We start from the raw sequence: 115343 nt of genomic DNA on the forward strand, positions 1-115343 counted from the left end.
ATCCCTTTCCCTTACCCTGCCATCACAATCCAAGCACTCCGCTAGTGGCCGACCAGCACAAACCGGCCCACTGTCAGTACACACCTTTTTAAAACAACATTTACACTCACATGCATGCCCGCACTGTCACCACCCGCCCTCAACTACCGAACTAAAGATATGTACTTGAAGCCAAATTTTTACCCTAGATCCCCCTTTTAAATACTTTGAAAATTACTCACACACATCCCCACGTTACCCCAAAGGTTATATCCAGTTAGTCGTATCAAAAAGTGCTCTGATCTTAACTTTGCCCTACCTAAATACATGACCCCACCACGACGGCCAGTACTAACGACAGAATCCACTAGCGAACCCATTTATTAACAAACATTGCAAACAAGTGTTGAAGTATTCGCGAAATTGCAACTTTTGGAGCCCAAAGGTCTAGACCAGTGATCGAGCGCACAACGCTCCCATTTAGCGGTTTCACTGCCCCAAAGGCTTAAAGTAATGGGCATGCCCACTCCTTCTTCGACCAAAAGCTACGCTGCGGTCTTACCTCCACCTGGCCCCTCGTGGGCTGGTTCCCTCATGGGCATCTCATTGTTGTCATCACTGTTGAAAATCCATGGTTTTCCAGTCGTCGCAGATTTCTTCTTCGCGTTAGCTGTTGTGGTGGCAATTGTCATTATTGGCGGTTGGCTAATCTACCGCTCTCCTTCATTCAAAACTGAAGTCATGCCGGCATGGGCAATGCTGTCCATGGGTTTGATCGCATTGGGAACTGCAAGCCCCGTAGTTTTGGGTGATGATCTGTGGGGATTTATGTTTGTGTGCTGGTCTATTGGCACAGCCGTGGGACTTGTTGCCTATTCCTTATATATAACGGCCATTTTGCGATCTAAGGCGGGCACACCAACTTTTGCGTGGGGTCTTCCTCTTGTCACGCCGATGGTTGCTTCCACCTCGGCAGCACAACTCCATGAGCACTTTGAACTTCCGGCGATGCTGTGGGTTTCTTTCGGGCTCTTCCTTTTAACTTTGGCGTCTGCACCAGCAGTTTTTACCCGAGTGTATTTCTACTATTTCGGCCCCAAGGCGCAGGGCATCCCACTGATGGCAACACCAACATCATGGATTCCTTTGGGTATGGTGGGCCAATCCACTGCAGCAGCTCAGCTCATCGGTGCGTCCTTTGGATCCAAGACAGCAATCACAATGGGCATTATTTACGGCATCATCATGGGAATTTTTACGATTCCTCTGGGAGCCATCGCTCACTTTGTGTTCTACAGAGCTGTTTTCAAAGGGGCGACATACAGCCCCACATGGTGGGCCAGTACCTTCCCAGTTGGCACTTTGAGTTTGGGTGCGCATTTTTTATCACAGAGCACCGGAGTGGAGTGGTTTAACTACTTCAGCCTGTACTTGATTGCTTTAATGCTCTTTCATGTCATCGTGTCCACCATCGCCGGTACGATTGCAGTAATGAGAAGAATCGTCGGAAAGCTTAAATCTCAACTGGCCTAAATTGCAGCGAGAGGTCTAAAAGGTAGTGCTCTAGGGATTCATCCAAACTCACGAATATTGAAGTTTTAAAGTTGAACAGGAAAAATAACAAATAATGTCTATTTCTGATAATTCCCGCGATCAATTAGGAGAACTGCCAGCTGGTCGGCCTCTCCAATCCGATTTTGATAATGACCTCGACTACCCACGTCTAGGCAGTGTCACGTTTAGGCGTGGCACCCTCACTGAAAACCAGCAAACCATGTGGGATGAAAAGTGGCCTGAACTGGGTCGCGTCCTCGAAGATGAGCTGATTGATGTTGATGCGTGGTTCGGGCGCGAAGGCGCAAAAACCATCGTAGAGATCGGCTCTGGCACTGGAACTTCGACTGCTGCCATGGCTCCACTTGAGGCTGATACCAACATTGTCGCCGTCGAACTATACAAGCCGGGCTTGGCCAAGTTGATGGGCTCTGTTGTCCGTGGAGAGATCGACAACGTGCGCATGGTCCGCGGAGACGGCATCGAGGTGCTCAACCGCATGTTTGCCGATGGGTCCCTGGACGGCATCCGCGTATACTTCCCGGACCCTTGGCCAAAGGCGCGCCACAACAAGCGCCGCATCATCCAGTCTGGTCCGCTGAACCTGTTTGCAAAGAAGCTCAAGCCAGGTGGAGTTCTGCACGTTGCTACCGACCACGCTGATTACGCAGAGTGGATCAATGAGCTAGTTGAGGTCGAACCACTGCTTGAGTACAAAGGCTGGCCATGGGAGGAATGCCCTCAGCTGACTGACCGTCAGGTCATCACCAAGTTTGAAGGCAAAGGCTTGGAAAAAGATCACGTGATCAATGAGTACTTGTGGCAGAAGGTGCAAAACTAATGTCTGATGTGCATGAGGTCATTCATAGCTACAATCCCACTGACAAAGAAGGCCCTGAAAGTGTCCTTCTAGTGTGGGACGCTCCCAACCTAGATATGGGTTTGGGCGCTATTTTGGGTGGTCGCCCAACCGCTGCGTACCGACCTCGCTTTGATGCCATCGGTCGGTGGTTGCTTGCTCGCGCAGGTCGCAGGGCACATGAGTTGGGCCGCCACATTGAGCCTGAGGCAACGGTGTTTGCCAACATCACCCCAGGTGGCTCTGATGTTGTTCGACCTTGGGTGGAAGCGCTGCGTAACGTTGGTTTCGCGGTCTTCGCTAAGCCTAAGATCGGCGAGGATTCCGATGTCGATCCGGACATGATTGATCACATTCGCAGGCGCTATGAAGAAGGCGTGCTGCGGGGTGTCATCGTGGCCAGTGCAGATGGTCAGAACTTCCGTGAGACTCTCGAGGAGCTCGTTGCAGAGGGCATTCCTGCCACGGTCATTGGTTTCCACGAGCACGCGTCATGGGCTGTAGCTCATGACACCATCGAGTTTGTTGATCTGGAGGAAATCCCCGGCGTCTTCCGTGAGCCGCTTCCTCGCGTCAGCCTGGATAACCTGCCAGACGGTGGCGCATGGCTGCAGCCGTTCCGCCCTCTGACTGCCTTGTTATCCAACCGCCACAATTCCCAGGAGTAATCCACCCGTGTTTTCTAAATGGGGCCACTTTGCTTACAGATTTAGGCGCATTGTTCCGTTAGTCGTCATCGCCGCGATTTTGGCTTTGTTTGTCATTTTCGGCACCAAGCTGGGCGACCGCATGAGCCAGGAAGGATGGGATGATCCTGGTTCTTCCTCGACCGCTGCGGCGCGCATCGAGTTGGAGACCTTTGGGCGTGACAATGACGGCGATGTCGTGTTGCTGTTTACTGCGCCTGAAGGCACTTCTTTCGATGATGCAGAGGTGTTCTCCAGCATCTCTGGCTACTTAGATGGGCTAATCGAGAACAACCCTGATGAAGTCAGCCACATCAACAGCTACTTTGACACTCGTAATCAAAATCTCCTCAGCAAAGACGGCACCCAAACCTTTGCAGCTCTCGGGCTCAAAGGTGACGGCGAGCAAACGCTGAAGGACTTCCGGGAGATTGAAGATCAGCTCCATCCGGACAACCTTGCCGGTGGCGTCACCACTGAGGTCGCGGGTGCCACCGCTGTAGCCGACGCACTCGATGAGGGCATGGCTGGCGATATTTCACGCGCCGAAGTTTTTGCGCTGCCTTTCGTGGCTATCTTGCTGCTCATCGTGTTTGGCTCAGTTGTTGCCGCGGCGATGCCATTGATCGTGGGCATTTTGTCCATCTTGGGTTCGCTGGGCATCTTGGCAATTTTGGCTGGATTCTTCCAGGTCAACGTATTTGCACAATCTGTTGTGACCCTTCTGGGCTTGGGTCTTGCCATTGACTATGGCTTATTCATGGTCTCTCGTTTCCGTGAGGAAATGGATAAGGGCACCCCGGTTGAACAGGCTGTTGCCACCACTACGGCGACCGCGGGTAAGACTGTGGTGTTCTCTGCAGCGATGGTGGCTGTGGCGCTGTCCGGGTTGTTTGTTTTCCCACAGGCTTTCTTGAAGTCGGTGGCATTCGGTGCGATTTCCGCGGTTGGCCTTGCTGCTTTGATGTCGGTGACGGTGTTGCCGTCGCTGTTCAGCATGTTGGGTAAGAATATCGATAAGTGGAGTTTGCGTCGCACTGCTCGAACAGCGCGCCGTTTGGAAGACACCATTTGGTACCGCGTGCCGGCATGGGCAATGCGCCATGCCAAGGCAGTGACCGTGGGCGTCGTATTGCTCTTGCTTGCTCTTACAGTGCCGTTGACGGGCGTGAAATTCGGCGGCATCAATGAAACGTATCTGCCACCAGCTAACGACACCCGCGTCGCCCAAGAGCGTTTCGACGAGGCGTTTCCCGCCTTCCGCACCGAGCCGGTCAAGCTTGTGGTCACCGGGGCGGACAACAACCAGCTGATCGATATCTATGTTCAGGCCAACGAAGTTGAGGGACTGACAGATCGTTTCACCGCAGGTGCGACTACCGATGATGGCACCACGGTGTTGTCTACTGGTATTCAGGATCGTTCCCTCAATGAGCAGGTAGTGGAGCAGCTTCGCGCTATTTCCGTCCCTGAGGGCGTTGAGGTGCAGATCGGTGGCACTCCAGCCATGGAGATCGAATCCATTGAGGCGCTCTTTGAAAAGCTCCTCTGGATGGCTCTCTACATTGTGCTGGCCACTTTCATCCTCATGGCATTGGTATTTGGTTCGGTGATTTTGCCGGCGAAGGCCATCATCATGACCATTCTGGGTATGGGTGCCACCTTGGGTATTCTCACCTTGATGTTCGTCGATGGCGTGGGTGCCAGCGCATTGAACTTCTCCCCTGGCCCACTGATGAGTCCAGTGCTGGTGCTGATCATGGCTATTATTTACGGACTTTCCACCGACTATGAGGTGTTCCTGGTATCTCGCATGGTGGAGGCCCGCGATAAAGGCGAATCCACCGACGACGCCATCAGATACGGCACTGCACACACCGGATCTATCATCACCGCGGCCGCACTGATCATGATTGTGGTCTGTGGAGCGTTTGGTTTCTCTGAGATCGTCATGATGAAGTACATCGCGTTCGGCATGATCGCAGCGCTGATTCTGGATGCCACCATCATCCGCATGCTGCTTGTCCCCGCCGTGATGCACCTGCTTCGCGACGACAACTGGTGGGCACCCGGCTTCGTTAAAAAGGCCTACACCGTCATGGGTCACGGCTCTGAGGTGGAGGAAGCACCTCGCCCAACCACCCGTCGCCTCAACGACGATGAGGAAGTCACCGTGCATGAAGCAGTTGTCGCTGGCGATACCGTGGCATCTCGCGGTGGTTTGAGCACGCAGGAAAACCGTGATCTGGTGTCCTTCGTGGAACTTAAGGCTCGTTTGGAAAAGCGCAGGCTTGAGGATCTAGATTAAATCTATGCGAGGATTTTTCAGCAACCCCTGGATTCGTTGGGCTTTGTCCCTGGCGTTTCTAGGGGTGATCCTATTTTTCCTGAGGGATCAGCTGGATTTCCTCAAAATGGGCATCCAACAAATCCGCCACGTCAGCCCCGTAGGCGTTGCCCTCACCATGGTGGCGTTGGTGTTGTCATTCGTTGCGATGGCCAGAGTCATGCAGATCATGTTGAAAGCCGGAGGTAGTCCTGCGACTCTCAAAGCCACCACGGCTTTAACTTTTGCGGCTAACTCCTGGTCCGCGACCCTTCCTGGCGGCCCGGCGTTTTCCGCGATTCTCACCTATAAAGTGCAGCGCAGCTGGGGTGCCAGCGCCGTGCTGTGTTCGTGGTTTTTCCTGCTCTCCAGTGCCCTATCGACCGTCTGGTTGGTTGCTCTCGGTGTCATCGCCGTGTTTTATATGGGCGCATCGCTGAACTTATGGTCACTGATCGCCACATTCATCGCCATGGTCGGGCTGTCTGGCGCCGTTTATTGGGCAGCCAACAACCCCGACTCCTTGGCTCGGTGGGTGCGAAAATTGACGAAAAACAGGGAGTGGGGCTTCGTCGAAAAGCTTCTTGGAAGCATTGAGCAGCTGCGCTCGGTCTCGCTCACCGGGCCGCAATTCGCGGCCAGCACCGCGTGGTCTTTAGGCAATAGGCTTTTCGACGCCATCTCCCTCTGGATTTGCATCTGGGCGGTCACCGGCACTGCCCCGATGTTTGAACCAGAACCCAACAACACCACCATCGCAGGCGTACTGTTGGCGTACACCACCGCAAAAATCGCAGGCTCAATCCAAGCCACCCCAGGCGGAATCGGCCCCATCGAAGCCGCCTACATCGCAGCCCTCGTAGCCACCGGTATGACCGCAGTGGAAGCCGCCGGAGCTGTCATAATCTACCGTTTATGCTCATTTATCATCATGGCGATTGTCGGATGGGTCATCTATTTTATCTATTTCACCCCCCAGGGACTCAAGGCCAATGAATCCCTGGATGTGGAACAGGATACGATTAACTCAGACTCTAACCGACAGTCCGCAATTGAAAGGCCAGATACGTGAACCGCTGGATGTCCTTGCTGTGTGATTCCATCGCCATCGGTCTCTTCGCACTCTTCGCCCGCGTCGCCCACCAAAGCGCCGACATGCCACTAAATGTGCAGGGCTGGTTTTTCACATGGCTGCCATTCCTCGCAGGTGTGTTCATCGCCTACCTGGTGGCAATCCTCCCTGCGAAGCTTCCCAGCGAACGCATCCGCCCCGCTGGCCTGACCGTGTGGATACTCGCGGTAATTGTGGGACTTGTGATTTGGGGCTTCAACAATGGTGGGGTTCCACACTGGTCCTTCATGATTGTCGCAACGACCGCCTCCGCCATTTTGGTTCTCGGCTGGCGAGCGTTGTTTAAGGTGACAATGCGCTAAGTGCTTTTAAAAAATGGGAGCTTCTAGATTTCTAGAGGCTCCTTTTTTCACAACTCATCGACCCGTACTGCTTGTCTAAGACGCGAAAGAGGGGACCTTCTAAAGCGTTCTAGAAGGTCCCCTCTTTCTTGAAAGGCTTAGTAGCTCAAGAATCCTTGCAGGTAAGACAGGCTTACGCTGAGGAAGTCAATACCCGACAGAACTGCGAAGATGGTTGCCATTGCGGTCTCCTCTGGTGAATTAGTTACAGGATTTCTATCTGGATAATTCTTTGGACGTTACATCGGCATGATCGTGTGCTTCTTGTCGAGGTCTCGCACAGCCTTGGTTTCCAGCTGGCGGACTGCTCGGCGAAGCACCAAACGGGTCTCTGCAGGTTCGATCATGGCGTCGATGTAACCACGCTCGGCGGCCACATATGGGCTGGTCATGTTCTCATCGTAGAAGTCCATGAACAGTTTCTTCATGTATTCACGCTGCTCAGGTGGGGCGGCTTCGAGCTGCTTGCCCTGGATCATCACGACAGCTGCGGCTGCGCCCATCACGGCGATCTGTGCGGTTGGCCATGCGAAGTTGAGGTCACCGGTGAGGTTCTTGGAACCCATCACGGCATATGCTCCGCCGTAGGCCTTGCGCACGATCAAGGAAATCTTAGGGACGGTCGATTCCACCACTGCGAAGGCTAGCTTTGCGCCACGGTGAATCAAACCGACCTTCTCTTGGTCCACGCCAGGCAGGTAGCCAGGGGTGTCCACGACGAAGATGATCGGGATGTTGTAGGCGTCGCAGATACGGATGAAGCGGGCGCCCTTGTCGGCGGCGTCAGCGTCGATGCAGCCTGCCTTATCCATTGGTTGGTTGGCCACCACACCGACTGCCTTGCCATCAACGCGGGCGAAGGTAGTGATCAGGTTGGGGGCGTACTCCTCTTGGATTTCCAGCAGGTTGGCGTCGTCGAAAAGCTTGTCCAGCAGGTCATGCATGTCGTAGCCCTGGTTAGTGTCGTCAGGCATGAACGAGTTCAGAGCTTCGTCGTAGGCGATCTCTTCATCCGTTGGTGCTGCAAACACAGGGGCTGGATCATTGCAGGTCAAAGGCAGGAAGTCGAGCAAATCCTTGACCATATTCAGGGCCTCTTCTTCAGAGGACGCCAAATAGGAAATGTTGCCGTTTTGCATCTGCTGCGCACCGCCACCGAGGTCTGCGGAAGTGATCTGCTCGCCGGTGACTTCCTTGATCACGGCTGGGCCGGTGACATACATTTCTGTTTCACCATCAACGCCGATAACAAAGTCAGTGGTCACAGGTGCATACACTGCGCCACCTGCCGATTTACCCAGCATGATGGAAATCTGAGGGCTGCGGCCAGACAGCGGAAGCTGACGACGCGCGATCTCTGAGTACATCGCCAAGGAGGTCACCGCATCCTGAATGCGGGCTCCGCCGGAATCCTGAATACCGATAACTGGGCAACCAATGCGGATAGCCATGTCCATGACTTCGCTGACTTTACGTCCGAAAGTCATGCCCACGGAACCACCGTAAACGGTCTTGTCATGGGCGTAGATGGCCACTGGGCGACCATCGATGCGACCATAACCAGTCACCACACCGTCAGAGTAAGGCGCATCGGGTTCATCCGGGGTACGGCCTAGTGCGCCGATCTCCACAAAGGATCCGGCATCAAGCAGAGCATCAATACGCTGACGAGGGGTGGTTCGGCCTTCCTCGTCGCGCTTTTTACGTGCGCGTTCACTACCTGGGTCTTTGGCAATCTCCAGGCGTGCGCGCAGATCCGCTAGCTTCTCTGCAGTAGTGGTGTTACTCAACTTCCGTCAGCTCTCCGTTACTAATTCTTCCGAGAAATCTCATCAATGCGGCGACTCAAATGAGCTCCGACTGTGCCGATTTCTGGTTCATCGACAACTGCCAGGTGGTCACCATTCAGCTGAACAATTTCCAAATCGTTGACAATTCCGGACCATCCTCCATCTTGATCAATCTTGGCATAGTTTGGTTCAAGTTCGATAGCTCCATCATGCATGCGTTCCGCGCGGAACAGGATGACAGGGGCTTCAACGTTGGCCCAGTCTGCAAAATTAAGTTTAGCCAGGATGCGGTTGTCCACAAAAGAAGCGCGCTGGTGTTCAAGCACACCTGCGGACAATCCGTGCTCGGAGGCGTCGGTGTTGGCCAGGAAGTCGGTCATCATGGACAGCATTCCGTCTTCACCGATGGTGTCCAAGATTTCAAAAGGTACCTCGAAATCAAGGCCGTAGGTCTTCTTGGCGAAGTCCGCGTAGCGAGTCCAGCGTGCACGAGTTTCCTCAGCGGTATCTGGTGCTGGGTTTGAAGGCTGCACAGTATCCAGCAACGCCACGGTAGCTACCTCAACATCGGAGCCAACCAGTTGGTGGGCAACCTCGAAGGCAACGGCACCGCCGAAGCTCCAGCCACCCAAAACTACTGGGAAGCCATCGGAGTACTTCTTGATGTCATCAACATATGCTGCCGCGCGGTCAGCGAGATCGCCTTCCAGACGCTCAACGCCATAGACAGGGACATCTTCAGGCAGACGACGCATTAGTGGTTGGTAGACCACGGAAGAACCGCCAGCTGGGTGGAACATGAACACTGCAGGCTTGGTGGAGCCTTCTGCACGTCCACGCAGCACACGAATGTTGCCCTGAACTTCAGTTTCGAGGCCTTCACGCACCAGGTCAGACAGTGGTTCGAGGGTTTCTGCAGCCAACACCTGTTCAGTGCTGATTTCAATTCCGGAACGCTCGGTGAGGCGCTCGGCAATTGCGGTTGCAGTATCGACATCGATCTGTGGCAACTTGCTGGTCACGCCAGCTGCCGCAGCGCCAGTCAGGCCTGCCCAAGTACCAAAGACCATGCGTTCCGACGCATCTCGCGGTGCAACGCCAACGCCCTGCACGTCCTCGCCCGAAGCAGAAGACTCAGCAGCTTGAGCCTCCCCTGCTGCCTCAGCTGGCACCTGCGGGGTGGCGTCGACAAGCGTCTCAGAGGAGCGGCCAGCGACCATGTTTTCCACCATGATTACCACGTCAGCGACGGATGCATCGCGGAGCGCTTGGACCTGGAGTGGTGGGATCTGGAAGTCATTTTCGATGCGGTTTTTGATGCGCATGCCCATGAGGGAGTCGAGGCCGAGGTCAATCAGTGGGAGTTCGCGTGGGAGGTCATCCACGTCGTAGCCCATTGCTTCGGAGACGATGGCGCGCATGCGCTCTTCGACGGTTTCGGTCGCTGGGTCCCAGCGGACTGCTTCGATGTCCAAAGGCAGGTCGGAGCGAGGGTCTGGCTGGTCGCTGTAATCGGTGTTGAATCCGTCGTAGCCTGGACCGTCGAAGGAAGATGCTGCGGCGAATCCTGGGTTGGCTGCGAAACCTTCGGCGACAAGAGTGCTGGTGGTTCCCTCAATCTTGTATACGGACAGGCTCAAACCGCCCAAGGAGCGAGTCACGATGGTGGTGATTTCGCCGCTTGGTGGCAGCATGTCGCGCTCGTCCACTGCGTCGACGGAGGAACCTGGGGTGACAGCCATGGCGGCTGCTTCCATGATTGCCACTGCGGATGGTGCCAGTTCGGCTGCGGTGGAAAACGCCACAGTGTTGTTTGGCAGATTCACGCGGAAGCCCGGCAGATCCAGGGATGCGCCAGAGGATGGGCGTGCGGAAGTCCAGAAGCGCTGGTGCTTCCAGGTGATGTGTGGCGGATCGATGGTTTCACCTTCGCCGTACAGCGCGGAGAAATCAACGTTTGCGCCGTTGACGTACAGCTTCGCCAGAAGGTCGCGGAGGGATTCTGCCTCTGGGACTTTTCGCTTCAGGCTGAACAGCAGCTGTGCATCAGGCTTGCCCACGGTGAACGCGGTGTTCATCATGCCCATGAGTGCAACTGGGTTCGGGGAAATTTCCACCAAGGTGTTGTGGCCTGCAGCGAATGCAGCTTCGGTGGAGTCCTGGAAGTACACGGACTGGCGGGTACAGCGGAGCATGTAATCGGCGTCGTGGACCACTGCTCCAACTGGGTAGGTAACACCCTGATCGACAGAGCTGAACAACGGGATCTGCAGCGGAAGTGGCTCGATGCCAGCGATTTCGCCAGCGAGCTCACCAAGAAGTGGTTCCACAGCAGAGGTGTGGCCAGCGCCCTTGACGTTGAGCAGGCGGGCAAACTTGTCTTCAGATTCCAGCTTCTCTACGAACTGAACCACGGCGTCGCGAGGTCCACCCACGGTAGTCATGCCTGGGCCTGCATAAACAGCAGGCTCAATGCCCTTGTACTCAGGGTTTTCTTCGATGAACTTATCCAGGTCCGCAGCGGCGAATTCCACCACAGCCATGGCACCCAGCTGATCCTCAGCCAGGGACTTCTCGCCCTCGCCCATTAGGCGGGAACGGTGGCTGGCAATGAGCATGGTATCGCGGTCGCTGAGTCCACCGGCAGCGTAAGCGGCAGCGATCTCACCCATCGACATGCCCATGACGGCAGCTGGCTTTACACCGAAGCTTGCCAACAGGTCAGTCAGTGCGATCTGGATTGCGGTGATCACAACCTGCGCGGTCTCGGTGTCGTAAGTTTGCTCATCATCCAAAACAAGTTTCATGATGGACCAGCCGGACTCGAACTTAACCATTTCATCGAGCTCTTCGATGCGCTCGCGGAACTGTGGCGAAATTGAGCACAATTCCTTGATCATGAGGCGGTGCTGGGATCCGAAACCGGAGTACACAAACACAGGACCGTTGGCCGCTGGGGAATCAGCTGCGGAGATACCGACGCTGACCTTGCCTTCTGCGACCTGGCGCAGGCGCTTTACGGCTTCCTCGATAGTGCTTGCAAGCACGACTGCGCGGGAGCGGCCATGATTGCGGCCTGCCAGCGCGCGGGCTACTGGGGTTAGGTCGCAATCTTTGCGGCCCTCCAAGAAGTCCGCCAAGTCAGCAGCTGCTTGTCGACGCCTGGATGGCAGGTGACCAGACACCGGCAGGGCAACCTGCTGGTCAGGAAGCAACGCCTCCTTCGGGGCACGGGTTTCGTAGTCTTCTGCGTTGTACTCAGAGATCACCACGTGCGCGTTGGTTCCACCGAACCCGAACGCAGACACACCAGCTACTGCGTGACCGTTGTATTCCGGCCATTCACGTGGATCTTCCACAACTTCCAAACGCTCAGCATCGAAATCGATGTAGCGGTTTGGACCTGCAAAGTTCACGGTTGGTGGCAGAGTCTTGTTCTGCAAAGCAAGCAGCACCTTGATGACACCTGCAATACCCGCAGCTGACTCAGTGTGGCCGAAGTTGGACTTTGCAGAGCCCAGAAGAGTTGGGGTGGATGCGTCACGGCCATAGCCCAAAACAGCACCCAGGGCAGTTGCTTCAATGGGGTCACCCAGGATGGTGCCGGTGCCGTGAGCCTCAACGTAATCCACGGTGGTGGGATCAACCTGAGCGTCAACATATGCACGCTGCAGCACATCAACCTGTGCGTCAGGGTTTGGAGCGGTCAGTCCGTTGGAGTGACCATCGGAGTTCACTGCAGAACCCTTGATCACACCGATGATCTTGTCGCCGTCGCGGATTGCGTCATCCACGCGCTTCAGCACAACGACTCCGGCGCCGTCGGAACGCACGAAACCATCGGCATCATCAGAGAATGCGTGGATCTTGCCGGTTGGGCTGATCACACCGAGCTCAGCGAATGCAGTTGTGACAAATGGAGATGCCAAAATGTTCACTCCACCAGCGATAGCGTGATCCGCTTCGCCATTACGCAGCGCACGGACAGCCTGGTGAACCGCTACCAGAGAAGAAGAACATGCGGTATCCACGTTGACGGAAGGACCGCGGAAATCGAAAGCGTAGTTAATGCGGTTAGCGACAATCGCACTAGAAGTACCAGTCAGCGCATAAGGATGTGCTTCTGCTGGATCGGCAGCGATCATCATGCCGTAATCGTTGTTGGAGGAACCTATGAACACGCCCACGGCTTCGCCACGCAAAGTGTTTGGTGCGATGCGAGCGTACTCCAAAGCCTCCCACGTTAGCTCCAGCAAAATACGCTGCTGAGGATCCATGTTGGCGGCCTCGAGCGGAGACAGACCAAAGAACTCCGCATCAAAGCTAGAGATATCTGACAGGTAGCCACCGATGGTAGAAAACTCTTCCATCTTCCGAGACATAACCTCATCGCCTGCATACTCAGACCAACGGCCAATCGGTAGATCCGAGATACCGTCACGGCCCTCGACGAGTAGCTTCCACATATCCTCCAGGCTCTCAGCGCCTGGGTAACGCGCAGCCATACCGACAACCGCAATATCGTGGGAACCTGGGGAATCGCTCACCGCGGAGAAATTCAATTCACGCTGGGTATGTGCACGACGAGGCTCGCCCTCAACAAGGCGCTGCGCCAAACTACGGATCGTTGGGTACTCATAAGCGATGGTGGCATCCAAGGAGGTGTCCAGCAGGTTTTCCAGCTCACCAGACAACACAACAACATCGCGAGAGGAAAGGCCAAAGGTCTCCATTGCCTTGTCATCCGTAACTTCCTCCACCGGAATACCCGTGGTGCGGACAACCCAATCACGGAGCCAGGTGCGAACCTGTTCAACGGTCATCTTCTGATCCGACGATTGGCTCTGTTCCATATTGAGGCCTCAGCCTTTCAGCTCGATTACAACTTAAACTTAAAAAAATATTAAAACTATCCGCCTCAACCAAAACGAGGCTGAGGAGAATAGACATCCAGACGTTTATCGCTATTCAACCTTCGAACGTTTCATCCCCAGGTCAGAAGCAATTTTTTCCAGACGGATTTGTAAACCTATCGCGTCCACCGCTAACTGCAATAGTTTACAAGGACAAAGCGCTCGATGGAATTTATAGAGAAGCTTCACCTGACAATTCCGCTGATGTTTCTACTGATGTTTCCACTATGCACAAAACCAAAAGAACCCCGACGGATTCTGTTGAAAATCCATCGGGGCCCTGCGGTGTCTGCAAAGAACTAGTTAGCTTGTTCCTGAATGTAGTTGCGCTGGTTGACGCGGCGTGCGATCTTTCCGGAGGAGGAACGCGCGATCTCGTCAGGTGCGAGGATACGGATCTCTTCTGGAACAACACCGTGTGCAGTGCCAACGGCGGAGCGGATTGCTTCTTCAGCAGCTGCATCGTCGGCTTCGTTTGCAGTGGTGTCGCGTTCTGCCAGGATGATGAGCTTTTCAATGTCATCGCCTGGGACTGCGAATGCTGCGACGGAATCTGCACGGATGTGTGCGGAAGCAGCCTGGACGGTGTACTCGATGTCCTGTGGGTAGTGGTTTCGGCCTGCGACAACGATGAGGTCCTTCAGACGACCGGTGATGTAGAGCTCGTTGTCTACGATGACGCCGAGGTCACCGGTGGCCATCCAGTAGTTGTCGTCGGCAGCACCTTCTGCGCGGGAGTTTTCTTCCAGGCGGGTGGTCAGACGGTTGCGGAAGGTTTCTGCGGTGTCTTCCTCGCGGTCGAGGTAACCTGCAGCAGTGTTTTCGCCGTGGGTCCAGATTTCGCCGATCTGGCCGTCTGCCAGCTCGGTTCCGGTTTCGGAATCAACGATGACCAGCTGCTGTGGGGCTGCAACCTGGCCGTTGGAGACGAAAGCAACAGCCTTGTTATTGCCCTTTTCTACAAGCTCAACGCGGTTTTCGGCCAAGGCCTCGCGGTCGAAGTAGGAGATCAGTGGGCGGTTTTCGGTCTGTGGGGTGGTGACCAGCAGGGATGCTTCTGCAAGACCGTAGGAAGGACGCAGGGTCTGAACAGGCAGGCCGTAAGGCTCGAAAGCTTCACGGAAGGTGGTCAGAGCGTTTTCTGTGACTGGCTCGGAACCGATAATGATGGCATCCAATGCGGAAAGATCCAGGGTCTCTCCCTCTGCTGGCTTTGCGTAGCGTGCTGCAAGCTCGAGGGCGAAGTTAGGAACCACGGTGTAGACGTTAACGTCCACGTCGCTTTCGCGACGGTTGAGCTGCTTAATCCAGCGGGAAGGCTGCTGCACGAAATCGCGTGGGTTCATGAACTCGTTGTCCAGGCCAAGCATAGTGACAAACGCCGCGAGGATAATGCCCATGTCGTGGTGCAGTGGCAGCCATGAAACCAGGCGCAGTGGGGTTTTCAGCTGTGCGGCGCTGAAGATCTGCAAGACGTTGGTCAGGATGGAGCGGTTGGTCAGAACAACGCCAGCTGGGGTTCGGGTGGAGCCGGAGGTGTACTGCAGGAATGCGGTCAGATCAATGGGCGCGGACTGGCGCAGAGCAGCCAGGCGGCGGCCGGCTTCGGTCAGCATTGGGTTCTCGTAAGAATCCGCGAGAGAATCAGGCAAGGAATCTACAGAGAGGATGCGTGGGCGTTCTGCAGCTGGAAGGCTGGAGAAGTGCTTGCGCACGGCACCTGCGGACTTGGAGTTGGTCAGAACGACAACTGGCTCGCTGTCTGCGAAAACAGCGTTGAGGTGGTCTGCGTGTCCTGGCTCGTTTGGATCATAAAGCGGCACAGGGACCATGCCAGCGTAGATCGCGCCGAGGAAGCTGAAAATGTACTCAGGGCTGTTGTTAGCCAGGATCGCTGCACGATCACCCAGGGTGGCGACCTGCTGCAAACGGCCTGCTACAGCCTTGATACGAGTATCGATCTCGTTTCGGGTGTACTGAATCAGCTTGCCATCGCGGTCTTCGGAGAAGTCCCAGAAATGCATGCGTGGTTTATCCCCGCCGCCTTCAGCGATGTCAGCCTGGTACATGAACTCACCCATGGCTGCCAAAGTTAGGAATGGAGGAAGGTTGATTTCTCCATTCTCATCGAAGAATGAACCAATCGCTTTATCTAAATCCATGTGAACCCCTCTTACAATTCTTTAATGACTATTGTGACCATCGACAAAGATGAACATTTTATTACTTTTGCAAACTAACACTACTTGAGCGAGTGACCGTTCCTCCAACAAAAGACGAAGGGCTCGCCGTTTAAGGCGAGCCCCTGCGCAAAACCTCAAGCTTTAGCGCACAACGTCCGGGAGGTGGACGTCGAAAAGCGAAAAAGCTTTATCCGTTGTCGATGAGGTTGGTCGCCCAATCCACAACCCACGCATTGGTGGTTGTGCCTGGGAAAACATCCGGATTGGTGGCGTAGAGCGCGTGCACACCGTTGGCGGAGACCATGGCCAACGCACGATCAAGGGCGTTGCCGACATTCACCGGAGCATCACAGATCGCATCATTTGGAGCACAAATATCCTGCACCCGGTCGTTGAGCACACCGAAACCGCCCGCGCGCCCGCCACGCATGGTTGCGCCCGGAACAATCGGCTGCACCAGCAAGTTCAAAGGCTGCAGAGTAACCTCCGCGCCGATGCCATCCACAAACGTGCCTGGGAACTGGCCCACACCAGGCTCCCGGCGACCGTCAGCGATCAGGGCGACACCCCTGACGCTGTCAGCTGGAATAACACCTTGCTCTGAACCGATCTGAGCAGCCACATCGCCCGCAATGACCGCACCCTGGGAGAAACCAACGATGATGAACTCCGTGGCAGGGCACTCATTGTGAGTGTTGATCAGTTCCTCATTCATCTTCGCGGTGCCTTCATTGCGCGAATCATCATAGGACATCTCATTTTGCGAGTTGATGTTGCGGAACTGCGCAGTGTACGGCAGCGTCCACACCTTGACGTCATCCGCAGAATAACGCTCCTGCAGTGGCTGAGTGATGCTCAACATGAATGACAGCGGATTAGCGGTCGGGTTGATCGGATCATCATTAGCAGCCGACTCCCACGTACCCGGCGCGGCAATGACTTCTACCGCAGGGCACCAATCAGGTTGAACCGGTGGTTCCGTGGTTTCGGTACCGGTTGGCTCGCCAGGCTGGCCAATGAAATCTGAGTCATCGGATGTGTTCACATACTGCACGATGCCCACGCCGATTAAGGCGAGGACGATCAATACAGCAATAACGGTGATGGTTTTCCTCATCGGTTAACAATACGTCCGATCCGCAGATTCCTTCAGCAGCGTAGAAATTTCCGCTGCTTGATCTTCCTTCACGCTGGTGCGTCCCTGCACGATGAGCTGGCCTGCAACCGCATCGACAGTGACGTTTTGGTCCTTGTTTTCCGAACTGCAGTAATTTCGCGCAGTCGCAATCAACTGGTCCTCCACGCCGGAGATGTCGATTTTTTCATCTTTCAGCGCATCCAGGAACGCTTGCGCCTCAGCGCTGCGTTCCACGGTCACCTCGGGCAGGCCGTCGATTTCCTCGGCTGCCCCGTCCCGGGCTGTGCTTCCGCCGCTTCCATTGCTTTGCGACGCCTGACTGCTGCGTTCGGTCGACCTTGCGGTGCTGCTTGACCCAGCGCTGCTTTCTGTTGGGGCTGCCGTTGTCGAGGGAGAATCATCTCCTTCAACAGTGACTCCCCCACAAGCAGCAAGGCTCAGGCACAAAAGTCCGGAAGCGAGAGTTGCGTAGATGCGCTTCACTATTAGCGAGACTCCTCAATTCGGCCATTGACCTGACGGATGGTGCCGTTCTGGAAATCAATGGTCTGTCCACCCGCGGTGATTGCGGTCTGGTCAGAGGTTGGGAAGCCGTATTCGCCCTGCTCCCAGCCCTTAGCACCCCATGCGTCGAAGATGTCGCCGTGCAGAATCACGTGCGCGCCAGTGGATGCGGACCAGTAGATGTTGCCCTTTTCGAATTCCTGGAAAGCGCCACCGTTGATCAACTTCTCATTGCCGGTTGGGAAACCAAGCTGAGCGAAGATTCCGTCTTCGGCGTACTTCTTGGAGATTTCTCCGCGAACCCAGTAAGACTGGTTATTGGAGGTACGGAATACGTAGCCACCTTCGAACTGCTGGCGCAGGCCACCGTTGTATTCAACTGCAGCGCCGGTTGGGTAGCCGAGGCTGCCCTTCTCATAGTCCTGGGTGCCCCATGCGGCGAGCATATCGCCTGGGATTTCCCAAGGACCAGTGGTGGCGGTCCAGTAGATGGAGCCGTGCTCGAAGGTGACGAAGCGGCCACGTCCGTCTGGTGTCTTCAACTCAGAAGAGGTTGGGTAGCCCAACCAGGAGGCAGGTCCACCCAGCTCAGAGTAACGAGCGTTGATGCGTCCAACCAGGCCGAAAGCGCCAGTGTTTGCAGACCAGTATGCGCGACCGTTAGCGAAGTCCTGGGCCTTACCGCCGGTAACATCGTATTCGTTGGTCAGGCAGGTGCCCATCGCGCCATCCGCAACAGCGTCAGCGATTGCGCCGACAGGTGCACACTCAACGCCACGGTCCTCAGTGGACATGCCAAGAGCGTTAGCGATGTGAGGGAACGCCTGAGTCATCTCGAACTGCCAGTATTCCCATGAGTGCACGCCGGATGGACGGAAGCTAGCAACAACTTCCACGCCAGCCTGGCTTGCACGATCGACGAAGGTCTGGGAAGTCATACGGGAGATAACTTCCAGACCGACACCTGCTGCGTTTGCAGGTCCAATAGCTACAGAGCCTTCCTTACCGAAGTCATCTGCACCGTTACCAGAGGAAACGTAGATGGTCTTGCCCTTGAGCTTGTCTACGTTGCTCTTTGGATCGTTTTCCTGCCAGCGCTCAGAACCGACTGGTCCCCACATTGCGTTGGCATCGTATCCGCCGGCGTCTGCCAGGGCTGCGGAAATAGCGATTGGCATGCCAGCGGAGGTGGTGTCCAGATAGCCGGAGAAGGAACCGACGAACTTAAACATGTCTGGGTGGTGGGTTGCGATGTTAACCGCAGCGGTACCGCCCATGGAGATACCGGTGATGGCGCGATCGGTGTTAGAACGGAAACCCTTGTCCAGGATCGGTGCGAGCTCCTGAGTCAGGAAGGTCTCCCACTGGTAGTTCTTGCCGTTGTTTGGCCCTTCCCAGTCAGAGTAGAAGGAGCTCTCGCCACCGACAGGGAGCACAACAATGGCGTTCTTATCGGCGTAGTACTGCTCAATGTTGGTCTCAATGGTCCAACCACTCTGCTCTTCAATCGCGCGCAGACCGTCAAGTGCCCAGATTTCAGGGAACTCACGGTTCGGGGAAGAGTACCAGTCACGCGGAAGCAGCAGCTGCACCTTGATTGGGCGCTCTGGCATTGCTGCAGACTGAATAGTCAAAATGACATGCTTGGAGGTTGCCCACTCAGCGCTGATCACGCGCACACCATCAGGCAGCCCGGCGATCTCTGGGTAGGTGACTTCACCAGCAGGAAGCTCTTCGACGCGAGGCTTCAGGTAGTCAGTCAGGCCATCGGTGACGCCCTGCGCGATGCTGCCAATAACGGCATCAGAGGAAAGGTTGCTGGACTGAGCCGAAGCCATAGGTGCCAGGGACATAGTCAACGCAATTGCGGTTGGGACAGCGCCTGCTGCAATCCAGAGGGAACGGCGCTTAGCCTGAGCTTTAGCCTTGATGGAACGAAATGCGGTGTCGCGCATGAAGTTTTCCTTCTCATTTTGATTTTTGGATACTGCGCACAGGCCCGCAATGAGTTAGATCCGTCCCGAAAGTTCCCCGCTTCCGGCCCGACAAACACACGTGGGCTATGCCTTGAGAGTCTTCAGTTCTTTTCAGTCTGTCGTGATCTTAGTCCAGAAGGTTACACATGTGGGTATGTAACTCTTCTGATGCAGGTCACAACTTCAGAATGACCTCAATCTTAAGTTCAACTTTAGACTTTTTTCAATGCCACGCCGGGAATCCGCAAGACTCGCAGCATTTCCCCTCCACCTTTTCGCATTTCGCTGAATTTTTCAATCCGCCCCTCCGCTTCCTGTGGATAACTTTTCACCCCAGGGCGCGGATCACTTCGGATCTGTGGATAACTTTTAAGGCCCTTGTTTTCCCCTTGAAGCTTCGGTTGTGTGGAAAACAGAAAAGGAGGGGAAAACAAAATGCAAGAAATCCACACCATCATGAAACACATGGACGCGCTCATCGCCGACCCGTCCGCCGCCGCATTCAAAGCAACACTCCCCTTCGCCGAACTCCTCGAAAAGCTCCACAACAAAAAAGCGCTTTTCGACGCCGCCCTCGCCAAATCCGCCGAGCGCGCCGATGCCGGACGCATCATCGGAAAAACCTCCCACATCGATGCCCTCGCGTACCTTCTCGACATCTCCAAATCCGAAGCATTCCGACGCACAAAACGCGCCGAAGAACACTACGGCAACCCAAGCCCGGAACCCAGTTCAGAAGAACTCGCGAAAGAAACCCCCGAAGAGAAGCTAGCCAGAGAAGAAAAAGAGAAACAAGACCTAGCCGAACAAGCAGAAGCCAACCGCATCGCCCGCGAACACGGCATCTCCGCCGAAAAACAAGACACCATCCGCTACGAACTAGAAAAACTCAACGACAACACATCCCTATCCCGAGCCTCACTCCGCAAACTAGCAATGCAGGAAGCCACCAGCCGAACCCCCGAAGACCTACGCAACTGGACCCGCAACAAAGTTATCCGCATAAACCCCACCGCCAAAGACCCACTCGCCGCAGTAAAGAAACGCTCCTTAAGCATCGGACGCCAAGACCACGACGGCGGAGCCAAAGCATCCCTCTATTTAGATGCCAAAGGTCTAGCCCTGCTCAAATCACTGATGTCTAAAGCCAAGCCGGGGCATTTGCTTGAAGACTCTTTGGCGGAGGATAAACGTACGAAACCGCAACGCCAATACGATGCCTTCGCCGACATCCTCCACCGCGCACACAGCGATCTCCTCCCCGCACGATCCGGAGTGGGCACCATCCTCGTCTCCCTCTCCGCCAAAGACGTAACAAACCTCAAAGCATCGGGCCCCGACCACCGCTACCCCACCAGCACCGGCATAAAACTCACACCGCTTGAGATCCTGCGACTCGGTGCAGCCAAATATGACTTCGTGACCGTCCTCGACTCCGAATCCGGCCGTCCGCTGCACCTGGCACGCACTCAACGCACCGCCAGCCTGTATCAACGCCTAGCCCTCTTCGCCTCCGAACTCGTCTGCACCCGCGAAGGCTGCGACTCCCCCTTCGAAGACAACGAAATACACCACATCAGATCCTGGCTAGACGGCGGCCCCACAGACATAGAAAACATCACCAACATCTGCCCCCACGACCACGGAAACAACAACGACCAACGCGACGGCAAAGACAACATGGGGCACATGAACATAGATCCCACAACCGGGCGCGTCGGATATCAACCCGCCGACCGCCGAAAACCCATGCGGTTTAACAACACCGCAGCCGCAGCAGAATCAGGAGGAGCACAGGCCAGGACCTAAGTTTTTAGCGCGCCAAAAAGCCCACTGCAATAGTACAGTGGGCTTTTGATTTTGGTGTGGCCTTTGGTGTGGCCTTTGGTGTGGCTCTACCAGGCGTTCATGACGTCTAGAACACGACCCTGAGTTCTCTCCAGCTGGGAGTTGAACTGAGCCCAGCCGTGAATGCCATACATTGGGTAATCCGCAGTTGGGTTCAGACCCTGAAGCCTTGCCTTTGCTTCCCAAATCCTGGTGGATGTCATTGCCACGAATTCAAGCACAGAACCAGTGAGGCGGTGGTCTACGCGAACTCCATCATCCTGAGGGCTCCACAGGCCGGAAGCTGCAGAGATGTAGACGTCGGTGTTAGCCAAGCCGCCCATGTTCCAGAATGGGTCGTTTTCAAAACGACGTGGGTTAATGATTGAGCCATACATTGCGTTGACGTTGAATCCACCGGTGTCCAGCATGGCCAGACGCAGCAGGGTTTGCATGCCTGGTGCAGTGGTGTTCAAGTAGCCGGACCAAGACATAGCCTGGCGGAACTGATCTGGGTGCTTTGCTGCGAGGTTCAGCGCGGCAGTTCCGCCCATGGACAGGCCACCAATGGAGTTGTTGTTTCGCGCAACGCCGAAGTTCTGCTCAAGGTATGCAGGCAATTCCTGGGTAAGGAAAGTCTCCCACATGTAGATGACAGGATCGGAGGAGGAAAGAGATGCCTGGGAGTTCCAGTCAGCATAGAAGGAACCTGCGCCACCAACTGGCATCACGAGGGTGATGTTGTTTGGTGCGTAGAGGCGCGCAGCGTTGGTATCCACGAGCCATGCGTTTGAGTACTCAGTAGCGCGCATACCATCGAGCAGGTACAGGCCAGCGTTTCCGCCACGCCCTGCAGGCTGGATCTGGACAGGAATGTTGCGGCCCATTGCAGGCGACCAAACATCACAGCGCTGAACCCAGAAGCCCACAGCATCCCAGTCACAGTAACCAGAGTTATCTGCGCGCAACCAGTCACGGTTTGCAGCTTGTGCGGTGCCTTGTCCAACAACCATGAGGGCTGCCGCGGTGGCAAGAGCCACTACAAGGGCGACGAGCTTACGGCTTGCCTCGCCAGCTCGTGTAAATACGGACATAATTCTCCTCCGGCAAAAATTGATATGTACCCATCGGCGGTATGGACCGCTGATACCTCTCGATGCCTATCTTGTTTTTCCGCCCACACGTTACCAAGTTGTGACACTCTTGGGTAGTTATCACAGCCCAATGATTTGCGAATAAGTGTTTACTGAGAGCTATATAAAGGTTCTCCGCGAGGTTCATCAAGTTTAATTTCCCCAGGCCAAGCAATAGTTTCTAACCCGTCCTGAATCTCTGCAGGGGTCGGGTTAAATTCTTTCAAAAGATCTTCAGGATTATCTGAAATTTCCAGTGTTCTTCCGGTAGTGAGTGCGTATTTAATATTGTCCACAAACCGGTGGTAGGACATTGGCTCACGGTAAGTCTGGAAAAGGTGAACCAATTCTGGGTGGCGTAGCGCCTGGCGGGCCTCATAAGTCTTTTGAGTATCCAACCAACCCGGTGTGTACGCCAGCGGAGTGGCGGATTCCGCGACCTGCCATTCCAAGTCCATCAATTTATCGTGGCCGATTCGACCACCTTCAATGCGTGGCTGGCGGGCTGCCAGTGGCGTTGCCAAACCAATCAGGTCTGTCACACGCACGTTGAGCGGTGCGTTCATGGAGGTCATGCCGAGGTTCACATGGAAAACAGTTGGCGAGAGGTTAGCCAAATCACCGGCTTCAACCCCCTCCACGCGAGGTGTGGTGATCCACGAATAAGTGGTCGGGTCACTGCTGGCCAGAATATTGAGTTGCTGGCCTGTTGGATTAACCAACGTCTGATCGCGCATAACCTCTGCGTAATCATTCATGGAATCAACAGTGAGGAAATCCTCTGCATAAAGCGGAGGATGATCTTCATCTCGGTTGGTGAAATCAATCCAAAAATCACGCTCATCAACCACATGCTGGCCGGTATTTTCCCATTGGTGCCCCTGCACAAAAACCACAGTGGACCACACCCACGTAGAGAAAACGAGAACCAGCGCAACCAAATCCTGCCAACCTCGATCAACAACATTGACCGGAATGACAGAAACAGGCAGCAGAATGGCAAAAAGTGGAAGGAGCAGCATGCGTCCATGCATGAAGTCGCCACCAACACGGATAACGTAAAGGAAGTGGACGAGCGCACAGATAACCAGCAACGCTATAGCCATACCCGGAGTGCGCAGCCCCAGCCGCCCCTTCGGTATCGCTAAGTGCTTGTCAGTTTTCCACACTGTCAACGCGCCTGCGGCCAACAGCAAGGCCAAACCGAGCCACAGGTTGTAAGGCCCCGTGAAATCCTCAACATATTCCCAACCAGTCCCCCACACCGCATCTGAGGCTGATTTCGCTACAGCCGTGTGCGGCACCATCAGCCCGTAATAACCCATGCGGAAGATTTGGTACGCAGCTGGAAGAGGCAAAGCCGCCACCAGGATCCCCAAAACTACCCGCCATCGTGGCGCAGTAAGCAGCAGCAACACTCCAGTCAAACCGCCATACATCGCCAGTTCTGGGCGAACCAGCCAGCTCAAGCCTGACCAAAAGGCCAAAGCATAGGTTATTGCACCGGCATTAACGATAGGATTTGAAGTTTTTGCGCCCGAAGCCTTCTTGCCCGAGGTCTTGCCCGAAGTCGCCCACAACACCAGCAGCAGCCATTGGATGGAAATCCACATCAAAGATAGGCCCCACTCCAATCCGGAAGTGGCAAAGTCTCGCGCCGGGGAAAGGCTGAAGTAGCCGATCACGCCTGCAGGAAGCAATACGGCAATGCGTTTGCGGTGGAGATGCGCGGTACCCAGGACACCGATGATGGACGCTGCGGTGGTGAACAGCAGCGCAAGCCACAGAGCAATATCTTCGAGGCGATAGTCAGTTACTAAGGCAACCAGATAGATGCAGTATTGCCACAGAGTAGATGTGTTGGCTTCGACGCGTTCGCCAGCGTTGAATACTGGCCCGTTTCCAGCCAGGAGGTTTCGGACGGTGCGTAGGACGATCAGTCCGTCGTCGCTGATCCATTTGCGGGTCCAGCCTGCCCAGAAAGCAAAGATGCCAGCAGTAAGGGCCGCTAGAAACGTTGTAATGAGGGTGTAGTTCGGACCAGAAGAACCGTTAGATGCGGCGCGAGGAGCACTGCTTGAGGTTTCTTCAAAGAAGTCACCTGCGTGTTCAGTTTCTGGATCTGGCTGCTTACCGGTCTCAAACTCCGGACGCTGGGGGCTAAACGTCATGAGGCCACATGCTAGCACCGCATGTGGCCTCAAACGTTAATGGACATGCTGGTCAGAGCATGTTCATTGGTAAATATTCAAAACATCGGCATGATGTACACAGCCATCACGATGCAGAAAACCCATGCTAGGGCTAGTACCTGCAGAACTTTGTCGCTGAGTGCCACTTCGTCAGGGGCACCGCCGTCGCCGGTGTCTACGCCGGCTGCGTAGCGCAGGATGGCGATGGTGAATGGAACCATGGAGATTTGGTACCACGGACCTGCGTCGGTGGAGTGTTGGGAAAGGTCGAAGCCCCACAGTGCGTAGGACATGACCACTGCTGTTGCTGCCATGGTCCAAACGAAGCGCAGGTAGGTGGGGGTGTAGCTTTCCAGGGACTTGCGGATCTTAGCGCCGGTGCGCTCGTGCAGAAGGATTTCTGCGTAGCGCTTTCCAGATGCCATGAACAGGGAACCAAACGCAGCGACTAGCAGGAACCACTGGGATAGCTCGATGCCTGCTGCGACACCACCTGCCATTGCGCGGAGCATGAATCCGGAGGAGACAAGCGCAATATCGATCACTGGCATGTGCTTCCAACCGAAGCAGTATCCCAGCTGCAGCGCAATGTACACGCCAATCACGCAGGCAAGTGCCACGCCGTCGGTGGCGAGGAAAGACAGTCCGATGGATAGTGCAATGAGCGCCACGGCCATGCCGTATGCCATTCCTACTGGCAGGACTCCTGCAGCGATGGGGCGGAAACGCTTGGTTGGGTGCTCGCGGTCAGCTTCCACGTCACGGGCATCATTAACCAAGTAAATGGCTGATGCACCGAAGCAGAACACTACGAATGCGATAGCAACGTCGATGATCGTGCGCTGGTTGAAGATCGCATCTGCACCAGCAGCAAGTGGTGCTGCTAGCACAAGAACGTTCTTGACCCACTGCTTGGGGCGCAGCGCCTTGATCATGCCGTCAGCAAGGTTTTTCGGCGGTTGGCGCTTCTTGTTGTCTTCGATTGCCGTGGTGTGCGGTTCGGAGGTTAAGAAATTTTGGGTATCGCGGTGATGTTCAGCGGCGTGTTCGCTCACTTCGTAGCCCTTTCGATCTTATGGACGGCCTCTGCGGTCGCTGCTCCCAACAACGCGCCGGCTAGCACATCGGTTGGGTAATGCACGCCAAGCACCATGCGTGATAGCACCATGATGGGGATTCCTAGCAGTGGCACTGGTGACTTGGTGATGCGCGCAAGATAAACCATAGTTGCGGTTGTCGAGGTCGCATGTGAAGAAGGAAAGCTTAGCTTTGAGGGGGTGCCCACACCAATCCTGATGGCTGGGTCATGTGGCCGAGCGCGGCGGACAACTCGTTTGATGATCACTGATGCTGCGTGGCTTCCCAGTGCAGCGATGAAGAGTCCAGCCCAGGAGCGGCGACGTTTTTTGTCCACAACAGCACCGCCAGCGCCGAGTGCCAGCCAGCCTGCAGCATGTTCGCCGAGCAGGCTGAGTCCTCGTGCGGTGGGCAGTACTCCTGGGGCATCCATGAGTTGATCCTGGATTGCTACCAGAATCTGTACTTCCTTATTGCTCATCGAAGACCTTTCCCCAGGCTTCACGGCTCACAAGCTCAGGATGAGCGTTGCGGTAGGCGCGACTGAGTTCGTCGAAACGCTCTGCTACTTGCTTTTGCAGTGCGCGTGCTTCTTTGCCAAGTTCTTTAGCTTTGTCGCGGTCGCGCTTGCGGTAGACCACGCCGCGGCCATCCGCGGTGGTAACTGTTGCGCCATCGACTCGGGACAGGCTGAACCAACGTGCTTCGATTGGTGCGAAGTTGGCCTGTGGCACCTCGTGGTGGGAGGCATCTTCCTTAGACAGGGAGTGCTTCAGGCCCTTAGCCAGCCACATTGCCTTCTTGATTGGGGCCAGGCGTCCACCGATGTCCTTGGTTGGGACACCCGGCGCGCCGGTTGCTCGTGGCAGTTCGGTGGCGCTTGGCAGCACAACGGCGTCTGGATAGGTTTTGCGAATCGCTGCAATTCGAGGTAGTGAGGTGTCCAGGATCGAGAAGAGCTGATCTGGTCCTGCAAGGAAGTCCTTCATTGCTTCGTTTTGGATTGCCACGGTGGAGTATTCCAGGCACAGCAGGTGCTTGAAGGTGGCTTTTTGCATCGATCGGACAATGCCGTCGACGCTGCCTTGGTGGTACATCGCGGCAACCACGAGGCGGTTGCGGAGGTGGAAGTAGGCCTGCCAGTCGATGGCGTCGTCTTTGTCGGACCAGGCCATGTGCCAGATTGCGATTCCTGGCCAGGTTGCTGTGGGGAATCCAGCTTTGCGTGCGCGTAGACCGTATTCGGCGTCGTCCCACTTGATAAAGAGTGGGAGTGGTTGGCCGATCTGTTCGGCGACAACGCGTGGGATCATGCACATCCACCAGCCGTTGAAGTCAACGTCGATGCGGCGGTGCAGGTCGCGGGAGTTTGGTGCGTCTGGCTTGTCGTCGAATTTACCGCGATCATGTAGTGGGTGTGCAGAGAAGTCGTGGTCGTAGTGCACGTGTGGTGCGGCGGTCCACATGAAGTCGTGTCCGCCAACTACTTCGCCCATGGTGTGAAGGTGGCTGCGCTCTTGCAGGTTGAGCATTTGTCCGCCAACGAGGATGGGGGATTTTGCGTAGCGGGCTACCTGAAGCGCACGCAGCACTGAGTCTGGCTCAATAGCAATGTCGTCATCCATGTACAGGATGTATGGGCTCTTGGCAGCGCCTGCTTCGCCCTTGCCGTCGACTCCGCCAAGGGCTTCGAACATGATGCGGGAGTAACCGCCGGATCCGCCGAGGTTGCCCTGGCGGAATTCGAAGAAGCGGTCGCCGAAGTGCTCAACAGCTGCCTTGTAACCTGGCTCGTCGGCAGGGTGCTTGTTGCCTTGATCAGGCATGATGACGGTATCAATGACGGCGTCAACTGCTGGGTCGGAGGCAAGTGCTTCCAGTGCTGCAACTGCATCAGCTGGGCGGTTGAAGGTCGGGATTCCGACGGTTGCACGGGCTTCAAATGGGCCGACTTCAGATCCATCTGGCATGATCTGGGCTTTTGGCGCGTGTGGAGCGTACCAGCCTGCTTCTTCGACGGTTGCGTCGGTTTCAGCGGTGAGGTCGAACCAGATCCAGCCGCCGTCTTCGAATGGGGCTAATGAAACTTCAAATTCGATGAAGTCATCTTTGACTACGGAACCGGTAATTCCGATGCGTGCTCCATCGATCTTGGATCGGTAGAGGTCGACGCGCGCTTCGCCGGAAACTTTCAGTTTCAGTACGACAGAATCTAGCTGTGACCAGCGACGCCAGTAGCTTGCAGGAAATGCATTGAAGTAGGTCTGAAAAGACACCTCGGCGCCAGCGGGGACGGAAACGCTAAAACGATCTTCCCATTCCAGGCGTTCCTTATTACTTTCTGCTTCCAACAGGTACAACGACCTGACATCTGCTGGCTCGCCGCGCCTCGGCAGGAGCACTCGCTGTAGCTGCTCAACCGCCAGGTTTGTTGCGCTCATTGACGTATCTTCACCCTTCATTGAACTCACAATTTATCTTGCCTAAGCGTAGTATCCGGACCCCGCATTCACAGAACTTACGCGCCGTATCCGCCATGGAAGATCCTGGCAATTGTATGAGATTGTCTGTTTAACCGGGCTGTCTTTAAAAGATTTTGCTTTTCGACGCACCGTTCGGCCGTTATCTAGATCTGGTCACAATGTCGGTTTTTCATGGATTCATGTCCTTTATCGGACGTACTGTGGGGAGTATGCAACCTTTTCCACTGTCCTTAACCAACAGCTCCGTCGCTGGTATTGCAGCGGGAGCGTTGCTGTTTCTCTCCGTCCCTTTCGCATCGCCTGTTCACGCGCAAACCATACTGCAAGACACCCTTGAAGTGACTGTGTTGGATAATGCCGACGAGCTCGCTCCAGAGGATGAGGATTTCCTCAGCACGGAAACACCCAAGATTGATTTCCCTGACTCAGTTACCGCAGTCCGGTACATCACGCTCACGGACAACACTGACAAAATCAATGATGACGTTGAAAATTACCTGCGCGCCGAACACCCCGAGTGGATCCAAACAAACTCTTTCGCCCCTGGTGAAGTGATCATCGCAGTCGGTTTCGACCCCAACACCATGGGTGCCTACGCGGGTAACGATGTGGCCGCAGAGACTGGGATCGCAGAACAAGACCGCATCGACGGCACCACCGATGCGATGCGCCCATTACTCCAAGACGGTCGCATTGCCCTAGGCATGTTGGAGGGTGCAAAATCGGTTGCTGATACCTCTGTCGTTCGGGAAAGCTCAGCTCCAAGTGGTGGAGTAATCGCCGCTATTTTGGGTGGCATCGCTGCTCTCGTGGCAATTATTGTCGCGTGGGCTACGAGTTACGCGAATAAGAAGAAGGCAGAAAAGGCTCGTGAGCAGTTTGATTATGCATCACGCCATTATGGTGAGGTCGCCCAGCAACTCGACGGTATCAACGTGCGAGCGCACTCGCTAACTTCCCCACTGGCTGATGATGAGCTCCGCAGGCAATGGGACGATGTAAATTCTCGTTTTCTTGAAGTCAATGATATTTTTGGCAGGCTCGAAGGTTTGACCTCGACCTCAGAAAACAAGGCATTTCGAAAAGCCTTGCCAGATATTGAAAAAGCTCATACTGCCGTGACTCAAATGGAGATCGCACAGAAAAACATTGACACGCTCTACGATATGGAGCACGGCCATGAAGACACCCGTCGCAGGGAATTAACTAGGCTGCGTGCCGATATGCAGGAAGCCCGTCAAGATATCAACGATAAAGATGCAGTTGTTGACGATATTCTCCGCACGCTGATCCAGCGCACGGAAACTATCGCACCGTCCGCACCTGATTTCATGGACCAATACGCCCGCTTGATCCGTGATTATGCCGTGGCGCTTCAAGGTGTGGAAAAGAACCTCGAGCAGGTTAAACAGACCACCGAGCGCAATGCTCCAGCCATCTACGACGACAATTGGCGCGTGGGCACTGGCTACAACTCGTGGGTCCCGTACTACATGATCAGTTCTTGGCACGCAGCTGATGTCAGTGCTGCATCGTCAGCTTCTTCCAGTTCAGCAAATACCACTTTCAGCAGTGGTTTCAGCGGCGCTGGAGGAGGTTCCAGCTGGTAAACACCACCACTGAAGTCAACGCACCGATGGCCCAGCCGGCAAGCACATCGCTGGGCCAATGCACACCGACATACAACCGAGACAGCCCCACAAGCAGCGCGATTACCCACAGCGTGAGTTTCCACCACCGGTTCACGGAGTACCCCACTGCCACGGCACATGCTGCAGCGCCCACAGCATGACCAGAAGGGAATGAAAAGTTAGTTTCTACAACCAAGTGCTCTGCTGTATTTGGTCGAGGCCGTTCAAACGCCCTCTTGAGAAAATGACTGATCAGATTAGCCAGCCCCACCGCGATCGGGGCAGTGGCGCTCTTGCGCAACAAGCCCCACACAAGCGCATACACAAACATCAGTGTTGGCCCGGTGAGCTGGGTGAACAAAATAATCACCGGACTCAGCCAAGTCACTCTCAAGCCGATAAATGCGTCGAGGATTAGCTGATCCATAATTCTCCTTTACGCAAGTAGGAGTGCATAACAAATGCCGGTTGCAACTGCTCCTGTAACAACGCCCGCCACAATCTCCGACATCGTATGATGCTTGATCCGCATACGTGCCCACGCGGTGACTGGGGTAAACAGCAACCCGAGTAACCACCACGAAGAAACCGTCAGACCGAGGAACATCACTAAACACACCCACAGCCCAACATGAACTGAGGCTTTAATTTTCAACGTCACTTGTGCAAACAGAACTAAGAAAATCAGTGCTGAGAACATGCCATCCCAAATCAGCTGAGGTGCTTCAAGGGCTCTGAGGATAAAAATCAAAATGATGACACAAACAATGATGCCCACAAACACAAGGCCGCGCTGATTTCGGGTCGTCACATGGTGGTTTCCTACCCTGCCGAGCTTCATCAAGCCCAAAATTAAGATCATCGGAACGATTCCGGTTCCGATTGCCGCCACAATTCCTAGCGTCCAGGCGCCTGTTACGCCGCCCAGGATGAGGAAAAATCCGATGTTGAGTACCCACGGTGCACAGATTTCACTAACGATTCTGGCCGCAAGCTCACTGAGACTTCTTTTGTTTTGGTCAGTTGTCACGATCTCCAACCATATAGTGTCCGATTTCCCCTCTCCCGTTGACTGTGGTTCAACCACAGGATCCATCCAGTTTTCCGTCATAGGGGGTACTTTCCCAAAGTTATGTTTTGCCAATTCATTCGATAGATCCTCGCAAAAAGTGCACAATACCCACTTTGCAAGAATTACAAACGGGGGCACCCTCAATGACTTGAAACACTTTATAGAGTAGAAAGTGAGTCACGACACTTTTTAAAGGAGGATGCTTTGCCCGAACAAGACTTAACCACCTTGGCCAATGATTGGCTCCAAGCTTTTGAAAAGGCCACTGCTAGTTCCAGCCCTGATGAAGCTGCCACTGCAGTCGTGCAACTTTTTGAGGATGAAGGATACTGGCGAGACCTTCTTGCATTCACGTGGAACCTCACCACCGCTGAAGGTGCAGATGAAATCGCCGAGATGATTCGCAATACGTGGCCATCAAGCATCTTCCGAAACGTTGAGCTAAAGGGCGAACCAGCTGATGAAGGAGATGGTGTCACTCGCGTACATTTCTCCTGCGAATCCGCAGACTTCAAGTGCACGGGCATTGTCCGCCTTCGTAATGGCAAGGCGTGGACGCTACTCACCTCAGCTCGTGAGCTCCTGGAGCACCCAGAGCCCAAGGGGCGCAACCGTGAGATGGGCGTCGTCCATGGACAAAATGAGGACACCCGAAATTGGACTGACCGCAAGAATGATCGACAAGCAGCGTTGGGTGTCACCGAGCAGCCATACACCCTCATCATCGGTGGTGGACAGGGTGGCATTGCCTTGGGCGCACGACTCAAGCGACTTGGTGTACCCGCTCTAATCATTGATAAAGCATCTCGCCCGGGCGACCAGTGGCGTAGCCGTTACCATTCTCTCTGCCTGCACGATCCAGTTTGGTACGACCACCTGCCTTACATTCCATTCCCAGATCATTGGCCAGTATTTACTCCAAAGGACAAGATGGGTGACTGGCTCGAGCACTATGTCGGCATCATGGATTTGGACTATTGGACCAACACCGAGTGCCTGCGCGCCTCATACAATGAGGACACCAAGCAGTGGGATGTGACGGTCAATCGTGATGGCGCGGAGTCCACGCTCCACCCCACCCAACTAGTCATGGCTACTGGAATGTCGGGCAGCCCGAACAAACCAACTTTGCCTGGCCAGGATAAGTTCCAGGGTGAAATTCGGCACTCTTCAGAGCACCCCGGCGGCGATGTCGATCGCGATAAGAACGTTGTAGTTCTGGGCGCTAACAACTCAGCCCACGACATCTGCGCGGATCTTTATTCCAATGGTGCAAAGCCCGTGATGATTCAGCGCTCGTCTACACACATCGTGCGTTCTGATTCGCTGATGCGCGAAGTCTTCGGGCCTCTCTATTCTGAGGATGCCGTTGAAGCCGGAATTGATACCGATACTGCCGATCTCCTGTTTGCGTCGTGGCCATATAAGGTGCTGCCAGGTGTGCAGAAGCAGGCTTTCGACAAGATCCGTGAGGACGACAAGGAGTTCTACGACAAGCTTGAAAATGCTGGATTCTTGCTTGATTTCGGCGATGACGATTCGGGGCTTTTCTTAAAGTACCTTCGCCGTGGCTCTGGCTACTACATCGATGTCGGCGCCTCTGAACTGGTGGCTGATGGAAAGATTCCGGTGCGCTCCAATGTCAGCATTGAAGACGTCAAGGAAAACTCTGTGGTGCTCACAGATGGTACTGAGCTCCCAGCTGACGTGATTGTTCTAGCGACCGGCTATGGAAACATGAACAACTGGGTTGCTCAGCTGGTTGATCAGGAAACCGCTGACAAGGTCGGCCCATGCTGGGGTCTGGGCTCTGAAACCACCAAGGATCCAGGCCCATGGGAAGGCGAGTTGCGCAATATGTGGAAGCCCACAAACGTGGATTCGCTGTGGTTCCATGGTGGCAACCTTCACCAGTCACGCCATTACTCACGGTATTTGTCCATGCAGTTGAAGGCGCGCTACGAAGGTATGAACACTCCGGTGTACAGCAAGTAGATACAAAGAAAAGGGCATCTCCGCTATGTGGGAGATGCCCTTCCTTTTAGTGTCCGCGTTCCTGCTCTAGCGGTGTGCCTTCTTCAAAGAACGGCACCAGCTTGTTGTCAAACATGCTCAGCGCAGAACCGATAGCCATGTGCATGTCGAGGTACTGGTACGTGCCCAGTCGACCGCCGAACAGCACCTTATTATTAGCAGCCTCTTCAGCAGCCAGAAGGCGGTACTGCTTCAGCATGTCTCGGTCGTCTGGAGTGTTGATTGGGTAATAAGGCTCATCCTCGTTATCTGCGAAACGGGAGAACTCGCGCATGATGACGGTCTTATCCTTGGGGTAACTGTCATCACGCTCTGGGTGGAAGTGACGGAACTCGTGGATGCGGGTGAAAGGTACGTCCGCATCGTTGTAGTTCATCACTGGGGTTCCTTGGAAGTCACCGGTTTCTACTACTTCGGTTTCAAAGTCGAGGGTGCGCCATCCCAGCTTGCCCTCTGCGTAGTTGAAGTAGAGGTCGAGTGGGCCGGTGTAGACCACAGGTGCGTCGGGGTTGCTTGCGCGGAGGTCATCGCGAACGTCGAACCAGTCGGTGTCGAGGCGGACGTCGATAAGCTCATGCTCTGCCATCTTTTCCAACCATGCCGCGTAGCCGTCTGTGGGAAGGCCTTCGTAGGTGTCGTTGAAATAGCGGTTGTTGAAGTTGTAGCGAACTGGCAGGCGGGTGATGTTGCCGGCTGGGAGGTTCTTTGGATCAGTCTGCCACTGCTTTGCGGTGTAGTCGCGGATGAATGCCTCGTAAAGTGGGCGACCAATGAGGGAAATGGCCTTTTCTTCGAGGTTGGTGGCGTCGGAGGAATCGATTTCTGCAGACTGTTCCTTGATGAGCTCACGGGCTTCATCTGGGCTGTAGTACTTGCCGAAGAACTGGTTAATCAGGCCCAGTCCCATGGGGAATTGGTAGGCGGTGCCGTTGTGCATTGCGAAGACGCGGTGCTGGTAGCCGGTGAAACTGGTGAACTGGTTGACGTATTCCCACACGCGTGTGTTGGAGGTGTGGAAGAGGTGCGCGCCGTATTTGTGGATTTCAATGCCGGTCTCTGGTTCTGCTTCAGAGTAAGCATTGCCACCGAGGTGCGAGCGGCGTTCAACGATGAGGACTTTCTTACCCAGCTGGCTAGCTGCACGCTCAGCCACGGTGAGCCCGAAGAGGCCGGAGCCTACAACGATTAAGTCGTAATTTTTCGATTCCGTCATGCATTCGACACTAACTTACATTCGGCGTTGCCGAAATTTCAGACACCCGATCGGGCCAAGTTTCTCCAGTTAGCAGGGCATATCCACACCCAGATACCTTTGTCGTTCTCACAGGCTCTTAACAACTTGCGACACACCCTACGAAACTTTAGTCACATAGGTACCATTATCCCCAGAAGTGCACTAGGCTTCTCAGTTGTTTCATATAGTCTCAGCCGCACCAATATCATCAGGGAGAACATCGTGCAGCAACGACGCCGCATCAGCGAGACTCGGAAAAAACCGATGCTCGCTATTATTTTGACCGCCGTATTGGGCGCATCTGGCCTTGCAGCCGCTGGCACTCAGTACCTCAATACTCAGGGCGAAGGCATCGGTCCGGTCGCCGTCCAAAACGACAGTGAATCGTTTAATTCCGGCACCAACGTGGTTGTTGAAGACGCAGCAGTCACCGCCCAGGGTGAAGGCGGAGGCGCTCGCACCGTCAAGGAATTCCAGCGTGACCAGCAATTCTCTAGTTTTGCTCTTACCTGGACCGGTAAAAAAGACATCACTGCTTTTGTTCGCGCAGAACAGGAAGACGGCACCTGGTCACAGTGGTACGACTTGGAGCCAATGGTCAATGAAGATCAAGGCACCAACGGAACTGAGCTGATCTGGCACGGCCCTACCAACAAGATCCAGGTTTCCACCCTCAACGTGGATCTCTTTGGAGCAGATGCTGCAGCCGCTGATGAAAACGGTCAAGACATTCCAGCAGTAGATGCAGCCGAGGCAGCGCCAGCAGCAGAACCTGCACCAGCTGAAGCACCAGTCGAGGAAGCTCCTGCACCTGTCGCAGAACCAGCACCAGCTGCTGAACCTATCGCTGAGCCAGTCGCTGATTACTCAGCAAATGACGGCCTCGCTCCCCTGCCATCCAACTATGGCGACATCCAGCCTGTTGCCGATGTTGATGACGGCCTAAACGCAGTATTTATCGATGGCAACGCTGATGCAGGCGTGGGTATCGCTAACGTTGCTGACACCGATGGCATGCCAAAGGTGATTTCTCGTGCTGGTTGGGGTGCGGACGAAAGTCTGCGCTGCTCAAACCCAACTATTGATGATGGCGTTTCTGCGATCACCATTCACCACACTGCGGGTTCCAACAACTACACCGAGGCGCAGGCTGCAGCCCAGGTTCGTAGTGCTTACAGCTACCACGCCAAGAACCTCGGCTGGTGCGATATCGGATACCAGTCATTGGTTGATAAGTACGGCAACATCTACGAAGGCCGTGCCGGCGGCATGACCAATGCTGTTCAGGGTGCTCACGCTGGCGGCTTCAACCAGAATACTTGGGCAATCTCCATGATTGGCGACTATTCCTACAACGCTCCCCCTCAGGAAACCATCAATGCTGTCGGTGAGCTTGCTGGTTGGCGCGCAAAGGTTGCCGGTTTCGATCCAACTGGTACTGATACTCACTACTCCGAGGGTACTTCTTACGCGAAGTACTCCTATGGCACCCGAGTGTCACTTCCTAATATCTTCGCTCACCGCGATGTCGGCCTGACCGCATGTCCTGGCGATGCTGGCTATGCGCAAATGGAGAATATCCGCCAGATCGCTAAGGCGAAGTACACCAGCTTGCAGAATGGCAACACAGGTGGCACGACTACCACCCCGGCGACAACGCCGAAGGAGACGTCGACAAGCAATGCTCCTTCGACGACCACTGCCCAGCCTGTAACTCCCGCTGAACCTCAGCAGTACAGCGAATCCGATGCCCTGGCAGCTCTGCTGACAGGTGGCTCTTCCGGCGGCACCGACCTGCTCAATGGCGCAAACTCTGAGCAGCTCCTGACTGGCCTGGGTTCCATTGCGGCTGTGCTGATTGCTGCGTCTTTGGCTGATGGTGGCCTGAATGGTCTGATCAGCAATGTTGGTAGCAACAACGGCGTCCCAGTGCTTGGCGATATCAAGATCACTGACGTCATCCCAATCGTTGATACCGCGATCAACCTAACCGGAGACAATAAGTACTCTCGCGGTTGGAACGACCTGAACAACACGCTTGGACCAGTGCTTGGCGCTGCCACTGGTGGCGAAACCACCGTGAAGTACACCAGCGACCAGAACTCTGAGGTTACTTTCGTGCCGTTTGAAAATGGCATCATGGTGTCTTCCCCTGAGGCTGGAACTCACGGCCTGTGGGGCGCAATCGGTGACGCGTGGGCTCAGCAGGGCGCTGACCTTGGCCCTCTGGGACTTCCAACCAGTAATGAATACACCGTTGGCGAACAGCTTCGTGTTGATTTCCAGAATGGTTACATCACTTACGATTCTGCGACTGGCCAGGCAAGCATTCAGCTGAACTAGTCTCAATTAGAGCCGAAAACCCCGCTACCTTCCCTGAGGAGGCGGGGTTTTCTCCAATCAAAAGCCAATTAAAGGCCGACCCAAATCAGCTAGGCCTGGTCATAAGAATGCTCCACTGCCCTATTCCATTCGGCATAGCGACGTTCGCGCTCTTCTTCGCTCATGTCAGGGTTCCAGACTTTCTTCACTGCAATAAGTTTTTCGATCTCGTCAGTTGTTTTGAAGAATCCAGAGCCGAGACCTGCAGCGAATGCGACGCCGACGGCGGTGGTTTCTACGTCCTCGAGACGTTGGACGTCGATGCCGAGGAAGTCGGCTTGCATTTGCATGAGGAGGTCATTTTCCACCATCGCACCGTCGACGCGGAGGGATTCGAGGGCTTTGCCTGCGTCTTTGGCCATGGCGTCCACAACTTCGCGGGTTTGGAAGGCGTTGGCTTCAAGGACTGCGCGGGCGATGTGTTTGCGGTTGGCAAAACGGGTGAGGCCTGTAATGACGCCACGAGCATCGGGGCGCCAACGTGGTGCGAACAGTCCGGTGAATGCTGGGACAACATGAACGCCACCGTTGTCTTCGACTTCTCGGGCGAGGTTTTCAATCGCTGGTGCGTTGGGGATTAGCTGTAGGTTGTCGCGCAGCCACTGCACCAAGGAACCGCCCATGGATACGGAACCTTCCAGCGCGTAGACCGGAGCGGATCCTTCCCGTTGATAGGCGATGGTGGACAGCAGGCCGTGCTCGGAAATCTTCAACGAGGTGCCGGTGTTCATCAGCAGGAAGAGGCCGGTGCCGTAGGTATTTTTAGCAGCACCTTCGTGGAATCCGCCCTGACCAAAAAGGGCCGCTTGCTGGTCGCCGAGCACGCCAGTAATCGGGACGTCGGCTAGGGTTCCGCGGTGGCGCACGGAGCGGAATTCTCCGACGGAGGGACGAATCTCAGGGAGCATGGACATCGGAATGTCTAGGGCTTCGCATAGTTCTGGATCCCACTGTTGCGTGCGGAGATCCATCAATAGTGTGCGGGATGCGTTGGTGACATCGGTGACGTGGATGGCATCATCACCGTCGTCGCCGCGGACACCGCCGGTCAGGTTCCACAGCACCCAGGTATCCATGGTGCCAAACAAAAGGTCGCCCTTTTCGGCGCGTTCGCGAGCTCCCTCAACGTTGTCGAGAATCCACTTGATTTTGGGCCCCGATGGGTAGGAGTTGATCAGCAGGCCGGTGCGGTCAAGCCACTTTTCCTGGCCTTCTTCGCCCGCGATCTCTAGGCAAATGTCAGAGGTGCGGGTGTCTTGCCACACGATTGCGTTGTAGACAGGTTCGCCGGTGTGCTTGTCCCACACCACGGTGGTTTCGCGCTGGTTGGTGACTCCCAGCGATGCAACCTCGTGTGGGGTGATGTCAATGGAGACCATCGCCTGGCTGACGACAGATCGGATGTTGTCCCAAATTTCTTCAGGATCGTGCTCTACCCAGCCCTGTTGTGGGAAGATTTGGCGGTGCTCCTTGGAAGCAGAAGACACCACTTTTCCTTGGGCATCAATGAAGATGCACCGAGTGGAAGTGGTGCCTTGGTCAATCGCTGCAACATACGCATTGGCCTTTGAGATTCTCATGGCCTTATTTTTGCACGTATTGGGCCACTAAGCAGTGTTTTAACACCACCTATTAGAACCACCACTCCAATACATCTGCTACACCGGCGTCGTCGTTGGTGCGGGTGATGTGGTCTGACACGGCTTTGACCTCTGGTCGGGCGTTGCCCATCGCCACTCCCCGGCCGGCCCACTGGAGCATTTCAATATCGTTGGGCATGTCGCCGAACGTTATAACGTCCTTTTGCGCAATCTTTAGGCGCTCTGCCAGCATCGATACGCCCAGTGCCTTGGTCACGCCGGGCGCTGCGATCTCAATGAGTCCGCCGGACATGGAGAAGGTGACGTGGACTTGATCCTCGGGAACGGAGGCGCGGACGATATCAAAAAGCTGCTTGGAATCGAGGTAATCGCTGCGCATCAACAATTTGGTGGCTGGTTCGGAAAGCACTTCGGCTTCCTCGAAGGTGCCGTGATCATTTGAGGGCCACGCGTGGCTGTATTCCGGGGTGACCAAAAACAGCTCATCGGCTGGATCGTAAGCGGATTTTCCAGCGCGCTCGACAGCAATACTGACCCCGCCATGCTCTTCCAAAGCGGCACGCGCAGCCATGACGGCACTCGCCATAACCTCCGGACTAAGCGTCTGAGCTGCAAGAATCTCATCGGCAGCGGAATCGTACAGCACCGCGCCATTCGCGCAGACGCAAATCGGCTTCACGCTCAGCTGATCCAGCACATAATGAATCCAGCGCGGCGGGCGGCCCGTGGACAGCGCCAGGGTCACGCCCTGATTGGTCATCCGCGTGATCACATCGCGCAGGCGTTGCGGCACGCGCTCAGAACTATTGATGAGGGTGCCATCAACATCGGAGGCAACCAGCTTGGGCGCTGAACCCAGTGCAATCATTTTTTAAAGATTTTCCTTATAAAGGTGGTGCGTTTCTTGGCGACCTTTGCCGCGCGTTTTGCTTGTCGACGTTCCCGTTCGGCGATTTCCAACATTTTCGCCTGCTCCAACGTTGGGGCGCCGCCGCCGAGGGATTTCGGGCGCCACAATTCTCCACCTTCGAATGGGCCATACTTTTGTTCGTAGGCGGTGCGGGTTTCGTCGAGAAGCTTTTTCATAGCCTCGTAGAGGCGTTCCGTTGCTTCGTCGGGATCGCCGCTGGCGTCGACGGGTTCACCCACGCTGATGAATACGGGGATGTGGGAGCGGCCGAAGTCGCGCTCGATGTCTTTGGTGATGATGCGCTGGCCGCCCCAAATAATAAGTGGCAGCAGCGGAACGTTAGCGCTGTCGGCGATGCGGACGGCGCCAGTTTTTAGTTCCTTGATTTCAAAGGACCGTGACACCGTCGCCTCAGGGAAGATACCGACGAGGCTGCCGGCGTCGAGACGCTTCCGCGCATCTTCCATGGAACCGGCACCTGCGGAGCGGTCCACAGAGACGTGCTTCATCCAGCGCATGAGGGTGCCGACAACTGGGGTGTCGAAAATTTCCTTCTTCGCCATGAATCGAACCAGGCGCTTACCCCGCACGAATGCGGGGATACCACCCAGAATGAAGTCATAATAACCAGTGTGGTTGATGGCGAAAAGTGCGCCGCCGGTGGTCGGAATGTTCTCCGCACCGAAGATGGAAATCTGCACATCCTGGGCTTTCATCACCGTCCGCACAGCACTAATGATGATGCGCCCATAAAACGTCTCCCGTGACTCTTCGGGATGCAGCGGAACCTTAGGCAGGGAATCCTCTACGAAAAAGCCAAACCTTTTGACCATGTCGACCACGAGCTTTCCGCTTAATTAACCGGCTTGTTTCACTGGCTTGAGCACGTCTTTGCCCACGAATGGACGAAGCGCCTCAGGAACAACAACAGAGCCATCGGCCTGCTGGTTGTTCTCCAGGATCGCGACAAGCCAACGAGTGGTAGCCAACGTACCGTTCAGGGTTGCGGCGATCTGTGGCTTGCCGTTTTCATCGCGGTAACGAGTCTGCAGGCGACGAGCCTGGAAAGTGGTGCAGTTAGAGGTCGAGGTGAGTTCACGGTAGGTGTCCTGGGTTGGCACCCATGCCTCGGTGTCGAACTTGCGGGCAGCAGATGCACCCAAGTCTCCACCGGCAACGTCGATGACGCGGTAAGGAACCTCGATGGCTGCGAGCATTTCCTTTTCCATGCCGAGCAGCTGCTGGTGTACATCTTCAGCATCTTCAGGCTTGCAGTAGACAAACATCTCAACCTTGTCGAACTGGTGCACACGCAAAATGCCTCGGGTGTCCTTGCCGTAGGAACCAGCCTCACGGCGGAAGCAGGAGCTCCAACCGGCGTACTTCACTGGGCCTTCGTTGAGATCAATGATTTCGTCCTTGTGGTAACCCGCAAGAGCCACCTCAGAGGTACCCACCAAGTACATGTCATCGCGTTCGAGGTAGTAGATCTCCTCGGAGTGATCACCCAAGAATCCAGTGCCCGCCATGATTTCAGGGCGCACCAAAACTGGAGGGATCATCATGCTAAATCCAGCTTCGCGCGCCTTCTGAGCAGCCAACATGAGCATGCCCAACTGCAGCATTGCGCCGTCACCGGTGAGGTAGTAGAAACGTGCACCGGAAACCTTGGTGCCGCGCTTCATATCGATAAGTCCGAGGGATTCACCGAGCTCCAGGTGATCCTTTGGCTCGAAATCAAAAGTGCGAGGCTCGCCGATGGTCTCCAGGACGACGAAATCATCTTCGCCACCAGCAGGCGCGCCGGAAACCACGTTGGAGAGCTTCATCTGCAGCTCATTGACTTTCGCCTCAGCAGCTTCCTGTGCAGCCTCAGCATCCTTCACCTTGGCTTTGAGTTCGTTGGAACCCTCCAGAAGTGCAGGGCGGTCCTCCGGAGAGGCCTGTCCGATCTTCTTTCCAAAAGCCTTCTGCTCAGCGCGCAAATCGTCGGCAGCCTTGATTGCTTCGCGACGAGATTCATCAGCACTAATCAGTTCGTCCACAAGCGCGGGGTCTTCGCCGCGAGTGATCTGGGAGGCACGAACAACGTCCGGGTTATCACGGAGGAATTTCAGATCGATCATAAAGAACAATCTACCGTGATCGGTAGACATGTGGGCACTTAGGGCTTATCTGTTTTCCAGCCTTGCTTTTTACTAGGCGCTCCTGTCCCGCTTCAGTCACCAAAACCACACCCCTGGTTATGACCAGATCGGCTAAAATGAACACCATGCCTGACCAACCGCTCAACCAGGACGGATTCCCTACCGCATCCAAAGGGGTGGAACCCGACAACCTCCCCGACCGCGTTCTCGTGGACGGCCTTAAACCAAAGCATCAGCAGCTTCGTGAAATTTTGGAGGAAATCTGCACCACCCAGCTTCAGCCTGGGGACATGCTGCCTGGTGAGCGCATCCTGGAAGAAAAGTATGGCGTCAGCCGAATTACGGTTCGTCGGGCGATTGGTGATCTGGTCGCGTCCGGCAGGTTGAAGCGAGCTCGCGGCAAAGGTACCTTCGTGGCCCACTCGCCGTTGATTTCCCGCCTGCATTTGGCCTCGTTTTCCGCAGAGATGGCCGCCCAGAAGCTATCGGCTACCAGCAGGATTTTGAGTTCTTCCCGCGGTCCCGCCCCAGATGATATTGCTGATTTCTTTGGTACCGATCGCGCGGCCCAGCACATCACGTTGCGCCGCCTGCGCCTTGGAAATGGTCGACCCTATGCCATTGACAACGGCTGGTACAACTCCGAATTCGCACCTGACCTGCTGGAAAATGATGTGTACAACTCCGTGTACTCCATCCTGGACCGCGTCTATGGCGTCCCCGTCACCCAGGCCGAGCAAACGGTCACCGCCGTAGCAGCCGACGAAGACACCGCACGGCTTCTCGACGTCACCCCCGGCGCCCCACTCCTTCGTATCCTTCGACAGTCACTTTCTGGCGATAAGCCCGTGGAATGGTGCGTTTCCTTGTACCGAACCGACCGATATTCTTTAAAAACATTGGTTACACGCTCCGAAGATCTCTGACGTGAACCCATTTTGGTGGCATGATGGTGTCAATTATGAGTACAAACTTTGACACTTCGACGTCTCCAGAGGGTGAAACCAAGAAGAACTCTTCTTTCCGCACTGCGGCCTCTGTGCAGACCATGCTTGTTGCAGCTTTGGCAGCAACGGCTGCTGTTGGCGTGTACTCCTACAACACGGACAATTCAGCAAACGGCGGCGAATCCCCCACAGGACCTGAGCAAAGTACAGTGTCCACCACCGCAACTATTGCCTCATTTACCACTGCTGACGTGGGCCAATGTGCAACCTGGGATGTTAACAATGAAGGTCTAGTGTCTGGTTTTGAACAAACCAGCTGCGATCAAGAGCACCGCTTTGAAATTTCTGCTCGGGAAAACTTGGCAACTTACCCAAGTTCGGAATTCGGTCCGGACGCAGCTCCACCAAACCTCACCCGTCAGGCGCAGCTGCGTGAAGAGCTCTGCCAATCTCCTACCTTGGCGTATTTGAATAACCGTTTCGATCCATCGGGGCGCTACACCATCGCCCCGATCCTGCCACCTGCGGAAGCGTGGGCTGCGGGAGATCGCACCATGCTCTGTGGACTTCAGGCAACCGACGCTTCAGGCACTCCACAACTCACCGTCGGACCGATAGCAGCCAATGACCAGGCACGCGTTTTTGAAACCGGCGCCTGCGTGAAGGTGGAATCCTCCGCAGAGTTCCGCCAAGTTGATTGCACGGAAGATCACCACCTCGAATCAATTTTGACAGTCAACCTTGGTGTCCCCTTCCCACAGGGCGCGCCCAGCACGGATGAGCAGAACAATTTCCTCGGAAACACCTGCACCCAAGCATCCATTGATTACCTAGGCTCCGAAGAAAACGTCTACCAATCCACCCTGCAGACCTTCTGGCCAACGATTACCTCCAACTCCTGGTTGGGCGGTTCACACAGCGTGAACTGCTTCCTCATGTCACCATCCACCGAGGGTGCTGCAACATTTAACACCCTCAACGGTTCAGCGACTGGCACATTCACCATCAACGGTGAAGTTCCCCCACCTCAGCCAGAGCGCGATCCGCTCCGTGACACTGCAGGAACGACAGCATCCGCGGAGGTCGGAGTACCTGTAGAGGAGAACGCTCCATGATTGAAGTCAGCGACGAACGCTTCGAGGAACTGGTCGAACTAGCCTTCGACCAAGTTCCCCAGCAATTCCTGGATCATATGCGCAACGTGGTTTTACTCATTGAGGATTTCAACCCAGATTCGCCTTATATCTTGGGTTTATACCACGGCGTTGCTCTCACAGAGCGCACATTCAACCACGGTGGCCTGCCGGATTCCATCACCATTTATAAAGGTGCGTTGCAAAATTACTGCAATTCAGAGGAACAACTAGTGGAGCAGGTGCGGGTGACCGTGCTGCATGAGATTGGGCATTATTTTGGCCTCGGCGAAGAGGACCTGCACAGGCTCGGATACGCCTAAAACGCCTCATTAGGTGCACAGACCAAGAACCCCTAAAAAGTGGGCGTCCTTGGTCTGAAACAGCAGTTTCCCAAGCCTAAAAAACGTCGTTTCGGACCAAAGACCCACCAAAAATCCGAGCCTTTGGTCTCAATTACTCCTGCCATGGCAGTGGGCTGTCAGTCCAGCGCACAACATCCCATTGGCTGAATTTCTTACCGTTTGGCTCCAGCACCACGAAGCGGCAGTTGCCCAGGTAGGTGTTGAACGCAAAGTTGGGATCCACACCAGTTGCGTGTGTTGCCACGATGCGGATGACGGCGCCGTGGCTGACAACGGCAACGTCGCGGTCGTCGTCAAGGTCGTGGCTGTCCATGATTCGATCAAGAGTCGGCTGGTAGCGGTTCAGCACGTCTTTGTAGGTCTCACCGCCGGGAAGACCAGCGGCAGGATCCCCGTGAAGCCAGCCGTTGAGTGCGCGGGAGTAATTCATGTGGGCTTCTTCATCGCCGCGCATTTCAAAGTCGCCGACGTTGATTTCCTGAATGCCTTCCACAACGTCGAGTGGAATCGCACCGGACTGCATGTCGCGAGCTTTTTCAAAGGTAGAGGTGGCAAGCACGGCGGTTTGTTGGGCGCGCAACACGATGGAGCTGTACACATGGGCGAGGCGCTCACCGGAGTAGGTGGCTAGTTCGTGGCCAACTTCAAGGGCTTGTTTACGGCCCAGGTCGGTGAGTTCAGCTCCTGGTGGGCGGGTGTCCAGGAGGTGTTTGACGTTGTTGTGAGTCTGCCCGTGTCGTAGCAAAATAATCCGGCCGGCCATGGCTAGTTAAGTTTCCTTCCTTCGCTTGCTGCGCGAACCCATTCGTCCGCCTTGTGTAGCTTAGCTAGTTGGTCGGTTTGGGGCGTGCTGTCTTCCGCACGGTTGGAGGGCCAGGAGCCGACGAAGACGAGTTCTTCGGCTTGGAGGTGGAGTGCGCGGAGGGCTTCGGCGACGGGGATATCGCGGATATGTCCGGATATGTCCAGGTGGAAGCGGTAGGTTCCGAAGACTTTGCGGGTGGGGCGGGATTCGATGCGGGTGAGGTCAACGCCGCGGATGGCGAATTCGTTGAGGGCGCGCACGAGGCTGCCTGGCACATTCGGTAGGGAGAAAATGACGGAGGTGCGGTCGTGGCCGGTCGGTTCGGAAACGGCTGCTTGGGCTTGGACAGCAACGAAGCGGGTGCGGGCGCCACGGACGTCGGCGACATCATCAACAAGGCGTTCCAGTCCGAAGAGTTCGGCTGCGCGGGAGGGCGCTGCGGCTGCGTCGGCGGTTCCTTCGGCAACCATTTGTGCGCCGGCGCCGTTGGAGCTTGCTGAAAGATACATGGCGTCCGGAATGGTGGTTGCCATCCAGTTTTTCACTTGTTGGTACCCAACCGGGTGGGTGGCGAGGGTTTTGACGTCGGCAAGCGAAGTCCCTGGCCGGACCATGATGGAAAAGGCGATGTCGAGTTCTTCTTCGGCGATGATTTGCACGTTGGAGCCCTGGTCAAGGGCGTCGAAGGTGGGGGTGACGGGGCCGTCGACGAAGTTTTCGATGGCGACCACCGCGAACTGGGCGGTGCCGTGGCGGACGGCGTCGACAGCTTCTTGTGGCGATTTGGCTGGTAGCTGCTCGATCTCACCGTCGCCGAATACGCCGGCGTCGGCAAATTTGTAGAGGGCTTCTTCGGTGAAGGTTCCGGCAGGCCCCAAATAGGCCACAACAGTTGGTGCGTCGCTCATGGTTACACAGCTTAACCCGCCGAACTAAGGTGGGTGTCCATGTCTGTTGCTCAATTAGCGAACCGCTTGGCCCAACTCTCCCCCGCCGAGCATGGTTTTGCATGGTTCGACCCTGAAATCACCGCTGGCCATGGCGTTGGCCCGTTGCATGGCATGGTGATTCCAGCCAAGGACCTCAACGATGTCGCAGGCATGCCCACCGCGTTCGGAAATGCATCTCGGCGAAAGGTAGCAACAGATACCGATCCGTTCATCCAAAATCTCATCGACCGCGGCGCGATCATCGCTGGCAAAACCCAAACCAGCGAGCTCGGCATGACGGCGTATTGCGAACCCATCGACATGGACGCACCCAGCAACCCGGTTTTGCCTGGTCACACGCCCGGCGGTTCGTCGGGTGGTGCGGCGGTTGCCGTTGCCAGGTCGCTTGTCGACGCCGCCCACGCCTCAGACGGAGGCGGCTCGATCCGGGTTCCAGCCGCCGCGTGCGGGCTGGTCGGGTTTAAACCCGCCCACGATTCCAGCGGCGGAAACCCCTCCACGCAGGGGTTTATCACCCGCGATGTGGCCACCCAAGTGCGCTTGCACGCACTTCAACCACGCACCAGGCGCCTGCGCATCGGCGTTCTCGCTGAGCCCATCCATGCTAATTCGCTTGTCGACGCCCCCTTCCTGAGCATCCTCGAATCCACCGCCCACCTCCTGGAGAAAGCTGGCCACGAAATAGTGTCCGTACCCCTCCCTTATGGCGCTTGGGCTTTTGACGCTTATACAGAAGTTTTCATGATGAAATCCGCTGGACTAACCAACCTGGGTAGCCCCATTACAAGATGGTTGAGTGAACAAGGCCGTAGTCTTTCTCCTTCTGATAGACAATCAAGTGTCAAGGCTTTTGATTCCGTGGCTGAGACTGTACACGGAGCATGGGACATCGATGTTTTATTAACCCCTACCTTGGCTTATGCACCTCCCAAGATTGGGTACTTTTCATCCATGCCACCTGAAGAAGACTTCCTTGCACAAACCAAATGGACGCCGTGGGCAACGCTGTTCAACATGACCGGTGGTGCAGCCATCAGCGTGCCTGTTGAAGGTGTCGGCATTCATCTTGGTGGGATACGCGTACGAGATGAAGACCTCTTAGGATTAGCAGCATTTGTGGAAAGAGCTGTGGCATGAGTAGTTCAGTAATGTCACCGCGTCGAATAAAGGCGGAAATACTTATCGTTTTAGCCATCACCTTTGGCATGAGCGGCCTGCGATCAATCCTGCGCCTCATCGACGATCTCCTCGCACCGGTTGCGCTCAACGACCAGCAAGTTGCACTGAATGCCTCAATGGCAAACTCCGCATGGCTGGATCTCACCTTGCAATTGTGTTCCGCCGGAGTGCTGTTTTCCTGGGGAGCACTAGCGATCTACCTGCTAGGTGAACGTTTTCAGTGGATTAAACCCAAAGACTGGGCATGGGGTGCAGGCCTTGCAGCACTCATTGGTATTCCAGGGTTAATCTTCTACGCCAGTGCTGTTCATTTGGGGCTGTCCAAACAGGTTGTGCCCACCACGTTGGAAACCTGGTGGGAAATCCCAGTACTTCTTATCTGGTCAGCTGCCAACGCCTTTGGTGAAGAGATCGTGGTAGTCATGTGGTTTTTCACCAGGCTGCGCCAGCTGAAGTGGAGTGTGCCTGCAGTTATCGTGACATCTTCAGTACTACGCGGTTCCTATCACCTCTACCAGGGAATCTCTGCAGGCTTGGGCAACATCATCATGGGAGTAGCGTTCGCGTACTTCTATCACCGCACGGGCAAAATCTGGCCACTGGTAATCGCTCACTTCTTGATTGATGCGGTGGCTTTTGTGGGCTACTCCGCAATTGGCGGGAATTTAAGTTGGTTAGGGCTTTAAACTGAAGTTCCTATTTTATTGGGATTAGAAAAACACGAGAGATTTAAGGCAAATCCGCTAAATACATCTGTCCCTCCTAGGCGCTACTCTATTAACCATGGATTCACCAGGACAGGGCGAGATTGCCCGCGATAGTCAAGGACGCCCGATACTGGACCGGTATGGTCGGCCGGTTCGGGTTCGTCCGCAACCGCGGCAAACTCCCCCGACTCCTCGAACCCCTCCGGTGAATGAAACAAGGGTCTATCAGCCAAGGCAAACGCCACCGCGCCAGACTCCTCCAAGGCAGACACCTCCACGACAAATGCCTCCTAGGCAAACCCCACCGAGGCAGGTTCCCCCACAACAGCAGTACCAGCAGCCTGGTCAGATCGGGCAGGTTCGTCCACAGCCGCCGGTGATTGCAGGGGATGGGGGGAGGCGTCGAAAAGCAATATCTTTTAAGCCCCGTGGCTGCCTGGGCACGATCGCGGGCGTGCTTGCTGTGGGCTTGGTGCTTGTGTTTGTGGTGACGCTGTGGGCGGATTCGAAGCTGAATCGCGTGGATGCCACGCCTGCGACGCAGGTGGCGAACACTGCCGGAACGAACTGGCTGCTGGTAGGTTCGGATTCGCGGCAGGGTTTAAGTGATGAGGATATTGAGCGGCTAGGTACCGGCGGCGATATCGGTGTGGGCCGTACGGACACGATCATGGTGTTGCATATGCCGCGTACTGGCGAGCCGACGCTGTTGTCGATTCCGCGTGATTCTTATGTCAATGTCCCTGGCTGGGGCATGGATAAGGCAAACGCCGCATTTACCGTGGGTGGCCCGGAACTGCTGACGCAAACCGTGGAGGAGGCAACTGGCCTGCGAATTGATCACTATGCAGAAATCGGCATGGGTGGTTTGGCGAACATGGTTGATGCCGTGGGCGGCGTGGAAATGTGTCCTGCTGAGCCGATGTATGATCCGCTCGCGAACCTGGATATTCAGGCTGGTTGCCAGGAATTTGATGGGGCAGCCGCGCTGGGTTATGTGCGCACTCGTGCCACAGCCCTGGGTGATCTGGACCGGGTGGTGCGTCAGCGGGAATTCTTCTCCGCTCTGCTGAGTACAGCTACGTCCCCGGGCACGTTGCTGAATCCGTTCCGCACCTTCCCGATGATCTCCAACGCGGTGGGAACATTCACCGTCGGCGAGGGCGATCACGTGTGGCACCTGGCCCGATTGGCGCTGGCGATGCGCGGAGGAATCGTGACGGAGACCGTGCCGATTGCCTCATTCGCAGATTACGATGTGGGAAATGTTGCGATTTGGGACGAAGCTGGAGCCGAAGCACTATTTAGCTCCATGCGCTAAAACCCCAGGTAATCGTTCACAGGAAGTGTCCAGTCAACTTTTTGGTTAATTGATTATCTTACCTAGAGACTTGGATACTTCCCTCCACGGATTGCTAACGATCCAGTTTTATCGTTGGACTCATGAAAAAGATCCACATGATTCCAGCGGCCCTCCTCATCGGTTCCCTTGCGCTTGTTAGCTGCGCGCCTTCACAACCTACCCAGAACGCGCAGACGGTTTCTTCTGTCATGACGGAAACTCCTACTTATACCTCTTCATCTAGGTCGGTGGAATCTACCGCGGGGACGATCGCTGCCTCGGAGGAAGCCACGATGACGCTACTGGAGAATAGTTCGGGGGATCCGGGATCTGATTCTGGGGGTGCACGCTATAGCCTCAATTCGCTCAAAGTTTCTGAGCAGGCCGCGGCTAACGCCGTCTTAAAGGCCGTGCTTAACGACGTCTCCTACCAAGAGTTCGCAGACTCCTCCTACTTAGAAATCACAGGAACGCCCTCCGCCGACGGAACATGGGGCATCTCATTTGGCGGACCTTCCGAATCGGCCTCCGTGGAATTCTCCGACGGCAGCATCAGCTTCTCCCCTGTTGACATGACAGTGCCCGCAACACGATTGCCTCAGATGGGCGCATTTTATGAAACCCTGACCGAAGAACAATTAGGCATGCTGGAGACTGGCCTCGCGGTTTCCACCGTGGATTCGAGCCAACAGGAAATGCTTCTGGACTTGGTCTCCAACTCGATCGGCCTGGCAGATACTGAAACCACTGCGACTGCAATTAGTAAAATCCGAGCAACGCTTTCCGAGACCTACCTGTTCGGAACCCCCGACGGATTAACCTTGGCGCTTAGTGGCCCACACGTTGATTTCGAAGTCTCCCACCAGGGCAGCACCGCGAAAATTACTTACCGCGATCCAAGCACCGACACCTTAACCGCCGAAGATCGGGTAGATACCGCAAGTGTGGCTGCTGCTCCGCCGGAGGTTGTTTAGGCGTTTGCCGAGAAATTTTCATTGGGCCTGGATTTCATTGAAATTCAGGCCCTTGCCATTCCCGATGCTGCTAGGTTCGTGTTAAGCAACCACAAGTTGCACCACCATTCTTCCATCCAGAGAATACGAATTCGTTTACCTCTAGAAAGGCACTTTCCCATGTCTTACCACGATCACAGCGACATCGAATACCTCAAGAAGATCGGCGCCAACTCCCCTGACGCCTTCAAAGCTTTTGTCCATTTTGATGAGGCAGCTCTCCGCGGCCCGAACAAGAAAATCCCACGCAACTACACCGAAATGATCGCACTTGCGGTCGCATTCACAACCCAATGCGCCTACTGCATCGACATCCACACTGCCGCTGCGAAGAAGGAAGGTGTCACCACCGAGGAGCTCGCTGAGGTTGCGCTCATCGCCGCAGCACTTCGGGCAGGCGGCGCCATGACGCACGGCGCACTTGCCATGAAGCTTTACGACGAAAACTAGAAGCGATTCTGCACATTTTTTAACATCCCCAAGGCGTGATTTCGATTTTCGGAATCACGCCTTTCCCATTTCCGCGTTAAAATACCAGGTCAACACACACAGGAACCGTTCAGAAACCTTCCAGATTGCTCACTTTTTAATTTCACTTTTTTGAGAAGTTTTACTTTTATATTAGTTCTCATGCGCCTCAACAAACGACTCCCAGCGGCACTCTCCGGACTGCTGCTCTCTGCTGCCCTTCTTGCCGGATGCTCCACTTCTGGAACCGCCGAGACCACGACAACAACCGTTTCATCTGCTGCGGCATCAACAACCACTTCCACCTCCTCTGCTTCGTCTTCCTCTTCCTCCTCCTCTTCCTCCTCTTCCTCCGACTCAAGCACCACCGCCGAAACCATCTCCAACACCGCGGAAGCTGCCCAAGCTTTCTTGTCCACCCTGTCCACCGAAGAACAAGACGCCGTACTCTACGACTACGACGCCGAAGAAAAGTCCACCGGCTGGTCTAACTTCCCAGTCACCTTCGTGCAGCGTTCCGGCGTGAACCTCACCGACCTCACTGAGGAACAGCAAGCAGCTGCCCTCAACGTGCTGAAGAACCTGCTCAACGACGACGCCTACCAAATGATCGAAGACATCATGGCTAGCGATCAGTACCTCAACGACGAAAGCAACACCACCGAGGATTCCCTCGGCCAGTACTACATCGCATTCTTCGGCGATCCAAGCAGCGACTCCGACTGGTCCATCCAATTCGGCGGACACCACATCGGCATCAACACCACCTTCTCCGACGGTGCCATCACCTTCGCCCCAACCCACCTTGGCACCCAGCCTTCCGAGTGGACCAACGAGGACGGCGAAACCGTTGCAGCACTAAGCAACATGTACGAAACCGCCTTCGCCTTCTACGACAGCCTCGCCGAAGAGCAGCAAGCACAGCTCTACCAGGGTGAAGAGTTGGATTCCATGGTGTGCGCACCGGGCAGCACGTGCGACTACCCAACCGGCACCGGCTTGAAAGGCTCTGACCTCACCGATGAGCAAAAAGAATTGCTCATCGATGTCATCGCAAACTGGGTTGGCCTCGCCGATGAGGAAACCACCGAAACTGAACTCGATGCCATCCGCGAAACCCTGGATGACACCTACATCAACTGGTCCGGCGCCACCGAGTACGACACCTCCACCGGCGACGGCATCTACTTCCAGATCAGTGGCCCAAAGGTCTACATTGAGTTCGCTAACCAGCAAGGTTCTGCAGGTGCCGACATCGACGGTGTCATCACCGCTGGATGGGGCCACATTCACACCATCTACCGCGACCCAACCAATGACTACGCTAACTCCGTAACTCAGGAAGCAGCCAGCGGAATGATGGGCGGCGGCCCTGGTGGTAATGGTGGCGAGATGCCTAGCGGTGACATGCCTACTGGTGAGATGCCTTCTGGCGCTCCATCAAACTAACGCCATTTAAGAGGCCGAACCCGTGAGACGAGCATTTACATCACCTCACGGGTTTGGATCCCTCAGAGGCGATTCTGTGAAGTCGGTTTCTGCTGGGCCCAGGTCAGTTTCTCCAGGCGGTTAGCATTGGAGAGGCGTTTCAGACCAAAAGCGCTCGGGTTCTTCCGATCCTTGGCCTCGAATGACAGTTTCCACGCCTACAAAGTGCTGTTTCAGACCAAGAACCCCACTTTTCGACTGGCCCTTTGGTCTCTTTTTCAAGTCCACCCACAAAGCGCGTGTCCCTCATCAAAGAAGGGCACGCGCTTGAAGTGTTTTTAAGAGATTTTAGCGGATGGTCACCTGGCGGGACTTGATGTTCTCCAGCTGACGGCGCTCGTCGGCGTTGAGCTGTGCATCGTTATCCAGTTCAGCGACGATCTTCTCGTTGAGTGCAACCAAAACATCGGCGTAATCGGTGGATGGACGCTCAGGATCGAGATCCCACACTGGGACGACGATGCCGTGGGTGCGGAAAGCACCAGCGAACTTAGTTTCTTCGCCGAGATTCAGCTCGCCACGTGCTGCGATGCGTGCCAAAGCGTTGAACAGTGCGGTTTCGTTTTCGGTGCGGACCCAACGGATGTGCGCTTTTCCGCCTGGGTTGACCCACCAAACAGCGCCTGGGACGTCTGCTTCGACTTCGTGTGAAGGCAGGATGGAGTCATTGGCTGCCTGCATGTGCTGCGCAACTTCTGGGGAGAGGTTGTCGTTTTCCGCCAGCCACCAGTTGAAGTCCTGGTGAGTGGTGATTTCGAGGGTGTCGGCGTCGTTAAGCAAGCTCTTTAGCTCTGGCTGGGTGCCGTCCGCTGTGGCGGTGGCCAGTGACTCGCCGGCTTTTGCGTTGATGACCCAGTTCAGCGCGAACGCGAGGTCCTTGCTTGGGTTGTTGGAGCGGATGGCCTGCTGCATTGCAACAAACGCTTCGCCGCCGAATGCTTCTTCGCGGACAAGTGCCGCAGCTGCGCCTGGAAGCACGGTACAGAGGGTGATCTTGCGATCGGTGCCTGCAACGGTGATGGGTGCGGTTGCAGATGGAATGAATTCCTGCAGTGCAACGAGCTGTGACTCCATTGCCAGGCCCTCGAATGGGCGAGGTTCACGCTCAAGTGCTGCACGTTCAGCCGCGCGGGCTGCAAGTTTTGCCTGACGACGGCTCATGCCCTCCGGCAGCTGTTCATTCTTCTTAGTCTTCTTTGCCATGCGCATTAGCGTACATGGCGGGCTTGGGATGTGCGTTCAAAAGCTCCGCCGCACGGTCCGGATAATTGGTGGCGAGCATGTCGACGCCCTGTTCGCGCGCCCACAGCATGTCTTTTTGCTTATCGACGGTGAAAAGATAGGTGGGTAACCCTTTCGCCCCAATCATCCTTGGATCCATCTTCGCCCGCTCCAGCGACAACCCCAAACCGGTGGGTACACCGCAGCGCACATCGCGCGGATTACCCCAACGCTCCCACGACCTGCGCAGATGAATGCGATCAAGCTGTGGAGCAAGGCGAGCCATGCGATACATCGCGGGAAGTGCAAAAGAAATGATGTGGATGCGTGGGTCTTCCGTCAGCCCACGATATTTTAAGATTTTTGTGATTTCTTCTTCCAGCATGACCGCGTAGCGCATTGGGTGCTTGGTTTCTATATAAAGGTGCTTATCTGGATAATCCTCAAAAATATCTAATAGATTGTTTAAAGTAAGCACTTTTTCTGGGGTTTCTTTGGTTCCAAAGTTCAAGCTCAGCAAGGATTCCAAGTCCAAACGCGACACCCGACCGCGACCATTCGACACGCGATCCACAATGGGGTCATGGACGTTAACCACTTCGCCACATTTAGTCAGCCGGACATCAGTTTCAATTCCATGAATCGGTAGCTCTAGAGCCGCCCGAAACGCAGACTCTGTTAATTCGGGAAAGCGAGACGATAAACCTCGGTGCGCGATGACTTTCATGAACCCATCTCTCCTGGCCTTTATATACCTGCTATCGACTCTAGTATCCCTCCAAACCACCAGCCCCGCAGCGTGAACGGAAATAAATACACTGCACTAATTTTGTGATGCAGATTACTTTTTCTTTTCACGACCTAGCAAGGATCTACGAGGAAAATGTCCGGCGGGTTAGATGAAGGGATTTTTGAGGAAGCCGGATACAATCCCAATACAGCAATCGATTGCATAGTTTCTTAAGAGGGCTTGATTGTGGCTTTACCGCCCGATCGGGGTATGAAAATTCCGACCAGAAGCGCCAGTAGAAGTAAATTATTCAGTGATAACCATTGGGTATTAAGAAATTTGTGGCTTAGATCTCAATTTCTGTATAGTTTGATCATACTAATTCATCCACTTCCAAATTTTCACGAAGGATCACCCCATGGACACCTGGGAACAAACCCTTGGAACAGGGCCACTGCTAGGCATTGCAGCCGGCGCCATTGCCCTCATCTTGGTTCTCGTCATCGTTTTTAAACTCCATGCTTTTCTCACCCTAATACTGGTTTCAATTGTTACCGCACTTGCTGCCGGCATTCCCGTCACCGCAGTAGTGGACACTCTCCTTGACGGTTTTGGTAAAACACTCGCCTCGGTCGCCCTATTGGTAGGCCTGGGTGCCATGCTTGGTCGATTGGTTGAAACATCCGGTGGCGCAAAATCTCTAGCCGACACTATGGTGCGAATCTTCGGTGAAAAACGAGCAGCTTTCGCACTCGGTGTCGCATCGCTGATCATGGGATTCCCTATCTTCTTCGATGCTGGCCTCGTGGTCATGCTCCCAGTGATCTTCGCAGTAGCTCGACGCCTCAACGGCTCCGTCCTTACTTTTGGTATCCCTGCAGCTGGCGCCTTCTCTGTCATGCACGTGTTCGTCCCACCTCACCCAGGCCCAATTGCAGCCTCTGAATTCTTCGGCGCACAAGTTGGATACGTACTAATCGCTGGCATCATCGTTGCACTACCCACCTGGTATTTAACCGGTTACCTGCTAGGTAAGTTCTTAGGCCGAAAGTTCCCCCTTCCCGTACCCGATCTACTCAGTGGTGGAGCACAGGAAGATGATCAGCCTCAGAACCCAGCTAACGCAGTGTCGATCATTGTCATTTTGCTCATTCCTATGCTCCTTATTTTTGGCAATACCGGAACATCAATGGCAGTTTCCGCCGGCCTCCTAGATGCAGAATCCACCATGGTGAAAATTCTAGGATTCCTCGGCGAAACACCAGTGGCACTGCTCATTACCTTGATCATTGCCCTGTTCTTCCTAGGCAACCGACGTGGCATTAATGGTTCTGCTCTAGAGAAAACCATCGAAGGCGCACTCGGCCCAATCTGTTCAGTCGTATTAATCACTGGCGCCGGTGGCATGTTCGGTGGAGTGCTACGCACGTCTGGAATTGGAGGAGCGCTTGCAGACTCCATGGCAGATCTAGGACTTCCAGTTATCGCAGGTTGTTTCATCGTGGCAGCCGTCCTTCGTGTCGCGCAGGGTTCTGCCACCGTTGCGCTAACCACCGCCGCAGCACTCATGGCACCTGCTGTTGCCGCTGCTGACTTTAACGAATTCCAGCTTGCTGCCATCGTTATTTCCACTGCCGCTGGTTCTGTTATTGCCAGCCACGTCAACGACTCCGGATTCTGGCTCGTTGGTCGACTCATGAACGCCGACGTACCCACCACGCTAAAAACTTGGACCGTAAACCAAACCTGCATTGCGATTGTGGGATTTGTGATGGCCTATGCAATGTTCGGATTGGCATCGCTTGCATAGTCCGCTGACCCCATTGATTCACAGGCTTTAAGTTCGAGACCTTAACTGCGATTTCTTATTACCGAGACCGGTCGATTTCGGGTGATAATCCGACTGAAATCGGTGTTAAGAAATTGAGCTTGAGGTCTTAGTAATGTGGTATCGAACTTAAGAAATCGCCCTCTGTCGTCAACGTACTCAGAGCCCTTCTAAGGCGTCGAAAATCTGCGATGAGCATAGGTATGGATAGGGCCAATAAAGAGGCTTAGAAGCAATTCTGGAGCCTCATGTTTTTTGGGGTCGGGCTCCAAAAATCTCTCCACCCAGTCGAAACCAAACATACGTGACAAAAATACTGAAAACCCTGCAATTTTGGTACCTATGTTTGGTTTATCTCGCCCTCAACCAGCCCTCAACCAGACAGGGAGGACAAGAATCTGGGAAAACCCAAATCCTTGTCACCCATGTTTGGTGCGAGCCGAACCAGGGTGCCCGCAATCCTTGAAGATCCAAATGTTGGGCATCTGTTTCCGACCCCAAGCCGAAACCGTCCTATATGGCCAAGCAGAGATGAGTTTGAAGTTCGTTGGTCACCTGGTTTGGTCGAGGAGCAAAGAATGAAAAATGGCTTTAGGCTCACAAAAAGGGACCTCACAGAATCGCTCCTAAGGGTTTTTAATGTGAGGTCAATACCAAAAAGCTCCCTCCAGATTTACAAGACTTTAAAAGCACTCTGAGGGGCTTAGGGATTTGGGAGTTGTTAAGGGCGATTTCTTAAGTTCGATTTCGTATAACCGCTACCTTGATTCCAATACCTTCCGCTCAATTTCTCATTTCCAATTTCAGTCGGAAAAGCGCTCAAAACTGACTGGTATCTAACCTGAGAAATTGAGCGCTCGAAACTGTAAACGTGAAATCGCTGTTAAGATCTCGAAGTTAACGCCAATCGCCTTTGTGAGTTACTCTTCCCAGCTCTTCACCTTGCGCAGCAGCAGCCTACTCTTTCGTTGGGATGCACCAAGTTTGCGGCTCATTTCGGTGAGGACCTTGATGGCGTCGTTGATGTGTGGTCCCTTGTTCAGCATGACGCATTCAGCGCGAAGTGCCATTGCTGCGTCGGTGATTTCTGCGCGAGATGGGAGTCCGTTTTTGGCCATGTTTTCCAGGACTTGGGTGGCCAAGATGGTTGGGACGTGGGCGGCTTCGGCAAGGGCCATGATCAGTTGGGGGACTTCTGCCATGCGGTCGAAGCCGAGTTCGACGGCGAGGTCTCCGCGGGCGATCATGATGCCGAAGTTTTCGTGGCGCATGCCGGTCAGGAGGATTTGGGCGAGGCCTTCGTAGCCTGGGATGGTCTCGATTTTAAGGACGAGGCCAAGGCGTTCGACGGCTACTGGATCTCCGATGTCGGCGAGTGCTTGGAGGAGGTATTCCACGTCGGCGACGTTTCGGATGAAGGAGATGGCTGCGATGTCGGCGTATTTGACGACAAAGCGCAGGTGTTGGAGGTCTTCTTCAGTGAGGCTTGGGAGTGGAAGTTCGGAGTCTGGGAGGTTGATTCCCTTGTATGCGGCCAGGTTTACGCCTTGTGGGCGGGCGTGGGTGACTTCCAATTCTACGTCGTTGTGGCCGTCGGCAGTGGAGGTCTTGTCGATGCAGACTGCGGCGATGGCTCCGTCGTCGAAAAGCACGCGGTGCCCGACTTTAATTGCATCGACTGCTTGTGGAAGGGTGCAGCTGATGCGTGGTGTGCGGCCGGATCCGAGGGATGGATCGTAGGTGAGTTCTTCGTCGGTAAGGATGAGGCGGTCGCCGACTTTGAGGTTGATGCGCTGAACTACGGCGGGGATGCCGTAGACCCGGGAGCGGTCGTAGTTGTGTTCCAGGAGGGTGCCGTTGGAGATGTAGGCTTTTTGTGGGCCTTCGGCGAGGACCGCGCCATCAAAAACCCTGGTCACGGTGAATGCTCGGCGGGATCCGCGGGTGTCTGGGACGTTGATGACGCTGCCGATTTCTAGTTTGTCGAACCATTCTGGGGTGACTTCAATCGGCAGAGCGGGGCGACCGGGCAGGCTTTCGGGGGCTGGGACTGGTTCGGAGCCGTGGGCGGTGATCCACAGTTTTGCGGGCGTCAGTACTTTTCCGGTTTCGTCGCGGGTTACTCGTGCGCGACCTACTTCTGCGCCTGGGGCGATTTCGCCGGTGCGTACTTTTGGTCCGGCGAGGTCCATGCTGACGCGGATTTCCCGGCCAACTTCTTCTGCAACGGTGTGGACGTTGTCGATCATCTGCTTCCAGACGGTTTCATCGTCGTGTGCACAGTTGATGCGAGCTAGATTCATGCCGCTTTTGGCGAAGCCACGGACAAGTTCAATGTCGGTGGCGGCTTCGGTGGGCAGGGTGACCATGATGCAGGATGGAGTATCCGGTAGGGGTTCGCCAAGGAGAATTTCGGCGTGCTCGTCGAGAATCTCATCGGCATCTTCGAAGGCATCGACGACATCTGAGGGTGGATAAAGTGGGCCTTCACCTGCGAAAGCTCCGATAACATTGCGGGCGGCCTTGAGGCGGGCCTGCACTGCTGGTTCGGTGGTAGTCAAGCGGGTAGCTCCCACAGAGGAGAGGCGTTGCTGCAGGCCACGGAGGTCTTTGGTGCGAAGATGCGCGTAATGCATGAGGTTGCGGGCACCAACGTAATGGGTTGGGGAGACCTGCCCGATGGCCTCGCTGTGAGTTTGTGTCACCTCATCAAGTTCTAGAATTAACTCGTCGAGTTCAGTCTTGATCTCCTGGAGAATGTCCTGGTCAAACTCATTCATTTGAGCTCCTTAAGCTACAAACACTCTAAATTCCATCCAACAGTTTCATTGTGCCCGTAAACCAAAAAGTTGGCAGCGCAAGTGTTCCAATGAAACACTTGCGTCGCCAACTAGGCGCCAAAGATTTAGAAGAACTGCTTCTGAATTTCGCGCAGGGTATTTGCGGAATGCTTGAAGCGTTCCATCTCGTGGTCGGTGATTTCTAGTTCGACAACGCGGCGGATGCCTCGGCGGTTCACCACAGCTGGGGTGCCGATGTAGATGTCTTCCTCACCGTATTCACCGTGGAGCAGTGCAGAGACTGGGACTGCAACGTCTTGGTTCTGCAGGATTGCGCGGGTGATGCGAGCAAGACCCATGCCGATGCCGTAGGAAGTGGAGCCCTTGGCGTCGATAATGTGATAGGCAGCGTCGCGGGTGTCTTCGAAAATTTTCTCTAGACGGCCCTCAAGCTCTGGGTCTTTGTCCAGCATTCGGCTAAGCGATACGCCTGCGATGGTCGCGGAGGACAGGACTGGAAGTTCAGTGTCGCCGTGTTCGCCGATGATGTAGGCGTGGACGGAGCTTGGTGCCACTTCGTAGAGTTCGCCCAGCATGTAGCGGAATCGAGCGGAGTCCAGGACAGTTCCGGAGCCGATCACGCGGTTCCATTCCAAGCCGGAGAATTTCCACACTGCGTAGGTCAGGATATCCACTGGGTTGGACGCCACGAGGAAGATGCCGTCGAATCCGCTGTCCATGACATCGCCGACGATGGATTTCATAATCTTGACGTTTTTGTCCACCAGCTGGAGGCGGGTCTCGCCTGGCTTTTGGGCTGCGCCGGCACAAATGACAACCATGGCTGCGTCTTCGCAGTCAGCGTAGGTGCCCTTGGTGACGCGGGTGCGGGAATCGGCCCACACAACACCATGGTTTAAGTCCATGACGTTGCCTTCGAGTTTCTTTTCATCGATGTCGATGATCGCAAGGTGATCTGCCATGCCCTGGTTGATCAGTGCGTATGCGTATGCAACTCCAACATCTCCTGCGCCAATGAGGACAATCTTGTTACCGACGGTTTCTTTCATTTTCGATCCCACTTCCTGATTTCCCTAACCGGACAACCCACAAAGCAGCTCAGAAAATCAGCAAGAGCTTGTGCCCGGATTCCTTTGTTACACCTTTAATTATGCCCGATTATGTCCGAAAATGTGGTCAGACCAAGTGTTATTTTTGTTGAAAAAATCACATTGTAAATCGAGCAAAACCAACCTATGCCCTGCAGAATTGTGCATGCTCTGCCAAGATGACTCAATATGGTTTCGCTCCCCAGACTAGCGTCTCTGCTCACCACTCGCCTGGCAACGCTTAAACCCGCACTAAAACCTGCCACCCACCTCGCCTCCCTCGGCGCGCAGGTCATTGCAGAGCTAGTTCCGGGGATCCGAATGTCGCCAAACCGCAGGCGAATCCTCCCTGCAAATATGGGCGCTGGCTTTATCGGAGCGGAAATCGCAATGTGGTGGGCTCTCTCGCCGTCATTGTTGCCGAAACCGTGGTGGGTTACGGCTGCTAACCTGGCTGTTTTACAAGCGGTGGGGCATGCGGCAGCGACGGGAATCCACTCGATCCTCCCCAGAACCAACCGGCGGGTATCCAGGAAAATTTACAACGCCACCCACATCGCAACTGGTGCCATCACGTTGACCACCACGGTTGTGGGATTGATCAGGCATCGCACCCAAATCCGGCTGATTGGGCAGAAGAATTTTGGACCGAAGGAGACGATCGCGGGCATTAGTGTCGGCACCTTGGGGTACGGCGCGCTGCTGATCACCGGCGAATTAACCCAGCACAGTATTAATGAGGTCAAGCTCCTAATTGAGAGGTTTTTACCGCCGTGGATAAGTTTCATCGCAGCGGTTTCGGTCATTACATTGACCACTTTGACCTTGGCCGATCGCGTTTTGTTGCGGCGCATCTTGCATAATTCTGCAATTCAAGCAGCGCACCTTAATCGCATGGTGTTCCCAGGAACTGAGCAGCCGTGGGAGCCGGAGCGTTCGGGTAGCCCGTGGTCGTATGAAAAATGGGGTGCGGTGGGTTCGCAGGGCCGTGCAGTGTTGTCGGGAGGCCCACGCAAAGATGACATCATCACGGTAACCAGGCTTTCTGACACGGAAACACATGAACCGATTCGTATTTTTATCGGTATGGTTCCGGGACGATCCTTAAGCGATCAGGTGGATCTTGTCATTCATGAAATGCGCCGCACGGGAGCCCTGCGCCGCGACCACATCGTGATCAACAATTCCACGGGCACCGGCTGGATCACCGATTGGTCCGCCCACACCTTTGAGTTCCTCACCGGCGGAAACTGCGTGACAATTTCCATGCAATATTCTTATCTTCCCAGTGCACTGAGCTGGTACAAGGACAACGACGGCCCCATTAATGCGGCGAGAATGCTTATCGACGCCGTCCTCCACGAGCTAGACCAGCTTCCCACCGGGAGTCGCCCAAAGCTGTTCCTCGCGGGAGAGTCACTGGGGGCGTATGGGTTGGCTGAGGTGTGGGGAGACGTCGAAAAGCTTCTTGGAACCGCTGACGGCGTGCTGCTCAGTGGGGCGCCGCGTTTTTCGGACGCCATGAATGCGTTGCGCACCCGGCGCGATGCGAGCAGCTCCGAGCGGCTGCCCGTGATTGATAGCGGGCGGCACATCCGTTTTGCGGGCGAGCCTGAGCACCTTGATATGCCGGCTACCTGGCAGTTTCCGCGCATGATCGTGGCGCAGCACGCCTCTGATCCAATTGTGTGGTGGAACGCGGAGCTGTTTATTCGGCGGCCGGAATGGTTGAAAACTCCCAAGCAAGACCACCAAGATGTCTTTCCCCGCTTGCGATGGATGCCGTTTGTAACCGGCTGGCAGGTGGCTTTGGATTTGTTCACTTCAACCTCCGTTCCCGGCGGGCACGGGCACAATTATCACGAGGAGTTTATTGATTATTGGGCAGCTCTTTTGGACCGCGAAGTCACCCCCGAGCTGCGCCACAGCATTGCTTATTGGATCCGCGCGAACCACATCAAACGCTAGAGTGATTCCATGACGCATGCGATCCTCTTTGACCTCGACGGCACCCTCGTTGATCACGCTTCCGCCGCCCGCGCCGCCCTGCACGCCTGGTCGCCGACCGTGGGCGTCGACACGGATGTTGAGCGCTGGATTGAGCTGGATAAGTGGGGTTTTGCCCGTTTTGAGCGCGGCGAAACCACGCATTTAGGTCAGCGGCGCGACCGCATCAGGGCGTACCTCAACAGAGAGCTTGACGACGCCACCTGCGATGATATTTACTCCGGCTACCTTAAAGCATATGAGCAAAACTGGACTGCCTACCCCGATGCCAAGGGCGTTCTCGATCGCGCGGTAGCCACCGGTGCCCCTGTGGGAATCCTGACCAATGGCGCAGCCCCCATGCAGCAAGACAAGCTTGATCGCACCGGCCTTGGCCTGCCAGAACTCGTCATGTTGGCGGCGTCCACTCTGGATTCTGCGAAGCCTCGCCCCGAAATGTATGCCCGAGCGCTCACCCATTTGGGTGCCCGAACCGCAACAATTATCGGCGATGATTGGACCAACGATGTCGCAGCTCCCCGCGAACTTGGCTGGAATGCTCTCTATTTAGATCGTTCCGGAACCGATCCACGCGCCGATATCCACTCCCTGGATGAACTCTTTCACTAGGCTGGCCTTTATTGTTTCCGGAAAGGGGTTGCTATGAAAATTGGTGTCATCCTGGGCAGTATCCGCGAAGGCCGCTTCGGCCAAGGCGTTGCCGATTGGGTCATGGAACAAATCGGGGCTTATGACGCACCCGATGTGGAATTTGAACTCATCGACCTCAAAGCTTTCAACGTGCCCCTGTTGGAATCCGCGACAGTTCCAGGTTCCGCGGATAAACAGTACGACGACCCGCGCGTAACTGCCTGGTCACAGGCCATTGATGCCTGCGATGCCTTCCTTTTCATCACCCCGGAATACAACCACGGTGTGCCCGGCGCGTTCAAAAATGCGTATGACATCCTGGGCAATGAATGGCTGAACAAAACCGTCGGTTTCATTTCCTACGGTGCAGTCGAAGGGATCCGTGTTGTCGAACAGTGGCGTCAGATCGTCGCCACCTTCAACATGTACGATATCCGCAGCCAGCTATCCTTTTCCACCTTCACCGAGAACAACAACGGCACTTTTGCGCCCAATGATCGACGCCCCGGTGAACTAATCCGCCTCCTTGATAGCCTCCTAACGGCTGTCCGCGATTAAGGCTCTGAAATACTAATGAGTGTGAAAGCACATGAATCTGTCATGGATTGGGTCACCGAGGAGCTCCGCAGCGGTCGCCTAAAAATCGGTGACCACCTCCCCAGCGAACGGGCGCTCTCCGAAACCCTCGGAGTTTCCCGAAGCTCCCTGCGCGAGGCGCTTCGTGTGCTCGAAGCCCTCGGCACCATTTCCACCGCCACCGGATCCGGCCCGCGGTCTGGCACCATCATCACTGCTGCCCCTGGCCAGGCGCTTTCCCTCTCCGTGACGCTGCAGTTGGTCACCAACCAGGTCGGCCACCACGATATTTATGAAACCCGCCAACTCCTTGAAGGCTGGGCTGCCCTGCATTCCAGCGCCGAACGTGGCGACTGGGACGTGGCAGAAGCGTTGCTGGAAAAGATGGACGACCCCTCGCTACCGCTCGAGGATTTTTTGCGTTTCGACGCCGAATTCCACGTTGTTATCTCCAAAGGCGCGGAAAACCCTCTGATCAGTACGCTCATGGAAGCCCTCCGTTTGTCCGTGGCAGATCACACCGTTGCCAGGGCCCGGGCGCTCCCCGATTGGCGAGCCACCTCGGCGCGTCTGCAGAAAGAACACCGCGCAATCCTCGCAGCACTTCGCGCAGGCGAATCCACAGTGGCCGCAACCTTGATCAAAGAACACATCGAAGGCTACTACGAAGAAACCGCTGCCGCCGAGGCCTAAATGTCCCGCACTCTGTGGGCGGTTTCAGATCTACACGTCACCTTCGCCCAAAACCAAAACACCGTTGATGCCCTCATGCCGCAGGACCCCGGCGACTGGCTGATCGTCGCTGGCGATGTAGCAGAGAAAATCCCCGATGTGGTACGTACCTTATCCGCGCTGGTCAAACGCTTTGACACCGTGATTTGGGTGCCGGGCAACCACGAACTCTTCAACCGGAAAACAGACCGCGTCAACGGCAAAGCCCGCTACCGAGCATTAGTCGGACAACTCCGAGCCATCGGCGTGATCACCCCCGAAGATCCCTATCCGATCTTTGGTGGCGTCACCATCTGCCCACTTTTCACACTTTACGATTACTCTTTCCGTCCCCTCGGCCTCACCGCGAAACAAGCCCTCGCCCAAGCAAAAATAAAGCTAGACGACGAACTAGCCATCGCCCCCTACGTAGACATCCCCGCCTGGTGCGCCGAACGAGTCACCTACACAGAAGACCGCCTAAAAGCCACCAAAGGCCCAAAAGTCCTGGTCAATCACTGGCCGCTGGTCATTGAGCCCACCCACCGGCTCTTCCAAAAAGACATCGCGCTGTGGTGTGGAACCACCGCCACCAGGGATTGGGCCGTACGATTCAACGCTCTCATGGCCATTCACGGTCACCTACATATTCCTGCCGAAACCCGCGTTGATGGGGTAAGCCACGTGGAGGTTTCTTTGGGTTACCCCTTTGAAAAACACCCACCTCACATGAAGCGTCCGTGGCCGTTTCCGGTCATGCAGATTAACTAACTCTGTTGCTTAAATGGGGGTAATTGGATTCGACTGTTTTCCACACCCCATTGACAATTAAAGGTGACACGCCTTACATTCTTGTGGTCTGACCATGAGGTTGGGCCAATCGGTTTCAGCCCGTTTACTCCCGCCGTCCGTTTCAGAGAAGAGGTCACCATGACAACCGCAGTAGATCAAAACTCACCGCCCAAGCAGCAACTCAACAAGCGCGTCCTGCTGGGCAGCTTGAGTGGCAGCGTTATCGAATGGTTCGACTTCCTGGTTTACGGAACCGTCGCCGCGCTGGTCTTCAACAAGATGTACTTCCCCAGCGGCAACGAGTTCCTCTCCACAATCCTGGCGTACGCATCCTTCTCCCTGACCTTCTTCTTCCGCCCCATTGGTGGCGTCATCTTCGCCCACATCGGCGACCGCATTGGGCGTAAGAAGACCCTGTTCATCACCTTGATGCTCATGGGTGGCGGCACCGTCGCCATTGGTTTGCTGCCCGACTACAACGCCATCGGCATTTGGGCACCAATCCTTCTGATGTTCCTCCGCATTTTGCAGGGCATCGGAATTGGCGGCGAATGGGGTGGCGCACTGCTCCTGGCATACGAATACGCTCCAAAGAAGCAGCGTGGGCTCTACGGCGCAGTTCCTCAAATGGGCATTTCCCTGGGCATGCTGCTTGCAGCTGGCGTGATCTCTCTGCTCACCCTCATGCCGGAAGATCAGTTCCTCACCTGGGGCTGGCGCATCCCATTCGTCGGATCCATCCTCCTAGTGTTCATCGGCCTGTTCATCCGAAACGGCCTTGATGAAACCCCCGAGTTCAAGCGTATCCGCGATTCCGGCCAGCAGGTAAAGATGCCTCTGAAGGAAGTTCTGACCAAGTACTGGCCAGCCGTTCTGGTCTCCATCGGCGCAAAAGCTGCCGAGACCGGCCCCTTCTACATCTTCGGCACCTACATCGTTGCTTACGCAACCAACTTCCTGAACATCCGCGACAACATTGTCCTTCTGGCAGTTGCTTGCGCCGCCCTCGTTGCCACCATCTGGATGCCACTGTTCGGATCCTTCTCCGACCGCGTCAACCGTGCAGTGCTCTACAGGATCTGTGCATCCGCAACCATCGTGCTGATTGTCCCTTACTACTTGGTCCTCAACACCGGCGAAATTTGGGCACTGTTTATCACTACCGTGATTGGCTTCGGCATCCTCTGGGGTAGCGTCAACGCAATCCTCGGAACCGTCATCGCAGAAAACTTCGCACCTGAGGTCCGCTACACCGGCGCTACCCTGGGTTACCAAGTCGGAGCAGCACTCTTCGGCGGTACCGCACCCATTATCGCAGCATGGCTGTTCGAAATCTCCGGCGGACAATGGTGGCCAATCGCCGTCTACGTCGCTGCATGTTGCCTTCTCTCTGTGATCGCCTCGTTCTTCATCCAACGCGTCGCGCACCAAGAGAACTAAAATCTAAGTAAAACCCCTCCGAAAGGAACCACCCATGGTGAAACGTCAACTGCCCAACCCCGCAGAACTACTCGAACTCATGAAGTTCAAAAAGCCAGAGCTCAACGGCAAGAAACGACGCCTAGACTCCGCGCTCACCATCTACGACCTGCGTAAAATTGCTAAACGACGCACCCCAGCTGCCGCGTTCGACTACACCGACGGCGCAGCCGAGGCCGAACTCTCAATCACACGCGCACGTGAAGCATTCGAAAACATCGAATTCCACCCAGACATCCTCAAGCCTGCAGAACACGTAGACACCACCACCCAAATCCTGGGCGGAACCTCCTCCATGCCATTCGGCATCGCACCAACCGGCTTCACCCGCCTCATGCAGACCGAAGGTGAAATCGCAGGTGCCGGAGCTGCAGGCGCTGCAGGAATTCCTTTCACCCTGTCCACCCTGGGCACTACCTCCATCGAAGACGTCAAGGCCACCAACCCCAACGGCCGAAACTGGTTCCAGCTCTACGTCATGCGCGACCGCGAAATCTCCTACGGCCTCGTCGAACGCGCAGCCAAAGCAGGATTCGACACCCTGATGTTCACCGTGGATACCCCCATCGCCGGCTACCGCATCCGCGATTCCCGCAACGGATTCTCCATCCCGCCACAGCTGACCCCATCCACCGTGCTCAATGCAATCCCACGCCCATGGTGGTGGATCGACTTCCTGACCACCCCAACCCTTGAGTTCGCATCCCTTTCCTCGACCGGCGGAACCGTGGGCGACCTCCTCAACTCCGCGATGGATCCCACCATTTCTTACGAAGACCTCAAGGTCATCCGTGAAATGTGGCCAGGCAAGCTCGTAGTCAAGGGTGTCCAGAACGTTGAAGACTCCGTCAAACTCCTCGACCAAGGCGTCGACGGCCTCATCCTCTCCAACCACGGTGGCCGTCAACTCGACCGCGCACCAGTCCCATTCCACCTCCTGCCACAGGTACGCAAGGAAGTCGGATCTGAACCAACCATCATGATCGACACCGGCATCATGAACGGCGCCGACATCGTCGCAGCCGTAGCCATGGGCGCTGACTTCACCCTCATCGGTCGTGCCTACCTCTACGGACTCATGGCCGGAGGCCGCGAAGGCGTCGACCGCACCATCGCCATTCTCCGCAGCGAGATCACCCGCACCATGGCTCTCCTCGGTGTTTCCTCCCTCGAAGAACTCGAGCCACGCCACGTCACCCAGCTGGCCAAGATGGTTCCAGTTTCTGACGCAACTCGTTCTGCAGCGGCGGAGATTTAAAAGTTTCTCTCCTTAGCTATTAAAAGGTGCCCATCCGTTTGGATGGGCACCTTCTCGTTTCTTGCAATCGGCATATTCAGTCAAAAAATGTTGAAATCAGCACTTTCAATTTGGGACATCTACTCTTAGGAGAAAAGCCACAAACCTTTCCCACCCCACAACCGTGTGTTCTGCAGTCGACCCAGTTTAGAGGAAACATGAGTGACTTCACGGAAAATACTTGGACTGTCCACTACGACGAAGATGGTGATTTCCCAAAATTCTTCAACTCTCTAAAGGAACACGAGCGCGCTGCAGTTATCTTGACCATCGAAAATATTCTAACTCCTCTAGGCATTAACATTTGCCAGACTGAATGGGGAAAAGCGCTGGGCCAGGGCCTTTACGAAATTAGGATTAGACATACCGTAAAAAAATCTCAAGAACCTCACTAGAAATTCAGGCTCAGAACTAGCCCTCAACGCTGGAGAAAACTCACCGGTGTTGCTTCGGGTATTTTGTACTTTTCATGGAAAGAAGATTGTCTTGCTACTCGGCGGATATAACAAACAGCGAGACTCTTCAAAGAAGCGCCAAGAAACTGAAATTAAGCGAGCCCGAAAAGTCCTCAAAGCATGGAAAGCCAAACAGTGACCATTGATAGAATATGTGTCAAAACATATATTTGGATTTGTGCTTTTACTTGTCTCGCGAATTGGCAATAGGAGTCAGCAACATGTCATTAAAGAGTTTTAGTTCTCTAGCACAATCAGAGAAGTCAACATGGAGTAAAGAAGCTAAGCAAGATTACGAGGACGCTTCCGCGCTAATCACTCAAGAACTCGCCTCACGAAAAGCTCTTGGCCAAAAACTAGTCAAGGCTCGGAAACAACGAGGAGTCACCCAAGTTCAACTTGCTGAAGCTTCTGGAGTCCAACAGGCAGAAATAAGCAAGATTGAACGTGGCCTCGCCAATCCCACTTTTTCCACACTTGAAAGCCTCGCATCCCACCTAGGACTTCAATTCACTTTTACAGAATCAGCCGCATAGCATCCAACCCTTAATAAATAACTCCAAAAGTTGGGGCACCAATTATTGAATAATTGGTGCCCCACTTTTTGGACTTTTATTCAGTTCGATCAGACGCTAACTCTGATTTTTCAGAAGGCCCTTGGACCTTCTCTCGGATCTCCTCTTGAATCCCTAGTTTTTTTGACATCGGTTCACCCAACATGGTGGAACGCTCTGCTTCTGGGACAAGTGCCACTCGCCCAGCTGCGACATCGTCTCGGAAAATTCCCCCGAATGTATTCGCCTCTGATGGTCGACGTAGAAATTGGGGGAGGCAGAGGCGCCTCAGCGCTAGCTTTGTTAGTAAACCCCACTGGATACTCCTCAGGAAACATATGTGCCAAAGCCCAAGCAGTATTAGAGGAATATCCTGTCCGAAACACCTCTTGTGGGCGCTTGCCTCTTTCTAAATGAAGAAGCTGAGCAGCATCAAAAGGAATCAAATCCTTCAGCAACGAGAAGGCCGACTCAAAATCTCGAGGCACAATACCCCTTGGAAATAATTGAACAAGACCACTTTATATTCCCAATACTAATTAGTTTTCTGCCGACCAGGCCCTACCAATTGCAAAAGCACCCACATTCGCAATGAACGCGGGTGCTTGAATCTCAGACAGTATTAGAAAGGCATCTTCACGCCGAGGTTGGCAAAGAACTCAGCGAGGGAGCCGCCGCCAACAAAGAGTCCACCGACGAAACCGAAGATGGCCAGAACTGGAGCCAAGATAGCAGCTAGACCAAGGTTGGAGGAGCCGGTCGCGTTGTCTCCGTCCTTGTCATCTTCAACTGGGACTTCAGATTCTTCGTCGCGGTCCTGCTTGCTCAGGGTGAACTGGTCAACCAGCTCGCCGGAGACTGCGTCCTTAGTGGTCACAGTCAGGCCTTCTGGGGTCAGTTCAACGTTGGTGTAGTCCTGAACCTGGTCCTGGTTCCAGACTGCGGTGTAGGTGCGGATCTTCTTCTGATCGACGGTTTCCTGGAAATCCAGTCCGGTGTCGTAACGCTGGCCGAGCTGGAAGTCGTAGAAGTCGTAGAACTTGGAGCCTGAGGAAGAGTTGGTTGCAAGGTAAACAACTTCGCCGGCCTTAGGGTTCAGAGTTTCACCGACAACTGCTTCGCGGCCTGCATCGACTGGGGTGAAGCCGTTCATCAGGTGGGAGCGGGTGTAGATGTGGTCGTGTCCACCGAGAACCAAGTCAACGTTCAGTTCAGAGATCACTGGGGTGAGGCGTTCGCGCTGGTACTTAATGCGAGCGTCATCCATGTGGTAGGCCTGGGAGAAAGTGGAATGGTGGTAGGTCAGGACGATCCAGTCCTTGTCGTCACCGTGTGCTGCGACGGTGTCGCGAAGGAATGCGATGTCGTCGTCGATGTCCAAGTAGTCGTTGGAGTCCAGGGACAGGAAGAGTGCATTGTTGTACTCGAAGAAGTAGTTCTCATCGACCTGGTTAGGGCGTGGGTACATCGCGTTGTAGGCGTCGTAGTTGTACTGGTCGTGGTTTCCATTGTTCACGGCCAGACGGTAGTTGCGCAGGGTTTCTGGGGAGATGTATGCGGAGTGCTCGTCCCAGCTGGAGTGGTTTGCCTGATCACCCGCGGAGAGGATGAAGGAGGTTCCTGGGTTTTCGATGGTGGCGCGTTCCAGGTTGTTTGCCCAGTTCTGGACTTCTTCTGCACGGTTGGAGTGGGTGTTGTACAGCTGGGTGTCGCCGAAGAAGAGGAAGTTCCAGTTGTCACCGTAGGTGCCGGTGTTGAAGGTTTGCACTTCGGACCAGCCGTCAGCTTCGGAGCCGACGCGGTAGGAGTAGGTGGTGTTTTCTGCGAGGCTATCTACGGTTGCGCGGTTGACTGCGCCATCGCGGTATTCAACGTATTCACCTTCAGCTCGGTCGCGGGAATCGCCTTCGGTGTTCACGATGCTGACGTTTTCAGAAACTGCATCAACGGTGATTGGGGATGCGAAGGTATCGTCCAGGGAGATCTGTGCAACCTGGCCGGTTAGGCCCTGCGCGGTGATCCAGTTGAAAATGAGCTCGGACTGGGTCGCTCCAACGCCGAGAACTACGTCGTGTGGAACTGCGGTGAATGGTGCATCGCGTTCGACGCCGGAATCGAATCCGACGGAGGGTGCCGTAGCAACGGTTACAGCTTCATCGGCGATTGCTGGGGTGAGGGAAAAACCAAGGGAAGCTGCGGTGATGCTTGCGGTGAGCATCATACGGAAACGGCGTGAAGCCATGGGAGAACTCCTAGGGAGAGATTAAGTTAGATTAGTACGACCAAGTGGAGGTTATTAGTTATCTGTCAAAATCTCTCAAGTAGGCTGCGAAGTCCCTTAAGCCACCTCGTCATTTAATCCGAGCGCCTAATAGTGTTCACTCTCTAGACATGAAACGGGGGTGGCTTAATTACGTTCCTTCTCCCGGATCAGATCTAGCGCGACCATGCCTCCAATGATGACTTTTCTGATTTCATCAGGGGCTTCTTCATCGAAAATAAGGGCGTAGGTGCTTCGGCCTAGGTATCCGTTGCCAGCGCCGGACCATTTTCGGGTTACTTTCGCAGGAATCCGATCGCCCATGCGGAACTCAAATTCAAATCCAAGGAAGTTACCGTGCATTTCAATAACGCGGTCACCTGGTAGTTCGATGTCCATCCGCTTGTTGAAGAAGGTGAAACGCTTCCGCACATGAGCAATGGGATTGCCATTTGGATCATCAATTTCATAGGTGTCGCGAACAAAGTTCATGGGATCGCGCACCTGCATCAATGGGGTGCCGAAGGCGTCTTCCAGTGTGAATCTGCGGTCGCCCTTGACCAGCCGAGAGCCCAACGACCCTTCAGTTTTGATTCTGATAACAACTTCGCCGTCTGGATTGTAGATCTCAAAGTTGTTAGACAGGAAGGAAGAGGTCTGCTGGACAATCAACGTGTCCGAAAGAAAAGGATTCATTAGCCAATTATTTTACTAGCCACGCAGAAGCAGCTACAACCAGCGCTTCCACACCACGATCAAGAGTTGGCTGCATATCTGGCGCGAACGCTGGAGAGTGATTTCCCGGCGCGTTGTCCTGATCCGCCATCATCCTCGCACCAGCTGCCGTCTCTTCCGCTGGCTGGAAAACGGCCATCAACGTTCCGTTCCACAATTCCCGATGAGAATTGAACGCCTGCACCGCACCCAACAGTGATGAAATATGCACATCGTGGCCACAGGTATGCGCCACCGGAGTTTCTTGACCGGTGGTGTTATCCACCTGTGTCACTCCGGTTGCTGCGTATTCTTTGCCGGATCGCTCCGCCATGGGCAACGCATCAATGTCGCCACGAAGCGCAACAACCGGACCTTCCCCATTGCTGATCACCGCGACAACACCGGTGTCACCAATGCGTTGGATGTTTCGAACTCTTGCAAAGACAACTGCGGGTGCTGATGGAAGAACTAGTACAGTTCTTCGCGGTAGCTACGCGTGTTGTCCAGGTCGGAAAGAAGCGCGACGATAGTCATGCCTCAGGCGTAATCCGAGGTGGAGGGATGCGTCGAAAAGCAAAAATCTTTTAAGCTTCTACCCCGCACGGGATGCCCGTGGAGTGATGAGGGCAGTAGCCATCGGGATTCTTGTCCAGGTATTGCTGGTGGTAATCCTCGGCGAGGAAGTAGTCAGACGGGCTAATGACACCGATTTCCGTGGTGATTTCACCAAAACCGTGCTGCTTCAGCGTCTCACCATAGGCATCGACCACGGCTTTTACGCGCGCAGCGTCCTCTTCGTTCTCGGTGTAATAAGCAGAGCGGTACTGCGTTCCCACATCGTTACCCTGGCGGAAACCCTGAGTCGGATCGTGTGCTTCCAGGCCGCGGGCAACAAGCTGCTCGAGGGAAATCTTCGAAGGATCGTAAACAACCTCCACGATTTCAGTGTGGCCGGTGCGCCCAGAACACACCTCGCGATAAGTGGGATTAGGGGTGAAACCGCCGGCGTAACCAACCGAAGTTCCCTCAACGCCATCCATCTGCCAATACATTTGCTCCACACCCCAGAAACAACCAAGGCCAATCCAAATTCGCTGCTGGCCTTCTTTCCACGGACCAGTCACAGGAGTTCCCAACACAGTGTGCGGCGCAGGATTTTCTAAAACAGGATGCCTGCCACCTTTAAGCGCCTCATCAGCGGTAACCATCACGGGTTCGGGTGCGAAAAACCATGCCATAACAGGAATGTTCCTTTCGAAAATTGAGGAAGCCTTATGCCCTTCAACCCTACTTAGCTGCCAATTATTCCGGGCTTGTGACCCGCTACCCGATAAATAGGTCGGCTGAAAAATTTCGTTGCAATATCAACAAAAAGGCCTATCATTGGGAGGTGTCGCACCAAGTACTTTTGCGAAGCGCCATCTGACGGATTTTCAAAAGATGTATATGCTCGGTGCGGAAACCTACGAAAGGATTTTTTACCCATGGCTGTATACGAACTCCCAGAACTCGACTACGCATACGACGCTCTCGAGCCACACATCGCCGCTGAAATCATGGAGCTTCACCACTCCAAGCACCACGCAACCTACGTTGCAGGCGCAAATGCAGCACTCGAGGCACTAGAGAAGGCACGCGAAGAGGGCACCAACCCTGACCAGATCCGCGCACTGTCCAAGAACCTTGCATTCAACCTCGGTGGACACACCAACCACTCCGTTTTCTGGAAGAACCTCTCCCCTAACGGTGGTGGCGAGCCTACCGGCGAACTGGCTGAGGCTATCAACCGCGACTTCGGTTCTTTCGCTAAGTTCCAGGATCACTTCAACTCCGCAGCACTCGGCCTGCAGGGCTCCGGCTGGGCAGTTCTCGGCTACGACCACATCTCCGGTCGCCTGGTTATCGAGCAGCTCACCGACCAGCAGGGCAACATCTCCGTCGACATCACCCCAGTTCTGATGCTCGATATGTGGGAGCACGCTTTCTACCTGCAGTACAAGAACGTTAAGGCAGATTACGTCAAGGCTGTTTGGAACGTCTTCAACTGGGACGACGCAGCAGCACGCTTCGCAGCAGCTTCCAAGTAAGCATTTTTAGTACGTGCAATAACCACTCTGGTTTTTCCAGGGTGGTTTTTTGATGCCCTTTTTGGAGTCTTCAACTGGGTAGCGTTAGGATTCACCATTTCCGGCGGGCATCCGGCGAAAAATGGTGAATCCACACACTGTTGCCGGGCAGTAAGTACTTTTCGCCGATCCCGATCGCTAGGCCAGCTGTGGCAAGCCCCGGGTTGCAAATTTTCGTCCCCGGCCAGAGCGAAATCGCCAATTCCCGATCGAAAATTCGCGCCAATCCATAGAGATCATGCAAAAACTCGTTCGATTTCCAGGCTTCCCAAGCGATCCGTGACGAGAAGTTTAACAGCAATCTTGCAGCAAGCCTCCAGGATTAACACCAACCCCCATGGCCACAAAAACACCAGCCCCAGAATCGCCCCTAGGGGCCCCTAACGCACAATCTGGACCAACTCCTAGTCATCGGGAAAACTCAACCCCTTAAAACGGCACCCACGACACTTACAGCTCAGCCCTCTTCTAATGCATACCTCGATCCCGCCACGAACTTCCGGAAGTTATCCACCGCAGGTGCCGGCCCCGCGTTGAGTCGCCACACCAAACCTAGTTCCCTATAAGCGGGTGGACTAAGTGGGCGTTGCACGATTCCCACTGTGGGAAGGTACGGATCATCCATCGGAACCACACCAACGCCGAGACCTGCGCTGACAAGCCCTGCGACGGTGGTGAGTTCCATGGATTCGAAAACCACATTGGGAACAAAACCGGCTTCTTCGGCTAATGCATCCATGAGGAGTCGGGTGCCGAAACCTGCTCGCATCGCCACGAAAGGTTCTTCCGCCGCAGTAATCAACGGCAATTCTCCTTGGCCAGAAAAGGAGGCAAGCCGGTGATCTGCGGGAACAGCTAGGGCAAGTCGTTGACGAAGCAGTGGCGCCCACCCTAAAGAGGTACCAACCTCGGCAGGTTTGGGGCCAACTAATGCGAGGTCAGTTTCATCAGCCAAAACACGATCTACCAGGAGCATTGCTGCCGCTTGGTGGAGTTGGAATTCTACGTTGGGGTGTTCGGCGCGGAATGTTCGGATAAGTTCGGGGACCATCCAAGTGCCCAAGGAATGCATGAAGTCCAGTCGGATTGTGCCTTTTTCTGGGTCCATGAGGCGTTTGATTTCAGTTGCGGCGGAGTTGAATTCTGCGACGATGGCGCTGGCGTGGTTGAGGAAGGCGTGGCCTCGTTGGTTGAGGACGAGTTTGCGGCCGGCGCGGTCGAAAAGTGGGGTGCCTGCGTGTTTTTCCACTCGGCTGATTCGTCTGGAAAGTGTGGGCTGCGGGATGCCTAATCTTTCGGCAGTTTCGGTGAGGTGGCCTGATTGAGCGACTGAAATGAAGCTGCGTAGGTCGTCGATTCGCAGGTCTCCGCCGTCGTTGCCCATGGTCACAGCCTACATGCACAAAGTGAATCAAAAACAGCTATTTCTAACATTTTACTAATATTTGCTGTTGGCGCATGATGAACTCCATGAGCCAAGCAATAGATAGCAAGGTCGAGGCACACGAAGGCCACGAAGGCCACGAAGGCATCGAGCGAGGAACACGCAATTACAAGCGCGCTGTGTTTGCGATGCTGGCCGCCGGTCTTGCTGCTTTCAATGGTCTTTATTGCACGCAGGCATTGCTTCCCACCATGACGGAAGAGTTGGGAATTACGCCCACTGAGTCCGCGCTGACGGTGTCGGCTACGACTGGAATGTTGGCGCTGTGTATTGTTCCGGCGTCGATACTTTCGGAGAAATTTGGTCGCGGTCGGGTGCTGACAATTTCACTCACGTTGGCCATCATCGTGGGATTAATTTTGCCGCTTGTCCCCAATATTACTGCTCTCATCCTGCTCAGAGGTCTCCAAGGTGCGCTGCTTGCTGGCACTCCAGCGGTGGCGATGACCTGGTTGTCTGAGGAAATTCACCCCAAGGATATTGGGCATGCGATGGGAATTTACATCGCGGGAAATACTGTCGGCGGGCTCACTGGACGTATGATTCCGGCGGGACTACTTGAAGTAACTCATTGGCAAAACGCACTGCTGGGAAGTTCTATCGCTGCGCTGATCTTCGGCGTAATCATGGTGGTGTTGCTTCCCAAGCAGCGGAAATTCCAGCCGAAGAATATCAATCTGCGCCATGAGATTTCGGCGATGGCTGCTCATTGGCGGAATCCTCGTTTGGCGTTGCTTTTTGGTACTGCGTTTTTGGGCATGGGTACTTTTGTGTCGCTGTACAACTATTTGGGTTTCCGCATGATTGATCAGTTTGGGCTGAGTGAAGTGCTGGTTGGTGCGGTGTTCATCATGTATCTGGCCGGGACCTGGAGTTCCACCCAGGCGGGTGCGTTGAGGGAGAAGATCGGCAATGGGTCAACGGTTATTTTCTTGAGTCTGACGATGATCGCGTCGATGGCACTGATGGGGATTAATAATTTGTGGGTCACGTTGGTTGCCCTGTTTGTGTTTACCGCGGCATTTTTCGCACTGCATTCCAGTGCTTCGGGATGGATCGGAATCATCGCAACGAAGGATCGCGCGGAAGCCTCCAGCATGTATTTGTTCTGTTATTACGTGGGATCCTCGGTGATTGGTTGGGTTTCTGGATTCGCGTTTACGCATTTGCCGTGGTTGGCGTTCATTGGCTGGTTGATTCTGCTTCTTTGCGGAGTGCTGGCGATTTGTGTGACGCTGGCAAGGCTTGCCCGCAACGCCAATTAATACGAGTTTGTCCGTGTTTAAATCGGCGCTATTGTTGAATCCATGAGAAGCGATTCCACATGGAGCAGTCGGACTTGGCACAGAAAAGCTAGTAGACCAGTATCGATTTGGTTGATGGTTCTGGTAATCGCCGGAATAATCCACCCGCTCCTGCCGGAATACCGTTGGGTTCTCATTCACCTTTTCACCCTTGGTGCCATCACCAATTCGATTGTGGTGTGGTCGCAGCATTTCACGGAAAAGTTTCTGCATTTAAAGCTTGAGGAATCGAAACGCCCTGCGCAGCTACTGAAAATTCGGGTGCTGAATGTGGGAATTATCGTCACGATTATTGGGCAGATGATCGGTCAGTGGATCGTCACCAGTGTCGGCGCGACGATTGTGGGCGGTGCTTTGGCGTGGCACGCAGGCAGTTTGGCATCACAGTTCCGGAGCGCAAAACGCGGTCAGCCTTTCGCGTCGGCAGTGATCGCGTATGTTGCCAGCGCGTGCTGCCTGCCGTTTGGCGCATTTGCCGGAGCGTTGTTGTCCAAGGAGCTGTCGGGACATCTCCAGGAACGAGTCCTTCTCACCCACACGGTGATTAATTTTCTAGGTTTCGTGGGATTTGCTGCGCTCGGTTCGCTGTCGGTGCTGTTCGCCGCGATTTGGCGCACCAAAATTCGCCACAATTTCACCCCGTGGTCTGTGGGGATCATGGCGGTGAGCCTGCCGATCATCGTCACGGGCATCCTGCTCAACAACGGCTATGTCGCCGCCACAGGCCTGGCCGCGTACGTGGCAGCATGGTTGCTGGCCATGGTGGGGTGGGGGAAGGCGTCGATAAGCAATTTAAGCTTTTCGACGTCCACCTCCACCACCGCACCCCTTTGGCTCGTGGGCACGCTTGTGTGGCTGGCGGTGCAGGCGGTGATGCATGACGGCGAGCTTTACCATGTGGAAGTTCCCACGATTGCGCTGGTCATCGGCTTTGGCGCGCAGCTTCTGATCGGTGTGATGAGTTATCTACTGCCGTCGACGATGGGTGGCGGCGCGAGCGCGGTGCGGACTGGAACGCACATTTTAAACACTGCGGGGCTGTTTAGGTGGACGCTGATCAACGGTGGCCTGGCGATTTGGCTGCTCACCGACAATTCGTGGCTGCGCGTCGTGGTGTCTCTGCTGAGTATCGGAGCGTTGGCAGTTTTTGTCATTCTGCTGCCCAAGGCTGTGCGGGCGCAGCGCGGAGTGATCACCAAAAAGCGCGAACCAATTACTCCGCCGGAGGAGCCTCGACTCAATCAAATTACCGCGGGAATCTCTGTGCTTGCCCTGATTTTGGCAGCATTCGGTGGGCTCAACCCCGGTGTTGCGCCGGTGGCAAGCTCAAATGAAGACGTCTATGCTGTGACCATTACCGCAGGTGACATGGTGTTTATCCCTGATGTGATTGAAGTGCCTGCTGGTAAATCACTCGAAGTCACGATGCTCAACGAAGACGACATGGTGCACGATCTGAAATTTGCCAACGGTGTGCAAACCGGACGTGTGGCGCCAGGTGATGAAATTACGGTGACCGTCGGCGATATTTCCGAAGACATGGACGGCTGGTGCACCATCGCTGGGCACCGCGCGCAAGGAATGGATCTGGAAGTAAAGGTTGCGGCTCCGAATTAACCAAGGGCTGCTGAAAAACTCCCCGCCTTGGTCTCAATCGCACACTTCGACCCGCGAAAACTGTGCATTTGAGACCAAGGACGGCTCTGGAGAATCCTTCCTTGGTTTAAATATTCCCCAGCACAGGTGCCGTGCGCGCACCTTGTCGAAGCCAATGGCGAACCGCTGCGGTGGCCCTGCAATCATCGCCGTTGTAGCTGAGCAATTGAGCACGAGCGGCCTCAGCTTCTGGTTCGGCAGCCGTGGAAGCAATGAGATATGCGTGGAGGCTATCTTCACCTGCGAAGTCTTCTTCCTCCCAATGGAATCCAGCTGCCGGCGCGAGTTGTTTCAGACCTAAACCACCGGGGCCAACAAGTTGGGAGCGCGCGACAGCAAACATGTCATTCCATTGGTCAGAGCTAATGAAGCTGCGGATTTCTTGCTCGTCGGGCACACCTTTGACTTTGCCGAAGAATCTGCGAGCAGTGGAGAGCATCCAGTGGTTTTCGCCGTTGCTGGCATAGCAGAACACACCGAAGGTTTGTCCCTGCTGGCGAGCTTTGTCCCGGCGCGATTTCAGCCAGGACCAGAAGCGAGCAAAGTTCTCACCTTCGGCAGCCTCACCGAGATCGGACCAAATGACAAAAGGTATGTACGTTTTGCCGTCCCAAGCTCCCCACAAATAGGCACCTAAATCTAGGTAGGCTTCCACATCGACGTCGATTTCCACATCGAAACGTGGGGCGCTGGTGTGCGCCTCGCGTCGAAGGACGGGGATTTCGGCGCGCCAGGCGGCAGCGACGTGGGAGATTTCGCCGAGGTTGGCGTCGATAAGCGCTGTTGTGGTGTTGATGCCTTTTTCGCGGTAGGTGTCTGCGCGGTCGCCGGTGAGGAAGAGGCTGATGTCATCGGCGGCTTTGAGTTCTGGTTCGCATTTGGGCCAGAATCTGCAGGTTGCGCACTCTTTTACCCGTCGAGGTGCTGTCGGCGCCGGGGTCAGCAACGCGCGGTGAGCTGCAGGGGCGTAGCGGGTGACATCCACTAGGTATGCCCAATCGCGGTCCTGTCCCACGACGGCGCCGATCGAAGACTCGGGTGCTGCTCCAGCTTCCTCCAAACCCATCAACGCGAGGGTGAGGCGATAGCCATCGATCGTGTGGTGGCGCAGCGTTGCCTTGAGCTCTAGCGGCTGACCCAAACCGAGGCGGGTGACGGCAATGCCCTGCATAGTTTTGTGCGGATCCGGACGGGCGACACGGTGATTGCTCACCATCACGGGCATGTAGCTTCCATCAGGGTTGCGCACCAAGACATCCACTTGCACTTCCCATGCCACCCCTTCGAGGGTGCCCGTGAACACTGCGCCGGTAATCAAGGTGTCGCCGGCTGCAATTGCTTCGAGGGTTTCAAACTCCGCCAATTCAGCATCATTGTCTAGATCTGCCCTGGTGAAAGGAATTCGGCCCCGCTTTTTGGGCTGCTCTGGGAGACGATCCAAAACTTCCGTCAACCCAACCTCACGGCGGGCCCTGCGCTGCATTGTTGCAGGTAAAGGAGAGATTTCTGGGAAATTTATGCGCTGGACCTGACGGTACCTACATCCCACCAGATCACTTGGCGTTAACCGTTCCGATTGCATTCTTCCCACAATGACATGAGCTTATTGCAACATCGTGGGTAAAGTTGAATCGAGAAGTCGAGAAATAACCGACCGATGAAAGAGTTGAGACGATAATGGGCATCTTCGAAGCCATCCGAGCCGCACGCGCGAAGACCAAAGCTGAGATCAAAGCAGCCGAGGCAAAAGTAAAAACTGAGGCGAAAAACAAAGCAAAGCTAGATCTCAAGCGCGAGAAGCTTCTTGTCCAGCAGGAAAAGAATCTGCTCAAGGTTGAAGAAAAGGGCCTGAAGAAGCGCAACAAGCATGAGCTGAAGATGGCCAAAAATATCCTTGAGCAAAAGCGCCAAGGACGCCTAAACAAAGACAAGGTGAAGCGCTGGGCTGGCACCGCACGTGTGCTCACTCCACTACTGCTGCCTATTATTTATCGACTCTCCACCGAAGCACGCGATCAGGTTGTTAAGGGACGTGCCCGTCGTGCAGGTGTCACCGCGGAGCAGCTTAGCCAATTCGCAGGTCACGCAGCAGCGCTGAAGGCTCGTATTCAAGGTGTTCGCGAAACCGCAAAGAACTCCAGCCTCCCTGCTGGCTTTGTACGCGATGTTGAAGAGCGTCTCAATGAGCTCGAGGCTGCTGCGAATAACTCTGAGTTCATGTCTCCACAGCAGAGGAACCGTGCGCACCAGTCGATCAGTCGTGATCTGAACCAGGTGTCAGATCAGATTCAGGATCGACTACTGGACAAGTAGCTGCTGGTCGAGTCGCTGCCGGGATTATTTTGCTTCCACCACAGTGGTTGTGGTGGGGATGAAATAGGAGATGACCGCAGCCACAAGCGCGGCGCAGCATCCGATGATCAGAGTGGTCATGAATCCCCCTAAGGTGGGTACTCCGCCACTCATCATTCCGGCCAACACTGCACCGATGACAGCTGATGAGCCGGTGGTGCCCAGTGAACGCATAAGAGAGTTGAAACCATTCGCTGCGGCTTTCTCCGTGGCTGGTACGGCACCCATGATCAAGGCAGGCATGGAACCAAATGCCAGGCCAATGCCGATACCGACCACGAGACTACACACTGAGAACAGCACCAGGGTGGTCAAAATAAGTGCGTTGTCTGCATCTCCTCCCGGTGTGCGGTTGCCGATAGTGAACAACACTGTGGCAGTAAGTGCATAACCGACTGCGATCACAACACCCGCAATTGTCAGCGTCACACGAGGACCATGAGCAGCGCTAATGGCTGCACCTGCATTCGAAATCAACATCATGCCTAGACCCATCGGGATCAGCCAGATGCCCATCTGAAGCATGCTCTGGCCTAGACCGTAGCCCAGAATTACAGGCAGCTGCATGACCTGAGGCAGGATCAGATTCATTCCATACATGGTGAAACCGATGAGGATGGACGCAATATTTGTCATCAACACGGTCGCCCGAATAGTGGTGCGCAGATCAATCAAAGGGGATTTCTGGCGGGTTTCGAACCAGCCCCAACCCACCAAAATCACCAGCGCTGCCACGAATAACCCAATGGTCAGGGCACTTCTCCAGCCCCATTCTGATCCCTTGGACACCGCGAGCAACAATGCGATAAGTCCCATTGCAAGGCCGAGAGCACCGAAATAATCAAAGCCGCCACTCCTCACGATCCTGGGTCTAGCAGGAATCGCCTTCCAAATGACCGCGCCAACTGTAAGCGCTACCAGAGCGGTGAACCAGAACAGCACCCGCCAGGACGCAAACTGGGCAATAGCAGCAGCCAGCGGTAGACCGAGTGCACCGCCAATGCCCATGGAAGAACTCATCAAAGCAATGGCAGACCCTGCTTTCTCCCGGGGCAACAAATCATGCATGAGAGAAATGCCAAGAGGAATCAGGCCAGAGCCAAGCCCCTGAAAACCACGGCCGATGATCATCGGAATCAAATCCACCGACACAGCGCAGATCACTGATCCAAGAATGAACGGGACAAGTGAGATGAGCATCATCTTTTTCTTGCCGTACATATCTGCAAGCCTGCCCATCACAGGAGTCGCCACTGCGCCCACCAACAGCGTCACAGTAATGATCCAAGAGGCATTAGCAGCCGTGGTGTTGAAGATCTCGGGCAACCGACCAATGATCGGAATAACCAGGGTCTGCGCTAGGGAAACAGTGATACCAGCTGAGGCGAGAGTGACCACCAGCAGGCCGTATTTGATCTGTGGTGTGGCTGATTCGGGAGGACTCGATGACATTATGTGTATGGTACACATTTTGTGCAAGATGCAATAGCTGGCAAACTGGAGAGCCATGAGCACCGACCCCATCGCGGCCTTGGAATACGAATCCACCATCTTCGCCCGTCACCGGAATCAATACACCGGCCAAGCAGGTACGAATGCTGGCGTCCTCGATTCCAGCGGCTACAACCTACTCACGCTGCTCCAGTTACGTGGCCCCTCCACCATCGGCGAACTCAGCGCCATCACCGGCCTAGACGCATCTACCCTTAACCGTCAGACAAAAGCCCTACTAACCAAAGGATTTGTCGAACGCATCCCAGATCCCGACGGTGGAATCGCTCGGAAATTCCACCCCACCGACCTCGGCAATGAACTGCTCAACGAGGAACGCACATCCAGCCAAGAAAAATATGCCGAGTTACTTTCAGACTGGCCCGAAGAGGATCTACGCACCTTCGTCAAACTTCTTGAAAAACTAAATAAAGCCGTGGAGACACGCGTCGGAAAGCATTGGCCGCGCCCCTGACTCAGCCCAAGCCAGAGCCCGTGCCCCTGCTAAAGCCTCGGGATGCTCCCGTAGGCCAACCCCGGCGCGGATACCTAAAGCCTTGCAGCAACCCCCGCTACAGCAGCCCCTGCTCACGTGCGGCTGCGACAGCGGAGGTACGTGACCGCACGCCGAGCTTGTCGTAGATGTGCACGAGGTGGGATTTCACCGTGGCTTCTGAGAGGAAGAGGATACGGCCAATGTCGCGGTTGGAGGATCCACCGGCAACCAGCTTGAGAACTTCCAGTTCACGTGGGGTGAGTGAGGTTTTGGGGGTGCGCACGCGAGTCATCAGGCGGTTCGCAACCATGGGTGACAGTGTGGAGTCACCTTCTGCTGCGGATCGTACTGCTGCCAGGAGTTCGCTCGGTGGGGCGTCTTTGAGCAGGTAGCCCAGTGCGCCGGCTTCGATTGCGCCGAGGATGTCTGTGTCGGTGTCGTAGTTGGTCACGACCAGGACTTTTGGCGGGTTATCGATGTTTCGCTTGATGGCTGCGGTGGCGTCTGCGCCTGTGGAAACCTGGGTTCCTTGGACGCCGGGGCCGAATCGGAGGTCCATCAAGATGACGTCGATTCCGCCTTCTTGGGCTGCCTGCACCGCACCTTCGGCGGTGGAGACTTCGCCCACCACTTCAATGTCCTCGGCGCTTTCCAGCACAGCTCGGAGTCCGAGCCTCACGATTTCGTGGTCATCAGCAAGCAGCACGCGAATCATTGTTTGAACTAGGTCCTTCCCAATGGCGCACTTCGTTTCGAATGAAAATGCGCCTTCAAGAGTATCGATGAGCAGATGAATCGTACTTTAGTCTAGCCTTACTCATCGTCAGTTGGAGAACTTAGTTCAACCTCGCCTGTAGCACTTGAGTCCGAATCTGCCAAAACCGGCGCCCCGACAAACCCCTCTGGTGGCTCCACCGGCAATGCTGCAGATACCGCAGTACCCTGCCCATATGCAGATTCCACTATAACTTCGCCGTGCAATTCCATCGCACGCTGCTGCAATGCGGTTAAGCCGATATGGCCAAGGCCAGCGGGGGTACTGGACACTTCCGAAGGCTCAAAACCCACACCGTCATCAACCACATCAAGGCGTACTTCTGTGTCTTCGTAGGTTAGTGTCACGTGGCAGTTTTTCGCCTCTGAATGTTTCGCCACATTTCCGATCGCACCTTGAGCAATTCGCAGAAGGGTGGCTTCAGTTTTCATGGGCAGTTGGCGAACATCACCGTCGACAGAAATCACAAAATTAATACCCAACAACGGTTCTGTGACGCGGTGAAGTGCTGCTTCCAAGGAGGTTTTAGACAGCGCTGCCGGTTGCAACGCCGCAATCATCGCGCGAGCCTCACTGAGATTGTCGGAGGCTGTTTGTCGGGCAAGGCGCATCTTCTTCACGATCGCCTCCTTTGGCTTCTCTTCCATCTCAGCAACGAGAATCTCCTGTTCAGAGACATGCAGCAGCATTTGAATGGAGGAGAGTCCCTGGGCGACCGTGTCATGAATTTCATGCGCAATACGTTGACGTTCCGCAGCAATACCCGCATTTCGTTCCGTCACCGCCAGCTGGGAGCGAGTTTCAATCAACTGATCAATCAATTCCTGCTTTTCATTATTCACCCGCCACAACGTGCGGAACGCGTAATCAATAGCCACGGTCACGATCGCAGAGACCACCGGACCCATCACACCACCAAAGGTCAACCCCACGGAATACTGGCTGGCAATCGCAATCGCTGTCGCACCCAAAATCGCAATAATGCCTCTCACGTCAGGCATCACCTGTAGATAGAGGAAAAACAGCGGGAACAGCAGATAAATGGACACGGGCACGATCGGCACCATAAAAATCCACACCAGCGTCAGCACAAACAGCCAGCCCAGCTGCATGCCGTGGCTCAAATCTACGCGTTTGGTTGATCCATAGAAGTACAGAAAACCCCACACAAACAACAGCACGCACGACAGCGCAAACATCGGCAGCGTCAGGCGGGCGGAAGCTCCCAACCCCACGACCAGCAGCGAGGCTGTCAAAATGTGGATACTGTTGCGATAGCTCATCGCGCCCGGTTGATTCCCCTTCTTCACAAGGGTTTCAACATCGAGCTCATTGCGTCCGGTTTCCGACACACGATCTAGGCTTGACTGCATGCGTCGTACATTACCTACTATCCTCGCTGCTTCCATCATGCTCACCGCTTGTACCCCGGCGGAACCTGAAGCAACCCCAGAGACCACCACCGAGGCAGCCCCGGAAGTAATTACTGACGGCCTTCCCATCGACGCGATGCCCGCGGTCGAACGCACCGCACAAACCGCATGCCCCTACCTGGGCACCGACTGGGTCGCCGATACCAACGGCCAGCGCGTCACGGGTTACGGCACAGACGAACGCTTTTCGACGCCCTCCTGCGTTTTTTACTCCTACCCCGAAGAACCACAACTCACGGTGATTGTCCGCGATATGGCCACCACGGATGACGCTATCGCGGTAGTGGATTGGGCAGCCCCCATCGATTCCACTGAGCCCGCTGAGGAACCCGCAGGGTGGTCCGGTGGCCGCCGAGGTGGAAACGATACTTCAGGCGCACTCTACGCGGTTCAAAACGGCCCCACCGCGGTCATCGTGTTCACCAATCAGGATCAATCCCTCAAAGCGCAGTTAATCGCTGAGGAAGTAATCCAGAATCTTGGTCTCTAACTATTAGAAGGCCACATCGTTATATGGCATCAGTGTGGACACCCATGGGAACACAACATCCATGAGGAGGAAGAACACCAACACAATGAGCGCCAATACGATGAGAAGTTTTACAAACCAAGGTCCTGGAAGATAGTGCCACAGAAGTGAATACATTTAGTTTTCCTCCAAAGCTGCAGGGCGTTCGCCACTTGATTTATCGATTTCTTCCACCAACATTGCGTGCACAATCATGCGCTCAGCGTTGGAGAACTGCGGGTGACACGTGGTCAAGGTAAGCAGAGCTTCTGATCCTTCACGCACTGCAGTGTCGAAGACGCCCGGTGTGGGGTAGGTGGCATCGATGCGATCCGGAGTGGTGATGCTTCGTCCGGACACATTCACATAGTCACCTTCAGCCATGCGGCTGACCTGGTTTTCGTTGAAGCAATCCGCAGCTTCTGCTGCACGATCTGCACCGTTGGTGGACATCGGCATCACGCGGTACACATCCCAGGAATTGTAAGTCTCCACCACGATCGCATCGCAGACTTCCAGGTTTCCTAGATCATTGAATGGCGCACCCTTGCCCACTCGGTGGCCTGCCACTGCAAAGTTTCCGGCTTCACCAGGCATTTGGGAATCCACATAACGGCCAGGACCGGCAAGAAGGTCTTCCTCATCGGTTCCTTCAATCACTGCGAAGTTGAAGTCAGAGCCGAAAGCTGGAACATACATCCGGGCAAATGCCTCACCAAGTTCCGGGGTGAGCTTTTGTCGAGGATTCACCCGAGCTTCATTCCAGTCTTCATCAAGCTTTTGACCAGCCGATTCTTGTAATTTCCCAGATTCCACGTTGGTCCAATAGGCCTCATAGTATGCGAATAACAAGGCCAAAATGCCTACGGTGAGCAAGATTTCACCAACAACCTGGGAAACACTCACTCGAGGCCGCGGCTTTTTACCATTGCGAGAAGATTCCGCGCTTAACGTGGCTGTCATCGTTACTGTTTTCGTCCAAAATCTTTGTTAGGCGAATCTCAACGTCCTTTTAGGTACCCGTACTTTCAGACACGTACCATGAGACAAGTGCACATGAGATCAATTCATATCTCAAACATTGTACATCTGATCAGCAATAGCGATTATTGCTTGATTGTGTGTTTTTAGATCTTCGGTTCTCTTCACTCAACTGCTGTGAAGTGCCACCTGTTTGGAAAGGCGAACACGATAGTGCTCGATATTTTGATTTACCCGGTGTCTGGAGTGATGAAGCTGTGGCACCTGCTTCTTCACAACGTTGCGGGTTTGGACGATTCACTGGCGTGGTTCTTTTCCCTTTTCGGCCTTGTCATCACGATCCGTGCAATTATCGCGCCTTTCACCTGGCAGATGTATAAGTCGGGCCGCACTGCCGCACATATTCGTCCTCACCGCGCTGCGCTCCGGGAAGAATACAAGGGAAAGTACGATGAAGCGTCCATTCGGGAGTTGCAGAAGCGCCAGAATGATTTGAATAAGGAATACGGCATTAACCCGCTGGCAGGTTGTGTGCCTGGGCTGATCCAGATACCGATTGTCCTTGGTCTTTACTGGGCACTTCTCCGCATGGCTCGCCCTGAAGGTGGTTTGGAAAATCCCGTCTTCCAGTCGATCGGCTTCCTAACTCCTGAGGAAGTGGAATCTTTCCTCGCTGGTCGCGTGAGCAATGTGCCTCTGCCCGCTTATGTTTCGATGCCCACTGAGCAGCTAAAATATTTGAGCACCACGCAGGCGGAAGTTCTTAGTTTCGTTTTGCCACTGTTCATCACAGCCGCAATCCTCACCGCAATCAACATGGCGATGTCCATGTACCGCAGCTTCCAAACCAACGATTACGCATCCGGATTCTCTAACGGCATGCTGAAGTTCATGATCGTGATGTCGATCCTCGCGCCGATCTTCCCACTGTCCCTTGGCCTCACAGGACCATTCCCCACAGCAATCGCACTCTATTGGGTCAGCAACAACCTGTGGACGCTCCTCCAAACAATCATCATGATGGTCATTTTGGAACGCAAATACCCACTTACCGACGATTTCAAAGTGCACCACCTAGAGCAGCGCGACATCTACCGCGCAAAACAAAAAGAAAAGCGCATCTTCCTGTGGACACGACGCAAAAACCGCGCCCTGATGATTCTCACCCCATGGAACGCCTCAACGCTTCACGCAACAAACGTGGAACTCACCAAAACCCGTACTGCCGAAATCAACGAAGCAAAACAGGCCCGCAAAGAAATCGCGAACAAGAGGCGCGAAACGCAACGTGAAATGAACCGCGCCGCCATGCAGCGCTTAAAGCAGCGTCGCGCTGAGGTTAAAGCTAAAAAGAAGGGGCTTATCGACGCCTCCCCCAACGAAGATACCCCTTCGGAAAATGAAGAAACTAAATTGAGTAGTCCGCAGGTGGAGCCGACAACAACTGCCGAGCCAAATCGCGAGCCGTCTCAAGAGGACTGATGTTGTGGACCAATCGAGATCCAGCAAGTCCACCATCAAGGAACACCAACAGCTGATTCGCCTGGGTGGTGCCTGGGTAGCCGTTCTTCTCAGTGAGCAAATCAGTCAGAGTCTTATGACACCACTCGCGGTGCTCTAACACTGCTGCAACAATGCCCTTTTCGCTATCAGTTTCGGGGCGAGGGTACTCACTAGCCGCATTCTGAAAGTGCGAGCCGCGGAAATCTTTTTCTGGTTCTTCCTCAATGCACTGATCAAAGAACGCGATGATTTTATCTTCCGGATCCTTCATACCGACGGTGCGCTCACGCCACGCTTCACGCCACAGCTGATCGAGGTTCTCCAGGTATGCAATAACCAAGGCGTCCTTCGATCCGAAAAGGGAATAGAGGCTCGCCTTCGCCACGTCAGCTTCACGGAGGATACGATCAATACCGATGACGCGAATACCTTCTGTGGTGAAAAGGTTGGTTGCGCTATCGAGGAGACGCTGTCGGGGGCTTGGTCGATTGCGACGACGGTTTGCCCCGGCACTTGTTTTACTCTTGCCTGAAGCGCTAGCAGCCACGTTCGGCCACGTCCTTTCGGGTTGGTCTGTTTCAAGATACGACGAACTGTCTAACACCAATATAGACAAACCGGTTCGTATAGTTTTAATCCACAGGCAAGTCTAGCGCTTTTTCCACCCCAAAATGACCAAAAGGCCTGTTGATATCGAAATATCAACAGGCCCTACGGATTTAAAGCAGATTACTTCTTCCGAGTGAAGAACTGCACGATCGTCAGCAAAATGACAGCACCAATCAGACATGTGATGAAGCTGAAGATCAAGCCGCCACCGGCAACATCCACTCCGAAGATTCCAAGCAGCCAGCCGCCTAACAAACCACCGATAATACCGACGACTATGTTCAGCAAAATTCCTTGCTGAGCATCAGTGCCTTTAATCTTGGAGGCAATCCAACCAGCTAGACCACCAATAATGATCCATGTAATCCAACCTAGGGCAAGCATGTGGTTCTCCTTTTCTTTCGGTGAATGCTGCCAATTTTAACCGGCTCCGCTCCAAAGGTGTCGACCTATTCCAATTATTCATTGTATTGTTATTAAAAGGTGATGGCCTAATTTCTCGATTTAAGCGCCCGAATTCCCCGGAAGGATTAAGTACCTCAGTGGAGATTGGAGAGGCCCTTAGAAGCAATCCTGTGAGGTCAAACTTTTAGGAGTCTCGGCCATGAAATCACTCTTTACAAGACAAACCAGGCAGGCGTGACAAGATCGGCGAAAAAGCCGAACTTTTGGCACGTGTGTTCGGTATCTCATTGCCTAAACCAGACGGGCGTGCCAAAACCTGGCGGAAATCCAGATTCTTGGCACGTCTGTCTGGCTGCCCTTGGTTTCTCCCTTTCGAATGGCCCGAACTAACCCGCAAACACCAATGCCCCGGCCTCCCTGCACAAAATCAGGAAACCGGGGCATCGAAACTTAAAAGAAACTACTTCTTAATCTTCTCAGGTGGGCGAACCACCATCATTGGGCACGGTGCGGATTGCAGCAGTGCGCGGGAGGTGGAGCCAAGGAGCATGCCCTTAAATCCGCCACGACCATGGGAACCAACGACTAGGAGCTGCGCGTTTTCAGATGCTTCTGCAAGTGCGCGAACTGGGCGGTCACGGGTGATGATCTTCTTGACGGTTACACTTGGGTACTTTTCCACCAGTGGTGCGAGGCGTTCGATCAGCATGTCGGTTTGCTGACGTTCCACTTCATCCCACTGCTGTTGAGCAGCTGCAAGACCTGCAAGTGATGCCTGTACCTGCATGTCCATCCAGGTGTGAACTGCAACGAGTTCGGCGCCACGAGCTTCAGCTTCCGCAAATGCGTATTCGGTTGCCTGTTGGGAGACTTCGGAGCCATCCACACCGACGACGACTGGGCCGTACTTGCTGTCTTCGTTGACTGCGCTGTCTTCACGGACAACAACGACTGGACACTTTGCGTGGCTGACCACTGCACCGGAGACGGAGCCCATGACCATTCCGGAGAGTCCGCCGAGTCCGCGGGAACCCATGACGATCATTGTGGCATCGGGAGACATTTCCAACAGCATGTCGATGGGACTGCCTTCAGCGATGGTGTGCCCGATCTTGATTTCTGGCGCTACCTCATGGGCGATGTCACGGGCTTCGTTAATCTTTTCCAGGGCTTCGGCCTGGAGGTCATCGAAAAGCTCTTGTGGTGGAACCATTCCCTCTGCGTAGAGGAACTGAGGCATGGTGTAGCTGGAAGCCAAGCGAAGTGGAATGCCACGTTTGTTGGCGGTATTTGCAGCCCACCGAACAGCTTGTTTTGAGGCGTCCGAGCCATCTACTGCTACGACGACAATGTCTTCAGTGCTCATGTCGGTCGACCTTTCATTGATTGGTGAATCCTGCGTTACAGTTCGTGGAAACTCATGATCTCTAACACCTCTAAGTGTAGCGCGGATACCCGATCCGCACAGCTGGTTAGTACCAGTATTTTTGAGGCTTTTGACACTAATTCCATGCCGTGCCAAGTGCAGCTATGGAGCGGAACCTGACTTCGGGGTCGTAGGAGTAGGTGACTGTAATGATCTCATCTAACTTGTAGCGATCAGCGAATTCCTGCAGTTGTAATACCACTGATTCGGCTGTTCCGATGAAAGTCATTTCCAATGAATCTTCGATGTGTTTCCAGATCATCGGGTCGAGTTTGTCTTTCAGATTCCGCACTGGTGGGGCAAGTTTGCCGCGGGAGTTCGTCACGATTCCGGCGAACATTTGGTGCAGTGTGGAGATCTGGAATTCGGCTTCTTCCTCGGTGTCGCACACCAGGACATTCGCTGCGGCCATGACATAAGGATTGGCTGCTAGTTCGCGATAGGAGGCGATGGCGGGCCCCATTTGGAAGGGTGCGAAGTGGCTGGCGAAGGCGAATGGAAGGTCTAATTTAGCGGCCATCGCAGCGCCGTTGAGGGAAGATCCCAGCATGAATAGCGGCACACGGGAATTTATTCCTGGATGCGCGATGATGTTCGGGCGTTCTTCGGGGGTGTCCAAATAATTCTGGAGGGAGACGATTGTGGAGAGGACGTCGTCGACAAGCGAACTTGCCCGACCCAATTCCCGCGCCGTCATGGGGTCGGTTCCTGGTGCGCGCCCTAGGCCGGCCTCGATGCGGCCGGGGTAAATGGCCTCAAGGGTGCCGAGTTCTTCGGCGACGTGCAGCGCGGAGTGGTTGGGCATCATGATGCCACCGGAGCCAACGCGAATGCGTGAAGTGTGGCCTGCAATATGACCCATGAGCAGCGTCGTCGCGGAAGATGCCAAGCCTTCCGAGTTGTGGTGCTCCGCCACCCAGAAACGCGCATAATTGTGCTCTTCGGCGATCTGCGCAGCGCGAACACTGTGTGCAATGGCCTCGCCGGCCGTCATCCCTTCACTCAGCGCGACGAGATCAAGCACGCTCAATCGTGGTTTTGGGCCTTCCCCGACTACACTAGACATGTTAAAAACTTATCCAGCATTCACCACTGCGGCATCAGTGTTTGAAGGGAAAAGCAGGTCAAACAAGGTGCGGCTGATTTGAGCGATCACAGCACCGAGATCTGTGCTGAAGAATTCAATGATTGGGTTGATGATTGCGTTGAAGTCCATGTCTAACAGGGTAGTACAAAAGCCAAAAATGAAAGCGCCGCTACCCATCCGCGACGGCCTCAACCCTTCCCGTGTGCGCTTGCCGCTCGACGCGGCGCCGATCCGCGCCATCGATTTTGTTGAATACCTCATTTCCACGCAGCGCCACCGCAATCCGGCCGACAACGCCGAAGCGCTTCAAGCGCGTTTCGACGCCGACCTTGTTGTCAACCACTACGGCGAGCCCTACGCCCCCGACACCATGGTTCAGCCCGACGACGACATTTGGTTCTACCGCATGCCCGCCGCCGAACGGCCGATCCCTTACAAAATTCATGTCATTCACGAAGACGATGACATCCTCGTCATTGACAAGCCACCCTACCTAGCAACCATGCCTCGTGGCCGCCACATCACCGAAACCGCTCTGGTGAAAATGCGTGTGCTGACTGGAAACAACGATCTCACCCCAGCTCACCGCCTCGATCGCCTGACTTCCGGTGTGTTAGTCATGGTGAAAAAACCAGAACTCCGTGGCGCTTACCAAACCTTGTTTGCCCGACGTGAGGCGTCCAAAACCTATGAGGCAATCGCAGAATTCGTTCCAGGGCTACTTGATGATGGTCCCGCGATTTGGGAATCCCGCATCGAAAAAGAACGCGGCATCGTGCAAGCCTTCGTCGTGGAAGGCCCCGTCAACGCACGCACTGAACTGGTGTCAGTCACCCCAGTCGAAGACGCCGAACAGAGCATCCTCGAAGAAATGCACGGCCCACTCCCCCGCCAAGCGCGCTACGTTCTAGCCCCCTCAACAGGCAAAACCCACCAGCTGCGCATCCACATGCGCGACTTCGCAGCCCCCATCCTCGGCGACCCCCTCTACCCCGTCCTCCACGCAGTCGACGATGAGGACTACACCACCCCAATGCACCTCATCGCCCGCACGCTAACCTTCGTGGATCCTCAAACCAACGAGGAACGTACCTTTGTGAGTAATCGACCTACGGGAAGTTTGTAGGCCTCGTAGACATCACCCAGACGCTCAAGCACTTTTTCAAGCCGGTGTAGTTTTCCCTACACTGGCTTTTCTGTCGCTTCGAGCACTTCGGCCCCATCTTGGCATGTCAGCCCATTTTAAGGCTCTCTACAAGCCCTATAAACCACGGAAAGGTGCGCTTGTCGACGCTTGCCCCCAGGCGCAGGTGCCGCGTGCACAAGGGGCCCAAGACCCCCACAAACACAAAAAAGAGAGGGTGTAGTGAACACACAACCATGTGTATCCACCACACCCCCTCAAACACGAATAAACCCAGAAACACACAGTGTTTCTGGGCTTATCCATACTATTTTAAGTTTTTGGTCGGCGGTAACCTACTCTCCCACACCCTCCCGAGTGCAGTACCATCAGCGTAACCAGGCTTAGCTTCCGGGTTCGGAAAGGGACCGGGCGTTTCCCTGCTACTATCACCACCGACACAACCACACACCAAACCAACCAACAGGTTGGTTGTGCTGTGTCAGACACTGCATAATGGACGCGAACACATATTGTTCTGTTTTCGTTACGTTGCGTTACACCAAACCATAAATGGTTTGTTGTTATCGGTAAATTAGTACCAGTCACCTCCACACCTCACAGTGCTTCCAGATCTGGCCTATCAACCCCATAATCTCTAGGGAACCTCAAAAGAAACCTCATCTCGAAACAGGCTTCCCGCTTAGATGCTTTCAGCGGTTATCCCTCCCGTACGTAGCCAACCAGCCCTGCTCCTGGCGGAACAACTGGCACACCAGAGGTACGTCCGTCCCGGTCCTCTCGTACTAGGGACAGCCTTCCTTCAAGTTTCAACGCGCGCGGCGGATAGAGACCGAACTGTCTCACGACGTTCTAAACCCAGCTCGCGTGCCGCTTTAATGGGCGAACAGCCCAACCCTTGGGACCTACTCCAGCCCCAGGATGCGACGAGCCGACATCGAGGTGCCAAACCATCCCGTCGATATGGACTCTTGGGGAAGATCAGCCTGTTATCCCCGGGGTACCTTTTATCCGTTGAGCGACACCACAACCACAAGTAGGTGCCGGATCACTAGTCCCGACTTTCGTCCCTGCTCCACCTGTCAGTGTCACAGTCAAGCTCCCTTGTGCACTTACACTCACCACCTGATTACCAACCAAGCTGAGGAAACCTTTGGGCGCCTCCGTTACATTTTAGGAGGCAACCGCCCCAGTTAAACTACCCACCAGGCACTGTCCCCAACCCAGATCATGGGCCAAGGTTAAGACATCCAATCCGATCAGAGTGGTATTTCACCAACGACTCACACACAACTAGCGTCATATGATCGAAGTCTCCCACCTATCCTACACAAACCGAATCAAACACCAATACCAAGCTATAGTGAAGGTCCCGGGGTCTTTTCGTCCTGCCGCGCGTAACGAGCATCTTTACTCGTACTGCAATTTCACCGGGCCTGTGGTTGAGACAGCAGGGAAGTCGTTACGCCATTCGTGCAGGTCGGAACTTACCCGACAAGGAATTTCGCTACCTTAGGATGGTTATAGTTACCACCGCCGTTTACTGGGGCTTAAATTCTCAGCTTCGAAAAAACAAGTTTTCCTAACCGGTCCTCTTAACCTTCCAGCACCGGGCAGGCGTCAGTCCGTATACATCAACTTAAACGTCTTCGCACGGACCTGTGTTTTTAGTAAACAGTCGCTTCCCTCTATTCTCTGCGACCACAACACGCTCCCAACGAAAAGTTGTTCACACGCCGTGGCCCCCCTTCTCCCGAAGTTACGGGGGCATTTTGCCGAGTTCCTTAACCACAGTTCACCCGAACGCCTTAGTATTCTCTACCTGACTACCTGTGTCGGTTTAGGGTACGGGCCGAATATCAACATCGCTAGAGGCTTTTCTCGACAGCACAGGATCACCCACTTCACCCTTTACGGGCTCCGCATCACGCCTCACACAAAAACAGTGCGGATTTACCAACACTGCGTGCCACACGCTTACACCACAATCCAATAAGTGGCTGAGCTACCTCCCTGCGTCACCCCATCACTTAGCTACTACCAGATCAGGTCCCACGCAACCACACACCACAAAAAAGCAAAGCCTTTTCGCGGGTGCTTATGGGTGGTTAGTATCACTGATTCACCATGGTCGCTCATACTCGGGTACGGGAATATCAACCCGTTATCCATCGACTACGCCTGTCGGCCTCGCCTTAGGCCCCGACTCACCCTGGGAAGATTAACTTGACCCAGGAACCCTTAGTCATCCGGCGGATACGTTTCTCACGCATCATTCGTTACTCATGCCTGCATTCTCACTCGCACACACTCCACCCAAGGTCACCCCAAAGCTTCAACGCATGCACGACGCTCCCCTACCCAACAATCCTATAAAGATCATTGCCGCGGCTTCGGCGGTGTACTTAAGCCCCACTACATTGTCGGCGCGGAATCACTCGACCAGTGAGCTATTACGCACTCTTTCAAGGATGGCTGCTTCTAAGCCAACCTCCTGGCTGTCTTCGCGACCCCACCTCCTTTTCCACTTAGCACACCCTTAGGGGCCTTAGCCGGCGATCTGGGCTGTTTCCCTCTCGACTACGAAGCTTATCCCCCGCAGTCTCACTGCCGTGCTCTAACTTACCGGCATTCGGAGTTTGGCTGATGTCGCTAAGATGTTGGTCCCGCTAAACCATCCAGTAGCTCTACCTCCGGCAAGAAACACACGACGCTGCACCTAAATGCATTTCGGGGAGAACCAGCTATCACGGAGTTTGATTGGCCTTTCACCCCTACCCACAACTCATCCCCTCAGTTTTCAACCTAAGTGGGTTCGCGCCTCCACAACCTCTTACAGCTGCTTCACACTGGCCATGGGTAGATCACTCCGCTTCGGGTCCAAGACATGCCACTAAAACACCCTCGTTAGGATTCGGTTTCCCTACGGCTACCCCACACGGGTTAACCTCGCGACATGCCGCTGACTCGCAGGCTCATTCTTCAAAAGGCACGCCATCACACCACAAAGGATGCTCTGACGGATTGACAGCACACGGTTTCAGGTACTATTTCACTCCCCTCCCGGGGTACTTTTCACCATTCCCTCACGGTACTAATCCGCTATCGGTCATATCAAGTATTCAGGCTTACCGGGTGGTCCCGGCTAATTCACAGCAGATTCCACGAGCCCGCTGCTACTCGGGGTATCAACAACCACACACACCACCATGATCTTCGTGTACAGGACTCTCACCTTCTACGGCAGGTGTTTCCACACCACTTCCACTAACCACGCAGCACATGCCCACATCCGGCAGAATATGAACGTCATTGCCCCACAACCACCTACATGCAACCCCTGCCGGGTATCACACACATAAGTTTTAGCCATCATCCACGTTCGCTCGCCACTACTAACGGAATCACAATTGTTTTCTTCTCCTACGGGTACTGAGATGTTTCACTTCCCCGTGTAAACCTCCACACCAGCTATACATTCACTGGCAGGTAACCACACATCACTGCGGCTGGGTTTCCCCATTCGGACATCCTCGGATCAACGCTTAGTTGGCAACTCCCCGAGGCATAACGCAGCCTCTCACGTCCTTCATCGGCTTGATATGCCAAGGCATCCACCGTGTGCCCTACAAAACAACAAACAAAATACTATAACCCACACACAAAGTGCGGGCGCGTTCGGTATCACACAACAAAAAACAAAAAAATAAAGATGCTCGCGTCCACTATACAGTTCTCACACAACACACCACCCCCACCACAACCAAAGAACACAACATTCTCTACCCGTGTTGACGATGCTCGATGTTAGAAACAACCCACACACACCACCAAAAGGTGATGCTTGCGATGTCATTCCAGACACCCAACAGCATGCCACCTATTAATCACAGCACTGTTTGCTGTGTTGTTGTCACCCGAGGGGTCATCTCCACCCGATTAAAAATATGTTGATGGCAACCACATACGGGTTCCAACACCAACAACCCACCAACCAGACACAGTCTGATGTGGGTTAATAAAGCTCCTTAGAAAGGAGGTGATCCAGCCGCACCTTCCGGTACGGCTACCTTGTTACGACTTCGTCCCAATCGCCGATCCCACCTTCGACAGCTCCCCCCTAAAAGGTTGGGCCACTGGCTTCGGGTGTTACCAACTTTCATGACGTGACGGGCGGTGTGTACAAGGCCCGGGAACGTATTCACCGCAGCGTTGCTGATCTGCGATTACTAGCGACTCCGACTTCATGGGGTCGAGTTGCAGACCCCAATCCGAACTGAGGCCGGCTTTAAGAGATTAGCTCCACCTCACGGTGTGGCAACTCGCTGTACCGACCATTGTAGCATGTGTGAAGCCCTGGACATAAGGGGCATGATGATTTGACGTCATCCCCACCTTCCTCCGAGTTAACCCCGGCAGTCTCTCATGAGTACCCACCACAATGTGCTGGCAACATAAGACAAGGGTTGCGCTCGTTGCGGGACTTAACCCAACATCTCACGACACGAGCTGACGACAACCATGCACCACCTGTGAACCGACCACAAGGGAAAACGTATCTCTACGCCGATCCGGTCCATGTCAAGCCCAGGTAAGGTTCTTCGCGTTGCATCGAATTAATCCACATGCTCCGCCGCTTGTGCGGGCCCCCGTCAATTCCTTTGAGTTTTAGCCTTGCGGCCGTACTCCCCAGGCGGGGCGCTTAATGCGTTAGCTGCGGCACAGAAGTCGTGGAAGACCCCTACACCTAGCGCCCACCGTTTACGGCATGGACTACCAGGGTATCTAATCCTGTTCGCTACCCATGCTTTCGCTCCTCAGCGTCAGTTACTGCCCAGAGACCTGCCTTCGCCATTGGTGTTCCTCCTGATATCTGCGCATTTCACCGCTACACCAGGAATTCCAGTCTCCCCTACAGCACTCAAGTTATGCCCGTATCGCCTGCACGCCCGAAGTTAAGCCCCGGGATTTCACAGACGACGCGACAAACCACCTACGAGCTCTTTACGCCCAGTAATTCCGGACAACGCTCGCACCCTACGTATTACCGCGGCTGCTGGCACGTAGTTAGCCGGTGCTTCTTCTCCAGGTACCGTCACCATAAGGCTTCGTCCCTAGCGAAAGGAGTTTACAACCCGAAGGCCTTCATCCCCCACGCGGCGTCGCTGCATCAGGCTTGCGCCCATTGTGCAATATTCCCCACTGCTGCCTCCCGTAGGAGTCTGGGCCGTGTCTCAGTCCCAATGTGGCCGTACACCCTCTCAGGCCGGCTACCCGTCGACGCCTTGGTAGGCCATTACCCCACCAACAAGCTGATAGGCCGCAGGCTCATCCCACACCGCATAAAGCTTTCCACACCACCCCTACGGTGGTGTGAATATTCGGTATTAGACCCAGTTTCCCAGGCTTATCCCAAAGTGTAGGGCAGATCACCCACGTGTTACTCACCCGTTCGCCACTCATCCACCAAAGCAAGCTCCGGTTTCAGCGTTCGACTTGCATGTGTTAAGCACGCCGCCAGCGTTCGTCCTGAGCCAGGATCAAACTCTCCACAAAAAAACAATAAAAAAGATTGTTCAGGCCGTGAAAAGCCCAACACCTGACAAAAACAACAACACCCCCACCAACCACACACAAAGGTGACAGTTGGAGAATGGGGTGTTACTGGCATTATCAAAAAATAATGATTCTAAAAAAACACCACAACCCACATAAGGATCATCGTGCCTTCAACGTGGGCCTGAATCCCTTGACGGGGAACAAGCAGACCCACAAAATCATGCCAACAATAAGATTATTGTTTACAGTGATGGATAAAATTGGCGATCCACCACCCGGCATGACCCACCACACATCACCCAAGGTGATCTGTGGTAGTGACAAAAATAATAAATGGCACACTATTGAGTTCTCAAACAACATACGCACACCATAAGAGCATCAACATTTGTTTGTGTTGGTGTCTTGTTGGCAGCTTGTTCAACGTTACTTCATCTTGTTTACTTTCACCAAATCGGTGTTTGTTGACTTCGATGAAGTGTTGTTGGTTTGTCGAGCGTTTGTTTTCCTAGATCCGCCTCACTGTCCACATAATCTCTTATGTGTTGGGGCGTTGTTGGTCGCGCTGACTGGAATTAATTTACACACCCGCACAACAGTCCGCAACTTCCCAGGTCAAGAGGGTTTAAGCGCTACTTGTACAGGCCCCTACTTTCAGCGACCTGGTCTAAAAGGGCGTGAATGCGCGCACGAGTGAAACCAAGGTGGATGGATTCGTCGATAAGCGGTGCTACATAAGTAGCCGCGAAGGCGGCATCTCGCCGCTCTCGGATGAGTGCTGGGGCCTGGGCGCTGACGAACATGCCAATGCCACGCTTCTTATAGAGGATGCCGGCTTCGACAAGGAGGGTCAGGCCGTTGCGTGCGGTGGCGGGATTAATGCGATGGAACGCGGCTAGTTCATTAGTAGAAGGCACGCGTTGATCAATGCTCAAGGTTCCGTCAACGATGGAGTCCTCAATCAAAGAAGCGATCTGTTTATACAGAGGCACGGTCACGACGATCCCGATGGTTGGTTACTCATATAACTAACCCTATGCCTCTTTATAGCCATTAAAAACAGTATTAACGACATTACTTTCGGGTAATACCAAGTGTTATGCAGTCTCTACCCACTTAAAATGGACGCATATTCGCAAGATAAGGCATGCTTGGATGAATAGATTTTAACTCAACGTTTACTAAACAGAATCGGAATTAGGAGCCATGCTTGAACGCACACAGGTATTCGTGGATACGTCCTACCTGCTCGCAAGCTTTTACAACTCTTGGGAGACAGGGGCACGTGCCCAATTAGAAATCGACCTCCCCGAAGTAGTCGGGGTATTAGGAAGGATGATTGAACAACAACTTAAACAGCCAGTACAACGCCAAATGTGGTACGACGGAATCCCCGATTCCGGCCCCCACCGCTATCAACGAGCACTACGCACCTGCGATGGTGTGCAACTTCGTGCTGGCCAATTAATTGAATGGGGCGAACGCCGCACACAAAAGGCAGTAGATACCCGCCTTGTTGCAGACCTCGTTCTCGCAGGTGTTCGCGGACAATGCTCCGATATCGTGCTCGTCAGTGGCGACGCCGACATGATCCCCGGTGTTCAAGAAGCTGCCAATGCAGGCCTTCGCGTTCACCTCTACGGCTTCGGCTGGGATTCCATGTCCTCCCAACTGCGCCACTGCTGTGACACCACCACCATTTTGGATCCTCGAGAAGATTTTGCTGAATGCATGCAGCTGCAGGTTCTCGAAGGTCCACTACCCCCTGTCGTTCGGGTAAAGCCCATCAACGATGCAGAACCCATCGAGGATTTGGATTTCACTCCAGTTCCAGGCGTCGCCTCACCATTTGAAGAGGTCAGCGCGAAAGATGAGAAATTCTCTCCACGCCCAAGTGAACCTGCCGAAGCTTTGTCGGAACAGGTCTGTGAAGCGCAGTATGAGATCTCCAAACACGAAGGTCAAACCGCTGATTCAGGAGAAATCACCGAGTCTTTCGAGGCCGCTGAAATCAAGGTAACTGAGTTTTTTGGAGAACCAGCTGCTCCAGTAGCGGAATCAGGCGTAGAAGCTCCCACTCCGGAAGCTCCCACGGTTCCTGAAGCAGCTAAGCCCACTCCGGCGAAACCTAAGACTCCAAAGGCAGAGCCCCAAAAGCAAGAATCCCCCAAGCCGGGAACTCCAAAACCAAAAGCTCCAAGCCCTGCGGATATTCCACCGAAAGCCCCAGCTGACACTGAGGAACATTCGGAAGTCGAAGCTGAAATCGAGGACTCACGTCCAAAGATCCCCAGCCCTTCGATGATGGCTCCCCGCCGCAAGCTTCGTTCCCGCTACGTTCCGCTTCCCAACGAAGTGTGGGCAACAGCAGGATTCCAAACTCCTTACGATGTCGGGCAACAGTACGCATCGTGGTGGTTTGAAAACGCAGCTACCAGCACTCAAAGAGATCAGGCTCATCTATTGTCTGGTGGCGGACTTCCACCAGAGATCGATCGCCCGCTTCTGCAGTTTGCTTGTGAAACTCTCCACGAATACACCCTGACTGAAGCGCAGCGCGTAGCTTTACGCGATGGCTTTCACTCCGGAATCCGTGGTGTATTGCTCAACCAGCGAGATAGCTAGAATCACAAAAAACTGGGGCTAATTCCTTTCGGAGTTAGCCCCAGTTTTTTGTGTTTAGGTTATTTCTTCTCGGACTCGTCTGCGGATGCTTCTGGAGCATCAGCTTCTGGGCTTGCGGTTTCTGGGGTAGCTGAAGGGGTGGAGGTTTCGTCGATAAGTTCTTCCGCATCCTCGACACCTGCCTCTAGCTGGCCCTTAGGCGTTGCGGACGTGCCCAGCGCCTCCGCGCGAAGTTCAGCCAAACGAGCTGACGCCCGCATATCGGTGCCGGACTGCGCAATCTCAGCCATGCGATCACTAACAGTGTTCTGGGTAAGTTCCTGCGCGCCCAAAGCATCTGCGTATCGACGCTCGATCTTCTCACGCACCGCATCAAGGGTAGGAACAGAAGAATCCTGAGTGCCAAACTGATTCAAAGAATCCATAGACTTAGTGACACTTTCCTGCATCTTCGCCTGATCAGCCTGCGCACGTAGAGCATCAATCTGAGACATCTGCTCTTTCAGGCGCATCTCAGACTCTTTAGACTTCGCAACAGCATCCTTCGCCGCAACCTCAGCCTGCTGATGAAGCGCAGTAGTCTGCTCCAACTGCTGTTCCACAGCTACCAACTGGGAAGCAAAAACCTCAGCAGTGTTGTTGAACTCCTGAGCCTTAACACTGTCGCCTTCGTTTGCGGACTTATCTGCCAACTGAATTGCCTGACGAGCCTGTTCCTGCAACTTATCGCGGTCAGTAACCAAGCGGTTCAATTTCATCTCAAGCTGCTTCTGCTGACCGATAATCTGAGAAGCGTGCTGCATAATCTGCTGGTGCTGCTTCTGGGCAGCTTCTGTAGCTTGCTGAATTTGGATCTTTGGATCTGCATTCTCATCGATCTTGTTGTCGAACGATGCCATGAGATACTTCCAGCCCTTGCTGAGCGGATTAGCCATTATCAGTCACTTCCCTGAGGTTTTAGTTACGTGTGTCTAAGTGTGTCTAATTGAAAAATCATTTCTGCGCCCGCAAGCAAATCACTGAATCCGATTCGCTGCTCAGAACCCGAGTCTACGCAAAACTGCACTCTGCTGAACGCTCATTTGAAAAAATGGGGGATGGTTCGGGGTCTTCATCAGGGGTGAAGGTGGTGCGCCCTTAGGTTTGGAGGGACTTCGTAAGATTCCGGCTTTACTTCGGGCGTCACTTCAGGCCTGTATCGCCAGTTTTGGCCTTGGCGCCCGCGATTTCGCCCCAGACGACCTCAATTCAAGGGGGTCCAATCCTAAAACCGGACTAAAACCAGACTGTAAAGTGTCAGCACGTTGTGCACACTCAATATCATATCCTTGCGCACGCCCGATCCCACTAGGTTGTGCACACACAAAGCCACAGCAGTGTGCACACCAACCCTCACCCTCGGGACAAGTTTCTAGCGCAGTAGATCCCCCGGATCTATCGACTTAAATCGCTTCTCAGCCTCATCACGTTTGCGTTGCCACAACAGCGTCGGGTGTTGCATCCACACCCCACGAATGTTGTAAGAACTGATATACGACTTACCCCGGGCAATCGCCACAACCGGCAACGAAATCAACAACTCAAGCTCCCCGGTTATCGCATCCCAGAAACCAAGCTCAGTTGCCGTCACCGTCCGATAAAACTCCCTGTCCCTCATCGTACGAGGAACAGAAATACGCATCCCCTGGAACACCACCTTCTGATTATTCCCAGCAAACGTAAACACATCAGGATCCACCGGCTTTTTACCAAAACGACGTACCCGTCGACGTTGCTCGGTCTGCTGCATCTTAGACACCGGAACAGATTCCTCCTGCCGAACAAGCGAGACATCTGATTGCTTCTCAATTCGACGACGGGCATAGTGATCAGCTTGCTGTTGAAGCACGACGGGATCAATCGGGGGTTGTTGCTCCACACACCCCACAATCTCCCAGGCCGCAGCCGGAGTGAGATTATTCGGCAACCCCTGATGTGGACGACGATTGTTGCAATGATCACGGAACTGTTCAATATAGTGCGCACATTCCTCAAGTGTGTGTGGTTGATGAGCTTGAAGGAAACGAAATAGTGTGCGGTGGCCGCGTTCGTTTTTACCTTGGGTTTGAGGATGCCCAGGCTTGCCGGTAATGCTTAAACACCCCACCGTCGCGAGATAGCTTTCCAAACTTCCGACGTATCCTTGCCGCATCCGGTTAAACGCTGAGCCGTTATCACTGAGTAATTCATGCGGGGCACCAAAATGAGCAATCGCTTGTTCTAGCACTGTTCGGGCATCGACTGAGTTTTCATTCGCGGGAAAGACACAGGTTCCGACATCAAACCGAGTGGCATCATCAAGGATTTGATAGATCGTTACCCGAGTCAGATCACTATCGTGCAGCGTGTAAATGAAACCATCTATTTGCCACATTTCCATAGCTTGACCTCGTTGAAACCTCACCACCGACGACTTTGGTCGCTTCTTAGGGTTACTTTCGACTGCTCCTGCAGCGCGTAACAAGCAAGCGATAGTTGAGACGGATGGAATCGGTGCAGTCAGTTCCCCGGTGGCGATGCCTTCGAATCGGATAGAGATCGGACCGTATTCCCATCCTTGGGCTTTCAGGCGGTGCGCGGATGGCCAACAAGATACTGGTGATGGATTCATCGTATGTTCGCCGGGAGGTGATCTGGGCGCTGGAGCGTGGATGCAGCGCTGCACTGGCATCTTGTTGGTATCGGTTGCGGATGTTGTAGAAGCTGCGCCGCGATATTTTAAGCCGACTGCAGAACTCTTCGATCGAGGGACTGTTCGGTGCGAACAGATCGAAATCGATGATCTTGCATCGGGTTTCTGGGGGCAGGGGTTTAGGTATGATCTCAATTGTGAGCAGCCGAGGACTATGCCTGTGGTGAAGGTCTAGGGTGTGCACAAGGTCATGACACAAAACATCACGTAACCGCACCCCTGTCCACCGGGCGGTAGCTGACCAGCCCTGCATGCACGTGTGGACGGCGACATACGAGGTCTGCGGCAGCTCCCGCAGATCGTCGAGGGTGATGGTTTTCTCGGTGCCGTTGGGATCGTCGCCGAGGGTGATGGTGTATCCCTCCCACTCGTTGTCGCGGGCGGCGATCCACTCGGGGGATTCATCATCGGTCGGCGGCAGGCCATTGGTCCAGTGGAACTGCGAGATGTCCTTGTCCGTGTAGGTGTTCTGCCTGCTCATCCGGGGACGCAGCCGGTTGAGGAAGATTTTGCGTCCGATCTCCGTGATGCTGGCGGTGAACCGCTGGGCGCGGGCCCGGTCAGCCAGCGACCAATAGCTGAGCACGATCCAGAACAACACCACCATGACGATGGTGGTGATCACGATGATGTAGGCCTGCGCCGCACGGTCAGTGTTCATATCGCCGAAGACCATGTGGACCATGTTGTAGTCGCCATGGACCAAAAAACCAGGCCGACGTGCATGATGACAAAGCCCGTCATCAACACCATGGCGATGAAGTGCAGGGAACGTGCACCCTGGTGGCCGCCGAAGAGTTTGACGTACCACGGGAAGCGGGACCGGATGGCCGGGGCCATCGCTATTCCGGTGAGGATGAGAAACGGCGCCAGGATAAAGATGACGAAGGTGTAGCCCAGCATTTGCAAGGCGTCATAGGGGGGTGAAGTGCTCGATGCCTGGGGCACGAAAGCCCAGGTAAACCTTCAATGTCTCCCACGCCTCGGGGAAGACGTCCCAGGAGGTGGGGATAATGCCTTGCCACAGCCCGGTGGCGAACAGCAGAACGACGTAGACGATGCCGTTGAGCACCCGCAACATCGTCGACAGACCGTGCCAGTGTCGGCCCAGGCCGATGTTCTCCCGACCCGGCAGACCGATCAACGGGGAAAGGGACTTCTCGTCCATCAGTGAGGTGTAGACCCTTCCTCCTTGGGCAGTTTGCATTTGGTGACCCGGAGCCATTCCGTGCCCGGGGCGCAGTCATTGCGCCACCACAACCGCGGCATGGACGACAGAATCTCCCACCCGGAGCGCAATAGCATGCCGATGAGAACGAAATTGATCAGGTGCGTGGCCCGCAGCCACAGGGGGAAATCTGGGTTGATCTCCACGGATTACTCCTTAAATCGTGACCGTCAATAGCTACATACAATGGAAAATTACGTATGATGCGTCTCACGCTAACCTGATAAGAAAGGAAAAATAAGGGACAATCCCCGCAGAGGGGGTAGCCAAGCGGTGTCAGGAGCAGTGCCCGAGACGCCGTACCATCAACGATGGCTCGCTTTCCCCGATGCTGTGTCGTCCTACAGGCCGTTAGAATCCAGACTCGCGGGCACTAGCCGCGCGACTGCCGACAACCGCACGCCGTGTACCGGAAGGCTTGGAACGCCTAGGGTGTTCCTCATGGCAACAGATGACGTTAGCAAGGCCTACAGCTCACCGACCTTTGATGCGGAGGCACTGCTCGGAACGGTAATCTCGGCCGAGGACCCCGACCGCGTGCTCATCGAGCCCTGGGCGACCGGCGTCGACGGGGTGATCCTCGATGTGGGCTCTGGTACCGGGCGGTGGACCGGTCACCTCGCGAGCCTCGGACACCAGATCGAGGGACTGGAACCAGCGACACGGCTCGTAGAGCTCGCTCGTCAGACACATCCCTCAGTGACCTTTCACCACGGCACTATTACCGACCTCTCAGACTCGCCGAAGCGCTGGGCAGGCCTGTTGGCCTGGTACTCCCTGATCCACATGGGCCCGGGCGAGCTGCCCGACGCCCTGGTCGCACTGCGGATGGCGGTGGAGGATGGTGGTGGCCTGCTGATGTCCTTTTTCTCCGGGCCTTCTCTGGAACCGATGTATCATCCCGTGGCCACCGCCTACCGGTGGCCACTGCCCGAGCTTGCCCAGGCACTGGAGACCGCGGGTTTCCAGGTCACCAGTAGTCACTGGGATCCTCGGTTCCCCCATGCCTATCTCACCGCCGAGGCCAGCAAGCAGAATCTCGCCTGACAGTGGTGGCCTACTCGGTAGTCGTCTTCTCAGAAAACATCTCATAGCACCAGTGTGGTTACCTGCCGGAGGAGAAACGAGTAGTCAGCCGGACCATAACTGGCGACCGCCTGGGGCAGCGGTCCATCCAGGCCCCGGATGGTCTGCAAGGAGGTCGGCGCCGATCACTTCGTCCAGGCGTCGACGAAAACGCCCAGCCACCACAAAACCCGCATTCCCCCTTTTCTGTCCCGAGGCACCTCAGACTGCGGCCCCGAACAAAACACCGACACCGTAGGTCAGGGCCAGGCCGAGGGCACCACCGATCACCAGGCGCCCGCACGCGCGCATTGGGGAGGTACCCGAGATCTGGGCTGAGATGAACCCGGTCACCGCCAGGACCAGCAGCGTGACTACGAAGACCACGCCGGCGTCCCAGCCTGCAGGGGCGATGAATACCGACACCATCGGCAGCAGTGCTCCGAGCAGGAAAGCCACGGCCGAGGAGAAGGCGGCGGCCAAGGGGCTGGTCAGTTGCTCATTATCAATACCGAGCTCGAGCTGAAGGTGGGCGCCCAAGGCGTCGCCCTGCCCGATCTCGGTGGCCGCCTGGTTCGCAGTCTCAGGGGAGATGCCGTAGGAGTGTAGGATCTCCGACAGCTCGACGTGCTCGGCCGTCGGGTCTTCGGCCAGCTCCTTCGCTTCTTTTGCGATGAGCACCCGTTCGGTATCACGCTGTGAGGAGACAGAGACGTACTCACCGAGAGCCATAGATACCGCCCCCGCGATCGTTGAGGCCAAACCAGCGCCGAACACGACGGTGTCACTGGCGCCGGTGGCGATCACACCGAGCAGTAGCGCAGCAATGGAGACGATACCGTCATTAGCACCCAGCACACCGGCACGCAGAGTATTCATACGATTGTGGTGGCTGGGTACGTGCGGTTCGTGCAGGGGGTGAGCGGTGTTAGTGGAGATGATCATCAGTCCTTTATCGGTGCAGGAGACCCTATAAGCACAGCTTATTAAGGGCCTAGTTTTCCCACAACGAAGCAGAGCCAACCCTCGCCGTCTTTCGGGGCTAATCTCTTCGTTGACACGTCCCGTTACTCTCCGGGAGATCTCCTGGAACGTGGACTCCGGCCTCGAGATGCGAGAAGAGGCACCTACTCATGCTCAAGCATGCGGTAGAGGGGGGCCGGTTGACTTTGTCCTCGCGGGCGACCTGGCCCTTGGGTACGTGGGCCACGATCTTTTCCATGATCACCTGGGGTTGCTCGTTATCGAACTTCGTGCCCCTGACGTTGTTAGCGGTTGGCCGCCTTAACCAGGTCGATACCCTCGGCCTGGCACTCATGGATCCGATAACGCTCGAACTCCACGAAGGGAGCCGAGGAGGGTGAATTACTCCTGGAGATCACGTGGAGAAGGTGAACCGGATCTCCTTCGGCATGATGTGGACAGCCTTAAACTCTGGGTCTGCCACGATCTCGTGCCAGATATCAGCGGGAATGACGAGGCTGTCTCCCGCGCTCACACCACGGTCTTCGGCAGAGAACTGAACGATGCATCGCCCCTCGGTGACGACGAGCACCGATTCGGTTGATGCTCTGTGTCTGGGCCAGGAAATTCCCGACGCCGCTTCCATCCGTTTAGTTTCAAACAGCGCTCCTTCTTCTAACGGCGTCACCCGGGGTCGCCCTGCGGATTCCATCGTAAAACTCCTTCGCCACACGTCACTCACTGGAGGGAATCTAGTCCCCGACCTGCCATGCCGCCACCCTACCGGCACAGGTCATGAGCGATGAGAATTAGTCCTTATCGTTATTGGATAGCGCTCGGTAGAGGGTGGCTCTGCCAATTCTGAGGTCTTGGGCGATCGACACCTTGGACTCACCAGCTTCTACCCGTTTCCGGGCTTTCTCGACGTCGTCCGGGGTGAGGGCGCGTTTGCGGCCCTTGTACTTGCCGGCCTTTTTCGCCAGGCGATCCCCTCGGCTTGGCGCTCCCGGATGATGGAGCGTTCGAACTCAGCGAAGGAGCCGAGAATGCTCAGCATGAGCTGGGCCCGCAAAGCATTGGATTCCGCCGAGAAGATCAGGTTTTCCTTGATGAAGTGCACGCTCGCACCCTTGGTGGTGATTTGGTCAATGATCTTCTGCAGGTCGACCTTCGACCATCACAATGACAGGCCAGGAACAACTATTGGTACGAGGGACATGAAACATCGCAGTCAGGTTCTCCTTGTTTAGGGCCGATATCAGGTCCTAGTTCTGGTTCTGTGGCGGCAGCACCGCGACGAGCTGGGCGTCGAAGTCCTGCGGACCCAGGCTGGCGGCACCGCCTGGCGAACCGAGGTCGTCGAAAAAGGCGGCGTTAGCGCCGGTGTAGTCCCACCATTCGTGGGGAACATCATCTTCGTAGAAGATGGCTTCAACCGGGCAGACGGGCTCGCAGGCACCGCAGTCGACGCACTCATCGGGGTGGATGTAGAGCATCCGTTTGCCCTCGTAGATGCAGTCCACGGGACATTCCTCGACGCAGGCTCGATCCAGGACATCAACGCAGGGCTGGGCGATTGTGTAGGTCATCGGATCTCCAATACTACGGATAAAGACGTGGAAAATAGGTTCACTGTCATCCTATTAGCTCCCCGACCCTTCACCAAGGGGCACATATTTTCGATTATCCCCGCCACCAGTAGCGGTAAGGATAGTGGAACCGGTCAGCTGGTCACCGTCGCATGCTGGTACAAACATCAGGGGCAGGAGGCCGGTGATCGAACGGTGCCGGTCCATGGTCTCGCCGCGGAAGACGGACCCTCGGCGGGCTCAAACACCCCAGGGGAAGTCCCTATCTTTCTTATTGCGTCAGTTTGGCAATGGTGATCAAAACAGCGGAGTCCTCGATTGCTTCGAGGCTGTGCCGAGATCGCGGCACGATCAACAGATCACCGCTGCGACCTATCCAGGTCTCATCGCCCGTCCTGAGTTGGACACGCCCTTGTAGGACATAAATCGTGGATTCATCGTGATTGTCGCGCTCTCCGAGCTCAGCACCCTGACGTATCCCGACGACGGTCTGCCGCAGAATTTTTTCGTGCCCGCCGAAGACGGTATCGGCGGCACGAGCACTAGGGGCGGCGACGGCCTCTTTAAGTTGCTTGCGGGCGAGGGCCTCGATCGATATTTTGTGCATATAAACAACCTTTCGGAGCCGGTCTGGGAAGCATCGAATGGTGAGGAGACGATGTTTTTGTTCATGCGCCTTCCCTGATGACCCGAGAAGTTAGCGCAGTACGTAAAAAAGTGGACTCTGACGTGTCAGTGGTAGGGATCCTCCGTGGGCGGGCCGATGCGCAGGATAGCGGTCAGCGCTTGGTTTCGGTCACTGACATCGAGATGGGCGACGATTATTCATGAGGAACGCAAGTTTATTGCAGCATCACGCGACGAGTCAACTACATCCGACCCATTGCGCAAGCTCTTCGATTGCGGTTGATCGTGATGGTCAAAACCAGCGGCCGGTCAGGGATCGCTCTTTGCCACACGTCAGGGACTTAAGCTCGTCAGTAATTGTTGGCGGCGGCGACGGTAGCGAACTCGATGGCGACGACATGGCCGGCCATGGTCAAAGAATCCGCGTTCGTGGCATAACCCGGTCGTAACGTCTCTCGGACTTCGGCATCTGGTTGGATTACTCCGATGGTCTTCCGCGCGGTGCTGTTGCAAAGTTTGGGCAGTAGGAAGAGCGACGTGAAATAATCACAGCCATGGGTACCTTCTCCGGTCGTCATTTCCCCCGTGACATCATTCTGTAGGCAGTGCGCAGGTCACTGCCGCTACGGGGTGAGCTGACCTAAGATCTGGAGGAAACGATGACTTCAGCGGGGCGTGCCGGTCGATCACACCACGATTCTCACCGCTGGGTCCAGACATACGCCCCTGAGCTGGACAAGCAAACACGGTGGTACCGGCAGGTACCTGACTAGCAGGCCAGTTCCTGGCGGGTGGATAAGACCTACATCCGGGTACGGTGTCATCGGTAATCGGTGGTGACGTCGCTGACCCCGAGGAGTTCCATGTCCTCCTGGGCTCTCACCGCGTCGGCTACACGTTTACCGATGACACCGTACCCGTTTACTGCAACCTTGATTTTATTCGGCATGCTGATTGTCCTTCCCGGAAATCCTGGTTTGGCCCGATGGTCGTATGGTCGTGTTTCTCATCTGGGGTGGTCGGGGAATGTCCTTGTTCAGAGCTCGTTGAGCATCTGCTCCATCTCGGCGATCTCGGCCTCCTGATCTTCAATGACCTGCTCAGCCAGAGCGATGGCCTGCGGGTTCTGGCCATCAGTGACCTCATCGCGGGCCATATCGACCGCGCCCTCATGGTGGGCGGTCATCTGCTCAAGGTAGAGCCGGGCAGCCTCGGTGCCCTGGGCGTCCTCGAGGGCTGTCATGTCCTCCTCGCTCATCATTCCACTCATCCCGCCATGGTCCATCTCACCCATATCACCGGTGACCGGATCTTCTTCCCAGGTCTCGAGCATGGTATTCATCCGGTCGATCTCCGGGCCCTGGGCATCGATAACACCCTGGGTGAACTCGATGACCTCGGCCGGGATATCGTCCTTGGCCAGGAGGATTTCACTCATCTCCACGGCCTGTTGGTGATGCGGGATCATCATCTGCGCGAACATGATGTCCGCATCATTGTGCTCGGCGGAGACCTCTCCGGCCGCCCCCGTCTCTGTCTCAGGATCCGTGGTGGCCCCGGTCGTTTCGGTGGTGTCGGGGGCGGACGTAGTGGCGATGGTCGTGGTGTCGGTGTTTTCTCCCTCAGTGTTATCTGCGCAGGCGGACAAAACCAGGGTGGAGGTCAAGGCGAGAGCGGCGATGGTGATAGTGCGCTTCATGGGGGTTCCCTTTCGGAGGTTGTGTATGGGGGAGTCGATGAAGGATTGAAAGTCAGCGGACGGGGGCTGCAGAGCTCACAGCAGCCTTCTCCTCCTTCCCGTCGGTCGGAGCTAGGTGAGCCGGGTCCAGGTCGATCCGGCGTAGCAGCTGGGCGTTGAGGGCGACGATGATCGTGGACAGGGACATCAAGATGGCGGCCGCCGCCGGGGGAAGCAGCACACCGATAGGGGCGAGCACACCGGCGGCCAGCGGAACGGCCACGATGTTGTACCCGGTCGCCCAGACCAGGTTCTGGACCATCTTGCGGTAGCTGGCATGGGAGAGCTCGATCATCGACAGCACGGCCCGGGGATCATCACTGGCCAGGACCACCCCGGCGGACTCCATCGCCACATCTGTACCCGCGCCAATCGCAATACCGACCTCGGCCCGGGCCAGGGCCGGGGCGTCATTGACACCGTCGCCGACCATGGCCACGCTCAGACCGCGCTCCTGCAGCTGGGTGACCTTGGTGTCCTTGTCCTGCGGCAGAACCTCGGCGAAGACCTCATCGATCCCCAGATCCTTGCCCACTGCCTGGGCGACCTGGGTGGCGTCACCGGTGATCATCGCCACCTTCACCCCGCGGGCCTGCAGGGCGCGTACCGCCGCGCGGGATTCGGGGCGGATTTTGTCCTCCACTGCCACCGCACCGATGATCTCACCGTCGCGGACGACATGGAGCACTCCGGCACCTCGCTGTGCCCAGGAACCGGTGATGTCGGCGAGCTCACCCGGGGTGGTCAGATTGAACTCGCGTAGCATGTTCGGCCCGCCCACGAGGATTTCGGCACCGTCGACGGTGGCCCGGATCCCGCGGCCGGAGGCGGCGGTGAAACCGGTTGCGCGCAGCTGACGCTGCGAGGCCTCCGGGTGTGCGGCCGCGGCAGTCACGATCGCGCGGGCCACGGGGTGCTCACTATCGGCCTCAGCGGCGGCGGCCAGGGCCAGCAGCTCACCCTCGGCGATACCCGTGGCCGGAGCCACGCCGGTGACGGCGTGTGCGCCTTCGGTCAGGGTGCCGGTCTTATCGAACAAGACGACGTCGATGGTGCGCATGTGCTCGAGTGCCATGCGGTCCTTGATGAGCACCCCGGATTTCGCGGCGCGCTCGGAGGAGATCGCGATGACCAGCGGGATGGCCAGGCCCAGGGCGTGCGGGCAGGCGATGATCAGCACGGTCACCGCGCGGACCACGGCATCGTCGGGGCTGCCGATGATGGTCCAGACCACGGCGGTGATCAGGGCCGTGATCAGGGCGAACCAGAACAGGAAGGCTGCGGCTCGATCGGCCAGGGCCTGGGCCCGGGAGGAGGAGGCCTGGGCGTCGGCGACCATGCGCTGGATGCCTGCCAGGGCGGTGTCCCCACCGGTGGCCTCCACCCGGATACGGACGGTGTTGTCGGTGGCCACGGTGCCGGCCACCACGGTCTCACCGGTATCCCGGTAGACGGGTCGGGATTCGCCGGTGATCATGGCCTCATCGAATTCGGCCGCTCCGTCGATGATGGTCCCGTCGGCCGGGACGCGGGCACCTGCTCGGACCAGCACGACATCGTCGACGGCCAGCTCTGAGATCGCTACGGTGCGGGTGGTCCCGTCGACGACCTTCTCGGCCTCATCGGGCAGGAGCGCTGCCAGCGCGTCAAGCGCGGAGGAGGCTGCACCAAGAGCGCGCATCTCCAGCCAGTGGCCCAACAGCATGATGGTCACCAGCAGGGCCAGTTCCCACCAGAAATCTAGGTGGAACCCGCCCAGCCCCAGGGTGGTGACCCAGGAGGCGATAAACGCCACGGTGATCGCCATGGCGATCAGGAGCATCATGCCCGGTTGGCGGGATTTCAGCTCGGTCATTGCGCCCTTGAGGAAGGGGGTGCCGCCGTAGAGGAAGATGATCGTGCCCAGGACCGGAGGAATCCAGTAGGCTCCCGGAATCTCCGGAATATTATATCCCAGCAGGTCGGCGAACATCGGGCTGAAGAACACCACCGGAACCGACAGGATCAGCGACCACCAGAAGCGGTCCCGGAACATCGCGGCGCTGTGGCCGGCGTGTTCACCGTGACTGTGGACCTGATGTTCTTCATCGACAGTGGAATGCGGATGATCGTGCGGCATGGCCTGGCCGTGGGTGGCGGCATCCGCATGGTGCTCGTGACCGGCATGATTCGGGTGGTGGGTGTGGTCTGTTTCCGGAGCGGGGTGATCACCGTGGTGGTGGGGAGTGCTCATGAGGTTCCTTCCGCTCAACCCGGTCGGGGTCGAGATGATGGGTGAATCGATCAGGACAAGACGGTGTAGCCGGTCTCCTCAATTGCCCGGTGGACGGTTTCCAGGGGCACGGAACCCGTGACCGTGACGATGGAGACCCCACCGGCGATGAGGTCGACCTGGACGTCGTCGACCTGGGGCAGAGCGCTCACCGCCTCGGTGACGTTGTCGGCGCAGTGTCCGCAGGTCATGCCTGTGACCTGGTAGGTGGTGGGACCTTCAGGTGTTGCGTCGGTTGCCGCGGCCACGGCCGAGGCGGAGACGGTCGCGGACGGTGTAGAGGGCGCGCAGCATCCACAACCGTCGGAGGCCAGCGGCAGCAAGGGGGAAGTCGGGGTGGTCATCGGATCGCTCCTGTGGGATCGGGGGATCAGGCGGGGTTTCCCCTCCCATCGTATACCCCTATGGGGTATTGTCAAGGGGTTGATACGGATCGCTGCCGAGGTCATCAGAATTATTGTCCCCGGGAGTGGGGTCACTGAGCATCAGGGACACGTTTTCCTGGTGCAGGGGAAGACGGATGGTGAAGACCGATCCGGCACCGGGGCCAGGAGAGGTGGCGGTGAGAGTGCCGCCGTGGGCCTCGATCAATGCCTTGGAGATGGTCAGACCGATACCGGCCCCGCCGTTGTCCCGGCTGCGGGCGGCATCCCCCCGGTAGAAGCGTTCGAAGATGTGTCCGAGCTGGCCAGGTGGGATGCCCTCGCCGTCATCGGCGACGTGGATGAGCGCGGTGGACGCCCCCTGTCGGTGGACGCTGATCCGGACCTGCCCGCCGGCCGGGGTGTACCGTAGCGCGTTCGACAGGAGATTGCTCATCACCTGGCCGAAGCGTTGCCGGTCCACGAGCACCCGGACGGTGTCCATAATGGTCTCGACCTGTAAATCGACGCCTTTGTCAGCATAAGCTTCCCCCGCGGCAGCAGCGGCGGTATGGAGCAGATCCCCGAGCCCTTCCTCCGCCAGGTCCAAATCGATCCGGTGTTCCTGGGCCCGGGAGACATCGTCGATGTCTTCCATCAACCGGGTCAGGCGGGTGAGTTGGTCAGCCATGATCGTGTGGGTGGCATTATTCCAGTCCACGACCCCGTCCTGGAGACCATCGAGGTAGACCGTGAGCACCGATAAGGGGGTGCCCATTTCGTGGGCCAGATCAGAGAGCATCTGGCGGCGGACCTGTTCGGTGTGTTCCAGCCGGTCGGCCATGGTGTTGAAGGCATGCGCCAGGGTGGTGACCTCGGGGCCTGCTTCTCCGGCGGGCACGCGGATACGGTAGTTGCCGGCCGTCAGGCTGGTAGCGGCGCGGGTGAGATCCTGCAGGGGGGTGCGCAGGCGACGCGATAACCACAGGCTGGCCAGCAGGGCGCTGATCAAGGCGGTGGGCAGGGCGACGGCCAGGGTGATCAGGTTGGCGTCCCGGTAGGCCTGCTCGGCATGGAACAGCTCCAGCGAGGGGTCCTCCCGGCCGGTCATCAACATATGATCATGGAACAGGGTCGGGCCCACCATCGTGGCCACGGCCGCGGCCACCAGCAGGCTAATCACCACGACCAACACCTGGGCGGCCAGGAAGCGGAAGGTCAGGCCGGGTCTGTGATTCATGGCTGCCCCACCCGGTAGCCCACGCCACGCACGGTGTCGATAAACCCCCGGCCCCGGGTGTCGGTGCCGAGCTTGCGACGCAAGTTGCCGATGTGGACATCGACGATGCGTTCATCGCCGACCCAGGTGGTGTCCCAGACCTCGGTGATCAGGTCGTGGCGGGTCAGCACCTGGCCGGGGCGCAGGGCCAGGGCAACCAGCAGCTCGAACTCCGTGCGGGTGAGCTCCACGGTCGTCTCCCCCACCCACACCTGATGGGCGACGGGGTCAAGGATGAGGTCACCAACGATCAAGGGGGTGGTCACCTGCGGTGGGGTGGTGCTGGTGCGCGGGCGGCGCAGCACCGCATGCACCCGGGTCACCAGTTCCCGGATGCTAAAAGGTTTGGTGATGTAGTCATCCGCCCCCAGGGTCAAACCGCTGATCTTGTCGTCCTCGCTGCCACGCGCGGTGAGCATGAGGATGTAGCAGTCCGAGAAGGTGCGGATCCGTCGGCACACCTCCAGGCCGTCGAGTTCGGGCAGCCCCAGATCCAGCACCACAACATCGGGGGAAAAGCGACGGGCCTCGTCCACGGCCTGGGTGCCGGTGTGCGCCTGGCGGGTGTCGAAGCCGGCCCGGATGAGGTAGGAGGCCACCATCTGAGCCAGGGGTTGTTCATCATCGACGACCAGCACCCGCCCCGGGGGCGTGGCGGTGGTCGGTGTGCGGTCAGCCATAGACCCCAGTATCGCTTCGGCCGGGGGGAATACCACCCTCGTTCAGTGCCCGGCGGGGAAATCTTCATCAAATCTTCAAACATCACCCTTCGACCGCCGTCACCCCTGTGCCCCACCCCGGGCCGGCGGCATCGCCTCCCCTGGTCGGTTCAGCAGGCGTCACCAGGGATTTCACTGCCTGCACCGCATACCCGGGGCGGGTAGAAGGACATCGTCCACGGCTGTGGGGTGGTGTCCCGGTGGTGACCCAGCCCACCGGAGTCACCCCCTTTTCGCCCTGTTATAAGGCTGTGAGCAGGGTTTTTGATTTCTGGGCCGTCAGGCACCCGTGCTAGAAAAGGTATGGCATCGACCTTGAGGCGGTGTCTTCTCACGGTCTTACCACGATCCAAGGAGATTGACGTGAAACGAGCAGCGATCGCAGCCGCCGCCCTTACCCTCGCCCTCACGGGGTGTTCGGCCGCCGACCCGGAACCCACCGCCGACGGGACGGTGTCCCAGGATACATTCCTGACTACCCATGGCCTGGCCGCCATGGACGCGGTGGAGATCATTGATCACCTCGACCGGCAGAAGGTCACTGAGCGTCCCACGGATCTGATCGCCTCAGTGCGTGCCGATGAACTGCTGCTCTCGAGCGATGACCAGGAAGTCGTGGTCGATCTTCCCGACAATCAGACGTATGTCTCGATCGCACCCTACCTCACCTCCACCCACGACTGCTTCTACCACAGCCTCACGACCTGCCTGGGGGAACTCGACAATGAGGATATCCAGGTCACGATCACCGATGAAGCGACCGGCGAGGTCCTGATCGATGAGCAAACCACCACCTTCGACAACGGGTTTGTCGGCTTCTGGCTTCCCGATGATGCCACCGGCACCATCGAGATCACCCATCAGGGGCGCACCGGTGTCACCGAGTTCTCCACCACCGAGGACGGGGCCACCTGTGTCACGGACCTGCGCCTGACCTGATGCCTCAGCAGCGGGTTTCCCCTGATCCTTCCCCTGTGTCACTCAGACTTGCACCAAGGACGGTTTAACCATGACAAGTAGTTTTTCCCGGCGACAGTTTCTGCTCGGCGGGCTCGTACTCGCCGGCACCGGGGCCGTGGCCGCCTGCACCAGCGACCCTGGACCCGCTGCCTCGGCACCAGGTCCCTCCCTTCGCCCCACTCCCACCCCCACTGCGCTCGGTGAGCCGACGGTGCGCCGGACACTGACCGCCCGGCCCC

The 115343-nt window shown here is 55.5% G+C and carries 97 protein-coding genes, 3 rRNA genes and 5 pseudogenes (1 of these 105 running past the window's edge); 41 read left to right on the plus strand and 64 right to left on the minus strand.

The genetic code is table 11. The features are described 5' to 3' along the window. Positions 1-492: 492 nt before the first annotated feature. From CGL_RS14270 to CGL_RS14295, 6 genes are all read left to right on the plus strand, one after another. Complete coding sequence (locus CGL_RS14270) at positions 493-1512, plus strand: TDT family transporter (protein WP_011015447.1); 1020 nt, start codon at positions 493-495, stop codon at positions 1510-1512. Between the two features lie 94 nt (positions 1513-1606). Next, positions 1607-2374 carry a tRNA (guanosine(46)-N7)-methyltransferase TrmB gene (trmB, locus tag CGL_RS14275; protein WP_011015448.1) on the plus strand — a complete coding sequence of 256 codons (768 nt, stop codon included), beginning with the start codon at positions 1607-1609 and terminating at the stop codon, positions 2372-2374. Beyond that, on the plus strand, positions 2374-3060 hold the full coding sequence (locus CGL_RS14280; protein ID WP_003857880.1) for an NYN domain-containing protein: 687 nt from the start codon (positions 2374-2376) through the stop codon (positions 3058-3060). The genes trmB and CGL_RS14280 overlap by 1 nt, the downstream gene beginning before the upstream one ends. Before the next feature lie 7 nt (positions 3061-3067). Next, the gene (locus CGL_RS14285) at positions 3068-5386 is read left to right on the plus strand and encodes an MMPL family transporter (protein ID WP_011015449.1); all 2319 of its coding nucleotides are present in this window, start codon (positions 3068-3070) and stop codon (positions 5384-5386) included. Between the two features lie 4 nt (positions 5387-5390). Continuing rightward, complete coding sequence (locus tag CGL_RS14290) at positions 5391-6476, plus strand: lysylphosphatidylglycerol synthase transmembrane domain-containing protein (protein ID WP_011015450.1); 1086 nt, start codon at positions 5391-5393, stop codon at positions 6474-6476. Further along, positions 6473-6838, plus strand: a complete 366-nt coding sequence (locus CGL_RS14295; protein WP_003857875.1) for a DUF3054 domain-containing protein — start codon at positions 6473-6475, stop codon at positions 6836-6838. Before CGL_RS14290 ends, CGL_RS14295 begins: the two co-directional genes overlap by 4 nt. Before the next feature lie 278 nt (positions 6839-7116). Here CGL_RS14295 and CGL_RS14300 read toward each other — a convergent pair whose 3' ends face one another. The 7 genes and pseudogenes from CGL_RS14300 to CGL_RS14325 all read right to left on the minus strand — a co-directional run bounded on the left by CGL_RS14300 (position 7117) and on the right by CGL_RS14325 (position 19360). Then, positions 7117-8667 carry an acyl-CoA carboxylase subunit beta gene (locus tag CGL_RS14300; protein ID WP_003857874.1) on the minus strand — a complete coding sequence of 517 codons (1551 nt, stop codon included), beginning with the start codon at positions 8665-8667 and terminating at the stop codon, positions 7117-7119. A gap of 20 nt (positions 8668-8687) precedes the next feature. Beyond that, positions 8688-9776, minus strand: a pseudogene (locus CGL_RS15885) (alpha/beta fold hydrolase); the annotation flags it as partial. 87 nt (positions 9777-9863) lie between these two features. Continuing rightward, positions 9864-13520 (minus strand): annotated as a pseudogene (locus CGL_RS14305) (beta-ketoacyl synthase N-terminal-like domain-containing protein); the annotation flags it as partial. A 359-nt stretch (positions 13521-13879) separates the two neighbouring features. Beyond that, positions 13880-15742, minus strand: a complete 1863-nt coding sequence (locus tag CGL_RS14310; RefSeq protein WP_011015452.1) for a FadD32-like long-chain-fatty-acid--AMP ligase — start codon at positions 15740-15742, stop codon at positions 13880-13882. A gap of 208 nt (positions 15743-15950) precedes the next feature. Next, positions 15951-16880, minus strand: a complete 930-nt coding sequence (locus tag CGL_RS14315) for a cutinase family protein (RefSeq protein WP_011015453.1) — start codon at positions 16878-16880, stop codon at positions 15951-15953. A gap of 3 nt (positions 16881-16883) precedes the next feature. After that, the gene (locus CGL_RS14320; protein ID WP_011015454.1) at positions 16884-17384 is read right to left on the minus strand and encodes a DUF732 domain-containing protein; all 501 of its coding nucleotides are present in this window, start codon (positions 17382-17384) and stop codon (positions 16884-16886) included. A 2-nt stretch (positions 17385-17386) separates the two neighbouring features. Beyond that, positions 17387-19360, minus strand: a complete 1974-nt coding sequence (locus CGL_RS14325; protein WP_011015455.1) for an alpha/beta hydrolase-fold protein — start codon at positions 19358-19360, stop codon at positions 17387-17389. Positions 19361-19816: 456 nt separating this feature from the next. Between CGL_RS14325 and CGL_RS14330 the strand changes: the two genes are divergently transcribed. After that, the gene (locus tag CGL_RS14330) at positions 19817-21190 is read left to right on the plus strand and encodes an HNH endonuclease signature motif containing protein (protein ID WP_011015456.1); all 1374 of its coding nucleotides are present in this window, start codon (positions 19817-19819) and stop codon (positions 21188-21190) included. Positions 21191-21276: 86 nt separating this feature from the next. Here CGL_RS14330 and CGL_RS14335 read toward each other — a convergent pair whose 3' ends face one another. The 5 genes from CGL_RS14335 to CGL_RS14355 all read right to left on the minus strand — a co-directional run bounded on the left by CGL_RS14335 (position 21277) and on the right by CGL_RS14355 (position 28051). Further along, on the minus strand, positions 21277-22302 hold the full coding sequence (locus CGL_RS14335; protein WP_011015457.1) for an alpha/beta hydrolase: 1026 nt from the start codon (positions 22300-22302) through the stop codon (positions 21277-21279). Between the two features lie 149 nt (positions 22303-22451). Beyond that, positions 22452-24512 (minus strand): beta-(1->2)-arabinofuranosyltransferase, encoded by a 2061-nt coding sequence (aftB, locus tag CGL_RS14340; protein WP_011015458.1) that lies wholly within the window; start codon positions 24510-24512, stop codon positions 22452-22454. A gap of 77 nt (positions 24513-24589) precedes the next feature. Next, the gene (locus CGL_RS14345) at positions 24590-25588 is read right to left on the minus strand and encodes a decaprenyl-phosphate phosphoribosyltransferase (RefSeq protein ID WP_011015459.1); all 999 of its coding nucleotides are present in this window, start codon (positions 25586-25588) and stop codon (positions 24590-24592) included. Further along, a complete protein-coding gene (locus CGL_RS14350) occupies positions 25585-26091 on the minus strand; it encodes a phosphatase PAP2 family protein (RefSeq protein WP_011015460.1) in 507 nt (168 codons plus the stop codon). Before CGL_RS14350 ends, CGL_RS14345 begins: the two co-directional genes overlap by 4 nt. Then, entirely contained in the window at positions 26081-28051 is a 1971-nt protein-coding gene (locus CGL_RS14355) for a glycosyltransferase (RefSeq protein WP_006284777.1), read from the minus strand. Before CGL_RS14355 ends, CGL_RS14350 begins: the two co-directional genes overlap by 11 nt. 251 nt (positions 28052-28302) lie before the next feature. On the opposite strand from CGL_RS14355, the gene CGL_RS14360 reads away from it, so the two are divergent. Further along, complete coding sequence (locus CGL_RS14360; RefSeq protein ID WP_011015462.1) at positions 28303-29703, plus strand: DUF5129 domain-containing protein; 1401 nt, start codon at positions 28303-28305, stop codon at positions 29701-29703. On the opposite strand, the gene CGL_RS14365 is transcribed toward CGL_RS14360, so the two are convergent. Then, complete coding sequence (locus CGL_RS14365) at positions 29672-30151, minus strand: phosphatase PAP2 family protein (RefSeq protein WP_011015463.1); 480 nt, start codon at positions 30149-30151, stop codon at positions 29672-29674. The genes CGL_RS14360 and CGL_RS14365 overlap by 32 nt on opposite strands. Positions 30152-30160: 9 nt before the next feature. Continuing rightward, positions 30161-30835 (minus strand): hypothetical protein, encoded by a 675-nt coding sequence (locus CGL_RS14370; RefSeq protein ID WP_011015464.1) that lies wholly within the window; start codon positions 30833-30835, stop codon positions 30161-30163. A 165-nt stretch (positions 30836-31000) separates the two neighbouring features. On the opposite strand from CGL_RS14370, the gene CGL_RS14375 reads away from it, so the two are divergent. After that, a complete protein-coding gene (locus CGL_RS14375; protein ID WP_011015465.1) occupies positions 31001-32791 on the plus strand; it encodes an NAD(P)-binding domain-containing protein in 1791 nt (596 codons plus the stop codon). A 46-nt stretch (positions 32792-32837) separates the two neighbouring features. On the opposite strand, the gene glf is transcribed toward CGL_RS14375, so the two are convergent. Beyond that, complete coding sequence (gene glf / locus CGL_RS14380; protein ID WP_011015466.1) at positions 32838-34043, minus strand: UDP-galactopyranose mutase; 1206 nt, start codon at positions 34041-34043, stop codon at positions 32838-32840. Positions 34044-34328: 285 nt separating this feature from the next. Between glf and CGL_RS14385 the strand changes: the two genes are divergently transcribed. Next, positions 34329-36407: an LGFP repeat-containing protein gene (locus CGL_RS14385; RefSeq protein WP_011015467.1), complete on the plus strand. Its 2079-nt coding sequence runs from the start codon at positions 34329-34331 to the stop codon at positions 36405-36407. An 89-nt stretch (positions 36408-36496) separates the two neighbouring features. On the opposite strand, the gene glpK is transcribed toward CGL_RS14385, so the two are convergent. Genes glpK through serS form a run of 4 tightly spaced genes read right to left on the minus strand, consistent with a single transcriptional unit; the run spans position 36497 to position 41083 of the window. Then, complete coding sequence (gene glpK / locus CGL_RS14390; RefSeq protein WP_003857839.1) at positions 36497-38026, minus strand: glycerol kinase GlpK; 1530 nt, start codon at positions 38024-38026, stop codon at positions 36497-36499. 52 nt (positions 38027-38078) lie between these two features. Further along, complete coding sequence (locus tag CGL_RS14395) at positions 38079-38915, minus strand: Cof-type HAD-IIB family hydrolase (RefSeq protein WP_011015468.1); 837 nt, start codon at positions 38913-38915, stop codon at positions 38079-38081. After that, positions 38912-39790 carry a lysophospholipid acyltransferase family protein gene (locus CGL_RS14400; protein ID WP_011015469.1) on the minus strand — a complete coding sequence of 293 codons (879 nt, stop codon included), beginning with the start codon at positions 39788-39790 and terminating at the stop codon, positions 38912-38914. The genes CGL_RS14395 and CGL_RS14400 overlap by 4 nt, the downstream gene beginning before the upstream one ends. Before the next feature lie 24 nt (positions 39791-39814). Next, the gene (gene serS, locus CGL_RS14405) at positions 39815-41083 is read right to left on the minus strand and encodes a serine--tRNA ligase (RefSeq protein WP_003857828.1); all 1269 of its coding nucleotides are present in this window, start codon (positions 41081-41083) and stop codon (positions 39815-39817) included. 146 nt (positions 41084-41229) lie between these two features. Between serS and CGL_RS14410 the strand changes: the two genes are divergently transcribed. The 3 genes from CGL_RS14410 to CGL_RS14420 are packed head-to-tail and all read left to right on the plus strand — an operon-like array spanning position 41230 to position 43507. Then, positions 41230-42030: a GntR family transcriptional regulator gene (locus tag CGL_RS14410; protein ID WP_003862621.1), complete on the plus strand. Its 801-nt coding sequence runs from the start codon at positions 41230-41232 to the stop codon at positions 42028-42030. A 35-nt stretch (positions 42031-42065) separates the two neighbouring features. Continuing rightward, complete coding sequence (locus CGL_RS14415) at positions 42066-43166, plus strand: septum formation family protein (protein WP_173361799.1); 1101 nt, start codon at positions 42066-42068, stop codon at positions 43164-43166. Further along, positions 43163-43507 carry a metallopeptidase family protein gene (locus CGL_RS14420; protein ID WP_003862613.1) on the plus strand — a complete coding sequence of 115 codons (345 nt, stop codon included), beginning with the start codon at positions 43163-43165 and terminating at the stop codon, positions 43505-43507. Before CGL_RS14415 ends, CGL_RS14420 begins: the two co-directional genes overlap by 4 nt. A 133-nt stretch (positions 43508-43640) precedes the next feature. On the opposite strand, the gene CGL_RS14425 is transcribed toward CGL_RS14420, so the two are convergent. Next, positions 43641-44312, minus strand: coding sequence for a histidine phosphatase family protein (locus CGL_RS14425; RefSeq protein ID WP_011015472.1), 672 nt, complete (start codon positions 44310-44312; stop codon positions 43641-43643). A 2-nt stretch (positions 44313-44314) separates the two neighbouring features. Continuing rightward, a complete protein-coding gene (gene pheA, locus CGL_RS14430) occupies positions 44315-45262 on the minus strand; it encodes a prephenate dehydratase (protein WP_003862609.1) in 948 nt (315 codons plus the stop codon). Positions 45263-45301: 39 nt separating this feature from the next. Here pheA and CGL_RS14435 point away from each other — a divergent pair, with 39 nt between their 5' ends. The 6 genes from CGL_RS14435 to CGL_RS14465 all read left to right on the plus strand — a co-directional run bounded on the left by CGL_RS14435 (position 45302) and on the right by CGL_RS14465 (position 51462). Further along, on the plus strand, positions 45302-46441 hold the full coding sequence (locus CGL_RS14435) for an amidase (RefSeq protein ID WP_011266027.1): 1140 nt from the start codon (positions 45302-45304) through the stop codon (positions 46439-46441). Further along, positions 46438-47169, plus strand: coding sequence for a CPBP family intramembrane glutamic endopeptidase (locus tag CGL_RS14440; protein ID WP_011266028.1), 732 nt, complete (start codon positions 46438-46440; stop codon positions 47167-47169). The genes CGL_RS14435 and CGL_RS14440 overlap by 4 nt, the downstream gene beginning before the upstream one ends. 97 nt (positions 47170-47266) lie before the next feature. Further along, the gene (locus CGL_RS14450) at positions 47267-48511 is read left to right on the plus strand and encodes an LCP family protein (protein WP_011266029.1); all 1245 of its coding nucleotides are present in this window, start codon (positions 47267-47269) and stop codon (positions 48509-48511) included. 122 nt (positions 48512-48633) lie between these two features. Next, positions 48634-49506: a hypothetical protein gene (locus CGL_RS14455; protein WP_011266030.1), complete on the plus strand. Its 873-nt coding sequence runs from the start codon at positions 48634-48636 to the stop codon at positions 49504-49506. A gap of 159 nt (positions 49507-49665) precedes the next feature. Further along, the gene (locus CGL_RS14460; RefSeq protein ID WP_011015477.1) at positions 49666-49995 is read left to right on the plus strand and encodes a carboxymuconolactone decarboxylase family protein; all 330 of its coding nucleotides are present in this window, start codon (positions 49666-49668) and stop codon (positions 49993-49995) included. Between the two features lie 180 nt (positions 49996-50175). Then, positions 50176-51462, plus strand: a complete 1287-nt coding sequence (locus CGL_RS14465; RefSeq protein WP_011015478.1) for a DUF3500 domain-containing protein — start codon at positions 50176-50178, stop codon at positions 51460-51462. A 327-nt stretch (positions 51463-51789) separates the two neighbouring features. Here the strand turns inward: CGL_RS14465 and CGL_RS14470 are convergent, their stop codons facing one another. Both CGL_RS14470 and CGL_RS14475 read right to left on the minus strand, forming a co-directional pair. After that, entirely contained in the window at positions 51790-52704 is a 915-nt protein-coding gene (locus CGL_RS14470) for a DUF5926 family protein (RefSeq protein ID WP_003862592.1), read from the minus strand. Then, complete coding sequence (locus CGL_RS14475; RefSeq protein WP_011266031.1) at positions 52688-53449, minus strand: glycerophosphodiester phosphodiesterase; 762 nt, start codon at positions 53447-53449, stop codon at positions 52688-52690. Before CGL_RS14475 ends, CGL_RS14470 begins: the two co-directional genes overlap by 17 nt. Positions 53450-53870: 421 nt before the next feature. Here CGL_RS14475 and CGL_RS14480 point away from each other — a divergent pair, with 421 nt between their 5' ends. Beyond that, the gene (locus CGL_RS14480; protein ID WP_011015481.1) at positions 53871-55262 is read left to right on the plus strand and encodes a GntP family permease; all 1392 of its coding nucleotides are present in this window, start codon (positions 53871-53873) and stop codon (positions 55260-55262) included. Between the two features lie 938 nt (positions 55263-56200). On the opposite strand, the gene CGL_RS14485 is transcribed toward CGL_RS14480, so the two are convergent. Next, complete coding sequence (locus tag CGL_RS14485) at positions 56201-58060, minus strand: pyruvate kinase (RefSeq protein ID WP_011015482.1); 1860 nt, start codon at positions 58058-58060, stop codon at positions 56201-56203. 125 nt (positions 58061-58185) lie between these two features. Beyond that, entirely contained in the window at positions 58186-59130 is a 945-nt protein-coding gene (locus CGL_RS14490) for an L-lactate dehydrogenase (RefSeq protein WP_011015483.1), read from the minus strand. Positions 59131-59358: 228 nt separating this feature from the next. On the opposite strand from CGL_RS14490, the gene CGL_RS14495 reads away from it, so the two are divergent. The 8 genes from CGL_RS14495 to CGL_RS14535 all read left to right on the plus strand — a co-directional run bounded on the left by CGL_RS14495 (position 59359) and on the right by CGL_RS14535 (position 67652). Next, positions 59359-61137 carry an alpha/beta hydrolase gene (locus CGL_RS14495; protein WP_011015484.1) on the plus strand — a complete coding sequence of 593 codons (1779 nt, stop codon included), beginning with the start codon at positions 59359-59361 and terminating at the stop codon, positions 61135-61137. A 9-nt stretch (positions 61138-61146) separates the two neighbouring features. Continuing rightward, the gene (locus CGL_RS14500; RefSeq protein ID WP_011015485.1) at positions 61147-61785 is read left to right on the plus strand and encodes an HAD family hydrolase; all 639 of its coding nucleotides are present in this window, start codon (positions 61147-61149) and stop codon (positions 61783-61785) included. A gap of 33 nt (positions 61786-61818) precedes the next feature. Next, complete coding sequence (locus tag CGL_RS14505) at positions 61819-62364, plus strand: NADPH-dependent FMN reductase (RefSeq protein WP_011015486.1); 546 nt, start codon at positions 61819-61821, stop codon at positions 62362-62364. 15 nt (positions 62365-62379) lie between these two features. Continuing rightward, positions 62380-63075 carry a FadR/GntR family transcriptional regulator gene (locus CGL_RS14510; RefSeq protein WP_011015487.1) on the plus strand — a complete coding sequence of 232 codons (696 nt, stop codon included), beginning with the start codon at positions 62380-62382 and terminating at the stop codon, positions 63073-63075. Next, complete coding sequence (locus CGL_RS14515; protein ID WP_011015488.1) at positions 63076-63864, plus strand: metallophosphoesterase family protein; 789 nt, start codon at positions 63076-63078, stop codon at positions 63862-63864. It begins immediately after the preceding gene. A 159-nt stretch (positions 63865-64023) separates the two neighbouring features. Continuing rightward, positions 64024-65325 carry an MFS transporter gene (locus CGL_RS14520; protein ID WP_011015489.1) on the plus strand — a complete coding sequence of 434 codons (1302 nt, stop codon included), beginning with the start codon at positions 64024-64026 and terminating at the stop codon, positions 65323-65325. Between the two features lie 34 nt (positions 65326-65359). Continuing rightward, a complete protein-coding gene (gene lldD, locus CGL_RS14525) occupies positions 65360-66622 on the plus strand; it encodes a quinone-dependent L-lactate dehydrogenase (RefSeq protein ID WP_011015490.1) in 1263 nt (420 codons plus the stop codon). A 715-nt stretch (positions 66623-67337) separates the two neighbouring features. Beyond that, on the plus strand, positions 67338-67652 hold the full coding sequence (locus CGL_RS14535) for a helix-turn-helix domain-containing protein (RefSeq protein ID WP_020948652.1): 315 nt from the start codon (positions 67338-67340) through the stop codon (positions 67650-67652). 640 nt (positions 67653-68292) lie between these two features. Here the strand turns inward: CGL_RS14535 and CGL_RS14540 are convergent. The 4 genes and pseudogenes from CGL_RS14540 to msrA form a co-directional block, all read right to left on the minus strand. Beyond that, on the minus strand, positions 68293-69912 hold the full coding sequence (locus tag CGL_RS14540) for a purple acid phosphatase family protein (protein ID WP_011015494.1): 1620 nt from the start codon (positions 69910-69912) through the stop codon (positions 68293-68295). 165 nt (positions 69913-70077) lie between these two features. After that, positions 70078-70626: an LURP-one-related/scramblase family protein gene (locus CGL_RS14545; protein ID WP_011015495.1), complete on the minus strand. Its 549-nt coding sequence runs from the start codon at positions 70624-70626 to the stop codon at positions 70078-70080. A gap of 118 nt (positions 70627-70744) precedes the next feature. After that, a pseudogene (locus tag CGL_RS14550) lies at positions 70745-71181 on the minus strand (M20/M25/M40 family metallo-hydrolase); the annotation flags it as partial. Positions 71182-71231: 50 nt separating this feature from the next. Next, the gene (msrA, locus tag CGL_RS14555) at positions 71232-71885 is read right to left on the minus strand and encodes a peptide-methionine (S)-S-oxide reductase MsrA (RefSeq protein ID WP_011015498.1); all 654 of its coding nucleotides are present in this window, start codon (positions 71883-71885) and stop codon (positions 71232-71234) included. A 246-nt stretch (positions 71886-72131) separates the two neighbouring features. On the opposite strand from msrA, the gene CGL_RS14560 reads away from it, so the two are divergent. Then, on the plus strand, positions 72132-72734 hold the full coding sequence (locus CGL_RS14560) for a superoxide dismutase (protein ID WP_003862560.1): 603 nt from the start codon (positions 72132-72134) through the stop codon (positions 72732-72734). A 496-nt stretch (positions 72735-73230) separates the two neighbouring features. Here CGL_RS14560 and CGL_RS14565 read toward each other — a convergent pair whose 3' ends face one another. Next, on the minus strand, positions 73231-74157 hold the full coding sequence (locus CGL_RS14565) for a LysR family transcriptional regulator (RefSeq protein ID WP_011015499.1): 927 nt from the start codon (positions 74155-74157) through the stop codon (positions 73231-73233). A gap of 74 nt (positions 74158-74231) precedes the next feature. Here CGL_RS14565 and CGL_RS14570 point away from each other — a divergent pair, with 74 nt between their 5' ends. Both CGL_RS14570 and CGL_RS14575 read left to right on the plus strand, forming a co-directional pair. Further along, positions 74232-75482 carry an MFS transporter gene (locus CGL_RS14570; protein WP_011015500.1) on the plus strand — a complete coding sequence of 417 codons (1251 nt, stop codon included), beginning with the start codon at positions 74232-74234 and terminating at the stop codon, positions 75480-75482. A gap of 114 nt (positions 75483-75596) precedes the next feature. Beyond that, positions 75597-77138, plus strand: a complete 1542-nt coding sequence (locus tag CGL_RS14575) for a cupredoxin domain-containing protein (protein WP_011015501.1) — start codon at positions 75597-75599, stop codon at positions 77136-77138. 106 nt (positions 77139-77244) lie between these two features. Here CGL_RS14575 and CGL_RS14580 read toward each other — a convergent pair whose 3' ends face one another. Beyond that, a complete protein-coding gene (locus CGL_RS14580) occupies positions 77245-78660 on the minus strand; it encodes a TM0106 family RecB-like putative nuclease (RefSeq protein ID WP_011015502.1) in 1416 nt (471 codons plus the stop codon). A gap of 194 nt (positions 78661-78854) precedes the next feature. On the opposite strand from CGL_RS14580, the gene CGL_RS14585 reads away from it, so the two are divergent. After that, the gene (locus CGL_RS14585) at positions 78855-79490 is read left to right on the plus strand and encodes a DUF6474 family protein (RefSeq protein ID WP_011015503.1); all 636 of its coding nucleotides are present in this window, start codon (positions 78855-78857) and stop codon (positions 79488-79490) included. 24 nt (positions 79491-79514) lie between these two features. Here the strand turns inward: CGL_RS14585 and CGL_RS14590 are convergent, their stop codons facing one another. After that, positions 79515-80981, minus strand: coding sequence for an MFS transporter (locus CGL_RS14590; protein WP_011015504.1), 1467 nt, complete (start codon positions 80979-80981; stop codon positions 79515-79517). Between the two features lie 55 nt (positions 80982-81036). Between CGL_RS14590 and CGL_RS14595 the strand changes: the two genes are divergently transcribed. Beyond that, complete coding sequence (locus tag CGL_RS14595; RefSeq protein WP_003862546.1) at positions 81037-81495, plus strand: MarR family winged helix-turn-helix transcriptional regulator; 459 nt, start codon at positions 81037-81039, stop codon at positions 81493-81495. A gap of 97 nt (positions 81496-81592) precedes the next feature. Here the strand turns inward: CGL_RS14595 and CGL_RS14600 are convergent, their stop codons facing one another. After that, positions 81593-82231, minus strand: a complete 639-nt coding sequence (locus CGL_RS14600) for a LuxR C-terminal-related transcriptional regulator (RefSeq protein WP_003862544.1) — start codon at positions 82229-82231, stop codon at positions 81593-81595. 98 nt (positions 82232-82329) lie between these two features. Then, entirely contained in the window at positions 82330-83664 is a 1335-nt protein-coding gene (locus CGL_RS14605; RefSeq protein ID WP_011015505.1) for a sensor histidine kinase, read from the minus strand. On the opposite strand from CGL_RS14605, the gene CGL_RS14610 reads away from it, so the two are divergent. Next, entirely contained in the window at positions 83663-84214 is a 552-nt protein-coding gene (locus CGL_RS14610) for a DUF2020 domain-containing protein (RefSeq protein ID WP_011015506.1), read from the plus strand. The genes CGL_RS14605 and CGL_RS14610 overlap by 2 nt on opposite strands. Before the next feature lie 3 nt (positions 84215-84217). Here CGL_RS14610 and CGL_RS15475 read toward each other — a convergent pair whose 3' ends face one another. Then, positions 84218-84370: a hypothetical protein gene (locus CGL_RS15475; protein WP_003858985.1), complete on the minus strand. Its 153-nt coding sequence runs from the start codon at positions 84368-84370 to the stop codon at positions 84218-84220. Further along, positions 84371-85195 (minus strand): class E sortase, encoded by an 825-nt coding sequence (locus tag CGL_RS14615; RefSeq protein WP_011015507.1) that lies wholly within the window; start codon positions 85193-85195, stop codon positions 84371-84373. It abuts the gene before it with no gap. Between the two features lie 231 nt (positions 85196-85426). Here CGL_RS14615 and yidC point away from each other — a divergent pair, with 231 nt between their 5' ends. After that, entirely contained in the window at positions 85427-86695 is a 1269-nt protein-coding gene (gene yidC, locus CGL_RS14620) for a membrane protein insertase YidC (RefSeq protein WP_011015508.1), read from the plus strand. On the opposite strand, the gene mcbR is transcribed toward yidC, so the two are convergent. The 5 genes from mcbR to CGL_RS15480 all read right to left on the minus strand — a co-directional run bounded on the left by mcbR (position 86622) and on the right by CGL_RS15480 (position 90372). Next, entirely contained in the window at positions 86622-87263 is a 642-nt protein-coding gene (gene mcbR / locus CGL_RS14625; RefSeq protein ID WP_011015509.1) for a TetR/AcrR family transcriptional regulator MbcR, read from the minus strand. The genes yidC and mcbR overlap by 74 nt on opposite strands. A 182-nt stretch (positions 87264-87445) precedes the next feature. Continuing rightward, positions 87446-87709 carry a GlsB/YeaQ/YmgE family stress response membrane protein gene (locus CGL_RS14630; protein WP_011015510.1) on the minus strand — a complete coding sequence of 88 codons (264 nt, stop codon included), beginning with the start codon at positions 87707-87709 and terminating at the stop codon, positions 87446-87448. A gap of 481 nt (positions 87710-88190) precedes the next feature. Further along, positions 88191-89096 (minus strand): universal stress protein, encoded by a 906-nt coding sequence (locus CGL_RS14635; protein ID WP_011015511.1) that lies wholly within the window; start codon positions 89094-89096, stop codon positions 88191-88193. A gap of 136 nt (positions 89097-89232) precedes the next feature. Continuing rightward, entirely contained in the window at positions 89233-90222 is a 990-nt protein-coding gene (locus tag CGL_RS14640; protein WP_011015512.1) for an LLM class flavin-dependent oxidoreductase, read from the minus strand. A gap of 9 nt (positions 90223-90231) precedes the next feature. Beyond that, positions 90232-90372, minus strand: a complete 141-nt coding sequence (locus CGL_RS15480; RefSeq protein WP_003862521.1) for a hypothetical protein — start codon at positions 90370-90372, stop codon at positions 90232-90234. 28 nt (positions 90373-90400) lie between these two features. Here CGL_RS15480 and CGL_RS14645 point away from each other — a divergent pair, with 28 nt between their 5' ends. Continuing rightward, positions 90401-91369 carry an RluA family pseudouridine synthase gene (locus tag CGL_RS14645; RefSeq protein ID WP_011015513.1) on the plus strand — a complete coding sequence of 323 codons (969 nt, stop codon included), beginning with the start codon at positions 90401-90403 and terminating at the stop codon, positions 91367-91369. A gap of 340 nt (positions 91370-91709) precedes the next feature. Here the strand turns inward: CGL_RS14645 and rrf are convergent. The 4 genes from rrf to CGL_RS14670 all read right to left on the minus strand — a co-directional run bounded on the left by rrf (position 91710) and on the right by CGL_RS14670 (position 97944). Continuing rightward, positions 91710-91826 (minus strand): 5S ribosomal RNA (rrf, locus tag CGL_RS14650). Positions 91827-91941: 115 nt separating this feature from the next. Beyond that, positions 91942-95028 (minus strand): 23S ribosomal RNA (locus CGL_RS14655). A 391-nt stretch (positions 95029-95419) separates the two neighbouring features. Further along, a 16S ribosomal RNA gene (locus CGL_RS14660) occupies positions 95420-96943 on the minus strand. Together the 16S, 23S and 5S rRNA genes form the textbook arrangement of a ribosomal RNA operon. 635 nt (positions 96944-97578) lie before the next feature. Continuing rightward, positions 97579-97944, minus strand: a complete 366-nt coding sequence (locus CGL_RS14670) for a GntR family transcriptional regulator (protein WP_011015515.1) — start codon at positions 97942-97944, stop codon at positions 97579-97581. 208 nt (positions 97945-98152) lie between these two features. Here CGL_RS14670 and CGL_RS14675 point away from each other — a divergent pair, with 208 nt between their 5' ends. Next, complete coding sequence (locus CGL_RS14675; protein ID WP_011015516.1) at positions 98153-99571, plus strand: NYN domain-containing protein; 1419 nt, start codon at positions 98153-98155, stop codon at positions 99569-99571. Positions 99572-99630: 59 nt separating this feature from the next. Here CGL_RS14675 and rsmP read toward each other — a convergent pair whose 3' ends face one another. The 5 genes from rsmP to CGL_RS14700 form a co-directional block, all read right to left on the minus strand. Beyond that, a complete protein-coding gene (rsmP, locus tag CGL_RS14680; RefSeq protein ID WP_003855053.1) occupies positions 99631-100506 on the minus strand; it encodes a rod-shaped morphology protein RsmP in 876 nt (291 codons plus the stop codon). 476 nt (positions 100507-100982) lie between these two features. Beyond that, the gene (locus CGL_RS14685) at positions 100983-101990 is read right to left on the minus strand and encodes an integrase core domain-containing protein (protein WP_011015518.1); all 1008 of its coding nucleotides are present in this window, start codon (positions 101988-101990) and stop codon (positions 100983-100985) included. Between the two features lie 52 nt (positions 101991-102042). Further along, positions 102043-102978, minus strand: coding sequence for a molybdopterin-dependent oxidoreductase (locus CGL_RS14690; protein WP_227747683.1), 936 nt, complete (start codon positions 102976-102978; stop codon positions 102043-102045). Further along, positions 102960-103205: a cytochrome b/b6 domain-containing protein gene (locus tag CGL_RS14695; protein WP_034983375.1), complete on the minus strand. Its 246-nt coding sequence runs from the start codon at positions 103203-103205 to the stop codon at positions 102960-102962. Before CGL_RS14695 ends, CGL_RS14690 begins: the two co-directional genes overlap by 19 nt. 10 nt (positions 103206-103215) lie before the next feature. Beyond that, entirely contained in the window at positions 103216-103470 is a 255-nt protein-coding gene (locus CGL_RS14700; RefSeq protein ID WP_011015520.1) for a hypothetical protein, read from the minus strand. A 501-nt stretch (positions 103471-103971) separates the two neighbouring features. On the opposite strand from CGL_RS14700, the gene CGL_RS14705 reads away from it, so the two are divergent. Beyond that, positions 103972-104577, plus strand: coding sequence for a class I SAM-dependent DNA methyltransferase (locus CGL_RS14705; RefSeq protein WP_227747684.1), 606 nt, complete (start codon positions 103972-103974; stop codon positions 104575-104577). Positions 104578-104817: 240 nt separating this feature from the next. On the opposite strand, the gene CGL_RS14710 is transcribed toward CGL_RS14705, so the two are convergent. The 7 genes from CGL_RS14710 to CGL_RS14735 form a co-directional block, all read right to left on the minus strand. Further along, positions 104818-105540, minus strand: a complete 723-nt coding sequence (locus tag CGL_RS14710; protein ID WP_011015522.1) for a VIT1/CCC1 transporter family protein — start codon at positions 105538-105540, stop codon at positions 104818-104820. 433 nt (positions 105541-105973) lie between these two features. Further along, positions 105974-106246 carry a cupin domain-containing protein gene (locus tag CGL_RS14715; RefSeq protein WP_231133819.1) on the minus strand — a complete coding sequence of 91 codons (273 nt, stop codon included), beginning with the start codon at positions 106244-106246 and terminating at the stop codon, positions 105974-105976. Positions 106247-106367: 121 nt separating this feature from the next. Next, positions 106368-106541, minus strand: a complete 174-nt coding sequence (locus CGL_RS15785) for a helix-turn-helix domain-containing protein (protein ID WP_020948655.1) — start codon at positions 106539-106541, stop codon at positions 106368-106370. Next, a complete protein-coding gene (locus CGL_RS15790; RefSeq protein WP_011015523.1) occupies positions 106460-106678 on the minus strand; it encodes a recombinase family protein in 219 nt (72 codons plus the stop codon). Before CGL_RS15790 ends, CGL_RS15785 begins: the two co-directional genes overlap by 82 nt. 145 nt (positions 106679-106823) lie before the next feature. Then, complete coding sequence (gene fdxA, locus CGL_RS14725; protein WP_011015524.1) at positions 106824-107147, minus strand: ferredoxin; 324 nt, start codon at positions 107145-107147, stop codon at positions 106824-106826. Between the two features lie 271 nt (positions 107148-107418). Then, the gene (locus CGL_RS14730) at positions 107419-107754 is read right to left on the minus strand and encodes a cupin domain-containing protein (RefSeq protein ID WP_003859505.1); all 336 of its coding nucleotides are present in this window, start codon (positions 107752-107754) and stop codon (positions 107419-107421) included. 370 nt (positions 107755-108124) lie between these two features. Next, positions 108125-108352 carry a hexameric tyrosine-coordinated heme protein gene (locus tag CGL_RS14735; protein ID WP_024127858.1) on the minus strand — a complete coding sequence of 76 codons (228 nt, stop codon included), beginning with the start codon at positions 108350-108352 and terminating at the stop codon, positions 108125-108127. Here CGL_RS14735 and CGL_RS14740 point away from each other — a divergent pair. After that, a pseudogene (locus CGL_RS14740) lies at positions 108329-108544 on the plus strand (IS6 family transposase); the annotation flags it as partial. The gene CGL_RS14735 and the pseudogene CGL_RS14740 sit on opposite strands and share 24 nt — an antisense overlap. Positions 108545-108597: 53 nt before the next feature. Here CGL_RS14740 and CGL_RS15850 read toward each other — a convergent pair. From CGL_RS15850 to CGL_RS14770, 7 genes and pseudogenes are all read right to left on the minus strand, one after another. Next, positions 108598-108723, minus strand: a pseudogene (locus CGL_RS15850) (type II glyceraldehyde-3-phosphate dehydrogenase); the annotation flags it as partial. Positions 108724-108810: 87 nt separating this feature from the next. After that, positions 108811-109473 (minus strand): DUF305 domain-containing protein, encoded by a 663-nt coding sequence (locus tag CGL_RS14750; RefSeq protein WP_011015525.1) that lies wholly within the window; start codon positions 109471-109473, stop codon positions 108811-108813. Positions 109474-109525: 52 nt separating this feature from the next. Then, positions 109526-111745 (minus strand): copper-translocating P-type ATPase, encoded by a 2220-nt coding sequence (locus CGL_RS14755; RefSeq protein ID WP_011015526.1) that lies wholly within the window; start codon positions 111743-111745, stop codon positions 109526-109528. 50 nt (positions 111746-111795) lie between these two features. Beyond that, positions 111796-112032: a heavy-metal-associated domain-containing protein gene (locus CGL_RS14760; protein ID WP_011015527.1), complete on the minus strand. Its 237-nt coding sequence runs from the start codon at positions 112030-112032 to the stop codon at positions 111796-111798. Beyond that, on the minus strand, positions 112004-112177 hold the full coding sequence (locus CGL_RS15795) for a hypothetical protein (RefSeq protein ID WP_011015528.1): 174 nt from the start codon (positions 112175-112177) through the stop codon (positions 112004-112006). Before CGL_RS15795 ends, CGL_RS14760 begins: the two co-directional genes overlap by 29 nt. 9 nt (positions 112178-112186) lie before the next feature. Continuing rightward, positions 112187-113386, minus strand: coding sequence for a sensor histidine kinase (locus CGL_RS14765; RefSeq protein WP_011015529.1), 1200 nt, complete (start codon positions 113384-113386; stop codon positions 112187-112189). Continuing rightward, positions 113383-114105, minus strand: a complete 723-nt coding sequence (locus CGL_RS14770; RefSeq protein ID WP_011015530.1) for a response regulator transcription factor — start codon at positions 114103-114105, stop codon at positions 113383-113385. Before CGL_RS14770 ends, CGL_RS14765 begins: the two co-directional genes overlap by 4 nt. Before the next feature lie 402 nt (positions 114106-114507). On the opposite strand from CGL_RS14770, the gene CGL_RS14775 reads away from it, so the two are divergent. Then, positions 114508-115083 carry a CueP family metal-binding protein gene (locus CGL_RS14775; protein ID WP_011015531.1) on the plus strand — a complete coding sequence of 192 codons (576 nt, stop codon included), beginning with the start codon at positions 114508-114510 and terminating at the stop codon, positions 115081-115083. A gap of 70 nt (positions 115084-115153) precedes the next feature. Beyond that, positions 115154-115343, plus strand: the 5' portion of a protein-coding gene (locus tag CGL_RS14780) for a multicopper oxidase family protein (RefSeq protein ID WP_003859486.1). The gene runs 1292 nt beyond the window's last position; 190 of the gene's 1482 nt are visible here — the first part of the coding sequence; it begins with the start codon at positions 115154-115156; its stop codon lies beyond the right edge, outside the window.

Source organism: Corynebacterium glutamicum ATCC 13032, from assembly GCF_000011325.1.
Classification (GTDB): Bacteria; Actinomycetota; Actinomycetes; order Mycobacteriales; family Mycobacteriaceae; genus Corynebacterium; species Corynebacterium glutamicum.

Coding starts and splice junctions, on each gene's coding strand:
- CGL_RS14510 (WP_011015487.1), top strand. CDS start 62,380: ATGAGTGTGAAAGCACATGAATCTGTCATGGATTGGGTCACCGAGGAG.
- CGL_RS14750 (WP_011015525.1), bottom strand. CDS start 109,473: ATGAAGCGCACTATCACCATCGCCGCTCTCGCCTTGACCTCCACCCTG.
- CGL_RS14440 (WP_011266028.1), top strand. CDS start 46,438: ATGAGTAGTTCAGTAATGTCACCGCGTCGAATAAAGGCGGAAATACTT.
- CGL_RS14490 (WP_011015483.1), bottom strand. CDS start 59,130: ATGAAAGAAACCGTCGGTAACAAGATTGTCCTCATTGGCGCAGGAGAT.
- pheA (WP_003862609.1), bottom strand. CDS start 45,262: ATGAGCGACGCACCAACTGTTGTGGCCTATTTGGGGCCTGCCGGAACC.
- CGL_RS14610 (WP_011015506.1), top strand. CDS start 83,663: ATGCGTCGTACATTACCTACTATCCTCGCTGCTTCCATCATGCTCACC.
- CGL_RS14505 (WP_011015486.1), top strand. CDS start 61,819: ATGAAAATTGGTGTCATCCTGGGCAGTATCCGCGAAGGCCGCTTCGGC.
- CGL_RS15480 (WP_003862521.1), bottom strand. CDS start 90,372: ATGGACTTCAACGCAATCATCAACCCAATCATTGAATTCTTCAGCACA.
- CGL_RS14565 (WP_011015499.1), bottom strand. CDS start 74,157: ATGGGCAACGACGGCGGAGACCTGCGAATCGACGACCTACGCAGCTTC.
- CGL_RS14385 (WP_011015467.1), top strand. CDS start 34,329: ATGCTCGCTATTATTTTGACCGCCGTATTGGGCGCATCTGGCCTTGCA.
- CGL_RS14570 (WP_011015500.1), top strand. CDS start 74,232: ATGATGAACTCCATGAGCCAAGCAATAGATAGCAAGGTCGAGGCACAC.
- CGL_RS14270 (WP_011015447.1), top strand. CDS start 493: ATGGGCATGCCCACTCCTTCTTCGACCAAAAGCTACGCTGCGGTCTTA.
- CGL_RS14710 (WP_011015522.1), bottom strand. CDS start 105,540: ATGATCATCTCCACTAACACCGCTCACCCCCTGCACGAACCGCACGTA.
- CGL_RS15475 (WP_003858985.1), bottom strand. CDS start 84,370: ATGTATTCACTTCTGTGGCACTATCTTCCAGGACCTTGGTTTGTAAAA.
- lldD (WP_011015490.1), top strand. CDS start 65,360: ATGGTGAAACGTCAACTGCCCAACCCCGCAGAACTACTCGAACTCATG.
- CGL_RS14330 (WP_011015456.1), top strand. CDS start 19,817: ATGCAAGAAATCCACACCATCATGAAACACATGGACGCGCTCATCGCC.
- CGL_RS14630 (WP_011015510.1), bottom strand. CDS start 87,709: ATGCTTGCCCTAGGTTGGATTACATGGATCATTATTGGTGGTCTAGCT.
- CGL_RS14705 (WP_227747684.1), top strand. CDS start 103,972: ATGGCAACAGATGACGTTAGCAAGGCCTACAGCTCACCGACCTTTGAT.
- glpK (WP_003857839.1), bottom strand. CDS start 38,026: ATGAGAATCTCAAAGGCCAATGCGTATGTTGCAGCGATTGACCAAGGC.
- CGL_RS14585 (WP_011015503.1), top strand. CDS start 78,855: ATGGGCATCTTCGAAGCCATCCGAGCCGCACGCGCGAAGACCAAAGCT.
- CGL_RS14325 (WP_011015455.1), bottom strand. CDS start 19,360: ATGCGCGACACCGCATTTCGTTCCATCAAGGCTAAAGCTCAGGCTAAG.
- CGL_RS14590 (WP_011015504.1), bottom strand. CDS start 80,981: ATGTCATCGAGTCCTCCCGAATCAGCCACACCACAGATCAAATACGGC.
- CGL_RS14690 (WP_227747683.1), bottom strand. CDS start 102,978: ATGGTCTTCGGCGATATGAACACTGACCGTGCGGCGCAGGCCTACATC.
- CGL_RS14350 (WP_011015460.1), bottom strand. CDS start 26,091: ATGAGCAATAAGGAAGTACAGATTCTGGTAGCAATCCAGGATCAACTC.
- CGL_RS14675 (WP_011015516.1), top strand. CDS start 98,153: ATGCTTGAACGCACACAGGTATTCGTGGATACGTCCTACCTGCTCGCA.
- CGL_RS14635 (WP_011015511.1), bottom strand. CDS start 89,096: ATGAGCACTGAAGACATTGTCGTCGTAGCAGTAGATGGCTCGGACGCC.
- CGL_RS14290 (WP_011015450.1), top strand. CDS start 5,391: ATGCGAGGATTTTTCAGCAACCCCTGGATTCGTTGGGCTTTGTCCCTG.
- CGL_RS14470 (WP_003862592.1), bottom strand. CDS start 52,704: ATGGCAAAGAAGACTAAGAAGAATGAACAGCTGCCGGAGGGCATGAGC.
- CGL_RS14685 (WP_011015518.1), bottom strand. CDS start 101,990: ATGGAAATGTGGCAAATAGATGGTTTCATTTACACGCTGCACGATAGT.
- CGL_RS14765 (WP_011015529.1), bottom strand. CDS start 113,386: ATGAATCACAGACCCGGCCTGACCTTCCGCTTCCTGGCCGCCCAGGTG.
- CGL_RS14420 (WP_003862613.1), top strand. CDS start 43,163: ATGATTGAAGTCAGCGACGAACGCTTCGAGGAACTGGTCGAACTAGCC.
- CGL_RS14605 (WP_011015505.1), bottom strand. CDS start 83,664: ATGCAGTCAAGCCTAGATCGTGTGTCGGAAACCGGACGCAATGAGCTC.
- CGL_RS14370 (WP_011015464.1), bottom strand. CDS start 30,835: ATGACGGAAAACTGGATGGATCCTGTGGTTGAACCACAGTCAACGGGA.
- fdxA (WP_011015524.1), bottom strand. CDS start 107,147: ATGACCTACACAATCGCCCAGCCCTGCGTTGATGTCCTGGATCGAGCC.
- CGL_RS14425 (WP_011015472.1), bottom strand. CDS start 44,312: ATGGCCGGCCGGATTATTTTGCTACGACACGGGCAGACTCACAACAAC.
- CGL_RS14355 (WP_006284777.1), bottom strand. CDS start 28,051: ATGAGCGCAACAAACCTGGCGGTTGAGCAGCTACAGCGAGTGCTCCTG.
- CGL_RS14485 (WP_011015482.1), bottom strand. CDS start 58,060: ATGAATGAGTTTGACCAGGACATTCTCCAGGAGATCAAGACTGAACTC.
- CGL_RS14600 (WP_003862544.1), bottom strand. CDS start 82,231: ATGATTCGCGTGCTGCTTGCTGATGACCACGAAATCGTGAGGCTCGGA.
- msrA (WP_011015498.1), bottom strand. CDS start 71,885: ATGGCATGGTTTTTCGCACCCGAACCCGTGATGGTTACCGCTGATGAG.
- rsmP (WP_003855053.1), bottom strand. CDS start 100,506: ATGGCTAATCCGCTCAGCAAGGGCTGGAAGTATCTCATGGCATCGTTC.
- aftB (WP_011015458.1), bottom strand. CDS start 24,512: ATGACGTTTAGCCCCCAGCGTCCGGAGTTTGAGACCGGTAAGCAGCCA.
- CGL_RS14435 (WP_011266027.1), top strand. CDS start 45,302: ATGTCTGTTGCTCAATTAGCGAACCGCTTGGCCCAACTCTCCCCCGCC.
- CGL_RS14410 (WP_003862621.1), top strand. CDS start 41,230: ATGCCTGACCAACCGCTCAACCAGGACGGATTCCCTACCGCATCCAAA.
- CGL_RS14540 (WP_011015494.1), bottom strand. CDS start 69,912: ATGGCTTCACGCCGTTTCCGTATGATGCTCACCGCAAGCATCACCGCA.
- CGL_RS14515 (WP_011015488.1), top strand. CDS start 63,076: ATGTCCCGCACTCTGTGGGCGGTTTCAGATCTACACGTCACCTTCGCC.
- CGL_RS14730 (WP_003859505.1), bottom strand. CDS start 107,754: ATGCACAAAATATCGATCGAGGCCCTCGCCCGCAAGCAACTTAAAGAG.
- CGL_RS14480 (WP_011015481.1), top strand. CDS start 53,871: ATGGACACCTGGGAACAAACCCTTGGAACAGGGCCACTGCTAGGCATT.
- CGL_RS14580 (WP_011015502.1), bottom strand. CDS start 78,660: ATGCAGCGCAGGGCCCGCCGTGAGGTTGGGTTGACGGAAGTTTTGGAT.
- CGL_RS14645 (WP_011015513.1), top strand. CDS start 90,401: ATGAAAGCGCCGCTACCCATCCGCGACGGCCTCAACCCTTCCCGTGTG.
- CGL_RS14560 (WP_003862560.1), top strand. CDS start 72,132: ATGGCTGTATACGAACTCCCAGAACTCGACTACGCATACGACGCTCTC.
- CGL_RS14640 (WP_011015512.1), bottom strand. CDS start 90,222: ATGTCTAGTGTAGTCGGGGAAGGCCCAAAACCACGATTGAGCGTGCTT.
- trmB (WP_011015448.1), top strand. CDS start 1,607: ATGTCTATTTCTGATAATTCCCGCGATCAATTAGGAGAACTGCCAGCT.
- CGL_RS14450 (WP_011266029.1), top strand. CDS start 47,267: ATGGATTCACCAGGACAGGGCGAGATTGCCCGCGATAGTCAAGGACGC.
- glf (WP_011015466.1), bottom strand. CDS start 34,043: ATGACGGAATCGAAAAATTACGACTTAATCGTTGTAGGCTCCGGCCTC.
- CGL_RS14280 (WP_003857880.1), top strand. CDS start 2,374: ATGTCTGATGTGCATGAGGTCATTCATAGCTACAATCCCACTGACAAA.
- CGL_RS14575 (WP_011015501.1), top strand. CDS start 75,597: ATGGTTCTGGTAATCGCCGGAATAATCCACCCGCTCCTGCCGGAATAC.
- CGL_RS14755 (WP_011015526.1), bottom strand. CDS start 111,745: ATGAGCACTCCCCACCACCACGGTGATCACCCCGCTCCGGAAACAGAC.
- CGL_RS14465 (WP_011015478.1), top strand. CDS start 50,176: ATGCGCCTCAACAAACGACTCCCAGCGGCACTCTCCGGACTGCTGCTC.
- CGL_RS14415 (WP_173361799.1), top strand. CDS start 42,066: ATGAGTACAAACTTTGACACTTCGACGTCTCCAGAGGGTGAAACCAAG.
- CGL_RS14455 (WP_011266030.1), top strand. CDS start 48,634: ATGAAAAAGATCCACATGATTCCAGCGGCCCTCCTCATCGGTTCCCTT.
- CGL_RS15795 (WP_011015528.1), bottom strand. CDS start 112,177: ATGGGAGGGGAAACCCCGCCTGATCCCCCGATCCCACAGGAGCGATCC.
- CGL_RS14360 (WP_011015462.1), top strand. CDS start 28,303: ATGCAACCTTTTCCACTGTCCTTAACCAACAGCTCCGTCGCTGGTATT.
- CGL_RS14475 (WP_011266031.1), bottom strand. CDS start 53,449: ATGAAAGTCATCGCGCACCGAGGTTTATCGTCTCGCTTTCCCGAATTA.
- CGL_RS14460 (WP_011015477.1), top strand. CDS start 49,666: ATGTCTTACCACGATCACAGCGACATCGAATACCTCAAGAAGATCGGC.
- CGL_RS14335 (WP_011015457.1), bottom strand. CDS start 22,302: ATGTCCGTATTTACACGAGCTGGCGAGGCAAGCCGTAAGCTCGTCGCC.
- CGL_RS14520 (WP_011015489.1), top strand. CDS start 64,024: ATGACAACCGCAGTAGATCAAAACTCACCGCCCAAGCAGCAACTCAAC.
- CGL_RS14545 (WP_011015495.1), bottom strand. CDS start 70,626: ATGAATCCTTTTCTTTCGGACACGTTGATTGTCCAGCAGACCTCTTCC.
- CGL_RS14595 (WP_003862546.1), top strand. CDS start 81,037: ATGAGCACCGACCCCATCGCGGCCTTGGAATACGAATCCACCATCTTC.
- CGL_RS14495 (WP_011015484.1), top strand. CDS start 59,359: ATGGTTTCGCTCCCCAGACTAGCGTCTCTGCTCACCACTCGCCTGGCA.
- CGL_RS14310 (WP_011015452.1), bottom strand. CDS start 15,742: ATGGATTTAGATAAAGCGATTGGTTCATTCTTCGATGAGAATGGAGAA.
- serS (WP_003857828.1), bottom strand. CDS start 41,083: ATGATCGATCTGAAATTCCTCCGTGATAACCCGGACGTTGTTCGTGCC.
- CGL_RS14535 (WP_020948652.1), top strand. CDS start 67,338: ATGTCATTAAAGAGTTTTAGTTCTCTAGCACAATCAGAGAAGTCAACA.
- CGL_RS14700 (WP_011015520.1), bottom strand. CDS start 103,470: ATGGACGAGAAGTCCCTTTCCCCGTTGATCGGTCTGCCGGGTCGGGAG.
- CGL_RS14315 (WP_011015453.1), bottom strand. CDS start 16,880: ATGAGGAAAACCATCACCGTTATTGCTGTATTGATCGTCCTCGCCTTA.
- CGL_RS14365 (WP_011015463.1), bottom strand. CDS start 30,151: ATGGATCAGCTAATCCTCGACGCATTTATCGGCTTGAGAGTGACTTGG.
- CGL_RS14400 (WP_011015469.1), bottom strand. CDS start 39,790: ATGGTCAAAAGGTTTGGCTTTTTCGTAGAGGATTCCCTGCCTAAGGTT.
- CGL_RS14615 (WP_011015507.1), bottom strand. CDS start 85,195: ATGACAGCCACGTTAAGCGCGGAATCTTCTCGCAATGGTAAAAAGCCG.
- CGL_RS14695 (WP_034983375.1), bottom strand. CDS start 103,205: ATGCTGGGCTACACCTTCGTCATCTTTATCCTGGCGCCGTTTCTCATC.
- CGL_RS14395 (WP_011015468.1), bottom strand. CDS start 38,915: ATGATTGCACTGGGTTCAGCGCCCAAGCTGGTTGCCTCCGATGTTGAT.
- CGL_RS14770 (WP_011015530.1), bottom strand. CDS start 114,105: ATGGCTGACCGCACACCGACCACCGCCACGCCCCCGGGGCGGGTGCTG.
- CGL_RS14500 (WP_011015485.1), top strand. CDS start 61,147: ATGACGCATGCGATCCTCTTTGACCTCGACGGCACCCTCGTTGATCAC.
- CGL_RS14735 (WP_024127858.1), bottom strand. CDS start 108,352: ATGACGACCGGAGAAGGTACCCATGGCTGTGATTATTTCACGTCGCTC.